This is a genomic window from Anoxybacillus sp. FSL W8-0104, from assembly GCF_038004465.1.
GTDB lineage: Bacteria > Bacillota > Bacilli > Bacillales > Anoxybacillaceae > Anoxybacillus > Anoxybacillus flavithermus_G.
Genome location: NZ_JBBOQU010000001.1, coordinates 1,861,353 through 1,976,695, shown reverse-complemented (window position 1 = coordinate 1,976,695; position 115,343 = coordinate 1,861,353). Strand labels below are relative to the sequence as shown.

Here is a 115,343-nt window from a genome sequence, read left to right as displayed (position 1 = left end):
GCTTGTTCCGCGTATGTTACTCGTTTTTATCGTGTTTATTACGATTTTTATTGGACAAACAGAAGGAATGACGTACGGATTCATCTTCGGTCTATTATACGATGTAGCATATACGGAACTGTTAGGTGCTTATGCCTTTGCCTTTTCGCTCATCGCTTATTTAATTGCAAAGGCGATGAACGTTTTTCATAAAAATGCATGGACGGCTTCTTTTTTTGCCATTGTGGCGATTGCATGTGTCGAATGGTACGCATACGCCATCCAACTTGTTATCGGTGGAACAACCATGTCTGTCCAAACGTTTTTACAAGCACGTTTTTTGCCAACGCTGTTTATTCATACAATTGTCATTTTAGTGATCGCTTATCCGTTAAAACAAACGTTGTTAAAGTGGCATAAGAAACAGGACGAATCGTCGCGAGTGTGAAGGAATACAAAAAAACGCGGAGAACTATTCATTGAGGTGAAAGTCGTGGCTGGCAAGGAGAAAAGAGCATATGTGTCGATGAAAGGAACGAAAGAAGGACTGATGTTGTATCTCGACGATACGTGCGCCTATGACGAATTGTTAAAGCAAGTGGACGAATTGTTGACGACAACAACTCGCGACGAAGAAGGTCCGCTTGTTTCGGTGCATGTACATGTTGGCAACAGATATTTGACGCGTGAGCAAGAAGAACGATTGCGCGATGTCATTCGAATGAAAAAAAACTTAATCGTCCACTCGATTGTAAGCAACGTAATGACGAAACAAGAGGCGTTAGAATGGAAGAAGAAAAATGAAATTGTATCTGTTGCGAAAATTATTCGTTCTGGGCAAGTGCTACATGTCGATGGAGATTTACTGTTAATAGGTGATGTGAATCCTGGCGGAACTGTTATTGCCACAGGAAACATTTTTGTATTAGGGGCGTTACGCGGCATTGCTCATGCGGGATATGATGGCAATCGTCAAGCGATTATTGCTGCGTCAGTTATGAAGCCGACACAGTTGCGCATTAGTGATGTGATGAATCGAGCACCAGACTATCGTGCTGATGAAGGAAATGAAATGGAGTGCGCCTATATTGATGAACACGATCAAATTGTTGTCGATCGCCTGCAACTATTGATGCATTTACGACCGAATTTAACCCGATTAGAAAGGAGCATTTGACAGTGGGAGAAGCGATTGTTATTACTTCTGGTAAAGGCGGCGTTGGCAAAACAACAACGACAGCCAATCTCGGCACGGCGCTCGCCTTGCTAGGAAAGCGCGTCTGTCTCGTTGATACCGATATCGGGCTACGCAATCTCGATGTCATCATGGGGTTAGAAAATCGTATCATCTATGATCTTGTCGACGTTGTTGAAGGACGTTGCACGATTCAAAAAGCGCTCGTCAAAGATAAACGGTTTGAGGATCGCCTTTATTTATTGCCAGCTGCTCAAACGAGCGACAAGTCTGCTGTGACGCCGAAACAAATGAAACAGCTCATTGACGATTTAAGACAAGATTACGATTATATTTTAATTGATTGCCCAGCAGGTATTGAACAAGGATATAAAAATGCTGTCGCAGGAGCGGATGAAGCGATCGTTGTGACGACGCCAGATATTTCAGCGGTTCGCGATGCCGACCGAATTATCGGTTTGCTTGAAAAAGAAGAGCATATGAGACGACCACGTTTAATTATTAACCGCATTCGCAGCCATATGTTGAAAAATCATGATATGTTAGATATTGATGAAATTGTCATGCACTTATCGATTGATTTACTCGGCATTATCGTTGATGACGAACATGTGATTAAAGCATCAAACAATGGCGAGCCGATCGTTCTCGATCCGAATAGTAAAGCGTCCCTGGCGTATCGCAACATCGCCCGTCGCCTTCTCGGTGAATCGGTTCCGCTTATGTCGCTTGATGATGAAGAACAAAAAGGCTTTTTCTCGAAAATTAAAAAACTGTTTAGCGCTCGTTAGCACTTCCGATTGGAGGTGCTTTTTTCATTCATATGTTCCCGACCTCCCCCATACATATAATACAAATAGGACGAGAGGGGTGGGAGTGTGAGCGATCGAATTGAACATATTCGAAAACGAATCGCCAAGCGAAAAAAGGAGCGTGAACGTTACGTTCAAACGATGTTGACGAATTGGGGCGAGGATGAAAAATACGGGAATCCGACTGTTGTGACGTATGATGGCGATCGGGAGCCGCCGGTGTTTCGTAAAGATATATTTTTATTGAAAAGTTTTTTGGCGGCGATGTTATTTTTTAGCGTTGCCATTTTGTTTCAATATGATTCTCCGAAAATAGAAGGGGCACGCACATTCGTCAAACAAGTGATGGAAAAAGATTTTCAATTTGCGACCGTTGCGCAATGGTATGAAAACACATTCGGAAAGCCGCTTGCATTTTTTCAAACAAAAAAACAACAAGAGACAACCGCTTCAGCGTATGCCTTCCCTGCTTCAGCACGTGTTGTAGAAACATTCGAACATAATGGACAAGGCGTTGTTATTGAAACTAATCAAGCCATTAAAGCAGTCGAAGAAGGGATTGTCGTGTTCGCCGGTGTGAAAGAACCGTATGGAAAAACGGTCATTATTCAACATGCAGACGGAAGTGAAACGTGGTATGGAAAATTATCAGCTATTTCTGTAAAGTTATATGATTTTATTGAAGCGGGAAAAGAAGTAGGGAAGGCGGGAGCGAATAATCAGAAAGGTGTATTTTATTTTGCTATTAAACAAGGGGATCGTTTTATTGACCCGGTTCAGGTGATTTCCTTTGAATAAATGGCTCTCTACGTTTATGAACATTCACATCCATCCGATGCTTTGGTTCATTGCGCTCATTGCGATTATGACTGCGCAATTTCAAACGCTCCTCTTACTATTTTGGATTGTGCTTTGGCATGAGCTTGGGCATGTTGTCGCGGCACATCTTTTTTCGTGGCGTGTGAAACGCATCCTGCTTTTGCCATTTGGGGGGGTGGCTGAAATGGATGAGCACGGGAACCGCCCGTTCCATGAAGAATTTATCGTTACAATCGCAGGTCCATTTCAGCATATTGTTATTTTTTTTATTGCGTACATTGCTCATTATGTGAATATTTTATCAGATGAGTGGTACAAGCAATTGCTTGAGTATAATTTATCCATTTTACTCATCAATTTATTACCGATTTGGCCGCTCGATGGAGGAAAGTTATTGTTCCTTTACCGTACAATGCGTACATCGTTTCGAAGGGCGCATGAACAAGCGCTTTATGCGTCGATCTTTTTTTTAAGCGTATGTTTTATCTGTTTATTGACGATGGCGCCGATGCAAATCAATTTATGGATCATTGTTTGTTTTTTAGCACATGCCATTTGGTTTGAATGGAAGCAACGAACGTATGTATGGATCCGTTTTTTGCTTGAACGTTACTATGGAAAACGAATAGAATATCGAGCGTTAAAACGTCTTGTCGTGGATGCAAATGATCCTTTATTTCGCGTCCTTCTTCTATTTCATCGAGGGAAAAAACATGCGATTATTGTAAAGAAAAATCAAATGGAAATGGAGCTCGATGAAAACGAATTGCTGTATGCATATTTTCATGAAAAACGAACGAATGAACCGATCGGCCATTTACTTTATACGTATTGACAATAGTTTTCTTTTTATGCTATCATCTTCTATGTTGTGTAGCACCCGTGCTACAACCGCTCAGCTAAGGCTATTTAAGCGTTCGCTTGAACCGCCTCGCAGCTGGCGAGTCTGAGTCTAATTTAGGAGGTGCAAATATGTACGCGATTATTGAAACTGGTGGAAAACAAATTAAAGTACAAGAAGGTCAAGCCATTTACATCGAGAAAATCGATGCAGCAGAAGGCGAAACAGTAACATTTGACAAAGTGTTATTTGTAGGTGGCGAAAACGTAAAAGTTGGCAACCCTACAGTCGCTGGTGCAACAGTAACGGCGAAAGTTGAAAAACATGGTCGTCAAAAGAAGATCATCGTTTTCAAATATAAGCCAAAGAAAAACTATCGTCGTAAACAAGGTCATCGCCAACCATACACAAAAGTTGTCATCGAAAAAATTAACGCGTAAGGCATGAGCGATGATTCGTATAACGATTAATCGAACGGCAGAAGGAACGATCCGTTCCTTTACCATTAGCGGACACGCTCAGTTTGCGAAGCGTGGGCAAGACATTGTATGTGCTGGTGTATCCGCTATCTCGTTTGGTGCGGTCAATGCAATCATTGCCTTGACGAATGTGAAACCGATCATTCAACAAGGAAAGGACGGCTATCTTCATTGTGAACTTCCGACAATTGAAGATGCGAAAGTGTTAGCCGACGTGCAACTTCTTCTTGAAGGAATGATCGTGTCGCTCCAAACGATTGAGCGTGATTACGGAAAATACGTCAACATAACGACGAAAACGTTGTAGGAGGTGACACGACATGTTGCGTTTAGATCTTCAGTTTTTCGCATCGAAAAAAGGGGTAGGTTCAACAAAGAACGGTCGTGATTCGATCGCAAAACGTCTTGGCGCGAAGCGTGCAGACGGTCAATTCGTTACAGGCGGTTCTATTCTTTACCGTCAACGCGGAACAAAAATTTACCCAGGATTGAACGTAGGCCGCGGTGGCGATGACACACTTTATGCGAAAGTTGATGGCATCGTTCGTTTCGAGCGCATGGGTCGCGATCGTAAAAAAGTGAGTGTTTATCCTGTCGTGAAAGAAGCATAAAGAAGTGGAAAACTCTAACCGACTTGGTTAGGGTTTTCTTTTTGTTGGCGTATGTTATAATTATACTCAAAATGTTTATGGGAGAATGAATGATGGAGAAGCGGTGGACAATTGTAGAAGCGTTGCGTCATTCCAGGCACGACTGGCTCAATAAAGTTCAGCTCATTAAAGGGAATTTATCGTTGCAACGGATGGATCGCGTCAATGAGATTATTCAACAAATTATCATTGAGGCAGAACATGAAGCGAAGCTAACGAATTTACAAGCGGAACGGTTCGCTGAATTATTGATGACGTACCATTGGCAAGCTCGCCATATTCAACTAGAGTATGAAGTGTTAGGAGAGCCACGCTCGCTACATGCGTATGATCATATGCTTGTTACATGGTGTCAAACATTTTTACATATGCTTGAGGAATGTTCTTCTCCACATGTTGAAAACTATGTAACGATTACGATTGATTTAACGAAGAAAGATGTGCGCCTCTTTTTTGATTATCGCGGTATGCTTCACAAATTTGAGGCGGTGAAAGCATGGATTCAAAAACATAGTCAATATGAGGCGCTCTCGCTTTATGAATATGTCATTCAAGAACATGAACTAACGCTATGTGCAACTATTTCATCTTTTCACATCTTTTTAAATGAAAGATGAACAGATCGGAGGAGAAAGGCGATGTTTGTTGATCAAGTGAAAATATATGTGAAAGGTGGCGACGGCGGAAACGGAATGGTCGCGTTTCGGCGCGAAAAATACGTTCCCAAAGGTGGCCCAGCTGGAGGGGACGGTGGAAAAGGCGGCGACGTCGTATTTGTTGTTGATGAAGGGTTACGTACGTTAATGGATTTTCGCTATCAACGCCATTTTAAAGCGCCACGTGGCGAGCATGGCATGTCGAAAAATCAACACGGGAAAAATGCCGAAGATTTAATTGTAAAAGTGCCACCGGGAACGGTTGTCATTGATGATGAAACGAAAGAGGTCATTGCTGATTTAACAGAACATGGACAACGATTTGTCGTAGCAAAAGGCGGTCGCGGTGGACGGGGGAATACTCGCTTTGCAACCGCATCGAATCCTGCGCCAGAAATTGCTGAAAACGGTGAGCCGGGACAAGAACGATACGTGACGTTAGAATTAAAACTGCTTGCTGATGTAGGGCTTGTCGGGTTCCCGAGCGTTGGTAAATCGACATTGTTATCTGTCGTTTCAGCTGCAAAGCCGAAAATTGCCGATTATCATTTTACGACAATCGTTCCGAACTTAGGTGTTGTTGAAACGGAAGATGGCCGCAGTTTCGTCATGGCTGACTTGCCAGGTCTTATTGAGGGAGCTCATCAAGGTGTTGGGCTTGGCCACCAGTTTTTACGTCATATTGAACGAACGCGCGTCATTGTGCACGTCATTGATATGGCTGCCATCGAAGGACGGGATCCGTATGAAGACTATTTAGTTATTAACGAAGAGCTAAAGCAGTATAATTTACGATTAACGGAGCGGCCGCAAATTATTGTTGCGAACAAAATGGATATGCCGAATGCTGAAGAACATTTGCGCCAGTTTAAAGAAAAACTAAACGAAGACGTTCCGATTTTCCCTATTTCAGCAGTCACGCGCCAAGGGATTCGTGAACTGTTATTTGCGATTGCCGACCTGCTTGAAACGACGCCGGAATTTCCTCTCTATCCGCAAGAGGAAGAAGCGATTCATCGCGTCGTTTACAAGCTTGAAAAAGAAGAAGTTCCGTTTCATATTACGCGTGATGATGATGGGACGTTTATTTTATCCGGAGAAAAGATTGAAAAACTGTTTAAAATGACCGATTTTTCACGCGAAGAATCAGTACGTCGATTTGCGCGGCAATTGCGTTCACTTGGAGTCGACGATGCGTTGCGCGCTCGCGGAGCAAAAGATGGAGATATTGTCAAGCTGTTGAATTACGAATTTGAATTTGTTGATTAATGCGAAAGGGGGCGCTTGTGCGGTGGATAAAAAGTTTTACTTAGTACGTGAAGATGTGTTGCCTGAGGCGATGAAAAAAGTGCTGGCCGCAAAAGAATTAATTGAACGTAAAAAAGTAGATTCTGTCGCTGATGCTGTGCAACTTGTCGATGTTAGCCGAAGCGTTTTTTACAAATATCGCGACGCCGTTTTTCCATTTCATACGATGGTGCGCGAAAAAATCATCACGCTTTTTTTCCATTTGGAAGACCGCTCAGGCACCCTTTCGAAGCTATTAAGTGTTGTTGCAGCAGCCAATTGCAACGTCCTTACGATTCACCAGACGATTCCGCTTCAAGGGCGTGCGAACGTTACGTTATCGATTAGCACGAGCGAGATGACGATGACGATTGATGAACTACTTTCCCAATTAAAACAGTTGCCTTTTGTTGAAAAAGTCGAGATTCTCGGTTCAGGGGCGTAGAGAGGAGAGGAAATGTGAAAATCGGATATTTAGGGCCAATGGGGACGTTTACGCATGCAGCTGTTGAAGCTGTGTTTCCCCATATGGAGAGCGTTCCATATCATACGATTCCACAATGTATGGATGCGGTGCGTGACGGTGACGTACCGTTTGCTGTCGTGCCGCTTGAAAACGCACTTGAAGGTTCTGTCAATTTAACGATTGACTATTTAATTCATGAATGCAATTTGCCGATCGTTGGGGAAATTATTGCACCGATCGAGCAACATTTGCTCGTTCATCCGTCTCATTTGGACGATTGGAAGCACATTAAATGTATTTATTCCCATTCACATGCGATTGCACAATGCCATAAATTTTTACATCGCCATTTAAAGCATGCCACGTACGAATACGTCACTTCAACAAGTGCAGCAGCTAAATATGTCAGCGAACATCCGAAAGAAAATATTGCAGCGATTGGCAATCGACTCGCGGCAAAACAATACGGTTTAGCGATTGCGAAAGAAAACATTCATGATTATGACTACAACCATACACGCTTTATCGTTTTACATCGTGAGCGTTGCACATTGCCTGTGGGAGAGAAAGAGGACGGGTTTAAAACGACATTAATGGTCATGTTGCCAAAAGATCAAGCAGGAGCGCTTCATCAAGTGCTATCAGCGTTTGCATGGCGGAAACTAAATTTGACGAAAATCGAATCTCGTCCTGCAAAAACAGGCTTAGGGAACTACTTTTTCATTATTGATATCGATCAAAAAATGGATGACGTTTTAATTCCGGGAGCGATTGCGGAGCTAGAAGCGCTCGGCTGTACGGTGCAACTATTAGGCAGCTATCCATATTATACCGTAAAAAAAACATCCCTCGTGTAAAGGGATGTTTTTTATTCGATTAAAAATCCTGCTTGTTTTAAAGCTGTACATGCTTCATCGAGCTTTTCTACACGATCTGCTTCAAGCGTATGCAAATGAACTCCACCTGTCAGTTGAGATAAGTAGGCAGATTTCGTCTCGTTAATCTTTTGAATAAATTCGTCGACTTCTAACCGATTGCTAACCATAATGGACGCTGTTAAGTCTCCGTATACAGGATGCTCAATTTTTACGTCTTTTACGGTGACACCATGGTCGACGATCGTATATAGTTCATCTTTCGTTTGTTCTGGTGTGTGACAACAAGCGATGATGCGCGTATACGTATGGGCAGAAGAGGGAGACAAATATAAGTATCCTTGGCTTGTTGCGATAATAGGTTCGTTTTTTGCTTTTAACAGCGAAATATCTTGAACAATGACTTGGCGGCTCACATTTGTTTTGTTTGCCAATTCTGTTCCTGTCATCGGTCGTTTTGTTTCTTTCAACCACTGTAAAATAAGTGCTCGTCGTTCTTCCCCTAGCAGTTTTCTCTCTTTTTTCATGTTGACATCCTTTCTTTTTGAAGCTGTTCAAGTACGGAAACAACCGTTTCTACGTCGCTTTTTGTTGTATGCGCACCAAATGAAAGACGAATGAATTGTTTCGCTTCATCCGCTTCCTTACCGATGGCGATCATCGTTTTAGACGGCGCTTGCTTTCCGACTTGGCATGCGCTTCCGGTAGAAATAGCAATGCCGTGGCGATTGCAGTGTAACATAACGTATTGCCCCTCAAAGCCGTGAACGAGACAGCCGATGATTTGTGGTAGTTGATCCGTCGGATGTTCAAAGACGGTAATTGTCAACTGCTTTTCATTTATTTGTTCGACAAAATAACGACGCAACTCGCTCATTTTTTGTTGAGTGACTTCCCTCTTTTTCTCGGCTTCCATTGCGGCTGTTGTAAACGAAGCGATGCCAGGTACGTTTACCGTCCCAGGTCGAAAACCTCCTTCATGCGTCGTGTTCGGTAATGACATATACCAAGGAACGCGCGGATGGATGTAAACAGCGCCGACCCCTTTTGGACCATAAATTTTATGGCTAGCGATCGATATGCTGTCAACGTGTAGCTGTTTCACATCTATCGGTATTTTACCAAAAGTTTGTACACAATCGCTATGAAAGACAATTTGTTTTTTCTTTAATAATTCGCCAATTTGTTTTAATGGTTGAATCGTACCAATTTCAGAATTGGCATGTTGAATAGAGACGAGAATGGTGTCGTCCGTCAATGCTTGTTCTAGTGCTTCGACGTTAACTTGTCCGTAGCGATCGACGGGAACGTACGTAATAGAAAATCCTTCTCGTTCAAGCTGTGCGCACACAGCATGAACGGAAGCATGTTCGATGCTTGATGTAACAATGTGCTTTCCTTTATGGCGCTGGGCATAAGCAAGCGAACGAATAGCGAGGACGTTCGCTTCTGTTCCTCCGCTTGTAAAGTATATTCCTTTTTCCTCACCGCCAATGAGCTGAGCTATTTGTTTTCGGCAAATAGTAAGCAACTCATTGGCAGCTGTTCCGACGTCATGTAAACTACTTGCATTTCCGAAATATGTTTTTGCACTTTCTACATAAACTGCTAAAGCTTCTTCGCTCATTGGCGTCGTTGCAGCGTAGTCGAGATAAATCATCACAGTCACCTTACCACTTCCCAAAATAAAAGTCTTGTCATCAGTTTAAATATATGTCAATATAGGTGTCAAGACAGTATGAAATGGAGGAGCATCATGCATAAAGCAGATGTGATTATTGTTGGTAGCGGCCTCGCGGCGTTAATGGTTGCCTATCATTTATGTGAGCATAAAAATGTGATTGTTTTCACGAAGTCTAATAAAGAAGTAAGTAACTCTTGGCTGGCTCAAGGAGGGGTGGCTGCGGCCATTCACCCTGCGGATCATTGGTTATCTCATTATGAAGATACGATTACAACGGGATGTGAACATAACGATGATGAAGCGGTACGCATTTTAGTTCAAGAAGGACGAGAGGCGATTGAACAGTTTATGCATCTCGGTTTTTCATTTGATGTTGATGAGCGTGGGGAACTACTTTTTGGGCGTGAAGGCGCGCATCGCATGAGACGCATTTTACATGCCGGGGGTGATGCGACTGGAAAAAAGATGGTGGAATTTTTATTTGAGAAGCTTTCGAGTCGTGTTTTATTTATTGAAAACGATCCGGTCATTGATTTGCTCGTAAACGACGGACGTTGTGTTGGCGTGCGGACAAAAAACGGCCTGTATGTAGCCGAAGCGACAATCGTTGCAACGGGCGGCATTGGACAGTTATATACGTTTACGTCGAATGTGGAAACGGCTACAGGCGATGGAATTGCCATGGCGTATCGGGTCGGCGCTGCCGTGGCTGATATGGAATTTGTACAATTTCATCCGACGATGCTTTATGTAGATGGAAAGGCAGTTGGTCTCATTTCCGAAGCGGTACGCGGTGAAGGAGCGACGTTAGTGACAGACGATGGTCGACACGTCATGGATGGGGTGCACCCGCAAAAAGATTTAGCGCCACGTGACATCGTATCGCGAGCGATCGATCGTGAAATGAAAAATGGACATCTCGTTTTTTTAGATATTTCAGCGATTCCGCATTTTTCATCCCGTTTTCCGACGATCACTTCCCTTTGTGAGCGCTATCAAATAAACTGGCGAAGCGGTCTCATTCCTGTTGTGCCAGGTGCTCACTTTTTAATGGGCGGCATCGTTGTGAATGTTGACGGTGAAACGACGTTGCCGGGGTTATATGCTGTTGGAGAAGCGGCATGTACAGGTGTGCATGGTGCAAACCGTTTAGCGAGCAATTCGTTGCTTGAAGCGCTCGTTTTCAGCCGGAGAGCAGCACATAGTATCTTGAAAAAAAAAGAGCAGCTTCCCGGCGTAAACAAATATGAAGAAACTAGGGAAAACGTATGTATCCCGTTACCAACGAAAGAGCAAATTCAGCAAACGATGACCGAATGCGTTGGCATTGTGCGCAATTATGATCAACTGTTAGAAGCAAAACAATGGTTTGAACAATATTCGCTTTTTGAACTAATCCATTGTGCGCCACCGTACGACGATGAGGAGCGGACGATCGTAAATATGTTGATCGTTGGTTGGCTTGTGACAACTTCCGCTTTACAAAGAAGAGAAAGCCGAGGAGCTCATTATCGGAGCGATGAACCGTTTGAGCGACAGTATTGGGAAAAACGGCGCATCGTGCGCACGAAAACAGAGCATCTCATCAGGGAGGGATTTCGTTGAATGAGGTTAAGCTAACTGAACTACTAAAACAATTTTTCTTAGAGGATATTGGGGATCGCGATATCACGAGCGAGACGATTTTCTCAGCTACAGATACAGGAAGCGCTATATTTGTCGCAAAAGAGGATGGAATTATCGCGGGTGTATGTGTCATCGAAATCGGATATAAGCTGTTACACGAAGCCATTACATGTGAATTGTATAAGCAAGATGGAGAACGCGTGAAAAAAGGGGAGACGATTGCGGTCGTTTCTGGTCCGATCGTTCCTATTTTATCCGGGGAGCGTGTGATTTTAAATTTACTTCAGCGAATGAGCGGCATTGCGACATTGACAAATGAGGCTGTGCGCGCATTAAATAGCGATCATACACGCATTTGTGATACACGGAAAACGACTCCAGGGCTTCGCATGTTAGAAAAGTATGCGGTTACGTGCGGAGGTGGGTACAACCATCGTTTCGGCTTATACGATGGGGTAATGATTAAAGATAATCATATTGCGTTTTGCGGTTCTATTGCAAAGGCGGTTGAGCGCGTCCGTTCAAAGCTCGGTCATATGGTAAAAATTGAAGTCGAGACTGAAACGAAGCAACAAGTGATCGAAGCAGTCGAGGCGGGAGCGGATGTCATTATGTTCGATAACCGCACGCCTGATGAAATTCGCGAGTTTGTGCAACTCGTTCCATCATCTATCGTCACGGAGGTGTCAGGCGGTATTACACTTGAAAACATTTCTAATTATCGAGATACAGGGGTTGACTACATTTCGCTAGGTATGTTGACGCATTCGGCGAAAGCGCTAGATATTAGTTTAAACGTGCAGTAGGAGGAATGACGATGAACGTATTACAATTAATGCAACAACATGATGCGATGCCAGAACAATATAAACAGTTGTCTGTCGAAGAGATGGAAAAGCGAGTAGCTGACGTAAAGCAACAGCTCGGTACACGATTATTTATTCCAGGACATCATTATCAAAAAGATGAAGTGATTCAATTTGCCGATGCGACCGGTGATTCATTACAATTAGCACAAGTTGCAGCGAAAAATAAAGATGCTGAATATATCGTATTTTGTGGTGTGCATTTTATGGCGGAGACGGCCGATATTTTAACGAGCGATGAACAAATCGTCATTTTGCCAGATATGCGTGCAGGCTGTTCGATGGCCGATATGGCAGAAATTGAACAAGTCGAACGGGCTTGGCCGCTATTGCAACAACGGTTTGGCGACACGATTTTACCGTTAACGTACGTCAACTCTACTGCTGCCATTAAAGCGTTCGTCGGTTTACACGGCGGCGCAACAGTCACATCATCAAACGCAAAAAAAATGGTCGCATGGGCGTTTACGCAAAAAGAACGTATTTTCTTTTTACCTGATCAACATTTAGGAAGAAATACAGCTTACGACCTCGGCGTCCCACTTGAACAAATGGCCGTATGGGATCCAACAACAAATACACTTGAATATGATGGTGATATGGAGCAAATCAAAGTGATTTTATGGAAAGGTCATTGCTCCGTTCATGAAAACTTTACGGTGAAGCATATCGAACATATTCGAAAAACGAAGCCAGATATGAAAATTATCGTCCATCCTGAATGCAGTTGGGAAGTTGTGCAACAGGCAGATGATGCAGGTTCAACAAAATATATCATTGAAACGATTGCAAACGCGCCGTCAGGGAGCAAATGGGCGATCGGAACTGAAATGAACTTAGTAAATCGCATCATCAAGCAACATCCAGATAAAGAAATTGTGTCATTAAATCCGTATATGTGTCCATGTTTAACGATGAATCGCATTGATTTACCGCATTTACTTTGGGCGCTTGAATCATTGCTTGAAGGAAAAGTCGTCAATCGCATTACTGTGCCAAAAGATGTAGCAGACGGGGCCATTTTGGCGCTTGAACGCATGTTAGCACGTGCATAAATGGATCGGCATTTTTTTGCCGGTCTTTTTTATTTTTATCATAAAAAAAGCTTTCTGTTCATAAGTTATGTTGAAGCCTAGTAGCGACAAGCTGAACATGACATACGTGTCACGTCTGAACATAGGAGGGGGAAACACGTGAAAATTCATATCGTCCAAAAAGGAGATACCCTTTGGAAAATTGCAGAGAAATACGGAGTTGATTTTGAAGAGCTAAAAAAAATGAACGCTCATTTAAGTGATCCAGACTACATTATGCCGGGCATGAAAATTAAAGTACCGACGCCAGTAACGCCAGTCAAGCCAGCAAAAAAAGAAACACAAAACGTTCAGCAACAACGAGTTTCTGTCGATGTAGATATTCATGTAAATAAAAAGGAACAACCATTACAACAACCGATCAATGTTGAACCAATTGCAAAAGAAGTTCCTATTGTAAAGGAACCGGTGAAGAAAGAGGAGCCGAAACAAGAAATGCCGCTTCTGCCGCCGAAGCCACCAAATATTATGCCAAATATGATGGAACATGACGATGACGTGCAAATGCCACCGTTTCCAGACATTCCACCAATTCCACCAACACAAGCGCCAATGATGGAAGAGAAGCCGCAGGAAGAGCAGCCGCAGCAGCCAATGCAACCACAACCTGTTCCGATGCCATTACCAATGCCGTGCATTCCTATTTCGCCAATGATGCCGGGATATGGATTTTATCCGTGGTTTCCGCCAATGTATCCAATGATGCCGTGGATATATCCACAAAACATGGCAAACAACGATGATTGCGGATGTGGTGAACCGAAACCGACACCATACATGCCACAAATGCCAACAGATGAATATTCTCAACAGTTGCAACCGATGATGCCGCAGATGCCAACAGGTGCAGGGGAGTATTCACAACAACCGCAACAAGCATCATATCCACAACAAATGTATGGTGAAAACGTGCCGATGATGCCACAGCAAATGTATATGCCACAACCAGCTATGCCATATGGTCCGTACGGATGGCAACAAGGGTGGCAGGGGCAACCGTATGGAATGAATCCATATTTTTCTGTTCCTTATCGTGAAGAAGAAGAGGGGCAATAATGTCGCCTCTTTTTCTTTCTGCTTTTTGTGTGATAAAATGAACATGATGATGCAAAAAAGAAAGGGATGTACATAGATGGAACAAAAAATTGAAAAACTAATTGCATGGCTTCGTGAACGCGTACAGGAAGCAGGGATGAACGGAGCGATTGTCGGGATTAGTGGCGGCATTGATTCTGCGGTCGTTGCCCATTTAATTAGGCGGGCATTTCCTAACAACTCGTTAGGGCTCATTATGCCATGTAAAAGTAACCCAAAAGATAAAGAACATGCATTAAAAGTTGTAGAAAGTTGCGGTATTGATTATTACGTCATCGACTTAACAGAAACACATCGCGTATTATTCGGTGAAATTGAGAAACAACTAAAAGAAAAGGGGCAATGGAACGGGCAAGCTGCGCGCCTTGGTGATGCGAATACACGTGCACGTCTGCGTATGACGACGTTGTATGCGGTCGCAAATAATTATGGTTACCTCGTCGTCGGGACGGATAATGCAGCGGAGTGGCATACAGGCTACTTTACAAAATACGGCGATGGTGGCGTTGATTTAGTCCCACTTGTTCATTTCACAAAAGGAGAAGTGCGTGAAATGGCTCGCATTCTCGGTGTACCTGAAGAAATTATTACGAAAGCCCCTAGCGCAGGTCTTTGGGAAGGACAGACAGACGAAAACGAAATGGGTACAACATACGACATGATTGACAAATATTTAAAAGGTGAGCCAATTCCAGAACGCGACCGCGAAATTATTGAACGGCTTCATGAACGTTCACATCATAAACGGCAATTAGCGATCGCTCCGCCAAAATTTTAACAGCGATAAAACTCCTTTTTTGCGTCAAGCTAATGATGTAGACGCATCGTCTACAAAAGCAAAAAGGGGGTTTTTCCTTTGCGGAAACGAATTGTAGCTTTCGGGGCAGTCATTGCGCTTAGCGGATTGGTTGCTTGTAATAATCAAGCGCTTGATACCCGCTATACTGACCGTACACGTCCGATTGGATATTACTCAAATGAAAACGACATGAATGGGTTTCAATACGGTCGTTACGGTACAGAGCGTTTAAATGGAAACGTTCGTCAAGTGCGTGACAATGATGGACCGATTACGGAAATGCTCGATCGTGGCATGGATCGAACACGAACACCGCAAGTGGATCGAAATTTTAGTCGCACCGATCGCAACTATCATGGACATTTAAATGCGATGGATGAACGCACGCGCCCGTCGTATTACCGTAATTATAACGGAGCGTTAGCTGAAAAAATTGCAAAACGAGCAGCGAACGTAGAAAACGTAAAAGATGCACGTGCCGTCGTCTCAGGTGACCGAGTTGTTGTTGCTGTATCGACGACAGAAAAAAATACAGCGCGCATCGAACGTCTCGTTCGTGAAGCGATCGCTCCATATACTGCGGGCAAAACCGTTCGTGTTGTGGCAAATGAAAGCATGTATAACCGCATTCGTACGCTAGATAATGACATTCGCGATGGTGGTCCGATGGATCAACTAGAGCGCGATATTCGCGATATATTTAACGATATGGGCGATATGATCGAACGGCCATTTATGAATCGCGGCTAAAGAACAGGGGCTCACCCCTGTTCTTTTTCATCTATTTTTGTTATAGTTTTTATGGACATTTTTCACATATGAGAGGGGATCCGAATGGCAGGACATTCTAAGTGGAAAAATATTCAACGGCGCAAAAATGCACAAGATGCGAAACGCGGAAAACTATTTATGAAGTTGGCAAAAGAAATTTATGTAGCGGCAAAGATGGGCGGTGGCGATCCAACAACAAACGCTACGTTGCGCCTTGCGATTGAAAAGGCAAAATCGGCGAACATGCCGAACGAAAATATTGAACGTGCCATTAAAAAAGCAACAGGAAATCAAGAACATACACATTACGAAGAAATTCGTTATGAAGGATATGGACCAGGTGGCGTAGCGGTCATGGTCATTTGCTTAACAGATAATAAAAATCGTACAGCCTCTAACGTTCGTGTCGCATTTTCAAAAAATGGCGGAAACTTAGGGGAAACGGGATGTGTTTCGTATTTATTTGATCGAAAAGGATTAATCGTTATCGCACGTGAAAATTTACATATCGATGAAGATGAGATGCTGTTACAAGCGATTGAAGCAGGGGCAGATGAAATGGAAACAACGGAAGATTCATTTGAAATTTATACATCCCCAGAACAGTTCGAACAAGTAAAAAATACGTTAGCTGCCCAAGGATTTACGTTTGCGACAGCCGAAATAACGATGATTCCGCAAACGTATACGACGTTAACGGGTGACGATTTAACGAAAATGTTAAAACTCATCGATATGCTTGAAGATGATGATGATGTGCAAGAAATTTACCATAATTTAGATGAATCGATGTTAGAATAACGGTCTTGCGATGGCAAGACCGTTTAATTTTGGAGAAAATGGTCAACATATGAATGAGGTGAGAACGATGAAGATTGTACTGACACTGTTGCTTAGTTTATTTTTTGCACAGAGTTCATCCTCTGTACAGATGACGGTCATTTTAGAAACGGTATATATGGATGGAGAGGTGAGCGAGGAAATACGCGAAGAAACGGTGGCGTCGATGAAAGATATATGGAACGAATATAAAGATTGGTATCTCATCGACATGGATGATGAACAAATTGTTTTTCAACGATATGTTGACGATTTATCTCCATTAACGAAAGCAGGGTATTTTGGTCTTACTGAAGATGGCACACTCTCGATTTTTGAAGGGAAGCCAGGTGAATCATCTCGCGTCATTCAATCGTTTTTTCAAATTGATGTGAAAAAACTCGAAAGTCACGAACGTGAAAAGCTGAAAAAAGGCATTTCTGTTCGTTCAAAAAGGAATTATAAACGGGTCATCGAAGCGTATGAGCCGTTCGGAAAATAAGTCCGCGAATGAGAGCGGGCTTTTTTTATGTCCAACGTTCAAACATATGCGTTTCGGCTCGCGCTTTCCGCTTTTCTTATATTATGCTAAAATGAAGAGCGTGAGAAAAGGAGGACGCGGCGTTGATTGAATTTATTCGTGGATATGTCGATTACGTTTGCCCGGAATATGTTGTCATCGAAAATAACGGAGTAGGCTATCAAATTTTTACTCCCAATCCGTTTTCATTTCAAATGAACAAACAGCAACAAATTGTTGTATATACATATCAGTACGTGCGTGAAGATGTGCTTGCGCTCTACGGTTTTCATACTCGCCAAGAGCGAACGTTATTTGCTAAACTATTGCAAGTATCGGGCATCGGACCAAAGGGGGCGCTTGCCATTTTAGCAGCTGGTCAGCTTGAGCAACTTGTTGAAGCGATTGAAGCAGAAAACGATCAGTTTTTATGTAAGTTTCCAGGTGTCGGGAAGAAGACGGCGCGGCAAATGATTTTAGATTTAAAAGGAAAACTGCAAGCCATTGTACCTGATGCTTTCCCGAATTTATTTACAGAGCCAGTTGAAGAAATAAACGCGCTTTCCGAAGCGCTTGAAGCATTAAAGGCGCTCGGCTATGCGGAAAAAGAAATTCAAAAAGTGATGCCAATTTTAAAACAAGAGCAGCTATCGACAGAAGGATATATTAAGCTTGCTTTACAAAAACTATTGAAGTAAGGGAGGATGCACGATGGAAGAGCGTCTCATTTCAGGCGCAGCTGACTACGACGATGCATCGCTTGAGTATAGTCTTCGCCCTAAACAGCTGCGAGAATATATCGGACAGCAAAAAGTGAAAGAAAACTTAACGGTTTTTATTGAAGCGGCGAAAATGCGCGGGGAGACGCTTGATCACGTGTTGTTGTACGGTCCACCAGGGCTTGGAAAAACAACGCTTGCTGCGATTATCGCAAATGAAATGGGTGTTCAATTGCGAACGACAGCAGGACCAGCGATTGAGCGGCCAGGGGACTTAGCTGCGATTTTAACGACGCTTGAACCTGGTGATGTGCTCTTTATTGATGAAATTCATCGTCTGCCGCGAGCAGTAGAAGAAGTGTTGTATCCGGCAATGGAGGACTTTTGTTTAGATATTGTCATCGGTAAAGGACCAGCTGCTCGTTCTGTCCGCCTCGATTTACCACCATTTACGCTCGTAGGGGCAACAACAAGATCTGGGGCGCTTTCTTCCCCGCTGCGTGACCGCTTTGGTGTATTAAGCCGTTTAGAATACTATACCCCTGAGGAGCTTGCGCATATTGTGAAGCGAACAGCGCACATTTTTGCAGTACAAATCGAGGAAGAAGCCGCGTTTGAAATTGCTCGTCGTTCACGGGGCACACCGCGCATCGCAAACCGACTGTTGCGACGTGTACGCGATTTTGCCCAAGTGCGCGGTGATGGGACGATCACGTTTCTTTTAGCGAATGAGGCGCTCGAACAATTGCAAGTCGATCGATTAGGATTAGATCATCTTGACCATAAACTATTAAAAAGTATGATGGAAAAATTTCGCGGTGGGCCTGTCGGATTAGAAACGATTGCCGCAACGATTGGGGAAGAAGCACAAACGATTGAAGACGTATATGAACCGTATTTGTTACAAATCGGTTTTTTACAACGAACACCGCGTGGACGAATCGTTACACCGCTTGCATACAACTATTTCGGTTTGGAGGTGCCACAATGATGAACCTGCCAAAAACAATCATGCTGATTGGTGTCGTTCTTATCATCGTCGGTTTTTTGATGCAATTTGTGAAACTTGGTCGATTACCAGGAGACATCGTCATCAAAAAAGAAAATGCAACATTTTATTTTCCGATTATGACATCAATCATTTTAAGTGTCGTTTTATCGCTTATTTTTTATGTGATTGGTCGTTTTCGTTAATGTAGTAATTGCAACAAAGGAGAGGAACGTACGCATGAAAGTAGACTTATTTGATTTTTATTTACCAGAAGAACTCATTGCACAAACCCCGCTTCCGAATCGTGAAGCATCACGCCTTATGGTGCTCGATAAAAAAACAGGCGAAGTGACACATGAGCCAACATTTCGTTCTATTTTATCGTATTTGAAAGAAGGCGATTGTCTTGTTTTAAACGATACGCGCGTATTGCCAGCCCGACTATATGGGGAAAAAGAAGAAACAGGGGCGCATATCGAAGTGCTTTTATTGAAACAGCTCGATGGCGATCAATGGGAGACGCTTGTCAAGCCAGCGAAGCGTGTAAAAGTTGGAACGATCATCTCATTTGGTGACGGTCGTTTACGTGCGGAATGTGTCGCGGAGCTCGAACATGGTGGACGCATTCTTTCGTTTTCGTATGATGGTATTTTTCTTGAAGTGCTTGAGTCGCTTGGCGAAATGCCGCTTCCTCCTTACATTAAAGCACAACTTCATGACCGCGAACGATATCAAACGGTTTATGCTCGTGAAGCAGGATCAGCTGCGGCTCCGACAGCAGGGTTACATTTTACAGAGCAACTTCTTGAAGATGTACGGAAAAAAGGGGTACATCTCGCCTTCATTACGTTGCACGTCGGATTAGGGACGTTTCGTCCTGTGAATGTAGAAAACATTGAAGAACATGATATGCATGCAGAGTTTTATCAAATGTCAGAACAAACTGCGCAATTGCTGAACGATGTGAAAGCGCAAGGCGGACGTATTATCGCTGTTGGGACGACTTCAACACGTACGCTTGAGACGATTGCATCCCGTCACGATGGAACGTTTGTCGCTGAAAGCGGTTGGACGGACATTTTTATTTATCCGGGTTATACGTTTCGTGCAATTGACGGCATGATTACAAATTTCCATTTGCCAAAGTCGACGCTCATTATGCTCGTTAGTGCGCTAGCAGGTCGAGAGCATGTGTTGCGCGCTTATGAAGAAGCAGTAAGAGAGCGTTATCGGTTTTTTAGCTTTGGCGATGCAATGCTCATTATATAAGTTGAGAAAGGGGACTATACGTGACACCAATCCGATACGAGCTCATTAAAACATGTAAACAAACGGGGGCGCGCCTCGGTATTCTTCATACGCCACACGGCTCGTTTGAAACGCCGATGTTTATGCCTGTCGGTACACTTGCGACGGTCAAGACGCTTTCTCCGGAGGAATTAAAAGAAATGGGAGCTGGCGTCATTTTAAGTAACACATATCATTTATGGCTTCGACCGGGGCATGAGATCGTCAAAGAAGCAGGCGGGCTCCATTCCTTTATGAATTGGGATCGCGGTATTTTAACGGACTCTGGTGGATTTCAAGTATTTAGTTTAAGTGAGTTTCGCCGCATTGAAGAAGAGGGTGTATATTTCCGAAATCATTTAAACGGTGATAAATTATTTTTATCACCAGAAAAGGCGATGGAAATTCAAAATGCGCTTGGATCTGATATTATGATGGCGTTTGACGAATGTCCACCGTATCCTGCTACGTATGAGTATATGAAGCGGTCAGTTGAGCGAACGAGCCGTTGGGCGGAGCGATGCTTAAAAGCGCATCAGCGTCCGAATGAGCAAGGACTATTCGGCATTGTGCAAGGCGGGGAGTTTGGAGATTTGCGCAAACAAAGCGCGCAAGATTTAGTGTCGCTCGATTTCCCAGGATATGCAGTCGGCGGCTTGTCCGTTGGTGAACCGAAAGAAGTAATGAATCGGGTGTTAGAGTTTACAACGCCGCTATTACCAGCGAATAAACCGCGTTATTTAATGGGAGTTGGCTCGCCAGATTCTCTCATCGATGGGGCGATTCGCGGTATCGATATGTTTGACTGCGTACTACCGACGCGCATTGGTCGCAATGGGACAGTGATGACAAGCGAAGGTCGCGTCGTCATTAAAAACGCCAAATATGCGCGCGATTTTACACCGCTTGACCCGAATTGCGATTGTTATACTTGCCGTAATTATACAAGGGCGTATATTCGTCATTTAATTAAATGCGATGAGACATTCGGTATTCGCCTAACCTCTTACCATAATGTGTACTTTTTGATAAAATTAATGGAGCAAGTGCGACAAGCGATTCGCGAAGATCGCCTTGGCGATTTCCGAGAACAGTTTTTTGAACAATACGGTTTCAATAAGCCGAACGCGAAAAACTTTTAGAAAGGGGTGAAAATATGGAGACGTTAGCAAGCTTATTACCGCTTATTTTATTCTTTGCGCTTTTTTACTTTTTGCTTATCCGCCCGCAACAAAAACGCCAAAAGGCTGTTCAACAAATGCAGGCAAATTTGCAAAAAGGAGACAAAGTCATTACGATTGGCGGATTGCATGGCATCATCGATTCACTTGATGAAAATACGGTCGTTATTCGCGCGGGCGATGGTTCGCGCCTTACATACGATCGTGCGGCTATTCGTGAAGTCGTCAATGAAAAATAAGACAGGTTTGTTGCCTGTCTTATTTTTATGCGCTTCGTGAGCGAGATGTCGCTACGTTGACGCCGATCATTCCGCCAATGATGGCTGTGATGAGAAATCCTGCATGGTATCCCCATTGTTCGGGCGAAAACATTTGATTCATTCCAAGAAATTGGAATAAAAAAATGATGGTTGTAAAAATGACACCCGTTGCCCCGCCAAGCAGCCAGCCGCGAACCTTTCCTTTCCCCCCCGCTATCAATCCACCAAAAAATAACGATAAAAATGCGAGAACGTGCATGACCCACCGTAACGATGTTTCATCATAACTTGTCAACTTCAACAAAAGAGCGAATATAAAGCTGCATATGATAGCGCTTATAAAAATTGTTATAACCCCATAAAAAATGGCACGAATCATTCGTAACCCTCCTTCCTGCATTTAGTACAAACATATTCCATTGTCCATTTGTTTAGAATAAAAAACGTACGAATAAACGGGGGGAGTCAAATTGGAGTATGTAACGATCATTTTACGCACGTTATTGTTGTATGTCGTCATTTTATTTATTTTTCGGCTCATGGGCAAACGGGAGATCGGTGAGTTAAGCATTTTAGATTTAGTTGTTTTTATTATGATCGGCGAAATGGCGGTCATTGCGATTGAACAGCCGAAAGATCCGATTTTCCACACGCTTGTTCCGATGATTGTATTGACGATCGCTCAAATTGCATTTGCTTTTTTTTCTTTAAAAAGCGAAACATTTCGCCGTCTCGTTGACGGGTCACCGACAGTCATTATTAACAACGGAAAAATTGATGAAAAAGCGATGCGGAAACAACGATACAACTTTGATGATTTGCTTATTCAATTGCGTGAAAAAAATATTAAAAACATTGCCGATGTTGAATTTGCGATTTTAGAGCCATCTGGCAAACTGTCCGTATTTACAAAAGAAAAAAAGAAAACACCGTCTTTAGCGTTGCCGCTTATTAAAGACGGTGTCATTCAAGAGGAGCATTTGGCGCTTATCAATCAAACGTGCGACTGGTTAATCGAGCAACTGAAGAAGCGCGGATATGAACGAATCGATCACATTTCGTATTGTACACATGAAAACGGAACATTTTATATTGACGAAAAGAATGAATAATTAGCGGAATAGCTGACGAAATTCATCTTTTTGAATTAAACGAAACAATCGCGCAAGAACGATATATATGGCCGTCATGATGATGATTGCGACAATCGTTTTGATAGGCAATGAAAAAGGCAAAAGCGGAACGAGCACATGTCCAATTGTTGCGACGGAAACGATGATAATCAAATGAGCGACATATTGTCTCACATACAAAGAAAGTGAAATCGCTTTAACGATCGTAGCAGCGTGTAACAATGTCACAATCATAATGCCGACCGTAATCGCTAGGGCTGCCCCCATAATGCCAAGCGACGGTTGGGAAGCAAGCCAAAAAATGAGCGCTGTTTTTATTATTGCTCCGATGAAGCTATTGATCATTGCCTCTTTCGCTAAGTCGAGTGCCTGCAATACAGCTTGCAGTGGGCCTTGCAAGTAATAAAAGATGAAAAACGGAGCCATCACTTTCACAAAAATTGCAGCTCCATTCGCACCATACATCAATTGCATTATTTCTTCCGCCAATACGTACAACACAACAATCGATAGCCCTCCAGCTAAAAGGGATAGCCGCACAGCTTGATGTAAGCGATACTCGATGAGGCGATGTTGCTTTTGAGCAGCCGCTTCGCTAATGGCGGGAACGAGCGAAGTGGCGAGTGCATAAGTAATAAATGATGGAAGCATTAAAAGCGGTAGCGCATATCCTGTCAGTTCTCCGTATTGTTTTGTTGCATGGACTGTAGTTATTCCAGCAAGCGCTAAACTTTGTGCTACAACGATCGGTTCAAAAAACCAGGCGATTGATCCAATCATTCGGCTCCCAAGCGTAGGTACAGCAATGCGCATAAGTGAAACGAACGTATCCTTTCCTTCCTTTACGTAAGCGAAAAAGCGATAACGAATGCGAATCGGCTTTTTTCGTTTAAATGTAATAAATAAATAAACGAGCGATACAAACTCACCAACGACCGAAGAAACCATCGCCCCTGCTGCTGCATATTCGATGCCGTACGGCAAAAAAGCGGTTGTAAAAGCAGCGATAAGCGTGATGCGGACCGCTTGTTCAAGCAATTGAGAATACGCATATGGTTTCATTTGCTGTCTTCCTTGAAAATATCCACGCAAAACGGAAGATACAGCGACGATTGGGACGACTGGTGCAATGGCAACGAGCGGATAATAAACGCGCGCATCTGTAAATAACGTTTGAGAAAGAACAGGCGCAATGGCAAGTAGAGCTGGAAAAAAGATCATACTTAAAACAATTGTAATGGATAAAGACACGACTAATATTTTTTTTACTTTTCTTTTGTCACCTAAAGCTTCTGCTTCCGCAACGAGCTTAGAAATGGCGACAGGGAGGCCGAACTGTGTAATCGTAATGGCTAATACAAGTGTCGGAACTGCCATCATATATAAACCGACGCCTTCTTCACCAATGAGACGAGCTACGACGATGCGATTAATAAAACCGAGTATGCGCGTCAACAATCCTGCAACAATTAAAATGATCGTTCCTTTCAAAAATTTTGACATGTTCCTCCCTACCTTCTCAAATGAGGTCATCTTTTATACAATGAAATATATGCACATGTTGGCCAAGCATGACAAAATGGGGGAGATGAATGTGGATCGAAAACAATTAATGCCAGCGCTACAAAGTAAAGTAGATGAACTAAAATTGCTCGGTTATGAGCAAGCGACGATTGAAGATGTATGGAATTGTTTGATGGTGAAAAAATGGAAAAAAAACAAAGAAGAAAAGCGGCTGTTTGAACTTGTTAACGACATTTTATCATTGCGTGCAAGTGATTACATGGCATATGTCGTTCAAAAGGAACAAAAACATGATCATTGGTTTACAGAAGAAGGGCTCTCCGAGTTAGAACAATTGTTTTAATTGTTCGTTTGGAAATTGACAGAAAGTGTACTGTCATTCATAATTTGTTTTGTTGGTAAAAATTCTGGCAGCTGCCAGAATAGAGGAGGATTTATATGGTAAAACGTAGTCGCATCATTGCTTTTTTCCTTCTTGTCGTTTTACTAGGCGGCATGATGGGATTAACAGCAGAGAAAATTGTGAAAAATATTAAGCTCGGCCTAGACTTGCAAGGTGGTTTCGAAATTTTATACGAAGTGAAGCCGACAAAAGAAGGAGAAAAAATTACGAAAGATGTATTGCTTAGCACAGTGAGTGCGTTAAATAAACGCATTAACGTGCTCGGAGTGAGCGAACCGCGCATTGATGTCGAAGGAAACAATCGTATTCGCGTTCAATTAGCAGGTGTGAAAGACCAAAATAAGGCCCGTGAAATTTTATCGACGGAAGCAAAATTAACGTTTCGTGACGTGCATGATAACGTGTTAATGGACGGAAGCGACCTCGTTGAAGGGGGCGCGAAACAAACGTTTGACGATAAAGGGAAACCAAGCGTTGCAATTCAATTAAAAGACGCCAACAAGTTTAAAGAAGTGACACAAAAAGTATTAAGTATGGCACCGAACAACGTGCTTGTCATTTGGCTCGATTTCGAAGAAGGTGTTGACTCATACGCAAAAGAAGTAGGAAAAGAGCATCCGAAGTTTATTTCGGCAGCACAAGTGAACGAAGTGTTCAACCAGACAGATGTTTCAATCGTTGGAAATTTCACTGTTGAAGAAGCAAAACAATTAGCTGATTTATTAAACGCAGGAGCGCTCCCTGTTGAGTTAAAAGAAATTTATTCAACATCGGTCGGTGCCCAGTTCGGTGAACAAGCGCTACAAGAAACCATTTTAGCAGGAATTATTGGCGTTGCGCTCATCTTCATATTTATGATTGTTTTTTATCGCTTGCCAGGAATTGTGGCAGTAATCACGCTAAGCATATACATTTATCTCATTTTGCTCATTTTTGACTGGATGAACGGTGTACTGACATTGCCAGGGATTGCCGCTCTTATTCTCGGCGTCGGCATGGCAGTCGATGCTAACATCATTACATATGAGCGAATAAAAGATGAATTAAAGCTCGGAAAGTCGCTTATGTCAGCATATCGCATCGGAAATCGCGGTTCTTTCGGAACGATTTTAGATGCGAACATTACAACGATCATCGCTGGTGTTGTGTTGTTTGCATATGGGACGAGCTCGGTAAAAGGATTTGCGACGATGCTCATCATCAGCATTTTAGCGAGCTTTATTACTGCAATATACGGTACGCGCTTATTGCTTGGCTTGCTTGTGAAAAGCCGCCTATTCGATAAAAAACCGCACTATTTTGGCGTCAATCCGAAAGACATATTAGATATTGCGAAAGTGACAGATGACACAGACGTGCCGACAAAGTTTGAACGGCTCGATTTTGTAAAACGAAGCAAACTATTTTTCGCTATTTCAGGAGCACTTACTATTATTGGAGTCGTATTGCTGTTGACAGCAAAATTAAATTTAGGCATTGACTTTTCAAGTGGGACGCGCGTCGATTTAATGAGCAAAAAGCCGCTTACAATTGAAGAAGTGAAGGACGAATTAAATGAATTACATTTAGAGCCAAAAGATGTCGTGCTGTCTGGAAATAACAACGACATGGCGATCGTTCGTTTTCTCGGGGTACTTGATCAAAAAGAAATTTCAAAGTTAAAATCGCATTTTAAAGAAAAATACGGGGTAGAACCGAACGTAAGCGTAGTGTCGCCGACAGTCGGAAAAGAATTAGCGCGCAATGCATTTATCGCCGTTTTAATTGCTTCTGTTGGCATTATTATTTATGTAACTGTTCGCTTTGAAATGTATATGGCGCTTGCCGCTATTATTGCGCTATTGCATGACGCTTTTCTGGTCGTTGCTTTCTTCAGTTTAACTCGTTTAGAAGTCGATTTAACGTTTATTGCTGCGGTGTTAACGATTATTGGTTATTCGATTAACGATACGATCGTTACATTTGACCGTATTCGCCATATCATGAAAAAACGAAAAGTGAAAACAGTCGATGATTTAAAAGATATCGTGAACAAAGCATTGCAACAAACATTTACTCGCTCCATTAATACGGTATTAACTGTTATTTTTACCGTTATTGCGCTGTTGATTTTCGGAAGCGATTCGATTCGCAATTTCAATTTAGCTTTATTAGTCGGGCTTGTTTGTGGTGTTTACTCTTCGCTATTTATTGCTTCACAACTATGGGTTGTTTGGAAAGCAAAACAATTGAAAACAGGAACACAAAAACGCGACCAACTAGAAGCAGAACCAGAAGTATAACGTCAATGCGTACGAGCATCGTTCAGATGTGTTCTCATCGATTGCTGCATGCATTGGTATTGTTGCCGAGATGTTAGGTGAAACATTATATGCACCATGGCTCGTTTATGCAGATCCCGTTGCAGGGCTATTCGTTTCGCTTCTCGTTTTAAAAATTGCTGTGTCACCACATTTAACAGTTTTAGAAGCGCATGAGATCGGGAAAAGAGTGAAAGAAAAGCTACTGACGTTTCCGCAAGTGCATAATGTGATGGTGCATATTAATCCGTACGATGAACAATGAATTGCCCCTCAGCCTATTGTTTTGTATAATAAAAAGGTTGAGGGGTGAATGACATGTTAGCATCGAAAACCCGTTGGAATATTCAACAAGTAAACGAGCAACAAGTGCAAATGATTGCGCAAGCGCTACATATCACTCCGCTCGTTGCTTCATTGCTTGTTAGCCGCGGCTACCATACCGTTGAAGCCGCTCGTTCTTTTTTTGAGCGAAAGCAATCATTTCACTCACCATTTTTATTAAACGATATGGAAAAAGCGGTTGAGCGAATAGAGAAAGCGATTACAAACGATGAACATATTCTCATTTTCGGTGACTATGATGCCGATGGAGTAAGCAGTACAGTCGTCATGGTCAGCGCATTACGAGAAAAAGGAGCGAATGTGTCTTTTTACATTCCGAATCGTTTTACGGAAGGATACGGACCAAATGAACAAGCGTTTCGACTAGCAAAACAACAAGGTGTTTCGCTTATCATTACAGTCGATACAGGCATTTCTGCTTTACATGAAGCCAACGTAGCGAAACAGCTTGGGATCGATTTAATTATTACCGATCATCATGAACCTGGTCCGGTACTACCGGAAGCGTACGCAACGATCCATCCGAAAATAAGTCCGAATTATCCGTTTAAACATTTAGCTGGCGTCGGCGTAGCATTTAAGCTTGCTCATGCGCTTATCGGGCGCGTGCCGTATGAATGGTTGGACGTTGTTGCAATCGGGACAATTGCCGATCTCGTTCCGCTTCAAGACGAAAACCATTTACTCGCTCGGTTGGGCATTGAACAATTTCGTCAAACGAACCGTCCCGGTTTACAGGCACTTTGTAAACAATGTGGCGTATCACATACAGCTGTGACAGAAGATACGATTGCTTTCATGATCGGTCCGCGCGTTAATGCCGCCGGACGTCTCGATTGCGCTGATCCAGCTGTTCAGCTGTTGTTGACGACAGATGCACACGAAGCGGACATGCTAGCGGAGCAAATTGATGCAATGAACCGCGAACGTCAACAACTTGTTAACGAGATAACCGAAGAAGCGATTCAACTTGTCGAGCAACATTATAGAGATGATCGTGTATTAGTTGTGGCGAAAGAAGGATGGAATGTCGGTGTTATTGGCATTGTGGCATCTCGTTTAGTCGAAAAGTTTTACCGTCCGACGATCGTGTTAAGCATTGATCAAGAAAAAGGAATAGCCAAAGGATCAGCGCGAAGTATTGAGGGATTTGACTTATTTGCGAACTTGTCAAACTGTCGCGATATTTTGCCACATTTTGGAGGGCATCCGATGGCGGCCGGAATGACGCTTTCTTTTCATGATGTAGATGAATTACGTCGTCGCCTAAACGAAGCAGCGGAGCAACAATTAACGGACGAACATTTCATTCCTATCACTCACATCGATTTATGTTGCTCCATCCCAGACGTTTCGCTTGAACTTATCGAACAAATGAATCGGCTTGCACCATTTGGAATGGGGAATCCGAAGCCACGTGTCCTTTTCCAACATGTGCAACTCGATACGTTGCGAAAAATTGGAACGGATCAAAACCACTTAAAATTGTTGTTAACGGAAGATGGAAAAACGTTAGAAGCGATCGGATTCGGTTTTGGCAACATCGGTGACGAAATTGCACCGGACGTTCATCTTTCGGTCGTAGGAGAACTTGCTATTAACGAATGGAACAACTTTCGAAAGCCACAGTTAATGATTCAAGATATAGCAGTGAATGAGTGGCAATTGTTTGATATGCGTCATATTCGTCATCCAAGTAAGTTCATGGCGTCGCTACCGAAAGAAAAGCGGTTATTGATCGCTTTTCATCGCGACACAGTAGACGCATTGCAATTGTCGGCATATGCAGATGAAATTGTATATGTGTCGAACGAACAAGAAGCGATAATTGATGTAAGTGGAAAGTATATTGTTTTTCTTGATTTGCCTCCGTCACAGCAAATCGTTAAAGTTTTATTAAGTTGTAGTTTACCCGAACGCATTTATGCGTTATTCTATCAAAGGGAGAATCACTTCTTTAGCGTATTGCCAACGCGTGAACATTTTAAGTGGTTATATTCATTTTTGCATAAGCGTAGTCCGTTTGATGTGCGACGTTACGCTGATGACTTAGCTCGCTCGCGCGGATGGACAAAAGAAACGATTTTGTTTATGATTCAAGTGTTTAAAGAACTTGGTTTTATAACTGTTGAAAACGGAATCGTTTCTTTAGTTTGCGATGTCCAAAAACGGGATTTAACGGAATCGCCTTCTTACCGACTGAAACAAGCGCAGGCAGAGCTCGAGCATATGTTTTTATACTCATCTTATTCCCAACTGAAACGTTGGTTTGATTCATTGTATGAGGAGGAAAATGTCAATGGATTTAAAACAATACGTCACGATTGTTCCTGATTTCCCAAAACCAGGAATTCAATTTAAAGATATTACAACAATTATGGATAAAGGGGAAGTGTACAAGTACGCAACAGATCAAATCGTCAATTACGCACGTGAAAAGAAAATTGATGTCGTTGTTGGACCAGAAGCGCGTGGTTTTATTATCGGTTGTCCAGTTGCTTATGCGCTCGGCGTTGGATTTGTCCCTGTCCGTAAAGAAGGAAAATTACCTCGCGAAGTCATTCGTGTCGAATACGGTTTAGAATACGGCAAGGACGTATTAACGATGCATAAAGATGCGATTAAGCCAGGACAGCGCGTTCTTATTACAGACGACTTGCTAGCGACAGGTGGCACGATTGAAGCGACGATTAAGCTCGTTGAACAGCTCGGCGGCATTGTCGCTGGGATTGCATTTTTAATTGAATTAACATATTTAGAAGGTCGCGAAAAATTAAAAGGATACGATATTTTGACGCTAATGCAATTTTAATGAAGGAGGGGCAAAACGCTCCTCTTTTTCGCATCATTGCTCTTTACATTTGAAAAAATTTTCAAGATAATATTGTAAATACGAATAAAAGGTGATTGCATGGCAAATGAACAAGTATTAACGGCGGAACAAGTGATTGAAAAGGCGAGCCGTTATTTGTCGAAAGACGACGTACAGTTTATTGAACGGGCATATGAATTTGCGAAAGAAGCGCATCGTGAGCAATATCGGAAGTCTGGGGAGCCGTATATTATTCATCCAATTCAAGTGGCAGGGATTTTAGTCGATTTAGAAATGGACCCTGCGACAATTGCGGCTGGATTTTTACATGATGTCGTTGAAGATACACATGTGACGAAAGAAGATTTAGAAAGAGAATTTGGAAAAGAAGTAGCGATGCTCGTTGATGGTGTAACGAAGCTCGGAAAAATTAAATATAAATCGCATGAAGAACAACAAGCAGAAAATCATCGCAAAATGTTTTTAGCGATGGCGCAAGATATACGAGTCATTTTAATTAAGTTGGCGGACCGTTTGCACAACATGCGCACATTAAAACATTTGCCGATCGAAAAACAACGCCGGATTGCGAATGAGACGCTTGAAATTTTTGCTCCGCTTGCCCATCGGCTTGGAATTTCAAAAATTAAATGGGAGCTTGAAGATACAGCGCTCCGTTATTTAAATCCGCAACAATATTATCGCATCGTCAATTTGATGAAGAAAAAGCGGGCAGAACGTGAGCAATATTTAGAAGAAGTCATCCAAGAAATGCGTGCACGGTTACAGGAAGTCGGGATTCAGGCCGAAATTTCTGGACGTCCAAAACATATTTACAGCATTTATCGGAAAATGGTTTTGCAAAATAAGCAATTTAACGAAATTTACGATTTGCTTGCTGTGCGCATCATCGTCGAAAGCATTAAAGACTGTTATGCGGTACTCGGGATCATTCACACATGTTGGAAGCCGATGCCTGGGCGTTTTAAAGATTATATTGCCATGCCGAAGCCAAATATGTATCAATCGCTTCATACGACCGTTGTCGGACCAAAAGGCGAACCACTTGAAGTGCAAATTCGGACGTTTGAGATGCATCATATTGCGGAATTTGGAATTGCTGCCCATTGGGCGTATAAAGAAGGAAAGACGATTCGACCGAATACGTTTGAAGAAAAACTAGCATGGTTTCGCGAAATTGTTGAGTGGCAAAACGAAACGAACAACGCAGAAGAGTTTGTCGAAACGTTGAAAATGGATTTATTTTCCGATATGGTGTTTGTTTTCACACCAAAAGGTGATGTCATTGAGCTTCCAGCCGGTTCGGTGCCGATTGATTTTGCGTATCGCATTCACTCAGAAATCGGAAATAAAACAATTGGAGCAAAAGTGAACGGAAAAATGGTTCCGCTCGATCATCCTCTTCAAACGGGAGACATCGTTGAGATTTTGACGTCCAATCATTCATATGGTCCAAGTCAAGATTGGTTAAAAATCGCCCAAACATCACATGCGAAAAATAAAATTCGCCAATTTTTCAAAAAGCAACGCCGTGAAGAAAACGTTGAAAAAGGAAAAGAGCTTGTCGAAAAAGAAATTCGCAACATGGGTTTTGATGTCAAAGAAGTGCTTACTGTTGAAAATATGAAACGGGTAGCGGAAAAATTTAATTTTGCTAACGAAGAAGATATGTATGCTGCTGTTGGATATAACGGCATTACCGCTGCTCAAGTCGCGCATCGTTTAACTGAAAAGTGGCGAAAACAACGCGATTTAGAAGAACAGGCGAAACGCTTGTCGGACATGCTCCAAGAGGCGAAAACCATCACACCAATGAAAAAACGCGATTTTGGTGTATGCGTGGAAGGAGTAGACAATTTACTTATTCGTTTGTCACGTTGTTGTAATCCGGTGCCTGGCGATGAAATTATCGGTTTTATTACAAAAGGACGTGGCGTTTCTGTTCATCGTGCCGATTGCCCGAACGTGCTGGTGGAAGAAGCGAAAGAGCGACTTATCCCTGTTCAATGGGAAAGCGGTGCAAACTGTCAGCGGGAATATACAGTGGATATCGAAATTACCGGATATGATCGGCGTGGCCTGCTTAATGAAGTATTGCAAGCGGTCAATGAAACGAAAACGAACATTTCGGCTGTATCTGGAAGAACAGATCACCGAAATAAAATGGCGACCATTCATATGACGATTTTTATTCATAATGTCAGTCATTTGCAAAAAGTGGTGGAGCGCATTAAACAAATTCCAGATATTTATTCAGTTAGACGGATCATGAATTAGAAAGGGTTGTCGCCATGAGAGTTGTTGTTCAACGCGCAAAAGATGCAAAAGTCACAGTAGCTGGTGAAGTAGTCGGAGAAATTGATTTTGGGCTTGTTTTGCTAGTTGGCATTACGCATGATGATACGGAGGAAGATGCAGCATTTGTTGCCGATAAAATTGCTCATTTGCGCATATTTGAAGATGAACACGGAAAAATGAACGTATCCCTTTTAGATGTTGGTGGAGCGATTTTATCAATTTCGCAATTTACGCTGTACGGAGACTGTCGCAAAGGAAGAAGACCGAACTTTATGGATGCAGCAAAACCAGAACACGCGAAACACATTTATGAGGCGTTTAATGAACAATTGCGTCAAAAAGGAATTCGTGTAGAAACAGGTGTATTTGGTGCGATGATGGATGTAACGTTGACGAACGTCGGTCCTGTGACGCTCATCGTTGAAAGCAAATAAAAACCGTGCTCGCATGTGGACGAGCCCGGTTTTTTCTTATCCTCGTGCTAAATGTTTTTTTATTTTTTGTACGTCACGAAGAGAAAGTCCGAATTCAGAAGCGAGTTCAAACGATGTGAGATCATTTTCTTTTTGAATAAATGAATGAAAATCGACGTGCATAAGTGGGGATTGTGAATGAATAAATTCCCCTTTTTCACTATGGCGCATGATCAATCTCCTTTCGCATCAAATGTCTTTCGTATTATTCCCAATTTTTCTACCTTTTCATTCAAAGAAGGATTTTTTTTGTTTGTGAAGAAATAAAATAGCGACTACTGACAACGTAGGGGGATTTGCAACATGAAAAAATCGCTTATGGCGTCATTGTTCGTTTTTTGTTGTTTGCTGCTCATCGTGCAAACTGCGACAGCAGCAATGAACGTGCGCATCGTTGTTGACCGATTAAACGTACGAACAGGTCCGGGATTGACATTTCCGATGCAAGGAAAAGTAGCGAAAGGAAAGCAATATGCTGTCGTTCAAAAGCGAGGGGAATGGTTGCAAATTCGGCTCGCTTCGAATCGGACAGGTTGGGTGTACGGTAAATATGTGCAAATGCAAAACGAACAGATGGAAAAGAAAAAACAAATACAACAACTTGTTGTATGCCAAGCAGACGGATTACGACTTCGTAAAGGACCAGGAACGACGTATGCGATCATCGGGTATGTCAATCGTAACGAAAAAGGAACGACAACGATGATACAAGGGGATTGGATGTATGTGCGTTGGGATGGAAAAGAAGGTTGGGTGCATCGCTCATACATAGCAAATGTTGAAAAAAACACAGAACAAAACACAGAACAAAACACAGAACAAAACACAGAACAAAATACAGAACAAAATGCAGAACAAAATACAGAACAAAATACAGAACAAAATGCAGAACAAAATACAGAACAAAATGCAGAACAAAATACGTACGTCCAAATGTTATATGACAATACAAATATTCGTTCTGCTGCTTCAACACAGTCCTCTATCATTACTAAAGCAAAACGTGGTGATCAGTTTGCAGTCATTCGAAAAGAAGGACGATGGTACGTCATACAAGTAGATGCACAAACGATCGGTTATGTCGCAGAATGGATCGTTCAAGTAACAAAGAGACCTGCGCCTTCTCAAAAAACGATTGTAGGGAAAACGATTGTTATTGATGCAGGACATGGTGGAAAAGATCACGGAACAACAGGTGTCAACGGGACGATGGAAAAAATGTTAACGTTACAAACGGTATTGTTGTTAGGTGAAAAACTAAAGCAAATGGGTGCGAACGTCATTTTCACACGCGAAGATGATCGCTTTTTATCGCTTAGTGAGCGTGTCTACATAGCGGGGAAACATCAAGCAGATGCGTTTATTAGCATTCATTACGATAGCGCATTAAACCGCACGGCAAGTGGTTTAACGATATATTACTATAAATCAATTGATCGTTCGCTCGCTAATGCGATGTTTGATCCGCTGAGCCGTCTAACAGGCATTCAGCAACGCGGGATTCGAAGTGGTAATTACCATGTGTTGCGTGAAAATAGTCGCCCTTCTGTATTGCTTGAACTTGGCTATTTAAGCAATCCGAATGAAGAGTTGTTTGTTATGTCACAAGACTATCAACAAGCAGCGACAGAGGCGATTTGTAATGGATTGCTTCAGTATTTCGGAAAATAGGGTCATCTTGACAAATGGTTTGTTCGTACGTAATATAAAAAGAAAATTCAACATCTCGCCGATGATGGAGAAAAGTAGTTAAGAGTACACATGGCCAGAGAGGAAATGCCATAGGCTGGAAGCATTTCTCCATGATGACTTAACGAACGAACACTCCGTAGGTTTCTCTTTGAACGCGTCAGTTAGTAGGAGAGAACGCTTTCCGGGCGTTATCGGATGAAAGTGGAAGCATGCGCTTCAACTAGGGTGGCACCACGGGAACTCGTCTCTCGTCCCTAATTTATTAGGGGTGGGAGATTTTTATTTGCATAAAAACTGAAGGAGGGAAATATATGTCGTTTCAAATTCCGCGCGGAACGCAAGACATTTTGCCCGAACAAGCAGCAAAATGGCAATATATTGAACACATTGCGCGCGAACTTTGCCGTCGTTACAATTATCAAGAAATTCGCACCCCCATTTTTGAACATACGGAGCTGTTTTTACGCGGTGTCGGTGATACAACGGATATTGTTCAAAAAGAAATGTACACATTTGAAGATCGTGGCGGTCGAAGTTTAACGCTTCGTCCAGAAGGAACAGCAGCAGTTGTTCGCTCATTTGTTGAAAATAAAATGTATGGCTACCCGAATCAGCCAGTGAAATTGTATTACATGGGGCCGATGTTCCGTTACGAACGTCCGCAAGCAGGTCGTTTTCGTCAGTTCGTCCAATTTGGTGTCGAAGCACTTGGAAGTAACGATCCTGCGATTGATGCTGAAGTCATCGCTTTAGCGATGGACATCTACCATACGCTCGGATTAAAAAAGCTGAAACTTGTCATCAATAGTTTAGGTGATGTTGAAAGTAGAAAAGCGCATCGCCAAGCGCTCATCGATCATTTCCAACCTCGCATTCATGAGTTTTGTGATGATTGCCAAGCGCGGTTACATAAAAATCCAATGCGCATTTTAGACTGTAAAAAAGATCGTGACCACGAACTGATGCGTACTGCTCCATCGATTCTTGATTACTTAAATGAACAGTCGCGCACATATTTTGAAAAAGTACAAATGTATTTACAGAAGCTTGGCATCGCATTTGAAGTCGATTCACGGCTTGTGCGCGGTTTAGACTATTACAATCATACGGCATTTGAAATTATGAGCGAGGCAGAAGGGTTTGGCGCCATTACGACGCTATGTGGCGGTGGGCGTTATAACGGTCTCGTTCAAGAAATTGGCGGACCGGAAACGCCAGGGATCGGATTCGCTTTAAGCATTGAGCGCTTGCTTGCTGCATTAGAGGCCGAGGGCATTTCGTTACCGATTTCAGAAGGAATTGACTGTTATGTTGTAGCTTTAGGAGAACAAGCGAAAGAAGAAGCGGTTGCGCTCGTTGCTGCGCTACGTAAAGAAGGTATTTCGGCAGAAAAAGATTATCAAGATCGAAAAGTGAAAGCACAGCTTAAAGCCGCAGACCGTTTACATGCGACGTATGTTGCAATTTTAGGTGAAGATGAATTGCGAAAAGGTGTCATTAACGTCAAACATATGGCAACGGGAGAACAGCAAGAAGTGCCTCTTGACACATTTATTTCACATATGAAACACGTATTGAAATAGGAGGGGAAAGTATGTTCGGAAGGACGCATTATTGTGGAGAAGTAACAGATATGGCGATCGGTCAAACGGTGCGCTTAAAAGGATGGGTGCAAAAACGTCGCGATCTCGGAGGGCTTATTTTTATCGATTTGCGCGACCGTACAGGCATTGTCCAAATTGTATTTAGCCCAGATGTGTCAAAAGAAGCATTACAAGTAGCGGAAACAATTCGTAGCGAATACGTGTTAGACGTAGAAGGAACGGTCGTTCAACGCGAAGAAGGACAAGTTAATCCGAATTTACCGAATGGAACAATTGAAGTGCATGCGACGCACGTGACGATTTTAAGTCAAGCGAAAACGCCGCCGTTTCCGATTTCAGATAAAACAGATGTATCCGAGGACGTTCGCTTAAAATATCGCTACTTAGATTTGCGTCGCCCGGTGATGTTCCAGACGTTTCAAATGCGCCATCAAGTAACGAAAGCGATTCGCGACTTTTTAGACGAAGAAGGCTTTTTAGAAGTAGAAACGCCAATTTTAACGAAAAGTACGCCAGAAGGGGCGCGCGATTACTTAGTGCCAAGCCGTGTACATCCAGGCGAGTTTTATGCGTTACCACAATCGCCGCAAATTTTTAAACAATTATTAATGGTCGCTGGCTTTGAACGATATTATCAAATCGCTCGTTGTTTCCGCGATGAAGATTTACGTGCTGACCGTCAACCAGAATTTACACAAGTCGATATTGAAACATCGTTTATGAGTCAAGACGATATTTTAGCAATGATCGAGCGAATGATGGCGCGCGTCATGAAAGTCGCAAAAGGAGTCGACATCTCTATTCCGTTCCCGCGCATGTCATACGATGAAGCGATTGCGCGTTACGGTTCGGACAAGCCAGATACGCGTTTTGGACTTGAGCTTGTTGATTTATCCGAGCAAGTGAAAGATTGCGGGTTTAAAGTGTTTGCAAGCGCGGTGCAAAACGGTGGACAAGTGAAGGCGATCAACGTTAAAGGTGCAGCGGATAAATATTCGCGTAAAGATATTGATGCGCTAACGGAATATGCCGCTCGTTATGGAGCCAAAGGGTTAGCTTGGTTGAAAGTTGAAGCAGACGGTTTAAAAGGTCCAATTGCTAAGTTTTTTAACGAAGATGAACAAAAACAAATGATGCAAACACTTGAAGCAGAAGCAGGCGACTTATTGTTGTTTGTAGCTGATAAAAAATCGGTTGTTGCCGATGCGCTTGGTGCATTGCGTTTAAAGTTAGGGAAAGATTTACAGTTGATTGACGAATCAGCGTTTCATTTCTTATGGATTACAGATTGGCCACTATTTGAATACGACGAAGAAGAAGGTCGTTATTATGCAGCGCATCATCCGTTTACGATGCCTGTTCGTGAAGATGTGCCAAAGTTTGAAACAGACCCAGCAAGCATTCGTGCACAAGCGTACGATCTTGTGTTAAATGGATATGAGCTAGGTGGAGGCTCACTCCGTATTTTCGAGCGGGATATACAAGAAAAAATGTTTAAAACGCTCGGTTTTACTGAAGAACAAGCGCGTGAACAGTTTGGCTTTTTGCTAGAAGCGTTTGAATACGGTACGCCTCCACATGGGGGAATTGCGCTTGGATTAGACCGGCTTGTCATGTTGCTTGCGGGGCGTTCGAATTTACGTGATACGATTGCCTTTCCGAAAACTGCAAGCGCGAGTTGCTTGTTAACGGAAGCGCCAAGTGCAGTTAGCGAAGAGCAATTAGAAGAATTACATTTGCGAATTAAAGACGTTCAAAAAGTAGACTAAATTTGTAACGTTGCAAATACGTTCGAAGTGTGATAACATACAATTAACAACAAGTCCTGATGTGTTTGTCGTATCACCTATTGTTTTGACCGAACAATGTGTGATACGGGAGCCCGGGTTTTCAGGTGGCGTACATGCCTCATTTACATAGAGAGGACGTACATAAGCTTGAAACAGGGCACCCACCTGTGAGAGAGCGGGTTCAAAACAAAGGCCATCAGCGACGGCACGATTGGGACTTAGGAAACAAAAATGAATAAAGCCTTGACGTAAAGAACATGCTTTACGTTAAGGCTTTTTTTGTGCCATAATGCATGTATATCCGATTGAAATACTTACATATGGGAGGCAAAACATGCTACATCAATTTTCTCGTAATGAACTCGCAATCGGGAAAGAAGGTTTAAAAAAATTAAGCGAAAGCACAGTGGCCGTTCTTGGCATTGGAGGTGTCGGATCATTTGCGGTTGAGGCACTTGCTCGCTCAGGTGTGGGGCGTCTTATTTTAATCGATAAGGATGATATTGACATTACAAACGTCAATCGTCAAATTCATGCGCTGTTATCAACGGTTGGGCGTCCGAAAGTAGAAGTGATGAAAGAGCGCATCGCAGACATTAATCCAGCATGCGAAGTCATTGCGTTAAAAATGTTTTATACAGAAGAGACGTATGAACAAATTTTTTCGTACGATATTGACTACGTCATTGATGCATCGGATACGATTTCGTATAAAATTCATCTAATGAAACAATGTTTAGAGCGCGATATTCCGATCATCTCGAGCATGGGTGCGGCAAATAAAATGGACCCGACCCGTTTTCGCATCGCTGACATTTCAAAAACACATACGGACCCGATTGCAAAAGTTATTCGCACGAGATTGCGGAAAGAAGGAATTAAAAAAGGCATCACTGTTGTTTTCTCGGATGAAAGTCCAATTGTCATTCGCGAGGACGTGCGAAAAGAAGTAGGAAATGATGAGGCAACCATTCGTAAGGCAAAAATGCCGCCGTCATCGAATGCGTTCGTTCCATCTGTCGCAGGTCTCATTATGGCGGCGCACGTCGTACAACAATTATTAAAAGACCCGTGGTGCTAGATAAAATCGAGTAAGCATAAAAATAGCCCTTGCTTGTGGATCTCCTGAATGAAAGTGCGATCCAACATTCGAAAGGAGAATCCCCATGCAAGAGCACTTTCATTTTACTACAGATCAAGCAAAGATTCAAAAACAATATGCAGCCATTTTCTTTTTTGTTTCTTCTCAGCTGTCACAAATTCCATTCTATCTTCGACGCCGCAATCGTCATTTGGTGAAACAAGAAGATGCGGTGATCATTGCGATTCATCTTTTAGGAAAGCTGCTTGGCTTCTCTTCCGAACGTGCATGGCATCGCTTTGTGACTGGGAACTTGTTTACGGATGGACATTTTCTCGAACGTTCTCGCTACCATCGTCGTTGTCGAGCGCTGCGCTTTGCGATCAAATGGATTCGCCATGAGCTAGCCAAACGTGGTCAACACCGCGCCTATGCGGTCGTAGACAGTATGCCGATCGAGTTGTGCCATGTCGCAAGAATGTACCGTGTCAAACGATTTCAAGGAATCGCGGACATCGAGCTTTGTGCGTCCAAAAAGCAGTGGTACTACGGATTTAAGCTTCATCTTCAAGTGACTGACCAAGGACTGCCGATGGGGTACGTGGTAACGGAGGCGTCCTGTCACGATCGAACCGCAGCGGAAACCGTCATGACTCAAATTCCTCATCCCTTTAATTTAGGGGACAAAGGGTTCATTAGCCGTGACTTGCAAAAAAGGCTGTACGAAGAATACCAAATGGCGCTTTGGACTCCGTCTCGAAAAAACCAGAAACATCGCCCGTCCGAGGCATGGGAGAAGTGGATCCAACAAAAACGCAAAGTGATCGAGACGGTGTTCTCGGTTCTGGTTGACCAATACCGGATCACAGAGATTCGAGCGAATTCCATGATCGGATTTGAAGTAGCGCTCGACGGCATATTGTTAGCCTATTCGCTGGTCACACTAGGGCTAGTTGAGCGCTAGCGCTCAACTAGCACCACGGGTTATAACACATCTTTTAATTGAGTCTGACGAAAGATTTCCTGCAAGTTAAAGAAATCTAACGCTTGCTCCTGCAGAGATTTTCCCAAGGTAAGCCGAGCTTCTTCGTACGTCGAATACTTTAATTTTTGCAGGACTGTTCGGAGAATAATTTCCAACCTTGAAGCCATATCTTCAATGACTGACGGATCCAGCAGAAATATCCCTTCCGTAGCATGCGCAGCATATTCTTCGACATGTTGCTTTGCACAGATCAGCACGACTGTAACTTCTGCATCGTCCCCAAGATTACGATTACGCTTTACCCATTTATCATGAAAACCTGTCTGCCGGATATCTTCAAGCGGTATAGCCCCTCCAGCATTTTCAATGTTCGTTTTTAGCTCAAATACAAGCCAAGTCGAAGCAAGTTGCCACACACTGTCAGGCGTTCCTTTGCCGGTCGGGCGTTCAGTCTGATACCCAAGGAATGTACCGAAATCACGGAATGCCGGTTCATAGTGATCTGCTTCTTTCTGCCGTAGGCCATTCCAAATCCGCTTCCAATCCTTTTCAAACCTCTTGTCACGATCACCATAAGATTCGAGCTTCGCGAGGATCGCGTTGATTTGTAGCTCCAACGGTTCCGGGAATACATTGTTTTCAATGAGCCGCTCATCAAAAACGCGCTTATCGAGCCACAGCTTATAAGGGGCCGCTTGAATGGATTTATTATGATATTCCGTCGCTTTCTTGGCATCTCCCTGTAGAACACCAATACATGCAATGAGATAATTCCACCACGCGCGATAACCCTTAAATTTATCGTTACGACCATACGCTTGTAACACTTTATCCGCATGTTGGTGAGCTTTCTCCCATTCCTCATCCCACAACGCATATAGGTATCCTATCTCATGCTGTACTGCTTCTAAAATAACTGCATTAGCAGAGTTACTTGTGCGGTCCGCGTTTTTGTTATCCGTTTCGGAGATAATATAATCTTCAATTGCTTGCCAGGTTTCGTTTTGCTCGAAAAAATCCTGAAGTGCCTCTTTCCATGAAGCCAAATCTTTGATGTAATCAATCTGGCTAAACCCAAACGTCATTTCGGCATCAATTTCTGCCGGTAGCATCTTGCGGAATTCATCCTTGTATAAATACTCCCCAACACGCCTACCGAGGAAAAGTACAGCAGCATAATCTTGGGTACCCCTCGTGCATCGTCCCAAACCTTGGACGACACGGGTAACGAGCTGGTTTTTTAGAATTTCCGTCGCTTTTAAACGATCCTGAAGGAATTGCTCAGGCAATCCCATGGCAATCGGAAGATCGTAAAATATCTGGAGACGGCAATCCTCATCCTTTAAATCAATCCCCTCATATCTGCCGGCTAAAAGTAGAATTCCTTTGGAAGAGGATGTAAACGGCGTCATATTGTCCTCAACATCTTTAGCAAAGAACAGTTCATATTCCGGAACGACACGCTTTAGAGTCTCCTCCATATCATCTAAGGCAGATTGGGAAGGACAAAGCACAAGAACTCTCGGCTGCATCCGGATCGTTCCAGCAAGAACATTCGGCAGTTCATCTGGCTCAAAATGATCTTCCGGAAACAATATGAGACGTCGCCCAGACACCTTATTGGCTCCGGAATCAAATTTCGAAATCTTATGGATATACGGAACCCCAAATATTCTCTCCAACTCTCCTCCACTACCTATCGTAGCCGTCATGTAAATACGTTCCTGGGCATTGCCAAATGGTTGATGCCGTAAGTTTGGAGGCAATACCGGTCGAATGACGATCGTAGAATGCGAAATATAGATCTGGCAGGCGTGCAGATGTGAACGGATTCGGCTCCATGAATAATACAAATTAGTACCTTCCACTTTCGCATCCAGGAGTTCGCGAATATCATCCTCTTTTGGAAGCCATAGGGCTTGTGGAACGATGTCTACACCGTCAGTAAGGGGGTCGTATGTGCCGTGTATAATTTTATCTTGCACATGTTTGGCCACCGCATCCCCTAATGTGGCAAACAAAGCATCGAAGATCCCTTGATTTCGCTTACGACTGACAGACAAGCTCCAAAATCCGTAGATCGAATATTCCGCGGCGTGGGCGTCGTCAAAAATGATCTGATTCGCATCAGAAAAACTTGAATTAATATTAAAAATATGAGAATACGTTGTCACAGCGATCGCTGCGGATCGGGCATATTTCCCGTAATCTGCAGCATTGAAATGATCGCTTTCCCCGACCAAGACAACTGCATGAATGCCGTATGATTTCAGCAACTCATACGTCTGATGCGCCAATTGACGTGTTGCACAAGCATAGACGACCCGCCAATTTTTTGTAAGCCGGTTAAACTCGCCAATAAGACCGCCAACCAATGTTTTTCCATGACCCGCGGGCATCTCTATCGCAATATCTGAGTGCTCATTTCGGATCGCTTCATATTCCTTAAGGGACTCCCCTTGCTGCAAGGACATCCGTTCGAGCTTGCCAAGGCGATGGAATAAATTAATGATGTCTGCAGGCAGATGCTTGTCCCTTCCCGGAATTTTAAAACTCATTATTCACATCCCCCTTTTATTTCGTTTTTGCACATGTAACATTCCTCATTTTCCATCATTTACCCCAACATAAAATACTATTCTATGCCGTTATTTTCCTGCCTATTTATTAACAACTCTCAAAACTTTTGGCTCTTCACCACAAGTTGTACTTGATCATTTAAGGTAGGTGTGCATAGAGGAAATAGAGGGTACAAAAAATGCGAATTTTCCTGTATGGTAAAGGTGACCAAACCAAACTATGGAGGGAAATTCGCATGTACTCTCAGTTTATCAAAGAACTCATCGATTTACCAGATGTTTTGATTCAAAAGGTGCGAAAAGAAGGGGAACGTTGGATTTTCGAACTTTCTCTACCCGAACAATGCCCGTTATGTCCTGTCTGCTTGAAGCGCACGATCAAAATGACAGACAAAAAGAAGCAATGGATGCATGGCTATGCTCAGCGAATAGGGATTTTTTGGATCGAACTTCCTATCGAGCGCAGACGTTGTAGGTAACTATTCAGCCACATCATAAAGTGAGCTGAATATTTTTTGCTTTTCCTGTCTATGATGTGAATATTGATAGACAAGGAGGTGAATCGCATGTTGACGGTACAACAAGCTGTATTTACAGTTGAGAGCTTAATCAGCAAAGTCCAACAACAAAAGCAGCCCATTACTCACCAACAACAAGTCATTGAGCAACTGTTGAAAGAAAACAAACAGCTACGCAAAGAAAATGAACAACTCAAGTATCGCGTTCAAGAGCTGGAAGCACGCACGAAAAAAAACAGCTCTAATAGCCATTTGCCCCCATCTTCTGACCGTTTTGCCAACACACGTTCTTCTCGTCAACCATCTGGCAACAAGCCAGGCGGACAAGAAGGACATCAAGGAACGACGCTCCGTCAAGTGGAACATCCACATCATCGTGTCGTCCACCGTGTGCATACGTGTCAAGGATGTGGGGCTTCTTTGCGTGAAGTCAAATCGTTCAAAGTCGATATCCGTCAAGTGTTTGATGTCCCTCCTGTGCCGATCGAGGTGACACAACATGAACGTGAAGTGAAATCGTGTCCACATTGCCGATGTGTTCAACAAGCCGAATTCCCATCCCATGTCACGAATCATGTGCAATACGGTCCACGGCTCACGGCGCTCGCTGTTTATTTACATCATATCCAATTGATCCCTTACAAGCGTTTAAGTGATACAATCGAAGCGTTATATCAACACTCGATGAGTACAGGAACCCTTGCCAATATGGTGAAACGAGGACGCGAAGCGCTAGAATCGAATATGGACATCATCGAAGACGCCTTACTTGAATCCAACATCCTGCATGTCGATGAAACAAGTTTGCGCATCAATGGGAAACTCGCATGGGTGCATGTCGCGTGTACATCAAAATACACGTACTTGGCTCCTCACGCTTCTCGTGGAAAAAAAGCGACCGATGATATCGGGATTCTTCCCCGATATGAAGGGACGATGATGCACGATGCGTTCGGTACGTATCCGAAATACACACATGCCACCCATGCCCTTTGTCATGCCCACCATTTGCGTGAGTTAAAAGGATTCATCGAACAGGGGCATACGTGGGCGATGCGCATGACCACGTTTCTGTTAGCCGCCAAGCAAGCCGTCGAAGCCCATCACGGTGCACTTTCCGAAGAAGAAGCGAGACGGTGGGAACGAGTGTATGATCGCATCCTAGAAAGAGCACAACATCGATTGGAAGCGAAGACGCCTCTTCCGAAAAAAGCACTCGCTTTTGTTCGACGCCTTCAAAAACGAAAGGAAGAAGCGCTGCGTTTCTTACGTGAAGTACATGTTCCCTTTGACAACAACCAAGCCGAACGCGATCTTCGCATGGTTAAAGTCAAAGAGAACATTTCGGGTACGTTTCGCGAAGAAACATTCGCCCAGTCTTTTTGTATCACAAGAAGCATCGTTTCCACACTGACGAAACACGAAAAAAACGTGTGGGATTCGTTATGTCTTCTGTTGGCAGGCGAAACGATCGATCGAGTTCTTTCCGCTACCTAGGGCATTTTCTATGACCGAAATGCCCTATTTGTGCTGGGCTTTTTTACATACTACTATCGGGGTGAATAGTTACAATCAAAATAAAGATTCCTTTTCAAAATTTGTGTGTGAAATTTTGTATAGTACACGAGATAAATGGCATTTAGAAATTGAAGAGTTAGAAAATGAAATAAAAGCTAATAGTTAAACCAAAAAAAGAGCACTCCTTCTGGAATGCTCTTTTTCACTCTATCACATAATTTTTTAACCCCACATGCCATCTTGCAATCACGTCAAATGTGCCATTGGCGACCTCATCCTCACCCGTCACATTAACCAAATCACCGTTTTCGGCATCTCCCAAATTCAGTTCCTTGTGGATCTGCTTCAGCAGACCGCCATAACCGATTAACCGCTTATTTGCCAAGGCGTTGTCTAACGCCAAAACGGTTTCCACATTTTCGGCCGTGACCTTATTCCCTTTAATGACGTCCGTATCTTTGACCGGATATTTAGAGACTTCTAAAATCGCATTTTGTTCTTTCATAGCTTTTTTAAATTGAGTTTCATAGCCTTTTAAGTCATCGAGTTTTTCTTTGGGTTTTACTCGTTGTATGTGAACGATAGGCTTATAATCTATCTTCATCGCCTTTTGCCAAAGGCTTGTCCACTCGTCCTGTGTAATATATAAATCCTTTTTCTTAAAGTATGTATGAGGAACCGCCAGTAAAACGTGAAAATGCGGGTGATACGTTCCGAATGATTCACTTTCAGGGTCTCGGTTCTTTGTGACCTCTAAAGCCCTAAAATACCCCTTTACGGACGTTTTAAAGGCCTTTATAGTTTGTTAACCTTTGAAACCCCTTAAACATAGCTTTAATCGTCTCTGGAAGGCTCTCAGCGTCCGTATTGCGAACCGTAAGGGTCAAAAACACCCAACGTACCTTTTCGCGCTCGTTTATCGTCTCTACGATCCTCTTATTGTGGTACGCAATTTTGAGTGACCGCCGCCAATTACACATCGGACACAACCTCACTTTACAGAACCATGCTTGATAAAGTTTTAAGCCCTCTGGCGTGCTTTTGAAAACAAGCGTGTCTGCACATTCATTCATTCTTTCGGCTTTTCGCTCTAAGCCCGCTTTGTCAAAGTGTTCTGCCGTTAATTGCGACCGACGTTTTTTCCCTTGCCAATCGCGCTGTTTGCCCGTCTTTGTCTTATCTACCAATATTTTTGTAGTTGCGTTATCGAACGTTTCAATGGTATGATTTCTGTACATGATAATACAAGAACCCCCTATGGATATTGAGTTTTGAGTTTGGTCACTTTTAACTCTACCATAGGGGTTTTCTTTTATCCACCCTAAAAAATCGGCTTAAAGCCAGTCGTATCAAGGGTTTGAGCCCTTTTTTTAAAACGTAGTTGTTTCTATATAGTATTAAAACGTAGTTGTTTCTATATAGTATCAAGCGAAGCGCGGTAGGATCCCAAGCAGGAAACATGAAAAAAGGACTCTCTCCCTGGTAAGATGATCATTGCCACACTATCAAACAGGAGGAGAGAGTCCCATGAATATTCAACAACATCTTACCACAAATTCGTTGACATGGAAAGAGATCGAACTTGATTTGTTTCGGACCTTGCAAAACGCCTTCGCCGAGCTGTTTACGGCTCTGTTGGAGGACATCGACCGACAATTGGCGGAAACCCGGGACAAGCGCCGGTACCACTTGAAAGACAAACGACGCACCACGATTCAAACCTTGTTTGGCGAAGTCACCTTTGTGCGGAACTACTATTTGGATCGAGAACAAAACCGTTACACATTTTTGCTGGATTCCTTTCTCGCGTTTGATGGATCGCAGTCAATCAGCCCTTGTCTAGAAGAAACGGCGGTGGGATTGGCGGTGGAGTGCTCTTTCTATCGCAAAGCGGCTCGTACGCTTGCCCAGATGGTCGGGTATCCGGTGATGAGCCATGAGGCGATCCGCCAGTTGGTGCTCGAAGCTGAAGCTCCGCTGCACTGCCCGGTTGACCAGCGATATGGACGGGTGCTGTTTGTGGAGGCCGATGGACTGTTTGTTTCCCGCCAAGGGAAGGGAAAACGGGCCAAGGAAGACAAAATCCTGACCGTTCACGAAGGGTGGAAGCGCAACGGCTCACGGATCGAATTTGTCAATCAGCGCCATTACGTCCATGAGGGCAAGAGGGAGGTGTGGGAAGGCTTCGAGGAATTTTTGATGAACGAATATGCCTATGATCCGTGTCGGGATCTTCTTGTCATCAACGGGGACGGCGCTCCATGGATTACCGCGTGCCGGGAGTATTTCAAGGGACGGGTCTGCTTTCAATTGGATCGATTCCACGTGGCGCGTGAGTTGCGCCAATGCCTCTCGGGCCATCCACGGTGGCAGGCGATTCGGCAAAAGCTGGCGAAGCAGGATGAAGAGGGGTTGCTTGTGGAACTGAACAGCGCCCTCGGCACGCTGGGGGACGAAGCGAAAGAACAACAGCTGGCTGCCTTGATCCACCGGATCGAATCGATGCCGGGATGCATCCGTGATTACCGGGAATGGCTGAGGGAGCAAGGAGTGGACACAACGGGCATGTATCCGATGGGGAGGGCTGAAAGCGTGATGAGCCAGTTGGTGTATCGGGTGAAATACCGCCGCAGTTGGACAGACAAGGGACTCAGGGCGTTTTTCAAGGCAATGATTGCCCGGGTGGATGGGATTCGTCTTTTCGGACGTCGTTTAGGAGAAGAATCGTCGCAGCCGGCGGAGGAAACGGCGTCGACGGCATCCACCAAACAGACGATCGTGAACAAGGCGAAACAACGCGTCCGCCGTCTTTGGCCGGAGATCACGCGGAATAACGTGCCATATTTACAGCAATCGTCCGGGACACCGATCTATCATGCCCTGTCTGAACTCAGGGTATGGTAAAAAAAGGTATACATATCGATCTGTCATGGCAAGGGATGAGAGTTCGAAAGCGCTTACGGATGGAATTCAAAAAAATGGTTCGCTAACCTATGACTTACATCTGTTTTCAGCGAATCAAAAAAGTTCCCACAAAGTCTTGACTGACTCCGACTAAATTTGTGACGTTGCAAAACGATCGAAAGTGTGTTAACATACAAATAACACGAAGTCCTGATGTGTTTGTCGTATCACCTATTGTTTTGACCGAACAATGTGTGATACGGGAGCCCGGGTTTTCAGGTGGCGTACATGCCTCATTTACATAGAGAGGACGTACATAAGCTTGAAACAGGGCACCCACCTGTGAGAGAGCGGGTTCAAAACAAAGGCCATCAGCGACGGCACGATTGGGACTTAGGAAACAAAAATGAATAAAGCCTTGACGTAAAGAACATGCTTTACGTTAAGGCTTTTTTTGTGCCATAATGCATGTATATCCGATTGAAATACTTACATATGGGAGGCAAAACATGCTACATCAATTTTCTCGTAATGAACTCGCAATCGGGAAAGAAGGTTTAAAAAAATTAAGCGAAAGCACAGTGGCCGTTCTTGGCATTGGAGGTGTCGGATCATTTGCGGTTGAGGCGCTTGCTCGTTCAGGGGTTGGACGTCTCATTTTAATCGATAAAGACGATATTGACATTACAAATGTGAACAGACAAATTCATGCGCTATTATCTACTGTCGGTCGTCCGAAAGTAGAAGTGATGAAAGAGCGCATCGCAGACATTAATCCAGCATGCGAAGTCATTGCGTTAAAAATGTTTTATACAGAAGAGACGTATGAACAAATTTTTTCGTACGATATTGACTACGTCATTGATGCATCGGATACGATTTCGTATAAAATTCATCTAATGAAACAATGTTTAGAGCGCGATATTCCGATCATCTCGAGCATGGGTGCGGCAAATAAAATGGATCCGACCCGTTTTCGCATCGCTGACATTTCAAAAACACATACGGACCCGATTGCAAAAGTTATTCGCACGAGATTGCGGAAAGAAGGAATTAAAAAAGGCATCACTGTTGTTTTCTCGGATGAAAGTCCAATTGTCATTCGCGAAGACGTGCGAAAAGAAGTAGGAAATGATGAGGCAACCATTCGTAAGGCAAAAATGCCGCCGTCATCGAATGCGTTCGTTCCATCTGTCGCAGGTCTCATTATGGCGGCGCACGTCGTACAACAATTATTAAAAGATATTCCAATTCAACGTGTTGATCAACAATAAGCGCAAGGGAGGGCCTTTGCGCTTTTTATTTTCTATTTTAGTGCACATCGGAAGTTGCAAAATGAGAAAAATTGCACTATAGTCGTGTTATGACTATATAGTCGTAAAAAACGACCAATTGGTCATACTATAAAAAAGAAGGGAAGAGGAGCATGTTAACAAGGTTTAGTTTAAAAAATGCGGTCGCTGTATTTATCATTTCATTTTTACTCATATTAGGTGGACTATATTCGTTTTCTTCTTTAAAAGTAGACTTGTTGCCAAACATTGAATTTCCGCAGCTGTCTGTTGAAGTCATCTACCCAGGTGCTTCACCAGAAGATATGAATGAGCAAGTAACAACAAAATTGGAAGAAAAGTTGAAAGCCATTGAAGGAGTAAAAAAACTCCAAAGTACATCGTTTGAAAGTATCGCAATCATTAACCTCGAATTTCCATTTAATACAGACATGGAAGAAGTCGAGCGGCAAGTTGAGTCGCTAATAAAAGAAGCGAATTTGCCGGAAAATGTGCAGACGAAAGTGAATCGCTTCTCGTTTGGTACGTTCCCGATTTATAACATTTCGCTGTTTGCTAAAGGGGATACGAACATCCAGCAATTTCTAGATGATACGATCGTTCCTGAGTTGAAAAAAATTAACGGTGTCAATTCCATTTCGGTTGGCGGGATGGAAGAAAACTTGATTCAAATTACAGTCGATAAACAAAAAGCATTGCAATATGGGTTGAGCTTAACGCAAATTAAAGAACAAATTAATGAAAAGTTTTTAGCTTTCCCGGCTGGTAACGTACAGACAGAGACATTACAAATTCCGATTCGTGTTCAACAAAAAATCGAAACGATCAAACAGCTTGAAAATTTGCCATTGTCATCTCCGATTATGAATGCATCACAAGGCGCGCCAGCAAGCGCTCAACAAGCGCCAGCTATGATTACATTAAAAGATGTGGCTACAATTCAACCTGTAACAGACCAAGGAGAAATTACGCGCTACAACTTACAACCATCTTTATCGATGGCGATTACGAAAAAGCAAGATGCGAACACGGTTGAAGTAGCGGACAAAGTGATAAACGTACTTGACAAATATAAAGACAAAATAGACTATGCAATAGGATTTGATTCTGCTGAAGGAATTAAAAAGTCTGTCGAAACGCTCGTGCGTGAAGGATTGCTTGGGGCATTGTTTGCCTCCATTGCGGTGCTCGTCTTTTTACGAAACGTGCGTGCCACAATCATTGCCATTGTTTCCATTCCACTTTCGTTATTAGTCGCATCTATTTTCTTACAGCGGATGGATATTTCTTTAAACATTATGACGTTAGGTGGAATGGCCGTTGCGGTCGGGCGAGTAGTTGACGACAGCATCGTTGTCATCGAAAACATTTTCCGTCGCGTGCGTAAGTCAAACACCGGGATGACAGATGAACTTGTCGAAGACTCGACGAAAGAAATTTTAAAGGCAATTACATCGTCTACTATCACGACCGTCGTTGTCTTTTTACCGCTCGGCCTCGTTGGTGGCGTGACAGGCGAGTTTTTCTTGCCATTTGCGCTAACGATTGTGTTTTCGCTTTTAATGTCGCTCGTTGTGGCCATTACGATCGTTCCAATTTTAGCGAAGTTTTCGTTTAAAAAAGTGCCGCCAGAAGAAAAAGAAGGTGCGTTGCAACGAGCTTACGGTAAAGCGATTGAATGGGCGCTGAATCATAAACAAACTGTATTATTATCATCGATTTTATTGCTAATCGGCTCATTTGCGATTGTGCCAAAACTAGGTTTTACGTTTATTCCAAACGAAGAACAAAAAACGCTCATTGCCGCTATTGAGCTTCCTTCTTTAACAACGTTAGAAAAGACGAACGATGTATCGTTGAAAATGGAGAAAATGTTTGACGAAAAGAAAGAAATTAAAGAAGTGACGGCAGGGATTGGTACGCGCGATTTTCGGAGCGGTTTAAAACGAAAAAATCAAGCCAACTATTTTATTACGTTAGAAGAGAATGTAAACGTTTCTCGGTTTATAAAAGAACTCGAAAAAGAAATGGAAAACATTGCACAAGAGGAAGTTAACGGGGCGAAAGTAGGCGTCCAAGAATTGCAATCTGGTGGACCGCCGTCAAACAATGACGTAAATATTGATTTATATTCGACAAACTTAACGGCGTTACAACAAGCGGCAAAAGATGTAGAAGCATACTTAAAAAAGCGTAACGATTTAAAATATGTGACAAATAACTTTGCCGACCAACAAAAGCAAGTCATTGTGGACATTGATCCACAAAAAGCGGCACATTACGGTGTTTCTGGATTCCAAGTTCTTGGTACGATTGCCGATCAAACAGGCCCTGTTCAAGTCGGTACGTTAATGCTAGATGGTGAAGAGCGGACGGTGCAATTGTCGTATAGCGAACAAATGACATCAATTGAACAGCTAGAAAATACGCTTATTTTCACAAAATTTGGACCTGTACCGGTGAAACAATTGGCAGAAGTAAAAGAAGTCGATACGTTTACGTCTATTCAAAAACTTGATGGAAAAGTGTTTGCTCGCATATCTGCCCAAATTGTTGGTGATAACATTCAACAAGTGACGCAAGATGTTATCAATGGTGTGAAAAAAGATGTGGATTTACCAAAAGACGTTTCGTTTGAAGGTGGCGGTGGAAGCGATGAAACGGTAGAAACGTTCCAACAGCTTGGTTTAGCGATGGTTGTAGCGATTGGGCTTGTGTATATTACGATGCTCATTACGTTTGGAAAAGCGCGTATTCCGTTTATTATTTTATCATCGCTTGTGTTCGTTCCAATCGGTTCGTTGCTCGGCTTATTTATTGCGAATGAACCGATGTCCGTGAGCGTCATGATCGGTTTGCTCATGCTCATTGGAATTGTGACAACGAATGCGATCGTTCTCGTTGACCGCATCGGGCAAAATCGTGAGCAAAAGGGAATGACGATCCGTCAAGCGCTTATTGAAGCAGGTAAAACGCGGTTACGCCCGATTTTAATGACAGCATTTGCGACGGTGGCCGCACTCATTCCGCTTGCGTTGACAAAGTCATCGGGAACGCTCATTTCTAAAGGGTTAGCGATTACGGTCATCGGTGGATTGACGTCATCAACGTTATTGACGTTAATTCTCGTTCCTGTTGTATACGAACTATTTTTCTTCCGACAAGCGAAAAAAGAACGACAAGCATAATTGGAGACAGGCTGGCTGAAATTCGGTCAGCCTGTTGTGTTATAATAAAACGAGAAACGAACAGTAAGGATGGAGCCTCATGAGCAGAAAAGAGCAAATTATTGAAGTGGCGATGAAACTATTTGCTGAAAAAGGATATCATGCGACAACGATGCAAGAAATTGCTGAACATAGTCAGTTAGCTAAAGGATCATTATACAACTACTTTAAATCAAAAGAGGAAATTGTTTTATCGATTTTTCAATATCATTACGATCAGTTGTTTCAGCAATTCGCTCGCATTGCGTCAGACCGTTCATTAACGGCGCGCGAAAAATTTTTAAAACAGCTTTCTTTACAAATTGAAGCGTTTGAACAGCATAAAGAAATTGTACAAATGCATATGGGCGATCATGCACAAAAAGTTAGTGAAGACGTTCACGCGCTTGTTTTGCGCATTCGTTCCCATTTATTTGACTGGTACGTTCAATCACTTATCGATGTATACGGGGAACGTATTCGTCCGTATGTGCTTGATTGTGCCATCATGTTAAATGGCATGTTAAAAGAATATTTATTTTTTGTTCTGTTTGAACAAAAGTCGTTTCCTTTTCAACGATTAGCTCCTTTTTTAATCGAGCGGCTTGATGCGCTTGTCGACAGTTTACAGCATGACATGCCATTGCTAAGCCACGATGTCCAAGCAGAAAAAACACGTGCCCTTGCGCTTATTGAGGAGATGATGGAAGAAGCAGGCGATCATCATATTATGGAGCTACTCAAACAGTTAAAAACAGAAATACAACAGGATGACCTGAGAAAAGCGATTGTTGATGCGTTTCTTTTATATTTACAACAAAGTCATATGCGCCAATTTGTTCCTGCCTTACGTGCAGCGTTAGCATTGTGAGGTGAGAAAAAGATGTTGTTTGCTCAAGAGCCGCTTGCTTATCGTATGCGCCCGCGTACGATTGATGAAGTCATCGGACAAGACGATGTGATCGGTTCACATACAGCGCTATATCGAATGATTAAAAATGGTTATGTGCCATCGTTATTGCTTTACGGACCGCCTGGTGTCGGGAAAACATCGCTTGCTTATGCGATCGCTGGAACGGTACAACGTCCGTTTTATACGCTCAATGCGACGACGGCAGGAAAAAAAGAAATGGAAGAAATAGTGACGGATGCTCGCTTTGAAGGCAACGTTATTTTATTTATTGATGAAATTCATCGTTTCACAAAAGCGCAACAAGATTATTTATTACCACATGTCGAAAGTGGTTTGATTACTCTCATTGGTGCGACGACAGAAAATCCATTTCATTCGATTAATCCGGCTGTTCGCAGTCGCTTAGGACAAATAAAACAGTTGCAGCCATTAACAAAAGAGAAGACGCTCGCATTATTGCACCGCGCTTTAGCCGATCGTGAACGAGGATTAGGCGATTGGCATATTGACATTAGCGATGAGGCACTTTCGATCATTGCTGAAGGGGCAAACGGAGATGCTCGAGCGGCATTGACGATTTTAGAGGAAGTCGTATATGCAACGAAACAAAGGGATCAATATGCTGTTGTGGATGTGCAAGCTGTTTTGTCTTGTGTAGAAAACAAGTCGCTAACGTATGATAAACAAGGAGATACGTATTATTCTTTACTTTCCGCTTTTCAAAAAAGTATTCGCGGCAGTGACGTAGATGCTTCGCTTCACTATTTAGCAAGGCTTCTTGAAGGTGGCGATCTTACCGCTGTTTGTCGTCGTCTTGCCGTTATTGCTTATGAAGATATTGGATTAGCCAATCCACTAATCGGTGTGAAGGTGATGAGCGCGATCGAAGCCGCAGAGCGTCTCGGTATGCCAGAAGCACGCATTCCGCTTTCAGTCGTGACGATTGACATGTGTTTATCACCGAAATCAAATAGTGCATATAAAGCGATCGATCAAGCGCTCATAGATGTGCGAAACGGAAAAGGACAATCGATTCCGCTTCATTTGCAAGATGCTCACTATGCGGGGGCAAAACATCTTGGACGCGGAATAGGGTATAAATATCCACACGATTATCCATACGGTTGGGTGGCACAACAATACTTACCTGACGATTTAATCGGAGTGCAATATTATCAACCGAAACAAAACGGCGAAGAAAAGCAACTCGCTTCCGTTTATGAGCGGCTAAGCGAACGAAAAAAGCAGTAACGTTCCTTTGTTTCGTATTTTTATGTTATAATGGCTTGTGTTTCTTTTGACAGTGAATGAGGGGATGATTCGTTTGAAAATATCTACAAAAGGTCGATACGGTTTAACGATTATGATTGAGTTGGCGAAACGATATGGAGAGGGACCGATTTCATTAAAATCGATCGCTCAAACGAATAATTTGTCGGAGCATTATTTAGAACAACTCATTTCCCCATTGCGAAACGCTGGTTTAGTGAAAAGCGTTCGCGGAGCGTATGGCGGTTACATTTTAGCAGATGAACCATCAAAAATTACTGCGGGCGATGTTATTCGTGTGTTGGAAGGACCGCTTCAAGTCGTTGAAGAACTAGAAGATGAAGAACCAGCGAAACGTGAATTATGGATGCGCGTTCGCGATGCGGTAAAAGAAGTATTAGATAGCACGACGCTTGAAGACTTATTAAATCATACCGACGACCACGGTGATGCATATATGTTTTATATCTAGGAAAGGAGAATGTATTTGGAACGCATTTATTTAGACTACGCAGCGACGTCTCCTGTTCATCCGCAAGTTGTGGAGGCAATGGTACCGTACATGACAACATATTTTGGCAACCCATCAAGCATTCATTCATTTGGTCGTGAAACACGACGTGCCCTTGATGAAGCGAGAGAGACCATTGCTAAAACGATCGGGGCAAAAGCGAACGAAATCATTTTTACAAGCGGTGGAACAGAGGCGGATAATTTAGCGATCATTGGTGTAGCAATGGCGAATCGCGAGAGAGGACGACACATCATTACAACGTCTGTCGAACATCATGCCGTGTTAAATACGTGCAAATATTTACAAAAACAAGGATTTGACGTGACATACTTACCTGTGGATGAGCATGGCATCATTTCTATTGAACAGCTAAAAAGCGCTTTGCGCGACGATACAGTTCTTGTCTCTATCATGTTTGGCAACAATGAAACAGGTGTGTTGCAACCAATTCATGATATTGTTCAATTGCTTCATGACCACGATGTGTATTTTCATACGGATGCAGTACAAGCGTATGGTCTCGTTCCGATCGATGTGCACGAACTCGGCATCGATTTACTTTCCGTATCAAGCCATAAAATTAACGGACCAAAAGGAGTCGGCTTTTTATACGTACGTGAAGGGGTTCGTCTGACGCCACACATATACGGCGGAGAACAAGAAAGAAAACGACGTGCAGGGACAGAAAACGTACCCGGTATTGTCGGATTGCAAAAAGCAGCTGAACTCGCACAACAAATGATGTCCGAAAAACGAGCGTTATATGAACAGTTTCAACGTATCATGTTGACGACATTTGAACGAGAAGGCATTCATTACGCGGTGAACGGTCATGAAACAAATCGTTTGCCACATGTATTAAATGTTGCGTTTTTCGGAACAAATGTAGAAGCATTGCTTGTCAATTTAGATTTAGCAGGCATTGCCGCCTCAAGCGGCTCAGCGTGTACAGCTGGCTCAATTGATCCGTCACATGTGTTAGTGGCGATGTACGGAAATGATTCCGAACGCATTCGTTCTTCTGTTCGTTTTAGCTTTGGATATGGCAATACGATTGAACAAGTCGAACGAGCAGCATATGACATTGCAAAAATTGTGAAACGGCTAACAAAAGCGTGAAAGGGGTGAAAAAGATGGCAAGAGTTGTTGTTGGAATGTCGGGTGGGGTCGACTCATCTGTTGCCGCCCTTTTATTAAAACAACAAGGGTACGATGTCATCGGCATTTTTATGAAAAACTGGGACGACACCGATGAAAACGGTGTATGTACCGCAACGGAAGATTACGAAGATGTCGTGCGTGTGTGCAACCAAATTGGTATTCCGTATTATGCGGTCAACTTCGAAAAGCAATATTGGGAAAAAGTATTTACGTACTTTTTAGACGAATATAAAGCAGGGCGTACGCCAAATCCAGATGTGATGTGCAATAAAGAAATTAAGTTTAAAGCATTTTTAGAACATGCGATGGCGCTTGGAGCGGACTATTTAGCGACAGGACATTATGCTCGCGTTGCCTATCGCGATGGAGAATACCAATTGTTGCGCGGGTTAGATGCAAATAAAGATCAAACGTATTTTTTAAATCAGCTCGGCCAAGCTCAATTATCGAAAGTGTTGTTTCCAATCGGCGAATTACAAAAGTCCAAAGTGCGTGAAATCGCCAAAGAAGCGGGACTTGCGACAGCAGGAAAAAAAGATAGCACCGGCATTTGTTTTATCGGAGAACGCAATTTTAAACAGTTTTTAAGCAATTATTTACCTGCGCAGCCGGGCGAGATGCAAACGCTCGATGGAGAAGTAAAAGGTACGCACGATGGCTTAATGTACTATACGATCGGACAACGCCACGGACTTGGTATTGGTGGTAGCGGAGAGCCTTGGTTCGTTGTTGGGAAAAATTTAAAAGACAACATTTTATACGTTGCGCAAGGGTTTGATAATGAACTGCTTTATTCTGATGCGATCATTGCGACGAATGTGAATTGGGTAAGCGGTCGAAAGCCGAGTGAACCGATGTCATGTACAGCGAAATTCCGTTATCGTCAGCCGGATGTGCCGGTAACAGTAGAAATGATCGATGAGACGACAGCGCGTGTGTCATTTGAGCAACGCGTGCGCGCAGTGACCCCAGGTCAAGCGGTCGTTTTCTACAACGGTGAACAATGTCTCGGCGGCGGAACGATCGATCAAGTATTTCGCAACGATGAAAGATTGACATATGTTGGCTAACCTTCAACTCAACAGACGAGTTGAAGGCTTTTTTGTTATAATATGCATATGAGGTGATAGCGATGGATTACAACGCACAAGGCATTCAATATATGCAGCAAGGAAAATATGAAGAAGCGGTTAAATGTTTTCATGAAGCGATTGAACAACAACCGAACGACCCTGTTGGGTACATTAATTTTGGGAACGTATTAGCAGCCGTCGGAGAAGAAGAAAAAGCGATACGCTTTTTTCACAAGGCGCTTGAACTCGACGAAAAAGCCGCAACCGCATATTACGGACTCGGATCGATTTATTACAATCGCCAGCAATTCGATCGCGCAAAAGAGCAATTTGAGCGAGCGATTCAAGCAGGATTAACGGATGGCGATGTGTTTTTTATGCTTGGCATGTCGCTCATATATTTAGAGCAACCACGTTTAGCGATGCCGTATTTTCAGCGGGCAGTAGAATTAAACGAGCGCGATGTGGAAGCGACGTTTCAGCTTGGGCTTTGCTTAGCACAATTGCAGTTTGTGGATGAAGCGATGACATATTTTGAACGGACGATTCATTTAAACGAGCAACATGCGGATGCGTATTACAATTTAGGTGTGGCCTATGCATATAAAGACGATCCGAAAACCGCACATGCGATGTTTGAAAAGGCGCTGGCTATTCAACCAGATCATTTGTTAGCAGGTCATGGGAAAAAGCTAATGGAACGGGCATTGCAATAAAAAAAGGGGGAGATGGGGTTGCAACAACAGTTAGACTTAGACGGACGATCGTTTATTAAAGGCGTCCATGTCGGTACAATTTTTCATAACGAAGACAATTTATATTCTGTCATTCGTGTGCGTGTGGAAGAAACAAATGAACCGCATATAGAAAAAGATGTTGTTGTGACAGGCTATTTCCCTTTGCTGGGCGAGTATGATACATATACGTTTTTTGGCTCATTTAAAGAACATCCGCGCTTTGGGAAACAATATGTTGTCGATCATTTTCGAAAAGAGTTTCCTGAAACGAAAGAAGGAGTGATTCAATATTTATCGGGCGGAATGTTTAAAGGGATTGGTAAAAAAACAGCAACTGCCATCGTTGAAACGTTAGGTGAGCGAGCGATTTCAAAAATATTAGAAGATCCCGACGTGCTTGCGAACGTACCGAAGCTAACAAAAGCAAAGGCGAAGCAGCTATATGAGACGTTGCGCGAACATGAAGGATTAGAACAAATTATGATCGCTTTATCGCAATTTGGCTTTGGACCTCAATTATCGATGAAAATTTATCAAGTGTACAAAGATGAAACGTTACAAATCATTCGCACAAATCCGTATCAACTGGTGGAAGATGTTGAAGGAATCGGATTTGGACGTGCAGATGATCTCGGCTTGCAGCTTGGCATTTCTGGTAATCATCCTGATCGTATTCGGGCAGGTTGTTTATACGTCATTGAACAACATTGCATGCAAGAAGGACATGTGTATATGACGTATGAACAGCTGCTTACAGAAGTAAAACAACTGTTAGAAGCAAAACGTCAAGAACTTGTCGATGTCGCTTGCATTTCCCGTGAAATGGTCCATTTATCTGAAGAAGGAAAGTTAATTGTTGAAGAAGATCGTTTTTATATCCCTTCGTTATATTTTGCGGAAAAAGGCATCGTGTCAAACGTCAAGCGGCTATTGCAACAATCCGATATGTCAACATTTTCTGAAGCGGAATTTTTGCTTGCGCTTGGTGAATGGGAAGAAGAAGCAAACATCCAATATTCGCAAAAACAAAAAGAGGCGATTCAACAAGCGCTTTGTTCCCCGTTGTTCATTTTAACGGGCGGACCAGGCACAGGAAAAACGACGGTCATTAACGGTATCGTTCATTTATTCGCCAAGTTGCACGGGCTATCGCTTGATCCTGTTAGCTATGATGCGGACGAGCCGTTCCCCATTTTACTTGCTGCTCCAACTGGACGAGCAGCGAAGCGAATGACGGAATCGACTGGCTTGCCGGCGATGACGATCCATCGTTTGCTCGGCTGGAGTGGCGACGGGTTTCAACGCGGGGAAGACGAACCGATTAGCGGAAAGTTGTTAATTGTCGATGAAATGTCAATGGTCGATACGTGGCTAGCGAATCAGTTATTAAAGTCTGTTCCATCATCCATGCAAGTCATTTTCGTTGGCGATGAAGACCAATTGCCGTCTGTCGGACCGGGACAAGTGTTAAAAGACTTACTTCGTGCCAACGTCATTCCGACCGTTCGCTTGACAGACATTTATCGTCAGGCAGAAGGTTCGTCGATCATTTCCCTTGCCCATGCGATTAAAGATGGAAACATTCCACATGATTTGACGATCCCTCAAAAAGACCGCTCGTTTATTCGTTGTACGAGTGCCCAAGTCGTTGACGTTGTAAAAAAAGTAGCTGAAAATGCGAAGCAAAAAGGGTATCGGGCGAAGGATGTTCAAGTGCTCGCACCGATGTATCGCGGTCATGCAGGAATTGATCGACTCAATGAGACGCTACAACAATTATTTAATCCAAAACATGATCATAAACGAGAGCTTACGTTTGGCGATGTCGTTTATCGCGTAGGCGATAAAGTGTTGCAGCTAGTCAATCAGCCGGATGAAAATGTGTTTAATGGAGACATCGGCGAGATTGTTGCCATTTTTTATGCAAATGAAAATGTGGAAAAACAAGATCTCGTCGTCGTTTCGTTTGATGGAAATGAAGTGACGTATCCGAAACAAGAATTGCACCAAATTACGCACGCATATTGTTGTTCGATTCATAAATCGCAAGGAAGCGAATTTCCGATCGTCATTTTGCCTGTTGTAAAAAGTTATTATCGCATGTTAAGGCGCAATTTATTATACACAGCCATTACGCGCAGTAAGCAATATTTAATTTTATGTGGTGAAGAAGAAGCGTTCCAACTCGGGGTCATGCGAACAGATGACGGAACGAGACAAACGACGTTATACGAAAAATTAACAGCGATCATTTCGCCTGAACAACAGTTACTTCCGATGGAAGATGCAAACATCGGAATGGAAGGTGTTACCCCGTATGACTTTATGGAAAATGACGCAACATAATGATGGACACACACATATCGGCACGCTTCTTTTTCAATGATGTATGTTTTCGTAAAAAAATGACAAAGATAGAAGAAAAAATAAAAAGGAGCGTGCCTTTTTATGTTAAAGTGTCCGAACTGTCAAAGTAAAGATTTGGGTAAAATCGGCGTTAATCAGTATTATTGCTGGAATTGCTTTATTGAGCTAACCGTTCAAAAAGGAATGATTTATACGCACCAAGTCGAAGAAGATGGAACGCTTAGCTCGCTTGACGATTTGTTTAGCGAACGCGAACGAACTTTGCTTTCGTAATGAAAGGAGAATGAAGATGAATCGAACAATCGCTTCTTTAATTGCGATCGGTGCAGGAGTGGCAGCGTATCAATTAGCGCAACGAAACGGTGGCATGAACATGCGCAACGTGAGAAAAGTCGGCAAAAAAATGTTGCGTCCATTTATGTAGCGAAAAACGGCAATCTCATTTGAGGCGGCAATCTCATTTGAGGTTGCCGTTTTTTGTATAACATCTTCTATTTGTCCTCACACTATAGAAGTAAAGGAGGGATCAGTTTGGAACATCCGCATCTTCATTTTTTCGTTCGCTTAACGAAAATGTTATTAGTTTTAATTTTTATTTACTTCGTTGTGAAACTCAAATCCGTATGGCTACCATTTTTACATATGTTTATTAAAATTATAACCCCTTTTCTTATCGCAGCGTTCATTACATACTTATTGCATCCTGTCGTTGAATACGTCCACAAACGAGGCATGCCGAGAGCGCTTGCCATTCTTGCCATTTATGCACTATTTTTTGGTGGAATCGGTTTTGCTATTTACAAAGGGGCACCGTTGTTCATTGCTCAGCTAGAAGATTTAAATAAAAGCTTACCGATATTTGTTCGTACGTATGAACAATGGACGAATTATATTCATGAAGAAACAGCCACATGGCCTTATGATGTCCATCAACGCATTGAGGCGATGATGACAGAAGCGGAGTCATTTATTAGCGAGGCGGTTACAGGTGCGATTATTGGAGTGAAACAACTCATTAATCGAATCATCATCTTTTTTATTATTCCTTTCATTGCGTTTTACATGTTAAAAGATGTGGAGCTTATTAAAAAAGCAGCGTGGGAATGGACTCCGAAAAAATGGCGCCATAAAGGTATGCAATTTTTACGCGACGTTGATCAAACGCTCGGTGGATATATTCGTGGACAATTGTTCGTCTGTTTTTTGATCGGAACGGCTGCTACGCTTTCGTTTTGGCTTATTGATATGAAATATCCGCTTTTGCTTGGCATGATCATCGGGGTTACAAATGTCATCCCGTATTTCGGACCAATTATTGGAGCTATTCCAGCGGCGATTATTGCTGCAACCGTATCAGTAAACAAACTGCTTCTTACTGTTGGAATCGTCTTTTTATTGCAGTTCATTGAAGGAAACATTTTATCCCCGCTTATTGTAGGGAGAAGCGTACATTTACATCCGCTTATTATTATGTTTTCCTTATTTGTTGGTGGGGAAATCGGTGGCATCATCGGTTTAATTGTTGCTGTTCCGATCGTTGCGATTGCTAAGGCGACATTTGTACACATTCGCTCGCTGAAAACAAATTGACAAAAAAAAGGGGCTTGTCTATAATTTTCACAAGAGTGATACATAAAAAACGATGACGGATCGAGTATGTTACAGTCCATCTTAAAGCGCTTTTGGCGCACAGAGAGGAATTTCCGTGGCTGAAAGAAATTCCAGATGAAGAGTAACAGAACGCTAATCCTGAGTGCAGGCAAACCCTGCCGACGAAGCCACGTTACGGCGGTTGAGGTGATGGACGTTTTGTCCATAAACAGGGTGGTACCGCGAGCAAGCTCTCGTCCCTGAGCAGGGATGGGAGTTTTTATATTTTTATAAGGGAGGAAGGAAACGTGAAGAAGCTAACATCTGCTCAAGTTCGTCAAATGTTTTTAGACTTTTTTAAAGAAAAAGGTCACGCTGTTGAGCCGAGCGCATCGCTTATTCCGATTGACGATCCGTCATTGTTATGGATCAATAGCGGTGTCGCAACGTTAAAAAAATATTTTGATGGCCGCGTCATTCCAGACAATCCGCGCATTTGTAATGCGCAAAAATCAATTCGTACAAACGACATTGAAAACGTCGGAAAAACGGCGCGCCACCATACGTTTTTTGAAATGCTCGGAAACTTCTCGATCGGCGACTATTTTAAACGAGAAGCAATTCATTGGGCATGGGAGTTTTTAACGAGCGAAAAATGGATCGGTTTTGATCCGAACCGTCTTTCTGTGACAATTCATCCAGAAGATGAAGAAGCGTTTGACATTTGGCATAACGAAATTGGGTTGCCGGAAGAACGCATTATTCGATTGGAAGGGAACTTCTGGGATATCGGGGAAGGTCCGAGCGGTCCGAACACAGAAATTTTCTATGACCGCGGGGAACAATTTGGCAACGACCCGAACGATCCAGAATTATATCCGGGTGGAGAAAACGAACGTTATTTAGAAGTATGGAACCTCGTCTTTTCGCAATTTAACCATAACCCTGACGGTACATATACACCGCTTCCTAAGAAAAACATTGATACGGGCATGGGATTAGAGCGGATGTGCTCGATTTTACAAGACGTTCCGACAAACTTTGATACCGATTTATTTATGCCAATCATTCGTGCAACTGAACAAATTTCAGGGGAAACATATCGTACGGATGCCGAAAAAGACGTGGCATTTAAAGTCATCGCAGACCATATCCGCACCGTAACGTTTGCGATTGGCGACGGGGCGCTGCCATCGAACGAAGGACGCGGTTATGTGTTGCGTCGTTTGTTGCGCCGTGCCGTTCGCTATGCGAAACAATTAAACATTCAACGTCCATTTATGTATGAGCTCGTTCCAGTGGTCGGTGAAATTATGGTCGACTATTATCCGGAAGTGAAAGAAAAAGCATCGTTCATTCAAAAAGTAATTAAAAATGAAGAAGAGCGCTTCCATGAAACGTTAAATGAAGGACTTGCAATTTTAGCAAGCGTCATCGAAAAAGAAAAACAACGTGGTAGCGATACAATTAGCGGTGAAGATGTATTCCGCTTGTACGACACATACGGCTTCCCTGTGGAATTAACGGAAGAGTATGCGGAAGAAGAAGGAATGAAAGTCGATCACGGCGGTTTTGAACGTGAAATGGAGCGCCAGCGCGAACGGGCACGTGCTGCACGTCAAGATGTTGATTCGATGCAAGTCCAAGGCGGCGTATTAGGCGACATTAAAGTAGAAAGCACGTTTGTCGGTTATGACCAGCTTTCTGTTTCTTCTGTTGTCGAAGTAATCGTAAAAGACGGACAACTTGTCAATGAGGTAAGCGAAGGACAAGAAGCGCAATTGATTTTACGTGAAACGCCGTTTTATGCAGAAAGCGGTGGACAAATTGCTGACCGCGGTTGGATTGAAGGAGAGACAGGAAAAGCGTACGTAAAAGACGTACAAAAAGCACCGAACGGTCAACATTTACACCACATCGTCGTCGAACAAGGGGTTATTCAAACAAACGGCACATATATCGCACATGTCGATGAAGCTGCGCGCGTCGATATTGTGAAAAACCATACAGCGACGCATTTGTTGCATCAAGCGTTAAAAGATGTGCTTGGTGTGCATGTGAACCAAGCTGGTTCGCTTGTTGCTCCTGATCGTTTACGCTTTGACTTTACGCATTTCGGTCAAGTAAAGCAAGAAGAGCTCGAGCAAATTGAAGCGATCGTTAACGAGCAAATTTGGCGCAATCTCCCTGTTACGATTGAATATAAACCGCTTGATGAAGCAAAAGCGATGGGAGCGATGGCGCTATTTGGTGAAAAATATGGTGACATCGTGCGCGTCGTGCAAGTAGGCGATTACAGCCTAGAGCTTTGTGGTGGTTGCCATGTAACAAATACGGCAGAAATCGGTTTGTTTAAAATTGTTTCTGAATCGGGCATTGGGGCAGGTACACGCCGGATTGAAGCAGTTACAGGAAAAGCTGCGTATCGTTTAATGAATGATCAAATTGCATTGTTAAAAGAAGTAGCGGAAAAATTAAAAACGAATCCGAAAGATGTGTTAACGCGCATCGATACACTCATGAACGATATGCGCGAATTGCAACGTGAAAATGAATCGCTTTCTGCCCGTTTAAGCCATATGGAAGCAGAAAATTTAGTGAACCAAGTAAAAGAAGTAAACGGTGTTCCACTTGTCACAAGTAAAGTGAACAACGCCGATATGAACAGCTTACGTGCAATGGTCGACGATTTAAAACAAAAATTAGGTTCAGCGATCATTGTGCTTGCTTCTGTACAACAAAATAAAGTAAACTTAATTGCTGGTGTCACAAACGACTTAATCGACCGCGGTTATCACGCTGGAAAACTCATTAAAGAAGTGGCGACGCGTTGCGGCGGCGGCGGTGGTGGCCGAGCGGATATGGCACAAGCAGGCGGAAAAGATGCGAATAAAGTAGATGAAGCACTTAAATTTGTCGAACAGTGGGTAAAATCTGTTTAATAAACGGTGGAAATCGTGTACAATGGATGTAAGGATGGATATGCCAGATTTCGTGGAACGTGAGAGTGGGGTGCAAAAGAACGGTGAGTTCGTTTGATAACACAATGCAATTTAACTTTCCGGAAGAACCGATGGACGTCGATGTTCGGGAAGTGTTGCTTACCGTATACGACGCATTGCAGGAAAAAGGGTATAACCCAATTAACCAAATTGTCGGCTACTTATTGTCTGGTGATCCAGCTTACATCCCTCGCCATAAAGATGCCAGAAACTTGATTCGCAAAGTCGATCGCGACGAATTAATTGAAGAATTAGTGAAATTCTATTTACGAACACATCGTGAGGAATAGACACATGCGTATTTTAGGATTAGACTTTGGAACGAAAACGCTCGGCGTTGCCGTAAGCGACGAGTTAGGATGGACGGCTCAAGGCATCGAGACGATTCGTATCGATGAAGAAAACGGTGAATATGGCTTTGACCGTTTGCGGCAATTGATTGAGCAATATGCGGTCGAAGAAATCGTCATCGGGTTTCCGAAAAATATGAACGGCACCATCGGACCGCGCGGCGAGGCGACACAACGCTTTGCCGAACAAGTGAAACAAACGTTTTCACTTCCTGTCGTCTTGTGGGATGAAAGACTGTCCACCATGGCGGCAGAACGAATGTTAATCGCTGCGGACGTTAGTCGAAAAAAACGTAAAAAAGTGATCGACAAAATGGCTGCGGTGATGATTTTACAATCTTATTTGGACCATAAACAATTGAGGTGAACATGATGGAACACGGTGAAAAACACATTACAGTCGTTGACGAAGACGGCAACGAACAACTTTGCGAAGTACTATTTACATTTGAATCTGAAGAATTCGGAAAATCTTACGTTTTGTACTACCCAATCGGTGCAGAAGAAGATGACAACGAAGAAATTGAAATTCACGCATCTTCTTTTATCCCAGGAGAAGATGGGCAGGCGGGAGAACTGCAGCCGATCGAAACAGAAGAAGAATGGGATATGATCGAAGAAATGCTAAACACATTTCTCGGTGAAGAGGAAGAAGACGAAGAATAAGAGGCTGACTATGCGTCAGCTTCTTTTTTTATTTATGTCGTGTCGGTGTTTGTAGTATAATGTGAAAAGTGAGGGAGGATGACGTATGTTACAAGAACATGAAGCGAAGACGGTGCGAAAAATTGTCCTATACATTACAGCACCTTTGTTATTGTTGATAATTGCCGCATGCATTGGCTTATTTGTATATATTCGTTCCGCATTGCAGCCTGTGGATCCGAATGATAGAACGCCGATTCAAGTAGATATTCCGATCGGCTCATCCATATATACGATTGCCAACATATTAGAAAAAAACGGCATAGTGAAAGATGCAACGATTTTTCGCTACTATGTAAAATTTAAAAACCATGCCGATTTTCAAGCGGGTAATTATACATTTACAAAAGCAATGACGTTAGCACAAATTGCTGAACAACTAAAAACAGGAAAAGTCGTGAAAGAAGCGAAGCTAAAAATAACGGTTCCAGAAGGAAAACAACTGACACAAATTGCGACGATCATTTCACAAAAAACGGGCTATTCGACCGAAGAGATTATGGCGAAACTAACAAATCGTTCATATATCGAGGAGTTAGTGGAAAAATATCCTTCTGTTTTGACGTCCGACATTTTCAATAAAAACATTCGTTACGCATTAGAAGGATATTTATTCCCAGCGACATATTCGTTTACAGAAGAAAAACCTTCGCTTGAAGAAATGATTGAAACCATGGTTGCGAAAACGGAAGAAGTATTAGCAAAATATACAGAAGACATGGAAACGCGTGGCTTGACCGTCCATCAATTGCTAACGATGGCGTCACTTATTGAAGAAGAAGCAACGGAAAAAGCGGATCGCGAAAAAATCGCAAGCGTGTTTTACAATCGATTAGAAAAAGGTATGCCATTACAAACAGACCCGACTGTTTTATATGCGCTCGGACAGCATAAATCGCGTGTATACTACAAAGACTTAGAAGTAAACTCGCCTTACAATACGTATATGCATAAAGGACTTCCGCCAGGACCGATTGCAAACGCAGGCGAAGCATCGATTCAAGCGGCTCTTCATCCAGCGGAGACGGACTATTTTTACTTTTTAGCGACGCCAGCGGGAGATGTCATTTTTACAAAAACACTTGACGAACATAATCGCGAAAAGGCAAAATATATCGGAAAGCAATAAAACGTTCGCTTTTTGTTTTGATTTATGGTAGTATATACAAAGTTATGGATCGTGATGAAACAAGAGTTCAATTCGTTTGAACTCTTGTTTTTGCGAGGAGGACAGTTCGTTGGTAAATGAGGAAATGATTCATTATTTAGAACGATTACTACCAAAAAAAGAAGAAGCGATCGTAGCGATGGAACAATATGCACATGAACATCATGTGCCGATTATGGATGCGCTCGGCATCGAAACGATGTTGCACATTTTAAAACTTGTTCAACCGACGCGCATTTTAGAAATTGGCACCGCGATCGGATACTCCGCCATACGCATGGCAAAAGCGTTGCCAAATGCGCACATTGTTACGATTGAACGAGATGAAATGCGCTATAAACAAGCGCTTGTTTATGCAGAACAAACGAATACAAAAGCACAAATGACGTTATTGTTTGGCGATGCGCTTCATATAAGCGATGAAGTAAAAAAACATGCTCCGTTTGATGTATTGTTTATTGACGCGGCAAAAGGACAATATCGCCGCTTTTTTGAGTTGTACGAGCCGCTATTAAGCGAGCGAGGAATTATTATAACGGATAACGTACTATTCAAAGGGCTTGTAGCAACAAACGAACCGATTGAACAAAAACGCATTCGTCAGCTTATCAAAAAAATTCAAGCATATAACGAATGGCTGATGGCGCATCCACGCTATGAGACAGTCATCATTCCGATCGGTGACGGAATGGCGATATCGAGAAAACGAGGTCAACAACCCAATGACTAAAGTCATGGGCTTGTAAGCCCCATGTTGACCAGACCAAGGCTTGAAACAGAGCCTACGTTATAGATGTCATGACACGTTCGGGTGCTTCTCCAGCCCGTTCCTCTGTCGTGCAAGGTTAAACAAGCGTGGTGGGTAGCGCTAGTGTCTTGCACATAACAAGCATCTATAACATGGTCGAGGAGAATATGACCTGCTTTATGCAGAGGAAAGGGGAGAACCCTATGGTTTTTGTGTTAGACACAAACAAACGTCCGCTTGCTCCTTGTCACGAAGCAGTTGCGAGAAAGCTGTTGAAACAAGGGAAGGCAGCGATTTACAGGCGATTTCCATTTACCATCATCTTGAAAAAATCAGTAGACGAATCAGAAATTAAAGCAACATATCGGCTAAAAATCGACTATGGAAGCAGGCATACAGGATTAGCGATTTTGCGAGGACAAGAAGTGGTATGGTTAGGGCAACTTGACCATCGCACAGACATCAAGGAAAGAATAGATAAAAGGCGTGCTTTTCGTCGAGCAAGACGAAATCGAAAAACAAGATACAGAAAACCACGCTTTCTGAACCGCAAGCGAAAGGAGGGATGGTTGCCTCCATCACTAGAGAGTCGTGTGCAAAATATCCAAACATGGGTTAGCCGTCTAAAAAAGTTATGCCCCATTGGACATATATCATACGAAAATGCCAAATTCGACACGCAACTCATGCGAAATCCTGAAATCAATGGTGTAGAGTATCAACAAGGCACGCTACAAGGATATGAAGTACGGGAGTATTTGCTTGAAAAGTTTGGGCGGAAGTGTTGTTATTGCGGAAAAGAAAATGTTCCACTTGAAGTGGAGCATATCATTCCAAAATCGAGAGGTGGAACAGACCGAGTGGATAACCTATGTCTTGCCTGTCATGACTGTAATCAGCGCAAAGGAAGTAAGACAGCAGAAGAATTCGGGTATCCGCACATTCAAAAGCAAGTCAAAGAATCATTAAAAGATGCAAGTGCTATCAACTCGACAAGATGGAAAGTGTATGAAGTGTTAAAGCAGACAGGATTAGATGTCGAGTGTGGAACAGGTGCACGAACAAAAATGAATCGTATTCGTTTAGACTTGCCGAAAACACATTATTTTGACGCTTGTTGTGTAGGCGAAAGCACAACAAATCACTTATATTTCAAAACAAAAGAAGTGTTATTTATCAAGGCAAAAGGGCGTGGTAGTCGCTCTCGTACAAACCTAGATAGATATGGCTTCCCAAGAGGTTATCTTGCAAGACAAAAATTCTTCTTTGGTTTTCAAACAGGGGACATGGTTAAGGCTGTTGTCCCAAGAGGGAAATATCAAGGCGTTTGGTTTGGCGAAGTCGCATGTAGAAAGACTGGAAGTTTCGATATTAAAGGCAAGGACGGAAAGCGTATCGCACAAGGAATAAATTATAGATATGTCCAAGTCATTCAGCGATTTGACGGATATGCTTATGGAAAGGGGGTGGCGGAACTTGCGTAAGGTGCAATTCCTCCCCGTGCCTAAAGGCAGGGGCTTCCTTGCGTAAGTTTCGTGAATAGAATGAAAAAACCAGAATTGCTTGTTACGCCAACGAGCGTGGCGCATATTGAACAACTCGCACAAGCAGGAGCGAATGCTGTCATCATTGGTGAACAACGGTACGGCTTGCGTTTAGCAGGTGAGTTTTCACGTCAAGATGTGATCGATGCGATGCAAGTCGCTCGAAAAAACGATGTACGTGTATATGTGGCAATGAACGCACTTTTTCATAATGACAAAGTTGATGAACTGAGCGACTATGTCCGCTTTTTAGCAGAGCAACAAGTCGATGCGATCGTGTTTGGCGACCCAGCTGTCTTAATGACAGTACGGGAAGTCGCACCGCATATGAAACTTCATTGGAATACAGAAACGACAGCGACAAACTGGTACGCTTGCAACTATTGGGGACGAAAAGGAGCAAAACGTGCCGTTCTTGCCCGCGAGCTGAATATGGAAGAAATCATTGATATTAAAAATCATGCGGAAGAAGTGGAAATTGAAGTGCAAGTACATGGAATGACATGCATGTTCCAATCGAAACGTTCCCTCATCGGTAACTATTTCGAATATCAGGGCAAGTTTATGGAAATTCAACAAATGAAATACGCAAAAGGGCTCTTTTTGTACGACAAAGAACGCGACAACAAATACCCGATTTTCGAAGATGAAAACGGTACGCACATTATGAGCCCTAATGATATTTGCATTATTGATGAACTTGAAGACATGATTGACGCCAAAATCGATAGTTTTAAAATTGACGGCGTGCTTCATGAGCCAGATTATATTACAGAAGTAACGAAATTATATCGCCGCGCCATTGATTTATGTGCAGAAAATCGCGAGCAATACGAAGAGGAAAAAGGTGAACTGCTTGCGCGCATTGAAGCGATTCAGCCGACACATCGCCCGTTAGACACCGGCTTTTTCTTTAAAGAAACGGTATATTAAACGAAAAGGAGGGAGCCTTCATGAGCATATCACAAATTATCAATGGCAAGCGCGTCATTGTGAAAAAACCAGAGTTGCTTGCGCCTGCTGGTAACTTAGAGAAGTTGAAAGTGGCTGTTCATTATGGAGCAGACGCTGTCTTTATCGGCGGACAAGAATACGGTCTTCGTTCTAATGCCGACAACTTTACGCTTGAAGAAATGGCCGAAGGTGTGCAATTTGCAAGCAAATACGGTGCGAAAATTTATGTGACGACAAACATTTACGCACATAACGAAAACATTCCGGGGCTTGAAGATTATTTGCGCGGTTTAGAGCGTGTTGGTGTGCATGGCATTATCGTCGCTGATCCGCTTATTATTGAAACCGCACGTCGCGTCGCACCAAAATTAGAAGTACATTTAAGTACCCAACAGTCGCTTACAAACTGGAAAGCGGTGCAATTTTGGAAAGAAGAAGGGCTTGAACGGGTCGTTTTAGCACGCGAAACGAGTGCGGAAGAAATTCGCGAAATTAAAGAAAAAGTCGATATTGAAATCGAAACATTTATTCACGGTGCAATGTGTATTGCGTATTCCGGACGTTGCGTATTAAGCAACCATATGACTGCGCGCGATTCTAACCGTGGGGGCTGTTGTCAGTCGTGTCGCTGGGATTACGATTTGTACAAGCTCGAAGGAGACCGTGCCATCGCATTGTTTGATGAAAACGACGATCCGTTTGCGATGAGCCCGAAAGATTTAAATTTAATTCAATCGATTCCAAAAATGATTGAGCTCGGTATTGATAGTTTAAAAATCGAAGGGCGAATGAAGTCCATTCATTACGTCGCAACCGTCGTTAGCGTGTATCGCAAAGTCATTGATGCTTACTGTGCAGACCCTGACAATTTCGTCATTCGCAAAGAGTGGCTAGATGAGCTCGATAAATGTGCGAATCGTGACACCGCGCCAGCCTTTTTTGAAGGTGTTCCAGGCTATAAAGAGCAAATGTTTGGCGTTCATAGCAAAAAGACGACGTACGATTTCGTCGGTCTTGTGCTTGACTATGACAAAGAAACAGGCATCGTGACGTTGCAACAGCGCAACTTCTTTAAACCAGGCGATGAAGTGGAATTTTTCGGACCTGAAATTGAAAACTTTACACAAGTCATTGAAAAAATTTGGGATGAGGAAGGAAATGAGCTTGATGCTGCTCGCCACCCGCTCCAAATTGTTCGTTTTAAAGTCGATCGCGAAGTTTTCCCATACAACATGATGAGAAAGGGGCACTAACATGAGGAAGAAACCGGTTGTCATCGGAGTTGCAGGCGGCTCCGGTTCGGGGAAAACGACCGTTACGAAAGCCATTTATGAACATTTTCAAGGACATTCCATTTTAATGCTCGAACAAGATTTTTATTATAAAGATCAAAGCCACTTGCCGTTTGAAGAGCGATTAAAAACAAATTACGATCATCCGCTCGCTTTTGATAACGATTTACTCATCGAGCATATTAACAAGCTTTTAAATTATGAGCCGATTGATAAACCTGTATACGACTATACGCTTCATACGCGTTCAAACGACGTTATTCGCGTCGAACCGAAAGATGTCATCATTTTAGAAGGTATTCTTGTATTAGAAGACGAACGATTGCGCAACTTAATGGATATTAAAGTGTACGTTGATACCGATGCTGACATTCGCATCATTCGTCGCCTATTGCGCGACATTAAAGAGCGCGGACGCACGCTTGAATCAGTCATCGAGCAATATGTAAACGTCGTGCGTCCAATGCACAATCAATTTATTGAACCGACGAAACGGTATGCCGACATTATCATCCCAGAAGGCGGTCATAATCACGTTGCTATCGATTTAATGGTTACAAAAATTCAAACGATTCTTGAACAAAAGTCTATTTTGTAATACCATAGCATAGATAATATGTAAACTTTTTGTCTTGTGTACGAACGAGCCGTTCGTACATTTTCCATACATAAATAAAAAGGAGTGGTTTACATGTCAATGGAAAAAGAATACCCAATGACGAAAGCGGGGAAGGAGAAGCTCGAGCAAGAACTTGAATATTTAAAAACGGTGAAACGAAAAGAAGTCGTTGAGCGCATTCAAATTGCGCGCAGCTTCGGGGACTTATCGGAAAACTCGGAGTACGATGCAGCAAAAGATGAGCAAGCGTTCGTGGAGTCACGCATTCAAATGCTTGAAAATATGATTCGCAATGCGAAAATTATCGAAGAAGATTTAGAAAAGACAGATACCGTATCGCTTGGAAGAACGGTAACATTTATTGAGCTTCCAGATGGAGAAGAGGAATCGTATACGATCGTCGGTAGTGCAGAAGCTGATCCGTTCGAAGGGAAAATTTCAAACGACTCTCCAATTGCCAAATCGCTTATTGGTCGTCGCGTTGGTGAAGAAGTAACTGTTCATACACCTGGCGGCGACATGGTTGTCAAAATCGTTGCAGTCAAATAGGTTTTAAAATACAACACCTCGTCGACAATGAAGACGAGGTGTTTTTTATGGTAAAAAAACGAATGGTCATCATATTAATAATGATTCAACTAGCCATATTCGGTTTGATCGGTCGGCTCGTTCAATTACAACTTGTGAGCACCGAGTCGTTTCACGGGATAAACTTAATTGAAGCGAGCGTCGCTCAGCGCACCGAACAGCTCGTGATCGACGATGGACGCGGCGTATTCGTTGACCGAAACGGCCAGCCGCTCACATATGAATACATTCCGACGCTCGTTTTATTTCCATTCTTAAAGAAAATGGATTGGCCAATCGATCAAATTGCTGCGATTGTTTCCGTGCCAAAAGAAGTGTTGAACCGACAGCTAGAAGAGGCGAAAGGTCCGATCATTTTACATGATGGTCAACAGCCGATTCAACTACAACCGTGGCAAATGGAACGGATTAATGATTTGCGCATCCCAGGTGTGATTGCTGTTCATAAACAGTACGAACTCAAACAAAAATATGCGCAACATGTCATCGGTTTACTTGGAGAAAATGAAAAGGTGTTAAAAGAACGCTATGCGGATCGAAACTTATCTCCAAAAACAAAAATAGGGGTGTCTGGCTTACAAAGTTCATTTGATGAATTTTTAATTCCTGATGAGGAGACGAAGCTACTGTATCACGTAGACGCCCGTGGTGAGCCGTTGTTTAGCATGGATGTGAAATATACAGAGCAGGCGAATCCGTTTTATCCAATTACGGTACAAACGACGATTGATCGTACTCTGCAACAACGTGTTGAGCAAATCGTTGCACAACATGGCATGGAAAAAGGGGCGGTCGTTTTGCTCGATGTTCGAACGAATGATGTTGTTGCGTTAGCGAGCGCTCCCGCCATTGATGAACGAGATCCGTACAAAGATGGAGCGATGGAAAATAAGGCGCTTCTTCCGCAAGTGCCGGGATCTGTTTTTAAAATTGTCGTTGCAGCCGCAGCGCTTGAAAACGGGCTTGTTCACGGACAGACGTTTAACTGTGATCGTAAAATTAACGGTGAACAAGAAGAGAAAAAGAAAGGGATGCGCTCGTTTGAAGATAGTTTTGCGATTAGTTGCAATCGAACGTTTGGAGAGCTAGGAAAACAGCTCATTGCGATAGACGAAAATATGTTTGATGTATATGCTCGAAAGCTCGGTTTGCTTCCGCGCGTCGGTTGGGAAGGGGATGTGTATCATTTTTCATCATTTCGCCCGCTTCGTGAAGAGAAAAAAGGGAACATTTGGACAGATGAACGGGATAAAAAAATTCCTCTTGCCGTTGCCCAAACGTCCATTGGGCAAAAAGATGTGCGCCTCTCACCGCTTGCGGTGGCGAATATGATGGCAACGATTGCTCGCGGTGGTGAGGCAAAACAAGTGCGCATCACTAAGAAAATGATGTATAAAAATGGAACGACATTTTTCACATTTGATGAGAAGCGGCTAACGATGGATTCATTGCAGAAAGAGACGATCGACAAACTACAAGAGCTATTACAACTCGTTGTGACGCATCCGGAAGGGACTGGGCGTTCGTTTCAATCATTGCCATATGCCGTAGCAGGAAAATCAGGAACAGCAGAAACAGGGAAAGGAGAACTCGTAAATAAATGGTTTGCGGGTTATTTCCCAGCTGATCGTCCAAAATACGCGCTCGTTGTGGTACAATTAGAAACAACGTCATCTGCCTCCGTCACGAATGCCATTTTTGCTGATATCGTTCGCGTAACATATGATTTGGAAGAGAAAGGAAGGTATGAAGAGTGAGCAGCCGTTTTGCGAAACGTTCAAAACAAAGAAAAGTAAACCGCATATTGAATACGTTAATTACCATTGTATTTGCGCTTATTTTATTTTTTGGATGGAAATGGTTGTTCGCCAACGACCGACCGACAAAAGAAACGAATGCTTCGCCACAACCGGTTGAGGTGGAGACAAATGAGCCACCAAACGATGAGCAACCATCCGAAACGGAAACAGAAACAGATGAGCAACAATCGAACGACAACGTTGAAGAAACGGTTGTCGATGATCCAAACTCAAACGTTATTCGTGAAACTGTGAACCCGTCATGGCAACCGATCGGCACAACACAATCAGAGCCACACGTGACAACATACGAGAAAAACTCTGTTGATTGGAAAGAAATGATTGATGCGATTAGCTATGCGACAGGCATTTCATCTTCTGATCTGATCGTTTGGTTTATCGGAAATGGAGGAAGCCCGAATCACGCCGTTGCTACCGTTTCCAAAAAAGATAAAACAGAACATTATAAAGTGTTTATCGAATGGGTGACAAATGAAGGGTGGAAGCCAACAAAAGTACAGCAATTAAAAGAAATAGAGCGCCGTCCGTAACGCTCTATTTTTTTGCTTTAAAATGCACCATCGCACTATAAAGACGTTGCCCGTTTTCGAGCAGTTGCATTTGATAGGAAACATGATGTACTTCAAGCATAATCGCTTTGTTATGTTCAATTTGGTCGTTAATTTTTTTCTCTAACGTCGCTAAGTCTGTCGCTTCGAAAAATTCTACTTTATCTTGAATGAGATCAAACGTAATCATCGTCCTCCTCCTCTCTACACGTAGTTTAACACATTTCCATTGAACATCTAAAAAAAATGTGATAGATTGGGAACAGCAGTACATTTAATTCATACTATACTTATAGGAATTATTATATTTAATGGAGTGTGGCATCATGGGACGTGAGTTTTTAGACATCTTTGAAACGTGGGCACAATCGTACGATTCGTCAGTATACGGGCACGATGAGCAATATCGTGACGTATTTGACGGATATGAGACGATTTTAAATACAGTCGTTGAAAAAAGCGGTAACGTCGTGTTAGAGTTCGGCGTTGGGACAGGAAATTTAACGAAAAAACTAATTGAGGCGAATAAAACCGTATATGGCATTGAACCGTCTGCACCGATGCGTGAGCTCGCCAAAGAAAAACTCGGTCATGCGACGATTGAAGACGGAGACTTTTTACAGTTTCCATTGCCGAGCGAACCGATCGATACGATTGTAAGCACATATGCATTTCACCATTTAACAGATCAAGAAAAAGAAGAAGCGATCGGCAAATATAGCGCACTTCTTCGTAAAGGTGGTAAAATAGTGTTTGCTGATACAGCGTTTATTAACCACGAAGCGTACGAGGCGATGATCGCAGAAGCGAAACAAAAAGGATTCGTCGATTTAGCGGAAGACTTACAGCGCGAATATTACACGACAATTCCTGCCTTAGAGCATATGTTTACTACACACGGTTTTACGGTCACATTTACGCCGATGAATCGCTTCGTTTGGTTGATGGAGGCTGTCAAACAATAAGTGAAAGAGGTTGAAACGATGAACATAGCGATCATTGGAGCGATGGAAGAAGAAGTGGCGATTTTGCGCGAAAAAATTGCTAATCGAACGGAAACGACGGTAGCAAATTGTTCATTTTATAGCGGCACGTTAGACGGAGCGAACGTCGTTTTATTAAAATCAGGTATCGGTAAAGTGAATGCGGCGATGTCAACAACGATTTTGTTAGAGCGGTTTGCGCCAGATGTCGTCATTAACACAGGTTCAGCTGGCGGTTTTGCGCCGTCGCTAAACGTTGGCGATATCGTCATTTCAACAGAAGTTGTTCATCATGATGTAGATGTGACGGCATTCGGCTATGCGTACGGACAAGTGCCGGGCATGCCGGCGCGCTATGCGGCAGATGAGCGGTTAGTGCAAGCGGCTGAAACGAGCGCGGCGCATATTCGCGACATTCAAGTGGCAAAAGGATTAATTGCGACAGGCGATTCATTTATGCACGATCCAGCGCGCGTTGACTTTGTACGCACACAGTTTCCTGATTTATATGCTGTGGAAATGGAAGCGGCTGCGATTGCGCAAGTATGCCACCAATTTGGCGTCCCGTTTGTCGTCATTCGCGCGTTATCAGACATCGCTGGTAAAGAGTCGAACGTATCGTTTGAACAATTTTTACAAAAAGCAGCTCTTCACTCATCTGAACTTGTGCAATTAATGGTCAACAACCCAATGACTAAAGTCATGGGCTCGTAAGCCCCATGTTGACCAGACCAAGGCTTGAAACAGAGCCTACGTTATAGATGTCATGACACGTTCGGGTGCTTCTCCAGCCCGTTCCTCTGTCGTGCAAGGTTAAACAAGCGTGGTGGGTAGCGCTAGTGTCTTGCACATAACAAGCATCTATAACATGGTCGAGGAGAATATGACCTGCTTTATGCAGAGGAAAGGGGAGAACCCTATGGTTTTTGTGTTAGACACAAACAAACGTCCGCTTGCTCCTTGTCACGAAGCAGTTGCAAGAAAGCTGTTGAAACAAGGGAAGGCGGCGATTTACAGGCGATTTCCATTTACCATCATCTTGAAAAAATCAGTAGACGAATCAGAAATTAAAGCAACATATCGGCTAAAAATCGACTATGGAAGCAGGCATACAGGATTAGCGATTTTGCGAGGACAAGAAGTGGTATGGTTAGGGCAACTTGACCATCGCACAGACATCAAGGAAAGAATAGATAAAAGGCGTGCTTTTCGTCGAGCAAGACGAAATCGAAAAACAAGATACAGAAAACCACGCTTTCTGAACCGCAAGCGAAAGGAGGGATGGTTGCCACCATCGTTAGAGAGTCGTATGCAAAATATCAAAACATGGGTGGAACGTTTAAGGAAGATATGTCCGATTGAGCATATATCGTACGAGAACGCAAAGTTTGACACGCAACTCATGCGAAATCCTGAAATCAATGGTGTAGAGTATCAACAAGGTACGCTACAAGGATATGAAGTACGGGAGTATTTGCTTGAAAAGTTTGGGCGGAAGTGTTGTTATTGCGGAAAAGAAAATGTTCCACTTGAAGTGGAGCATATCATTCCAAAATCGAGAGGTGGAACAGACCGAGTGGATAACCTATGTCTTGCCTGTCATGACTGTAATCAGCGCAAAGGAAGTAAGACAGCAGAAGAATTCGGGTATCCACATATTCAAGAAATGGTCAAAAAAACGCTAAAAGACGCAAGTGTAGTGAATGCCACTCGATGGAAAGTGTATGAAGTGTTAAAACAAAGCGGATGCGAAGTAGAGTGTGGAACAGGCGCACGAACGAAAATGAATCGAATACGATTAGGACTACCGAAAATTCACTATTTTGACGCTTGTTGCGTGGGAAAAAGCACGCCACTCCAATTGCATTTCAAAACAAAAGAAGTGTTATTTATCAAGGCAAAAGGGCGTGGCAGTCGTTCACGCACAAACCTAGACAGATATGGCTTCCCAAGAGGTTATCTTGCAAGACAAAAATATTTCTTTGGTTTTCAAACAGGGGACATGGTTAAAGCCAACGTACCAAAAGGGAAATATCAAGGCGTTTGGTTTGGCGAAGTCGCATGTAGAAAGACTGGAAGTTTCGATATTAAAGGTAAGGACGGAAAGCGTATCGCACAAGGAATAAATTATAGATATGTCCAAGTCATTCAGCGATTTGACGGATATGCTTATGGAAAGGGGGTGGCGGAACTTGCATAAGGTGCAATTCCTCCCCGTGCCTAAAGGCAGGGGCTTCCTTGCGTAAGTTTCGTGAATGAATTAAATAAATAGGGAGAGGCATCCTCTCCTTCTTTTCATCTTTTGGGAGGTCACAACATGAAAGTAGCGAAAAACGTGCATGAATTGATCGGCCATACGCCAATCGTTGAAATTACGCAATTTCCGCTGCCAAAAGGGGTGCGCATATTTGCGAAATTGGAATATTTTAACCCGGGCGGAAGCGTCAAAGATCGTCTCGGTCAAGAATTGTTAAACGATGCGCTAGCGACAGGCAAGTTAAAAGAAGGTGGAACGATTATCGAGCCGACGGCAGGCAATACAGGGATCGGTCTTGCGCTTGCGGCGATCGGAAAAAACATTCGCGTCATTTTTTGCGTCCCCGAAAAGTTCAGCATCGAAAAACAACAACTCATGCGTGCACTTGGCGCAACCATCATCAATACGCCAACGAGCGAAGGAATGGCAGGGGCGATTCGGAAAGCGAAAGAGCTCGCCGCTGAAATTCCAAACTCCTATTGCCCACAACAGTTTGAAAATCCAGCTAACCCACGCACGTATTATAAAACGCTCGGACCAGAAATTTGGGAGCAACTGGACGGACAAATTGATGTTTTCGTTGCTGGTGCTGGATCAGGCGGCACATTTATGGGGACGGCGAAATTTCTAAAAGAGAAAAATGCGCGGATAAAAACGGTCATCGTTGAACCAGAAGGCTCGATTTTAAACGGTGGAGCACCGGGTTCACATCGCACCGAAGGCATCGGCATGGAATTTTTACCGTCATATATGGATACGAGTTATTTTGATGCCATCCATACGATTTTAGATGATGATGCGTTTCGTCGTGTTAAAGAGCTTGCGCAAAAAGAGGGATTGCTTGTCGGTAGTTCATCTGGTGCGGCGTTTCATGCGGCCTTACTCGAAGCAGAACAGGCGAAAGAAGGAACGAACATTGTCGTTGTTTTTCCAGATAGTAGCGAACGGTATTTAAGTAAAAACATTTACGAAGGCGGGATGTAACGTGAGAAGAAAAACGAAATTGATTCATGGTGGCATTGCTGGGGATGTGCATACAGGAGCCGTCTCGGTTCCGATTTATCAAGTGAGCACATATAAACATGAAGCGGTCGGCGTGCATAAAGGATATGAATATTCACGCACAGGCAACCCAACGCGGCATGCACTAGAGGAGCTTATTAAAGATGTGGAAGAAGGATATGCTGGCTTTGCGTTCAGTTCAGGCATGGCAGCCATTACTGCCGTCATGATGTTGTTCAATAGCGGCGATCACGTCATTTTAACAGATGACGTATATGGTGGCACATACCGCATCATGACGAAAGTGTTGAACCGTCTTGGCATTGCATCGACATTTGTCGATACGAGCGACCTAGCAAACATTGAAGCGCACATTCAACAAAACACGAAGGCGATTTATATTGAAACGCCAACGAATCCGCTATTGAAAATTACCGATATACAAGGGGCATCCGCGCTTGCGAAACGTCACGGACTACTAACGATCGTCGATAACACGTTTAGCACACCATATTGGCAAACGCCAATTGCGCTTGGTGCAGATATCGTCATTCATAGCGCAACAAAATATTTAGGTGGTCATAGCGACGTTGTCGCAGGGCTTGTCGTCGTTAATAGCGAACAACTTGCGACCGACTTGCACTTCATCCAAAACTCGACAGGTGGCATTCTCGGTCCGCAAGATTCATGGTTATTAATGCGTGGCATGAAGACGCTTGGCATTCGCATGGAAGAACATGAGGAAAATACAAGAAAAATTGTTGAATTTTTAACGAATCATCCAGTTGTTACACGCGTGTATTACCCTGGGCTTCCGTCACACCCAAATCATGACGTAGCGAAAAAACAAATGCGCGGCTTTGGCGGCATGGTATCATTTGACGTTGGGAGCGCCGAAAAAGCAGAACAAGTGTTGACGCGCGTCCGCTACTTTACGCTAGCGGAAAGTTTAGGAGCGGTGGAAAGTTTAATTTCCCTCCCTGCAAAAATGACGCACGCCTCCATTCCGAAAGAGCGTCGTGCTGAACTCGGCATTACGGACGGACTTATTCGCATTTCTGTTGGCTTAGAAGATGCGGATGATTTAATTGAAGATTTAGCACAAGCTTTGGCATAAATTACATCGCCCCCTTTCTCCGCTCCTATGATACATTGAAAAGAGGAAAGGGGGCGATCGGTTTGGACGAACAAAAGCAAAATTGGTTAGGAAAAGCGCGCGACTATAAAGCATATAGTCTCGTTTTATTTGCTGTTAGCGCCTTTTTATACATCGGCACACTCATTCCAGAAGCGATCGATGCAACAAAGCGCCCGCTCGTAATCGGAGGTGTATTCGTACTTATGCTTGCATCGATCATTTTCTCTCACCGCGCCAACACATATTTGCGCAAATTAGACAATGAACAGTAAATTCCCCTGTTTTCGTACAAAGAAAAAACATGTAAAATAAAAGAAAATGGGTAAAGGGGGAATAAACGATGATGTGGATGATTACAGGTCTAGTCATTACAGCTGTCATCGGTTTTGTTATTATCGCGGAAGTGAACGCCGAAGCATAAAACAGTCTCTAAACAGGAGACTGTTTTTAATAAAATTTATTTGTGATAAACTTCACAACTGTCGTCGACCTCCAATCATGCAAAAACCCCGGGGGATCGACGACAGTTTATTTTATGCGAATTTTTTAGCTGTATCAACGGACATAGACTATTGACTGAATTTTCAAATGTATGTATAATGATGTTGTATAGCTTTTCCATGTGTTGATATATCAACGCTTTTTTGGGGTTTGTATCGTACCTATGAGGAATTGAAACAGCGGCTTTGCCGCGAAAGGCTGGAGCGGAGCGGAAGTTTGTATCGTACCTATGAGGAATTGAAACTGCTCGAAAAGTGAGTTTATTTACCATTCTGGTCATGGTTTGTATCGTACCTATGAGGAATTGAAACTGTGTCAAGCTGATCGTATGATTGACAGGCAAATTAGTTTGTATCGTACCTATGAGGAATTGAAACTGATTTCGAGAGTGATCTTGGCGAGCGCGTGAAGGGTTTGTATCGTACCTATGAGGAATTGAAACTTGATAATGGAAATTTGGTTTTTCGCGCTGTCGAAGGTTTGTTTGTATCGTACCTATGAGGAATTGAAACAGTATGGTGGAACAAGTATTTTTTAAAGTCGATCAAAATGTTTGTATCGTACCTATGAGGAATTGAAACTCAATCCGATTTTCACATATGATTCTGAAACCACCTCGATGTTTGTATCGTACCTATGAGGAATTGAAACTTGAGCGTAAAGCTGAGGAAGCGTTGGAAATGGCGGGGTTTGTATCGTACCTATGAGGAATTGAAACATACTGTCATTATAGCAGACGGTTTCCCGTTTTGAAGTTTGTATCGTACCTATGAGGAATTGAAACCAGAATGCTTTTCGATCGTTGAAGGATTTTACTTGGCGGGTTTGTATCGTACCTATGAGGAATTGAAACTTTCTGTGGTGGACTTTGAAAAGCTCGATGCGGAGATGGGTTTGTATCGTACCTATGAGGAATTGAAACCCCATGCAGGAACGGTTCGTATTGCTGGAGAACCGAAGTTTGTATCGTACCTATGAGGAATTGAAACTCAACAGCTACGCTATTTCCGTAATAAAGAGCTTTTGCCGTTTGTATCGTACCTATGAGGAATTGAAATAATGGAATCACAATGTTGCCTCCTGCTAGATAAAATTTGTATCGTACCTATGAGGAATAGCGTTTTTTGTATTGAAAAGCAGGGATGTTTATGCCCTGCTTTTATTTTTTTGTTACAACTTTCAGAAAAGTATTGCGCAAAAACTAGTTCGTTTGTATCATCAGTAATATGAGGATATTTTTTGAAAAGGTGGATAAGGGATGAAACTACTAACATTTCTCGGCGCGAATGACTATCGTGAAACAACGTATCGTTTTCGGGAGCGTGTGCATACAGCAAAGTTTTTTCTATCTGTCCTTATTCAAGAACTGCAACCAGGTGAAATATACGTATTTATGACAGATGGGGCACGAGAGAAAAACGAAGCACCGTTGCTTGACGAATTAAACCGATACGGCGTAGATGAAAAGAAAGTGCATGCTGTATGCATTCCCGATGGGCAAACAGAAGAAGATTTATGGAATATTTTTTCTGTTATTGCTGATCATGTGTATGAACATGATGAAATCGTCCTTGATATTACGCACGGATTTCGGACGTTGCCGCTCGTTGGAACAATTAGTTTGCAATATTTGAAATTCGTGAAACAAGTACATATTGCTGGGGTATATTATGGAGCGTTTGAAGCAAGAAAAGCAGAGTACATCAATGGACAAGAAGTCGTTGTTGCTCCGACGTTTGATTTAACTCCTTTTGTTCACCACCTTCCTGAATGGCAGCGGGCAGCAAATGAATTGATGGCGTTTGGTGATGCGAAAACGCTTGGTTCATTGCTTGAATCATTACATAATCAGCTTCGAAAACAAAAAATAGCAGTAAATGAACTAAAGCGCTTTGGCAACTATGTTAACGATATTAGTGCGTATTTAAGGACAGGACGAATTAAGTCGTTTACCCAACTATTTGCGAAATCGGAAAACATATTGCAACAAGAGCAATTAGCAAAAGAAATTGGACAGTTCGTGCCGCCTGTCCGCTACATTTTTCATCAGCTTGTGAACTATATTCAATGTATCGCCCCGAAACAGTCGCGGTTGCATACATACTACGATTTAGCAATTTGGTATGGCGATCACCACTTACTTTCCCATTGTTTCATTATGTTGCGAGAGATGGTTGTCTCCCTCATATTAGAACATGTACTTGGCGAAATTGGACCGATGCCAGATGATCGTGAATTTCGCAACGATCCAATACGGAAAAAAGGCGAGCGACTGCTTACTACATTGTTAAAACAACAAAAAAAGAAACAGTTACGCAATCCATTGTTGAAAGAGCTTGCTGAAAAGCTTAATCGTTTGACAGATTATCGCAACGATCTCGGTCATTTTAGCTTCCGAACAGACCATGTTCCACCGAAAGCTTTTTATCGTTTCTACGAAGAAGAAATTAAATCTTACAAGTTATTTCAGTTTTTAGAAAATGAACAGCTGTGGAAAGAATTTAGAACATGGCATGAAGAACAAACGATAAAGGGAGAACCGAACGAAACCATTTTAATTACTCCACTAGGACTAAGTAAGGGATTGCTTTATAGTGCTATTGTGCACAATCAACCACAAGCGATATGGCTATTAACATCCAAAGAAAGTGCGAAGCAAGTGAACGATGTTTGTCAACAAGCCAACTTTCATGGGAACGTTCACGTGGTAGTGATGGAAGATCCGTATACAGATTTCAATTGTTGGCAAACGTATATGGAGCAGTTCGTTCATACAATAGAAACGGACAATCGTGTGCGCTTTGTTGTGAATTTAACAGGTGGTACGACGGCGATGCAATATGTTGTTCAACAAATAGCAGCAAAGTTAAAAGAAAAAGGCGAACATGTCCAATATGTTGCACAAGTCGACCGAAGACCTGTAAACGAGCAACAAGCAAACCCATACGTGCTTGGAGAACAAATGATTGTTGAAAGATGAGGGAAAAGCAATGTATCAAACGATCGTCATGACATGTGGTGTGTCGTTATTATCATTATCAGAAAAGAATGTATTTGCGAAAAAAACATCAGAGCTTTTACAGTTATTGTGTATTGGAAAAAGAGAATTTTCTGAGTTGTTGAGCAAACGACAAATTGATGATGAGACTCGTGAAGTTATATCAAAGTGGATTGATCAAACGAAAATGTATGTTGCGGAAGCGGAACGAGAACCGAATTCTGTCAGCGCTGAATATTCGATGATGTACGAGCTGAGAAAGCGAGGAAAACTCGGGAAATTTCCTCGTGTGGAACTTGTGCTAACAAATACGGTTGGTGGGAATATTGTCGAGCAATTGCTGCAACGGTTGTTTGAAGAGCATTTTTCTGCCTCTGTCGGTTCCTCATACGTCGATATTGACGTTAGTGAGCCAAAGCAAATGAATCGAATATTAGGGGAATATATGCAAAAAGTGAGTGAAAAGCTTTCGCAAGGCGAGCCGTCTTCGACATGCTTCGCCCCACTTGGTGGATACAAAATCATGACGGCACTTGGCTACATCGTCGGTTCATTTTTAGGCTACCCGACAGCTTATTTATACGAAAATAGTCAAATCATTCATGAAATTCCACCTATCCCTATTCATTTAGATGATCGTTTTGTTCAGCAACATATCGATCTTTTAAGACGATGTCGCGTAGATGCCATACATATGGATGAATTGTCGTATCGAGAACATCAAGTCATTTCAACGTATTCATCCATCTTTCAACAAGAAGAAGGGTACGTATATTTAACACCTTTTGGCGAATTTCTGCTAGAACATGAGAGATATAAACATTTATTTGAAACGAAGTATTTCGCTACGAAACAAGTGATAAAAATGATAGAAAAAGATAAACAGTTCTCCATAGATCAAATAAAAGAACTTGTAAAAAAGCTAAAGTATGCAGAAAGAATCATTCCAGACTTACAACATGAGAAAGAATTTGAAAAAATTGATCAAAGAAAAGTAAAGTTTCATTTGTATAAATCGATCACAGGAAAAGTATTCCGTCTCGCCTATCAGTACGATGAAGCTGAAGATCAGTTATATGCTAACTATTTATGGTTTGATCATAAGCAATACGAACGGGAAGCAGAGAAAGGTGTCGGACTGTACGAAGCATATGATGAATTTCAAGACGTTACGCATCTTATTCTCGGAAACACAATTAAGTGAGGGGAAAGATAATGAATCATTCAGCCATTTGCAAACGGTCATATGATATGGAACTAATTACCCCCCTCGCCATGCATGGGGCGAATCCGAAGCAACAGGCGGAATTTCGCATCGCATCATGGCGCGGTGTGTTGCGGTATTGGTGGCGAACACTTCAAGAAGAAAATAACAATGAAACGTTGCTAAAAAAGGAAGAGACGTTGTTTGGCGGAACGATGATCAACAAACAAAAATCACCTGTTGCTTTTGTGCTAGAAAAAAAGATGGTGAGCGCCAAAAAAGAAAATGTTCTTCCGCATAAACAAGGGACTGCTGTTCCAGCGATTCCGAGCGGCTGCTCTGTAACGATAACGATGCAAGCGCGCAACCGACACGAACAGCTCGTGCACACGTATGATTTGTATGTGCAATATATGCTTCATCTCGCTGGCATGGGACAGCGGGCGCGGCGCGGATTTGGTGCAATGCAATGGGCAGAGCACCAATGGGAAAGCGTTGCTCAATTTTCGCATAGCTTACAACAAATTCTTCAACAGTTGCGCGTAAGTGATGCGTTTACGTTTTCCCATGAAGGATGTGTAGTAAAGCGAAAAAGGGATGTAAAAACAAGCTATCCGGTATTGTCGGCCGTTTGGGTCGGAAAGGGAGAGAAATCTCCACAAAGTATATTAGTCAAGTTTGGGAAAGCGTCGCACGAAGCGAACGGTCGTGGGGATCTTGGGTGTGTGAGCCAGAAAAAATGGGCGTCATTCCCGAAAAAATGGGCTTCTCCGTTGTGGTGCACCGTAAGAAAAATGGGCGACTTATACTATCCAATTATTACAGAAGTGAAAGCAAATGATGAACGATATACGAATAAAAACTATGAGCGTCAACGAGACGAGTTTTTGAAAATAGTCGGGGTGAAATTATGACGAACCGCCATGTCGTGATTTTTACAATTGGTCCTGTGCAGTCATTTATTGCTTCCGCGCGAAGAACAGAGGATTTATGGAGCGGAAGTTACATTCTTTCTTATTTAGCACGGGAAGCGATGAAAGTGTTGTATCAAATGGATGAAACAACGGAAATGGTATTTCCGAAAGTTTCGAAAGAAGAGTTAAATAAGCCAAATGTAAAAAACTTTCATATTGCATCCATTCCGAACCGTTTTACTACGATCGTCCAAGGAAGTGCAGAGCAAGTATACGCTCGGTTAAAGGAAGTGGAACAAAGCGTACGCAACATTTTTACGGACTTTTGTTTTCAAGCGATCGAAGAAGTGTTTCATTCTTTAAGCGACGAAGAAAAAGAAAAATTAAAGCGCTTAACCGAAAAGCAAATTCTCTCATTTTTAGAAATATATTGGGTGATTGAACCGTATGGAGATGAACCATTTAACAAGGTGCGAGAGCAGGCAGAGAAACGCCTTGGAGCGTTAAAAAACGAAAAAACGTTTGAATATGTGCCGCAAACAAGTTTCGTTTGCACGGTTTGTAAAGAACGAGAGGCGCTTTGTCTTGATGACATTCATCCGAATGATCGGTACGGTACGATTAAGCAAAAGTTAGTTAAGACGTGGAGTAGACGCGCTTACGAGTACAGAGAAAACGAAGAAAAACAAACAGGAAAAATTAAAGATTCAGAGTTTTTATGTGGCGTTTGTTTAGGAAAACGCGCAGCTCGCTCTTATTTTGAGGAGAAGTTTAAACAAGCAGGAGCGAAATTCCGCTCATTCCCTTCTGTATTGGACATCGGTCACGGAAACTATTATGCCATCATTATGATGGATGGAGACAACATGGGAAAATTGTTTAGCGGCGACAAAGAACGTGCGTATAGTGAAGTGAGTGAAAAACTTGCGCGTTTTGCGCAACAACATGTTCCGCATATTGTCGAAAAACATGATGGCAAGCTCGTTTATGCGGGCGGAGATGATGTGCTTGCGTTTGTCCCTGTTGACAAAGCGTTAATAATCGCAGAACAGTTACGCTTTGCGTTTAGCGATCAAGAAAAGGGACTTGGCAAGGAAGCAACCGCTTCGTTTGGCGTGATTATCGGGCATAAAAAAGCACCACTACATATGTTGCTTGATGGGGTGCGCAAATTAGAGAAAAAGGCGAAAAGCTACCGAAAAGAAAAAGATGCGCTCGCTCTTTCGATTTATATGGGAGCAGGAGAGATTTTAGAAACGGTGTTGCCATGGAAAATTGAACATGAAACAACGTCGCAATTATTACTAAAATTCGTCGACTTGCTTCATACGACATTATCATCGACGTTTATTTATCGCTTTTTAGAGGCATTTTCCCCGTTATTAGAGCAAGGAGGAAAGTGGAAGGAAAACGATATGCTTCGTCTCGAGCTTTATCGTTTATTACACCGCTCGAAGCGTGAAGGAGCTAAACATGTCGATGTTCGTCCATACGTCGAAGATTTAATGAAATTGCACGACGTAGCAAAAACAGGATATGACTTTTTATATTTGTTAAAGATGTTGACGTTTTTTAGAAGGAAGGAGGGGGAGAAAAAGTGAGATTGTCGTTACAACCAATTGACACGTTTTTTTTCAAAACACATCACGTGACAGAAGCAGGGGAGCATACGGTGATGGAATCGATGTTTCCACCGCGTCCAAGCACCGTTTACGGTGCGTTGCGCGCAGCGTACATTCATGCTCATGCGTCGTTTGACGAATTTGCACAAGGGACGAATGAACAGGTGCGTCTGTGGATGGGGACACCAGAGAATTACGGAGAGTTTCGTCTCCAATATTGCACGCTATACCGAAATGAGCCGTTTTTGCCGCTACCGCTTGATTATCAATTGATCGAAGAAGATGGTAAACTATCAGCTCACTCTCTTCAACTATCAAAAGATAACGGGCTATCATCCGTTTCAAATCCGTGGCGTTTAATTGCGACAAAACGAGCGAAGACGAAAGACGCGAAACATCATTGTGTAAGCATGACACATTGGAAACAAGCGTTGCTAGATGGAAGAGAAATGACAGACATTATCTCGTTATCTTCCATCGTTATTCCGGAAGAAAAAGTGGGCATCCAGCTTAACACGTATGCTCGGATAACAGAGAAAGGCCAACTATATCGTGCGACGCATTACCGTTTTCACGATGGATGGGAGCTTGCGGCATATGTTGAGAACGCCCCTGATTTTTCAAACGTTTCGTTTGCGCGCATCGGTGGAGAAAATCGTCCATGGGTCGTGCAGCAACAAAATGATTCGTTCTCATTGTGGAATGAAAAGGAAAAAGAAAAAATAGCAAGTCGCATTCGTCAAACGAAAAAAGCGAAAATCGTATTTCTTTCCCCTGCAATTTTCGCAGGTGGCACTCGCCCGCGCCAATTTGACGGAGAATATGTAACGTTACCGAATGGACTCAAGGTGAAGTGGCTAGCAGGCGCAATCGGACGTTCAGAGCTTTACGGTGGCTGGGATATCGTTCGTCACCGTCCGAAAGAGCGCATGCCGATGATTCCAGCAGGTTCTGTCATCTACGTGGAAATCGACAGTGAAGAACATATTCCGCATCTTATGGAACTAGCAAACGGTATGCATTTTACGGATGAAAACGCACACGAAGGATTCGGTTTCGCTACGATTACAAGCGCAAATGAAAGCAAGGAGGAGTTATAACATGTATTCAATTGTACAACCATTTTTATTGCACGCAGTTACATCTGTTCATGCAGGAAGCGGAAGTGAAATTGGGTTAGTCGACTTACCGATCCAACGCGAAAAACATACAGGATTTCCGAAAATCGAAAGTTCTTCGTTGAAAGGAGCGCTTCGTTACCATATGAAGCTTTCTGCAAATGGAAACAAAGATGAAGAAAAAAAACTAGAACTCATTTTCGGTGGAGAAAAAGGTGACGACAATAATACAGTTGCAAGTGCTACCGCGTTAAGTGATGCACGCATCCTTCTTTTCCCTGTCAAATCGATGCGCGGTGTTTTCGCTTGGGTGACATGCCCACAAGTGATTCAACGTTGGAACTATGAGATGAGTATGCATAAAAAAGACGCCCTTGCTCTCCCTGTTCCGAAAGAAAATACGTGCAGCACAACGAAACTGCTTGTTGGAAAAAGTGAACTCGTGCTCGAAGAATATACGTTTTCTGTTCAAGTGGATGAAAATACAAAAGCGATCGCTCAACGAATTGAACAATGGCTCGGGGTGCATGTATGCATTCCTATTGTCGATCGCCTCGTTGTGTTGTCCGATGATGATTTTGCTGACTTTGTTCAATTGTCAACAGAAGTCAATGCGCGCATTAAAATTAATGACGAAACAGGAACAGTGGACGAAGGGGCGCTTTGGTACGAAGAAAACGTGCCCCCAGAAACAATTTTTTATAGTTTTTTATATGTTGGTAATCCACGTAAAAAAGATGAGCACTTAAAAGATGACAAACAAATTTATACGTACTTAGTAGGTGAGCGTAAGTTCCCAGAAGTATTTCAATTAGGTGGAAATAGCACATTAGGACGCGGAATGATGAGAACGATTTGGCTAGGGGTGTGAGAGGGATGAAAACGACACGTGTTGGAATTGAAAATGGCCGTGCTACATTTGCGTTTGAGGCAGTAAAAAAAGCGAAAGAAGGCGGAGTGAAAGATTTTAAGGCGTATCGGTCTTATGTGAAAAAAATGCCTTCGCTTATTCAAGTGAACGGCTTTGGACAAGCGCTTGCTTTTTGTTTTCAAAAAGGGAAAGAATATGATGCGATTTATAGCACATTGCGAGATTGGTTAAAAGAAAAGTATAAAGACAAATTCAAAGATAAAGAGTTTGTCGAGGTAGTGATTAGTTTATCAAGTGCTGAATATCGCGCATGGACGATGGAAGCATTAGCGTTGTTAAACTGGATGCGTAAGTTTGCAGACGGCATGGCAAAGCAAGGAGAGTGAACTTATGAACAAGCGTCACACAGAAGAAAAATATTTTCTTCCGAAAGACACGCATGCGATTTTTCGCGCTGCAAACGATCAGCAACTAACTCATTTAGCTTATCGTTTACATTATGGGCTATCTCATGAGTTTGATGAGAAAAAAGGTTGCTATAAAGTAGCGAAACGTCTTCCTGTCGTATCCATCCATCCAGACGTTCAACAAGTGGCGAAACAAGCACTTCTTCATCGTGAGCGTTCGTTTGTTTCTTTTGCGCATATCGCATCTGTTCGGAAGCTCAAAGCTACGCCTGTCGGAAAAATGGTTCACGGGCTCGGTGCCGGTCACGTTCGCGAAACGTCGCTAACGATTCATCCAACGTACGGGATTCCATACATTCCAGCGTCAAGTTTAAAAGGTGTCGTGCGGCAATGGTGGATCGAAGCGTACGGGGAAGGAAAAGAAGCCGCAATCGAACAGTCTAATGAAGCAACAGCGATTTTCGGTACACAGCAACGACGAGGTTGCGTGCAGTTTTACGACGTTTACTTAGTGAATGGGTTGCAACTCGTTCCAGAAGTAATGACGGTGCATATGAAGAAGTACTATGAAACAAAAGGTATGCCGACAGATGATCAATCTCCGACACCTGTTTCGTTTTTTACAGTGAAAGTGACAGACGTCGACATTTATTTATCTTGTTTACATCGTGAGCATCAACAGGCAGAGAAGCTATTAAAAAAAGCAACGGAGTGGACGATGCGAGCACTTGAGGAATTAGGGATTGGTTCAAAAACATCGTCAGGATATGGCTATTTTCGTAACGTACGCGACGTGACAGAACAAGAGTTTCTTCCGCTTATGAAGCAAGCGAAAGAGCAAATCGAAAGCGAGATGCAAAAACAACAGCAACAAAAAGAAGAACAGTACCTCGCTTCTTTGTCGCCGGAAGAACGATTAGTGAAAGAAATTGAACGATTAACAACAAACGAACAAGACCAGCAAAAAAGTAAATCCGAGTTATATAAACAAGTCATTGAAACAAAAAATAAAGAAGCTGCCCGAGCATTACAAGCATATTGGGAAAAAATTGGCGAATGGAACGTAAAACCGAAACGAAAAAGGCAATACGAGAAGGTGCAAGCCGTTCGTGCATTGCTAGAATAGTTATCATGACATGCCATCGCTCTCTTATAGAGATGCGGTGGCAATTTTGCAGATTTATGTAATATGATTCCCTAGTGATGGGGATTTTTTAAGGGGATATGTTTATGGGATACGAAGCATTGATGTTTGATCTTGATGGTACATTAGTAGATACCTCTGCCATAGAGACATGGAGGGAAAAAAGATCATGGCACGAGTGCATAAGACATTTTCACCTTACTCGTGTTAATCCTCATGTGCATCTGTTATTACAAAGCATTCAAAATAAAAAAATTGGAATTGTTACAAATGCTCCATACATATATGCTGAGCCGCTTTTAAAACATCACGGTATTCGTTATGATGCACTTATTTCCTATGAAAAAAATCAGAAAAATAAACCATATCCAGACCCTTTATTTCGTTGTGCTCAACATATGAATGTTCATATTGAACATTGCATATACGTTGGAAATGAACCGACTGATATTGCAGCAGCGAAAGCAGCAGGCTGTACATCTGTGGCATATGCGAATACATATAGTGAAGTCGAGCAATTACTTGTTTATATGCCTCATTTAATCATTAAAAATTTTTCGGATTTACAATATACATTAACTGAGGAGAAACATATGCAGAAAATAGCTCGAGAATGTTTTGAGCAGGCATTAGAAGAAAAACAAAAGGGAAATAGTTGGGGATATTTCCGATATCTTAACGAGGCGAGCGACCACGGACATGGACTTGCACAATATTATCTTGCGAAGGTGTTACGTAAAAACCCTCATCTCCTTTATGAAGGGAAAAATATACGTGATTTGTTATATGGTGCTGTGATGAAGATGATACCAGAGGCTGTTTTTGAACTTGGTCAATTGTTTGAGCAGGAAAATAAATGGGAGAAAGCAAAACATTTTTATCGTGTTGCTGCTCATATGGATTACGCCCCAGCACAATATTTTTTTGCAAAGATGAAATTACGAACTCCGTTTTCACGAATGAAATTGCATATTGCTCATCATTGGTTAAAAATGTGTAGTGAAAAAACTGGTAAAGCTATCCCTCTTTTAAATCAAGTAGAAAAAATTGTACAATTCGAAAATGATCTAAAGCAGCATTTTTACTATGACAAAGGAAATGAAAATTTTTTTATATGCAATTACCTTTCAAACGAAAAATATGAAGATGAATACTCTATGCGTATATTAGGTGTAAAGGGGCGAAAGCAGGCGGATATTGCTTATTTTTCCGAGCGCATATCTCCTCTTGTTTCAGACGAAATCGTAATATGTTGCTTTCCTTCTTCGGATCATCGTAATATTTTGACAGGCATACGTAAAATTGCTCAATTTATTGCACAAGAGAAAGGGATAGATGGCACGGATTGTCTTGTTAGATGGAAAAGCCGTGAGAAAAGTTCTTATGGTGGAGAAAGAAATATACAGTCACATGTGCAAACGATGAAAGTTTTTCAGCGAGAAAAAATTGTGGGAAAGCATGTACTCCTTTTAGATGATGTTACAACATCAGGAAGTTCCCTTCGGGCAGGGGAACAGTTACTTCTTGAAGCAGGTGCCTTATATGTGACAAAACTTGCACTCGGAAAAACGAAATGAAGATAAGAAAAGGGGAACGTCATGCAAACATTATGGTTAGCTTTTACATTTGTTCGGGGTCTTGGAGCAAAGAGAATAAAGAATATATATGATACGATACCACAGTTAACGGAAAATTATTTTTATGATGATGAACAAAAGCATATATTAATGAAAGTGATTAAAAATAAAGATATTTTAGATGTTTTATTTCATGAAAAAATAATGAAAGAATATATAAAGCAAGCACAAGAAGTAATACGGAATCATCAAAAGCAAGATATACACGTCATTACAATTGGAGACAAGTATTACCCAAAATTATTGAAAAAGCTAGGTGATCCTCCGATTGCTCTTTACTGCAAAGGAAATATTGATTTATTACGGATATCTAATCATATTGCCATCGTAGGCACACGCCATCCAACGGAAATCGGGAAAAAGTTTGCACGAAGGATTGCGGAAATATTTGTTGACAACGGGTACGGAATTGTTAGTGGACTAGCCGTAGGAATTGATACAGAAGCTCATATCGGCGCATTAGATGCAAAAGGTAAAACAATTGCTGTTTTAGCAGGTGGTCTTCATTCAATTTTCCCAAAAGAAAATACCAATTTAGCACACCGAATTATTGAAAATGGGGGGGTACTTATATCTGAGCAAGCAATTGGATCCCCAGCATTTCGAGCCGCATTTGTACAAAGAGACCGTATTCAAAGTGGATTGTCTTTAGCTGTTTGTCCAGTACAGACAGATATCAAAGGGGGAACACAAAACACGATTCAATTTGCTCGCAAACAAAATCGCTTATTGTTTTGTCCTGTTCCAACTGAGGATGTTCCAGCAACTCGTGGAATTTTTAAACTATTAGAAGAAGATGCTATCCCTTTAAAGACTTCAAGTGATCTGCCTTATATTATACAAAACATTGAAAACAAAAAGTGTGAGCTACTTGAAGATAATAAACAAAGTAGTAAGCCGATACTTAGTTCCAAGATAGTTGAGCAATTAAACTTGTTTGATTAATTTTTCAGAAAGGGTATGTTTTTTGTATGGTCAGTCAACTTGATGAGATGATGAAACTCATTGATTCTGGAAATTTACAGGAAGCAAAAAAACAGTTTTGTGAAAAAGCTAGTTCATTGAGCAAATATGATTATTTGAAACTGTCAAAACATTTATCAGAACGTGAATACCACTTGGAATGCATGAGCGTGCTAAAAAAAGGGTTAGAGTACTTTCCGAAAAATGCATATCTTATTCGGAGTCTCGTTCCTAAAGTATATAAGCATATTATTCGTCGCTTTTACAATGAAAAACATATTCCAGAAGAAAAATATATAGCGACAATCAGATACATTGATCGTATATTAGAGGAGATGAATCGCGGGGAATACAGTTATATTTATTTGCAACACGTGGACTATTTACTAGCAAAACAAAACGCAAATAAGGAGATAGCCTCAGCTTATTTACAGCGTCTTCAAGGATTTTCGTTAAGCAAAGATGCTTATAAAAATGGAGAACAGTCGTTTCCATCCCCATACGAAAAGTGGGTCATGAAAACAGCAAAGCTTCAGTTTGAATTAAAGGAATATACACAATGTATAAAAATCGTAGACGAGGCTTTAAAAGAAAAGGTTTCTTGGCATTATCATAACGACGTTTGGCTTTTACGATTAAAAGCGCGTTCTTTGTGCTTTCTTGGAGAAATGACCGATGCGGTTCGCATATATGAAGAATTGTTACTTAAACATCCAACATGGTTTATGTATCGGGAAATAGCGGAGTGTTATGAAAACATAGGAGAGCGACAGAAAGCATTGTATTATGGAGCGAAAGCCTGCTTAAGTCGTGATGCTGAACCGACGAAATGTGGAAAGTTATATGCAATGATGTATGAATGGCTTGTTGAAAGTGAGGAGTATATGGCGTTTACACACATTGCTTACATCGCGGAAATATATAATAAAAATAATTTCCATATGGATGAAAAAACAAAAAAACTGTATGAGTGCATGTGCACGAAATATGAGCTACCAACAAATATTCGTCGAACGCTAGAGCAGTTTTGGCTTCATCTCATTGAGCGAATGATACCACGACACGAAGGAACGATTTGCAAGCTTCTTCCGAATGGAAAAGCAGGGTTTATTGAATATGGCAATAAGCAAAAAATTTATTTTAAAACATCTGATGTACGTTTTCCGAAGAAACTTGTGCAAGAGGGAAAAAAGGTAACGTTTTTTATCGAAGAGTCATTTGATTTTGCGAAAAAACAGCGTTCCCAAATTGCACAATACGTTTGTGAGGTGAAAGATGAGCGATATCATCCCAAAAGCCCCTCAATGTCCTGATGATTTGTTTCATGAAATTGAAAAGAAGTTGCACGCTTACGATTTAGTTATATATTCCAGAAAAGATCACCCATATCATTTTATATTAGAGATCGGGACGAAAGAGAGAAAAGTTGGTGGAATAAAGTGCCATTACAATAAATTTTTCTGTTGTACATCTGTGGAGATGATTGATGCTATGGATGACATTTATCCTTTACTTGTCCGCTTGTTTCCGATGAAAAAAATAAAGGACAATCAAGTCGATGAATTTGCTCGCTATTTAATCATTAACTACCATTTTGGAGTTCATATTATTCATCGTGATTATGTAAGAATATGCTATGAAATTCGCTCTAGAGATCGTCTTGTTTGGGTAAATATAGAAAACAAAAATAAGAATTCATGCACATATGTACAAGGTGATTTGAATTTATTTGACGAAGTGTACCATATTTATATTGAATTTGAACGTATCATAAGTAAAGTACTGTAAAATCTACTTATTGTGAATTTATTCACAACTGTCGTCGACCTCCAATCGTGCAAAAACCCCGGGGGATCGACGACAGTTTATTTTATGCGAATTTTTTAGTGATATCAATAAATACAGAGTATTGACTGAATTTTCGGATGGATATATAATAGAGTTGTATAGCTTTTCCATATGTTGATTTATCAACGCTTTTTTGGGGTTTGTATCGTACCTATGAGGAATTGAAACCCGAGGTGCGCGGGAGCGTTTTTCCCCCCGCGCGCCTCGGTTTGTATCGTACCTATGAGGAATTGAAACGCGTTTTGCGCTTCTGTCAATGCTTCATGATAAAAGTTTGTATCGTACCTATGAGGAATTGAAACAAAAAATAGGTTATACAAGTCGCTCGCTCCTTTCCGGTTTGTATCGTACCTATGAGGAATTGAAACACGCAACAGACGAAAAAAGAATAACAAAATCACGCGAACGGTTTGTATCGTACCTATGAGGAATTGAAACCATTAAACAATCGCGGGTCGTGTATCACCAATTTCCCGGTTTGTATCGTACCTATGAGGAATTGAAACTTCGCGATCATATTGATATGATTATGTGTAGCAAAAAGTTTGTATCGTACCTATGAGGAATTGAAACGGAGATTACACGGGAAAGATTATAAGTTGGAGCTTGCTGGTTTGTATCGTACCTATGAGGAATTGAAACGGACTTCTCCTGCTGCTGTTCATTCGGGTTCGAGAGTTTGTATCGTACCTATGAGGAATTGAAACTTTTAAAAAAATGGGGGGTATATCATGTTCCAACTGGTTTGTATCGTACCTATGAGGAATTGAAACCAGAAGGGTATCAAGTGGATCAAGATACGGTTGAGGAGTTTGTATCGTACCTATGAGGAATTGAAACCACCAATCCCAGCCAAAACAGAGCCAATGACCGTTAAAGTTTGTATCGTACCTATGAGGAATTGAAACTCATAGTGCCAACGCACAAACGCAAACGGATCCACACCGTTTGTATCGTACCTATGAGGAATTGAAACTTGTTTCAGACGAATAAAATCGACTACCATATCCGCATGCGTTTGTATCGTACCTATGAGGAATTGAAACTAGCTGTAAAAAAACGTGTACCGCAATCCGCTCGGAAGGTTTGTATCGTACCTATGAGGAATTGAAACCACTGTATTGTTTATATGTATCATCAACAATCTCTAAACAGTTTGTATCGTACCTATGAGGAATTGAAACTTGTATGTGACGATCGAAAGTCGGTGATTCGGGTAAGTTTGTATCGTACCTATGAGGAATTGAAACTTTTTCGTGATAAAACGAATCCTAATCAATTAGTCTTAGTTTGTATCGTACCTATGAGGAATTGAAACAATTTCTGTATCTCCCGAACTCTAGTCCGCCCTTCATGTGTTTGTATCGTACCTATGAGGAATTGAAACTCCAAGCGCATATTATTGCTAAAGCCCTAGGAATTGAAGTTTGTATCGTACCTATGAGGAATTGAAACTAGACAAACGCCACAATTTCCTCTGCTGTGTATTTCGCTGTTTGTATCGTACCTATGAGGAATTGAAACTCTTGAACGACTCCAACAGCGTGTATCGCGGCTGGAGGTTTGTATCGTACCTATGAGGAATTGAAACTCATCTTGTCCTGATGGAGTTACTCCCATATTAACATGAGGTTTGTATCGTACCTATGAGGAATTGAAACCGGAAGAGAATGCTGGAAGCGCATTGTATTGCCGGAAAGTTTGTATCGTACCTATGAGGAATTGAAACAGGAGTTCATGAGCTTTTAGCATGTAATAATACTGGCGTTTGTATCGTACCTATGAGGAATTGAAACCACTCAGTTATTGACGCGCCCGGTTTTGTTTTGTGCCTGGTTTGTATCGTACCTATGAGGAATTGAAACGGCGCCCCGTTGATGACATCTGATAAGTTGAATTTAGGTTTGTATCGTACCTATGAGGAATTGAAACAAGCCTTTGATTTCGAGAGACGCAATTGGCTCCACTTGAGTTTGTATCGTACCTATGAGGAATTGAAACCAGTCGAAGCGGGAGGCTAGACAAGCCTGTCTTGCCGGTTTGTATCGTACCTATGAGGAATTGAAACAACATCTTCGACCATTTATAAAACCTATACAATTCAGTTTGTATCGTACCTATGAGGAATTGAAACACGACATTTGTTCAACTTTTTCATACCATATTTACAAGTTTGTATCGTACCTATGAGGAGTTTGCCATTGTGATCAGTTTTATATTTACTTTGTAATGTTTTGTGTTAGGGGTAGTTTCCTTAATTTCCTACTAATCCTTTTTATTTTTTAGAGCGCTGGTCAGCTATCCTCAACCTCTGTTTTTATGTTACTTATTTCAAAGAGTTATATTAATTTAGAAGGAATATATTCCTTTTATGTCGTATTTTATGGTAGGTTAGTTTATTTAGAAACGAGGTGTGATTTTGCTAGCAGAAGCAGTTGTTCGAGTAGGCGAGTCGCTTGTGAGTAGTGATTTACCTTTAACGGAGCGTATTCGTTTGTTAACGGATGTAGATAATGAAGCTTGCAAGAATTTTTTTGAGCACGTCTGGGTTGTGGAATGCATAGAGGAACAAGTGAACGTTCGTTTGATGAGAATAGGAGAAAAGGTGAAGGAAGGTAAAAAAGAAACGTTTGTTGTTGATAGAGCTAAAAACGTTGCCTTTCCTATCATTTATCCTAATGGTGGGAATCCGCTAAATGCCCAAGGCTCATATGCGCTGCCATGTTACTTAATGTATGATCGCCACATAAAAATGCTTAAAAACAGCGGTGAATTTGCAAAAGAAATGCTTTTTCCTCGTTTTGAAAGAACACTTTGTATGCGACATATGGATAATGAGCAGAAGTTTTCCTATGCGAAGAAAATTGCTGATTTATTGTCACGACAAGTAGCAACGTTTGTTTATGAGGAGAAGCAGCTAGGAATCCTCATGATTGTAAATCCTTTATTTCCTGCTTATCAATACGCCTCCCAACAGCTAGATCCGCAACGATATATAAAAATCGGAGATAGTCGTATTGAGACGGACAAGTCTGTGTATTTGGATGGGAAAATGTTGATAGAAGCAATTATCTCGGCACGTTTAGATGAGGCAAAAACACTGGGAAGAGACATAAATCAAGTTTCAACGTTTACAAACAAAATAGAAACAGAAGTTGTATCGATTTATAACAAATCATGGTTATGGTTATCTTCGACATGGGAAGCACCGAAGTCGATTTATTGGGGGGATAAAGAGTGGACGAGAGGAATTAAGGTGGATCGCCACTCATACGAAGCATTTTTATATGGTGCTCAGCTTTTAAAACAACTAACTGTATCGTTATCCAACGCGACGTTAAAAGAGATATTTTCCCCTCATACAAACGTAGAAGCGAAAAAGAAAATGAAGTCATCTAGTTTTGAAAAAATTTTTGGTGTTCCCCTCATACTTCCTTTACATGATGGTGAAGTTAAACAGTTATTCAAAAAATATAGGCGGATTCTAAAAAAAGAGGAGCATAGCAGAGAAGCGCTACATATGAAACTGTTGGCAGCATTAGATGGGATTATCGTTCCAGAAAGTACGGATGACTATCGTCTCATGCTTTTATATTATTCTGGGGATTTATCGAGAGGGGATGTGCATATTCGCGCAGTTATTGATGACGTTATCCCTAGTGTCGCAAGTAAAGTGCAACAAATTTTAAAAAGGTTGAACCGTTCGGAACTATTTTCGATACGTGAGTTGTTTGGACTAGATCGGGACGAGAACAAAGAAGATGTTCGACTCTCTTCTTTGCCAGCGATGCTAGCGAACGCATATGGTCCGGGGTACGTTTGGAGTAGTATGCAATCTGTATTTCATCGACAACCGATTCGAATGGAGCGCATTTGTCAGGTGGTTGCTCGAAAGTTAACGGAATTAGCAAATAAACAGCAAATATTTTCTATGCGTCAAGAGCTTGTCTTTTATTATAGCTTTATGTATTTTTTAGACGTTTATTATCAAATTGTGTTAAACGATCAAAGGGAGGGGATAACGTTGCAAGATTTTCTTGTGCTAGCTACAAAATATCATGAAGGAACGATAACGGCTAACGATTTAACATCACCAGAATCGTTAGGGTTTGTATCTGGGCTAGCGTTGCGACAATTTTCAAGGTCATACGGAGCAAAAACGAAAAAGGATTTTATAAACCACCGAGTGATGAAATTTGGTAGTAAGTTAAATCCAGAAATGATTTGGAAAAATGGGTTGATTCGTTGTGAAGAGTTGGCAAGGCAATGGGATTTAGGAATCAAAGAAAACTTTCGAACAACATTGGCGTATGTATTGATTGGGTTTCTTCGTGCGAAGGAGGAAGGATGGCTAGCCAATAAAAAAGAACACATGATGACAGCTTTTTGGTCTGGATATTTAATGTATGATCAAGTAGCAAAAGAATAGGAGGATCCAAATATGAGCATTCGTAATGGAGAAATTTTATTTGTTAAATCTGTAAAAGACGGAATTCCTAATCGTGATCCACTTCAAGACAGTGATGTGCGACGAATATTCCCAGAAGAAGATGGACGAATTTCGTTAAGTGATGTGAGTATAAAACGTGATGTTCGCGATTATGTGCTGGAGGAAGAAAAAGACGGCGGATCATCGAAGCGTAACTACATTTTTGTGCAGGAAAGAATGAATGAAAAAGGAAAATTATTAGGCCGACAAAGTCTTGCGCAATGGATTGTAGGTCAAGTTGGTAAGGAAAAAGAGGCGAAACAAGATATGAAATCTGTTTTGCTCGAGCATAGTTTTGATGCGAGGACGTTTGGAATCGTATACTCTGTTACACCGAAGTTTCATTTAACAGGTCCTGTTCAGTTTGGATGGGCTCATTCGCTTCATCCTGTCGATAGTCAGTATGTTCAAGGAACGGTCGTCATGCCTAGTTCTGATGAGAAGGTAGATGCAAAAGGAAACGAGGAACAAGGAAAAACGCAAGGGACGATTTGGACATCGTACATTGTTCCATTTGCTGTTTTTGCAATGTCAGGGGTGATTAACGCCAAAAACGCAGAACATTCTCATATGACACCAGAAGACCAAGAGTTGTTACTGAGAGCATTATGGCGCGGGACGTTGCATCGTCAAGCACGTGGACGAGGACAGCAACAACCTCTTTTTCTCGTTCATATCGAGTACAACGACCCTTTTTTCCGAATTGGTTACTTAGAAGATTATATTACTCTCTTGCCAGAAGGAGATGTATGGAGAAAAGATGGAAAGCGTCCTTCTTCATTAAAAGAAGTTCAACTTGATGTCAGCAATCTCTTACATGTTATTGAAAAGTACAATCATAAAATACACAATGTTCGCATATGGAGAGATGATCGTTTACATGTAATAGGAAATACGTCAGCTTACGAGCAACCTTTATGGTAAAGCGGTGAACAAAATGAAAGTAGTTTCATTCGAAGTAAAAGGCCATGTTGCCCATTTCCGCAGACCAGATACGACAGCTACGCATTTAACGTATCCTTTTATGTCTATTACTGCTGCTAAAGGGTTAATTGGAGCAATTATTGGAGTAGAAGATTTCCAAACAAACGATCAAATTGGCATTCAAATCATGTCGCCGGTTCGTACCATTTCTCAACAGCTATCTATGTTTGGTAAAGAAGATGGGAAGCAATTTAATCGACCGACAACGATTGAGCTCATTGTTTCTCCGCATTATCGTATTTTTTACGCAGGAGAGGAATATGTGGATGCGCTCGCGGAGAAGTTAAAGGCAGATCACTGCACGTATCATACTTATTTAGGTGTGGCGTATGCTTTGACAAAACCATTTAACGTAGAAGTTTTTACTGTCAATGAAGCTGTCCTAACAACAGAAATGATTGACATACTATCTGTCGTGCCTACTTCCATTGTCGAGCATATTGAGTTTGAAAATGAAAAACATTTGTGTCGTGCAGGAGGATTTTTGCGGTACTATCAAGGCAAGCGTACATTTTCCCATTCTTTAAGTTTTTTATATGAAAAAAATGGGAAACCAATGACGATACAAGTGAAAAAGGATTATAAAGAAGATGGATTTTCATTGATTTCTCACTTAGGGGGATATGTATGTCTTATTTAATCCCATTTTCAGAATGTATTGCTCGTCCTGATGATCAAAACAGGAAGTATACGTTAGAAAGTCATTTAACAAACGTTTGTGAATGGATGAAGAATTGGGCAGATGATCCGCATATTAAAGTATTGCTCATTTTAGCAGGATTATGTCACGATATGACAAAAGCACATATTGACTGGCAAACTTACATTAGAGGAATTGGTACAAAAGGGCCTGCTCATGCTCCGAGCAGCGCCTTTCTCTTTTCTTATTTAGCTTATCAGTATTTAGAAAAAGAGAAAGTTTGGGAGAAGTATTGCCGTGAATGGCTTTGGCTATTGCGTGACATCGCTGACCACCATAGCGATCTTCATACTTTAAGTTACATAAATTGGGTAAAACAATACGAGTGGGAAAAAATCGATGTAGATGGATATGTTGCTTTTTTGAACAAGTATATTCCACATTTATATGTTCAAAAGGAACAATTGTCTGAATGGGTTTGGAGAGTCGATGAGATTGTTGAAGAAGTTTTACAACAATTAGACACATCTTACCAAGAGAGTCATTACCGGTACTGGATGAGCGAAATACAACGATGGCGACATTATACGACAGCACTCATTTCAGGAGATCGGTTCGATGTAAAAAGCATCTGCCCAACAATTATACCTGTTTGGCAACGTGATGAATCGTTCGTTCATTTACAAAAATATTGTGCCAAAAAAACTTCACATCCTATGTCATCTGCGCGTCAACAAGCGAAGGAAAAAATTATTGATGAGTGGCGACGTAATCATTCTTCTCGTTTTTACACGGTAAATATGCCTACTGGTTACGGTAAGACAATTGCTTCCTTACATTTGGCACTTGAAATGCTCAAAACGTACGATTATAAAAAAATAATTTATATAGCACCGTATTTATCTATTATTGAACAAACAGCTAAAACGATAGAGGAAGCATTAAATCAAAATGTATTGGAACATCATTCGCTATCTATGCTGAAAGAGGATAAAAAACGACTTTCACTAGCAGATGATGAAGATCGGCTCTCACTCGCAATTGAATCGTGGGCTAATGGAATTGTATGCACAAGCTTTCAACAGTGGACGAGGGCAATGTTTCCAAAAAGAGCTCAACATACATTGCGTCGAAGCTTTTTAGAGAAAAGCGTCATCATTATTGATGAACCGCAAATATTTCAACCAGAGGGCTGGAATGTGTTTTTGTTGGGATTGGAGGCGATGGCAGAACGTTATGATTTGCGTGTTATTTTCCTATCGGCTACGATGCCACCTTTTCAGTACGGACTGTCAAAGCCACCGGTTTCATTAACTGTGCAAGCAGTTGAGGCGCATAATCGTTACGTAGTGAAGCGAACAGAAAAAATGGATGAAAAACAAGCTGCCATGTTTTTAACAAAATGCAGTAGTCAATCAAAGGCGATGATTTTGAATACGATTGAAGATGCATATCGAGTTTATAAAGAGCTCAAATCGTTAGAAACAAATGTTTATCTTCTTCATGGACTCATGATTCCGATTCATAAACAAGCAGTCATTAAACAAATCCAGTCTCGTTTACTAGAGCAATTGCCGACAACAGTTATATCCACGCAAATTATTGAAGCTGGTGTAGACGTGAGTTTTGAAACAGTTGTTCGAGCGAATGCGATTTTACCTTCTATTGTTCAGGCAGCGGGGCGGGTTAATCGACACTTAGAAAAAGAAAAAGGATTATTTTGGATAATGCCATTTTATCGTGAAGGAGAGAAGGATACGCGACATCCAATTTACGATCGTTTTTTAACAAGTATAACGGATGAAATTTTAATGGAAAAAGAAATATGGACGGAGTTTGAGCTTACTTCAGTCGTTCAAAAATATTACGAAAAAATGTTTACTTACAACACTTATGAGGCGACAAAAAGAATGATCCAAGAAGCATATGAAGGGAATTGGAACAAGCTTAGCGAGTATGAACCTTTCGGAAAAGGTTATTTAAAGCTATCCCTATTTGTAAACTGGGATTGGGATGAGTACATACAGCATGTATCGCTGGATGTTATGAGGTTAATGAAGCATTACGGTGTTCATTGTCCCATGGAATTGTACGAAAGATTTCAAGACCAAACATGGCTAAAACATTTATCGCTTGAAGAAAGAAAACGTTTTATGATTCTTGTGCATGCGTTTGTTGTTAATGTTCCAATTAAATATGCTTTAAAAGTTGCAAGCAAAGAACAATTTTTACAAAAAAAAATCCCGCTTCTAGAAGATACAGAAGCATACCATCCGAAGCTCGGTCTAACTTTTCCTTTCGATGAACAATTTGATTGCATTATTTGAGAAAGGAGAGTGTATATGGAAGACTACAACATGCCTGTAACTGGGACAGACATATGGTATTACTACATTTGTCATCGTGAAGTTTGGTTGATGAAACATCAAATCGCACCTGATCAGGAAGATGAATCACTTGATCTTGGGCGTTTTATTTCGGAAATATACTATCGGAGAAATAAAAAAGAGTTATCATTTGGAAATATTGTGATTGATCGCGTTCGTCAAGAAGATGGACAACTTGTTGTGGGAGAAGTAAAAAAATCGTCGCGATATATGAAAAGTGCAACTATGCAGCTTTTGTACTACTTGGATTACTTACGTCGAATGGGAATTGAGGCAAGGGGGGAGCTGCTTTTTCCAGAAGAACGGAAAAAAGAAGTGGTTGAATGGACGGAGGAAGCAAGGGTGGAGCTAGAGCGGGCGGTTAAGGAAATTCAGCGCATCTTGCGTATGCCAGTACCACCGAAACCAAAGAAAATCCAATTTTGTGCAAAATGTGCGTATCGAGAATATTGTTGGGCGGAGGAATGAAATGAAACGAACATTGTACATCTTTCAAAATGGTGAGTTGCGTCGCAAAGATCATAGCTTGTATTTCGAAACAGAAGGGCGAAAAAAGTATATTCCTGTTGAAAATACAAGTGATATATACATTTTTGGAGAAGTCGATGTATCGAAGCGCTTTCTTGAGTTTGCTTCACAAAAGCAAATTATCGTTCATTATTTTAACCATTATGGTTATTATGTTGGTTCGTTTTATCCGCGCGAACATTTGAACGCGGGGCATGTAATTTTAAAACAAGCGGAGCACTATTTGGATGGGAGGAAGCGTTTAAATTTGGCGCGCCGATTTATTGAGGGATCGATCCAGCAAATGGGTCGCGTGCTAAAATATTACCGTTCTCGTTTAGAGGCGAAGGATGTTTTTGATAACGTACTACATGATTTCGAAAAGGAGTCACTTTTGCTTTCTGACGCTCAATCGGTCGGGCAATTGATGGCATTGGAAGGGCATGTGCGTGAAAAATATTATAGTACGTTTGATACGATTATTCGTCACCCTGATTTCGTATTTGAAAAGAGAACAAAGCGCCCACCGCATAATCGCTTGAATGCACTCATTAGCTTTGGAAATTCCATCGTGTATACGATGTGTTTGAGTGAAATATACAAAACGTACTTAGATCCCCGCATTGGTTTTTTGCATAGTACGAATTTTCGGCGGTTTTCACTTCATCTAGATGTTGCCGAAATATTTAAGCCTATTATTGTTGATCGTCTCATTTTTTCATTAATTAACAAAAAAATGCTAGTAAAAAAGCATTTCGATAAGCTAACGGACGGTATATTATTGTCAGAAGAAGGAAGAAAAATATTTGTGAGCGAGTTAGAAAAGAAGATGCAAACGACGGTACAACATCGTCATTTAGGAAAATCTGTATCGTATCGACGACTCATCCGTCTTGAGTTGTATAAAATTCAGAAACATTTGTTAGGGGAAAAAGAGTACGAACCGTACGCAGCAAAATGGTAGGTGATGGATTTGTTTGTTATTTTAGTTTATGATTTTAATGAGAAGCGCGTAGCGAAAGCGTTAAAAATTGCCCGTAAATATCTTCATTGGGTACAAAATTCTGTGTTTGAAGGGGAGCTATCAGAAGCAAATTATAAGAAGCTAAAAATTGAACTACAAGCCATTATGCATCCGAATGAGGACTCTGTTATTTTTTACACGTTTCGTACACAAAAATATTCGAAGCGTGAAGAGTTTGGTTTGAAAAAAGGCGGAGAGGAATTTATTTTGTAGAGGGGAAGAAACGAATGCGATTAACGATTACATTGCGAGGAACAGATGGAACGGTATCCCTTCCGCTTCATTACCAGCAATATTTACAAGGGTTAATATATCAGTCACTAAGTGATAAAGCATTTGCTCATTTTTTACATGATCATGGATTTCAGAAAGAAAAACGATCGTTTAAGTTGTTCACTTTTAGTCGCCTGTTTGGTGATCATCATATTGAACATCGTACGAAAATGATCACATTTATTGATTCATTTCAATGGCACATTGGCACTGTGCTTCTTGAACTGACGCAACAGTTAGGGGAGTATTTGTTGCTTCAGCCATATGTAAACATCGGTGATCAACGTGTCATCATTGAGCGAGTTGAAACGGAAAAGCGAACGATTGAACAGAGTGAAATTGAAATAGATATGTTGTCACCGATGACGGTATATAGCACGTACGAGACGTTGGATGGAAAGAAAAAAACACAGTTTTTTGATCCGGACGACGAAGTGTTTTCACATTTAATAGAACGGAATTTTTATAACAAATATGAAGCATATTACGGTGTTCCACCAAGCGATCGGCTACTCATCGAACCTGTCGATGTTCGAAAATGCGATCGGGTCGTAACGAGCTTTAAAGGCTTTTACATTACAGCGTGGAAAGGGCGGTATAAGCTCATTTCTTCTCCGGAAAATTTAACGTTTTTGTACCGTGTAGGTATCGGTGGACGAAACTCACAAGGATTCGGCATGTTCCGCATCATAAAAGAAAAGTGAAACATTTCACAGCTGTCGTCGACCTCCAATCGTGCAAAAACCCCGGGGGATCGACGACAGTTTATTTTATGCGAATTTTTTAGTGATATCAATAAATACAGAGTATTGACTGAATTTTCGGATGGATATATAATAGAGTTGTATAGCTTTTCCATATGTTGATTTATCAACGCTTTTTTGGGGTTTGTATCGTACCTATGAGGAATTGAAACTTGTCACCAACTTCGGCTACAAACATGAAACGCGGCCAAGTTTGTATCGTACCTATGAGGAATTGAAACGGGTTTCCAAAGGGAGCAGGGTCCCAGTGTCAAGGTAGTTTGTATCGTACCTATGAGGAATTGAAACCCAAAGCGTTTGACGCATACGAATATAATGCGCTGATGTTTGTATCGTACCTATGAGGAATTGAAACCCGTCCTGGTACTCATTATTTTTCTGCTCCTGTTTTCGTTTGTATCGTACCTATGAGGAATTGAAACGCAGTATACTTTCGCGCTTCTTCTCAATTTCGATGTTTCGAGTTTGTATCGTACCTATGAGGAATTGAAACTTCTTTAAGGTTGATGAAAATGGTCAAGTGTATATTGAGTTTGTATCGTACCTATGAGGAATTGAAACTTTACCGTCCTGGTTATGGTACTCCTTATTTTTCTGTTTGTATCGTACCTATGAGGAATTGAAACTCGCAAGTTGACGAATGAGGTGATACGATGATTTCAGAAGTTTGTATCGTACCTATGAGGAATTGAAACAAAACTTTAAGCTTCATTTTCAAACTCCTCCTTATTTAGTTTGTATCGTACCTATGAGGAATTGAAACGAAGAAATGGGCGTGGCTGTTGATGTTGTTCGCGATCAGTTTGTATCGTACCTATGAGGAATTGAAACCTACAACTTCGCGATGAACATGCCGAGCAATCTTTCAATAGTTTGTATCGTACCTATGAGGAATTGAAACAGTAATGCAGTAAATTTGTGATACGATCAAATTTGTTCAGTTTGTATCGTACCTATGAGGAATTGAAACCAAACTTTTCAATTGTATTTCTATATGGCCGAAATACGTTTGTATCGTACCTATGAGGAATTGAAACTGCGATTTTAAAAAATAAAAGTAGTGGTTATTATTATGCGTTTGTATCGTACCTATGAGGAATTGAAACTACGCGAAGTAAAACGACTTTATTTCCGCGTTTCAAATTGTTTGTATCGTACCTATGAGGAATTGAAACATTCCCCAACGGTCAGCTGCTTCTTTTGTGCTCATCAGTTTGTATCGTACCTATGAGGAATTGAAACTCCGTAATGTTTCGGATGGTTTTTCAAATGTCGGTTCTTGGTTTGTATCGTACCTATGAGGAATTGAAACGAGGAAATGTTGGATAGGTATCCTAATTGGATTAAGAAAGTTTGTATCGTACCTATGAGGAATTGAAACCCGCACAAGAGACACCGTTAAAAAGAATGGTGTTAGTAGAGTTTGTATCGTACCTATGAGGAATTGAAACCCCACAGCGTAAGGGTTGTTGTTAATCTCAACGAATCGAGTTTGTATCGTACCTATGAGGAATTGAAACACGCATACGAGTACAACGCTTTAATAGATCAACCTGGTTTGTATCGTACCTATGAGGAATTGAAACAATAGAATGAATAATTCATTCGTATCACGGAAATATTGTTTGTATCGTACCTATGAGGAATTGAAACGGTTCAAATGGTGCGTTTCCTTCTTCGTTGTCGGCGTTTGTATCGTACCTATGAGGAATTGAAACCTTTTTCATCTTCACGGATTTCGATTAATTTTGCACTGTTTGTATCGTACCTATGAGGAATTGAAACTCGTATTGGTCACTAGTCAGCGCTTCTACAGTAAAAAGTTTGTATAGTACTTAGTTAGTTTGACGTTGGCGGTATTGTGCTTGTCCCTCTTCACTTTCTATATACATCCAAATTGGCATTTTAACCTCTGATTTACGCAGCACACCCGATGCGGCGTAACACCTCATCTGGGTGCTGTAAGACGTGCTGTTCAAAGCGAGTAATGGATTGGGCAATGTCATTTTGATCCTTGTGAAAAACGTTGGCAATCACTTCATCTTTCAACCATTTCCACAGCCATTCAATCGGATTTAACTGTGGAGAATACGGTGGCAAAAAGATGAAATGAAAAGCATCGCCTTCCTCGCCATCAAGAAAGGCTTGCACCATCTTGGCATGATGAATACGCGCATTGTCTAACACAAGCACGAGGAATCGATCGGCATATTTCTCTTTCAATCGGCGCAAAAAGTCGAGGAACGTTTCGGCATTGGCGGATGATGCGCGATGAAATACCACATCGCCTTGTTGAACATCGACGGCGCCAAAAATAGAAACGTGGGCGTGGTGACCGTAGCTCGGCACGTGTTTTTGATTTCCTACTTCTGCCCATGTCGTACGTAGCGCTTGATAGGCACGAACATGTGTCTCATCCACATAAAACATGTGGAAGGAGGTGAAGTCAATGTTGGTCAACAAAGCATACAAATTTCGCATCTATCCAAATAAAGAACAAGAAGTATTAATCGCGAAAACATTCGGTTGCTCGCGTTTTGTATTCAACTATTTTTTAGCGAAATGGGAGGATGCTTATAAGCAAACGGGCAAGGGATTAACTTACAACGCTTGTTCTTCTCAATTGACGCAATTAAAGAAACAATTCGTTTGGTTAAAAGAAGTGGATAGCATTGCGCTTCAATCTTCACTCAAACATCTAGATGATGCGTACGATCGCTTTTTTAAAAAGCAAAACGACAAACCGCGCTTTAAGTCTAAAAAGAATGCTGTGCAATCGTATACAACTAAGCATACAAATGGGAATATTGCTGTGCTAGATCAACACATCAAGCTACCTAAACTTGGCCTTGTTCGTTTTGCTAAAAGTCGTGAAGTAGAAGGGCGTATCTTGTCTGCTACGATTAGACGAAATCCGAGCGGGAAATACTTTGTGTCCATTTTGGTTGAAACTGACGTGCAAGCGTTGCCTAAAACGGGTTCAGCCGTTGGCATCGATGTTGGGTTGAAGGAATTCGCCGTTCTTTCTGATGGAACAAAGTACGCCAACCCGAAATGGCTTCGTAAGCTAGAAGAACAGCTAGCAAAAGCACAACGTATTCTTTCCAGACGAAAAAAAGGTGGCTCGAATTGGAATAAGCAACGAATAAAAGTTGCACGATTGCACGAAAAAATGACAAATGCACGACATGATTACTTACACAAAATTTCCACCGAGATTGTCAAAAACCACGACATCATCGGGATGGAAGATTTGTCGATAGCTAATATGCTAAAAAATCATAACCTTGCAAAAGCGATTCAAGAGGTATCTTGGTCAATGTTTAAAGCCATGATCGAATACAAAGCTAGATGGTATGGGAAACAGATCGTAACCGTAGCAAAAAACTTTCCGTCTAGCCAGCTTTGTTCGTGCTGTGGCTATCAAAACAAAGACGTGAAACATCTTGCTTTGCGTGAATGGGAATGTCCTGTGTGCCATACTCATCACGACCGAGATGTGAACGCAAGTATCAATATTAAAAACGAAGCCATTAGGCTTCTTAACCGCAGGAACTGTGGGGATCGCCTACTAAATAACCGAAAAAACTTTCGGTGTTCGTAGGAATCCGCTATGGCTTTAGCCTAGCGGTAGTTCAACTGAACGTAGTGGGATGTAAAGTCGATACTCTCATATAGATAGGTTTTATTTGGACAAAAACTTCCCCCTTTTCACCTACTTTTCACCATTCACTCGTATACTTACAGTACATGGTGCATGATATGGTGAATCAGGGGGGATGTGTGTTGAAGAAAAACATTGTAAAAATAATATTAGACGTATCGATGGCGATTACGTTTGTGTTGTTGATGAATCCGCGAGTGTTTAATGGCTTACTGTTTCATGAAGTGGCAGGATTAGTGATTGGTGTCGCTGTGCTTGTGCATATTGGATTAAACTATCAATAGGTTGTCCATACGGTGAAAAAAATATTCGATCGTTCGCTTTCGGGGAAAACGAGATTTAGTTTTTTGCTAAATGTATTATTGCTTCTTTCGATGACGGGGATTATTGTGACAGGTATTCTGATTTCGAAAGTTGTGTTTCCACATCTTCTTAGTGGCGAAAATCATGCGTTGCGTGAGATACATGATGTGTTTGCGAAATTGACGCTTTTGCTTGTTGGGGTGCATATCGCATTGCATTGGCAATGGATTATGGGCGTGTTTCGGAAAATGTTGAAAACAAAAGAAGGAAATTGGAACAAAAAGGCGATTGTGACTTCTGTCCTTATTCTTGCGTTATTTATAGGAAGTATGCAGTGGCTAGCAACCAATGTAAAGCCTAATGAGGCGTTTAAGCCGAAGTTTGAGCAAAAGGTAGCACAAGCGAGCGAAACATTTCCACCACCTGAAAAGTTTCGTGAAGGAGAGTTTCCATATAAAGAACGGCATGGAAACAGCCATCCGTTGTTTGTTATTTTGGGACACTTCACATTTTGGGCGGTTGTGATTGTTCCAGTTTACTACATCGAAAAACGAATGCGTCATAAACGACAAGTTCGTGTATAAAACAGGTGTCCTGGGTTGGCAGGACACCTGTTTTATTATGATTCTTTTTTCCCTTTCTCGTGTTTATAACATTCGTGATATAGCTTCATTAACGCCCGTTTTTCAATGCGTGAAACGTAGCTGCGGGAGATGCCGAGTTCTTTTGCGATTTCGCGCTGGGTGCGTTCCGGTTGCATGTTTAGACCGAAGCGGCTAATAATCACTTGGCGTTCGCGATCGTCAAGTACATGTAAGTGTTGGGCGATGTTTTCGAGCTCATTACTTTTTTCGATCATATCGATAATATCTTCATCTTCCGATTTTAATACATCCAATAAACTAATTTCGTTTCCATCGCGATCTTGCCCGATCGGGTCATGTAATGAAACGTCTTTTCTCGTCTTTTTTAGCGAACGAAGATGCATCAAAATCTCATTCTCGATACAACGGGCAGCATACGTGGCAAGCTTTGTTCCTTTTCCGGTTGAGTAGCTTTCGATCGCTTTAATTAACCCGATCGTGCCAATTGAAATTAAATCTTCTGGATCTTCTCCTGTGTTTTCAAACTTTTTCACGATGTGAGCGACGAGACGTAAATTATGTTCGATCAGCTTATTTCGAGCATGTTCATCTCCTTCCGCCATCTGTTTCAAATACATCGCTTCCTCTTTTGCATCAAGCGGTTGTGGAAAGGCATTATTTTTTACATAAGAAACTAAAAAGACGAGCTCTTTTACAAACAAAGCAAGCGCAGAAAAAATCGTGCCCATGTTCGTTCACCTCACAGGTGGTCATTTGTTGCTTATGTATGTATATGCATTAGAAAACTTGTTCGTGTTTGGACACTTTATTTTCTTTTTCCTTCTTTGTTTAATGAAGAAAATGATATATAATCGTGAAATATAAAAACATGATGTGAAGGAAGGATGAGTCGTGCAAAAAGGAATGACAAAACCGTTAAAACTCAACCCACCGCAGTTGTTAGCAATTATGTTTCTTTTTCTCGTTGTTGTCGGTGGGGTGTTATTAAAGTTGCCGATTGCAACAGAGAAGGACATTAGCTGGCTTGATGCGTTCTTTTTATCGACATCTGCCGCAACGGTAACCGGATTAGCACCGATTGATCCAGGATCTACATTTACCTTATTTGGAGAAATTGTTTTAATGGTGCTCATTCAAGTTGGTGGGCTTGGGATTATGACGTTTGCGGTGCTCGTCGTCATTGTGCTTGGAAAAAAAATCGGAATGAAGCAACGCATGTTGATGCAAGAAGCGTTAAATCAGCCATCGCTTGGCGGTGTCATTCGTTTGGCGCGCAATTTACTGTTATTTTCTTTGTTTATGGAATGTATTGGAGTGATTTTGCTAGCTATTGATTGGGTACCGAAAATGGGATGGGCGAAAGGGCTATATTACAGCCTTTTTCATACGATCGCCGCGTTCAATAACGCTGGATTTGCGTTATGGCCTGACAATTTATCACGCTTTGTCGGCAATCCCATTGTCAACGTGACGATCACTTTATTAATCATCGTTGGGGGACTCGGTTTTACAGTCGTATTTGATGTATTGTACCAACGCCGTTGGAGAAAGTTATCCCTCCATACGAAGCTGATGTTAGTGATGACGCTTATTGTAAACGTTCTAGCGATTGTTGCGATCTTTTTATTTGAACATAATAACCCGAAGACGCTCGGTTCGCTTCCGTTTCGCGAACAACTATGGGCAGCGTACTTTCAAGGCATTACACCAAGAACGGCAGGATTTAATACGATTGATATTGGCTCACTAGAACAACCGACAGCGATGCTTATGATTTTCCTTATGTTTGTTGGGGCAGGAAGTACATCGACAGGTGGAGGAATTAAACTGACGACATTTGCGGTGATCGTTTTTGCGGTGGTGAGCTTTTTAAAAGGGAAAGAAGAAACGGTCATTTGGCAGCGTACTATTCGTCATACAATCATTTTGCGTGCGTTAGCGATTGCATCGATGAGCATGTTGTTTATTTTCCTTGTCACGATGATTTTAACGCTTACCGAAGATGCTCCATTTTTAGTTCTTTTATTTGAAGTTGTATCTGCATTTGGGACCGTTGGGCTTTCGATGAATATGACTCCGCATTTGTCAGCAGTAGGAAAAATGCTGATCATCGGCGTCATGTTGTTTGGAAAATTAGGCCCGTTGACGCTTGTTTATTCGATTGCGAAGCCGAAAAAAACAAATATTCGTTACCCGAATGGCGATATATTGACAGGATGAACAAAAGCGAGGGAGCATCCCCTCGCTTTTATTGTGCCGGTTCTTGCGGCATAATTAAAATTTCTACCCGTCGGTTTTTCGCTCGTCCTTCAGCTGTTGCGTTAGATGCGATCGGTTTAAATTCACCGTATCCTTTTGCGCTAAATAGTTGCGGGTCTAATTTTGTATTTTCAAGCAATAGTTTCATAAAGTTAACGGCGCGCATGACGCTTAATTCCCAGTTTGAAGCAAACTTCGCATTGTTGATCGGTACGTTGTCCGTATGTCCGCTAATGACGATGTTGCGCGGTGGATTCATGACAAGCAAGTTTGATATTTTTTTGGCGACATCGCGATATTGCGGTTTAATATCGGCACTTCCTGAGTCGAACAATACGTCGTTAGCGATGGTGACAAGCAGCCCTTCTTCAGTCATGGCGACAGACAATTTACCGCTTAATTGACTCGTTTTCACGTATTCGTTAAATTTACTTTGAATCTTTTTTAATTCCTCGTATTCTTCTTTTGAAATTTTAACGTACGGTTTTTGATTTGGCGAGTCTTTAATGACAGAGTCCATTTCTTCCCGCTCAATAGGGCTTAAATATTGCAACGCTCCTGTACCGCCTGTAAATACGCTATTGAAGGCGCGCGCAATTTCCATAAACTTTTTCGAGTCAATTTGACTGCTCGCAAATAATACGATAAATAATGCAAGCAATAACGTCAATAAATCGGCGTACGGAATTAACCAGCTCTCATCGACATGTTCTTCATGATGATGTTTTTTATGCTTTTTCGCCATTATTTTGAGCTCCTTGCCCTAAAAGTTTTTGACGCTCGCTCATCGGCAAGTAAGAAGCTAGTTTTTGTTCGATCGCCCGCGGTGCTTGTCCTTCAATAATGGAAAGTACCCCTTCGATCATTACTTGCCGCACTTTAATTTCTTCTTTCGATTTGCGTTTTAATTTGTTCGCAAATGGATGCCAAAGGACGTATCCGGTGAAAATCCCCATAAGTGTCGCAACGAACGCCGCACTAATCGCATGACCGAGACGTTCAATATCAGACATATCTTGTAAGGCAGCGATTAACCCAACGACGGCCCCAAGTACCCCAAGTGTAGGAGCATACGTTCCTGCTTGTGTAAAAATCGTCGCATTCGCTAAATGACGTTCTTCCATCGCTTCGATTTCTTCCGTCATGACATCGCGAATAAATTCTTGTGACTGTCCGTCAATGGCTAAACTTAATCCGTTGCGCAAAAACGGATCATCAATTTCAGCCACTTTTGCTTCTAACGCTAACAATCCTTCGCGGCGAGCGATGTTCGCCCACTCAACGAAAAGTGGGATCAATTCTTCAATTTTTGGCGTTTTTGACTCTTTAAAAATAACCCCAAATAATTTCGGCACTTTCGAAATTTCTTTCGTTGGAAAGGCGATTGTCACTGCGGCCGCTGTCCCTAATAAAATGATTAAAATCGCCGCAGGGTTAATGAGCACAGCTGGGCTAACTCCTTTAAACACCATTCCGGCACCGACAGCGACAATGCCAAGAATGAGCCCGATTAAGGACGTACGGTCCATGGTATCACCTCTAGTTGTAGAATGAAAAATAAATCCAAGTTTATCATATAATTTATCCGAATGTTTGAAAAGGGAAATTTGTACGAAAAAACCCTTG

Annotated in this window: 106 protein-coding genes, 2 other RNA genes, 3 pseudogenes, 3 CRISPR repeat arrays and 2 other annotated features (1 of these 116 only partly in view); of the genes and pseudogenes, 99 read left to right on the top strand and 12 right to left on the bottom strand. The window is 42.0% G+C overall.

Features of this window, described 5'->3' with window-relative positions:
* The 12 genes from mreD to pheA form a co-directional block, all read left to right on the top strand.
* Positions 1 to 427, top strand: the 3' portion of a protein-coding gene (gene mreD, locus NST18_RS10475) for a rod shape-determining protein MreD (protein WP_004889239.1). 98 nt of this gene lie to the left of the window's left edge; only the last 427 of its 525 coding nucleotides appear in the window; its start codon lies beyond the left edge, outside the window; it ends in the stop codon at positions 425 to 427.
* 36 nt (positions 428 to 463) lie between these two features.
* Positions 464 to 1,156 carry a septum site-determining protein MinC gene (gene minC / locus NST18_RS10470; RefSeq protein ID WP_035018497.1) on the top strand — a complete coding sequence of 231 codons (693 nt, stop codon included), beginning with the start codon at positions 464 to 466 and terminating at the stop codon, positions 1,154 to 1,156.
* A 2-nt stretch (positions 1,157 to 1,158) separates the two neighbouring features.
* A complete protein-coding gene (gene minD, locus NST18_RS10465; RefSeq protein WP_004889241.1) occupies positions 1,159 to 1,965 on the top strand; it encodes a septum site-determining protein MinD in 807 nt (268 codons plus the stop codon).
* 87 nt (positions 1,966 to 2,052) lie between these two features.
* Complete coding sequence (locus tag NST18_RS10460) at positions 2,053 to 2,784, top strand: M23 family metallopeptidase (protein ID WP_088223699.1); 732 nt, start codon at positions 2,053 to 2,055, stop codon at positions 2,782 to 2,784.
* Positions 2,777 to 3,640 carry a M50 family metallopeptidase gene (locus NST18_RS10455; RefSeq protein WP_004889243.1) on the top strand — a complete coding sequence of 288 codons (864 nt, stop codon included), beginning with the start codon at positions 2,777 to 2,779 and terminating at the stop codon, positions 3,638 to 3,640. Before NST18_RS10460 ends, NST18_RS10455 begins: the two co-directional genes overlap by 8 nt.
* A gap of 44 nt (positions 3,641 to 3,684) precedes the next feature.
* Positions 3,685 to 3,763, top strand: a sequence feature (ribosomal protein L21 leader region).
* 14 nt (positions 3,764 to 3,777) lie between these two features.
* A complete protein-coding gene (rplU, locus tag NST18_RS10450) occupies positions 3,778 to 4,086 on the top strand; it encodes a 50S ribosomal protein L21 (RefSeq protein WP_003396311.1) in 309 nt (102 codons plus the stop codon).
* 10 nt (positions 4,087 to 4,096) lie between these two features.
* Positions 4,097 to 4,432 carry a ribosomal-processing cysteine protease Prp gene (locus NST18_RS10445; RefSeq protein WP_004889244.1) on the top strand — a complete coding sequence of 112 codons (336 nt, stop codon included), beginning with the start codon at positions 4,097 to 4,099 and terminating at the stop codon, positions 4,430 to 4,432.
* A 13-nt stretch (positions 4,433 to 4,445) separates the two neighbouring features.
* Positions 4,446 to 4,736: a 50S ribosomal protein L27 gene (gene rpmA / locus NST18_RS10440; protein ID WP_003396301.1), complete on the top strand. Its 291-nt coding sequence runs from the start codon at positions 4,446 to 4,448 to the stop codon at positions 4,734 to 4,736.
* Positions 4,737 to 4,828: 92 nt separating this feature from the next.
* A complete protein-coding gene (locus NST18_RS10435) occupies positions 4,829 to 5,392 on the top strand; it encodes a Spo0B C-terminal domain-containing protein (RefSeq protein WP_035018499.1) in 564 nt (187 codons plus the stop codon).
* 21 nt (positions 5,393 to 5,413) lie between these two features.
* On the top strand, positions 5,414 to 6,700 hold the full coding sequence (obgE, locus tag NST18_RS10430) for a GTPase ObgE (protein ID WP_004889246.1): 1,287 nt from the start codon (positions 5,414 to 5,416) through the stop codon (positions 6,698 to 6,700).
* Between the two features lie 22 nt (positions 6,701 to 6,722).
* Entirely contained in the window at positions 6,723 to 7,163 is a 441-nt protein-coding gene (locus NST18_RS10425; protein WP_004889247.1) for an ACT domain-containing protein, read from the top strand.
* A 14-nt stretch (positions 7,164 to 7,177) separates the two neighbouring features.
* Positions 7,178 to 8,041 (top strand): prephenate dehydratase, encoded by an 864-nt coding sequence (pheA, locus tag NST18_RS10420; RefSeq protein ID WP_064214435.1) that lies wholly within the window; start codon positions 7,178 to 7,180, stop codon positions 8,039 to 8,041.
* 11 nt (positions 8,042 to 8,052) lie between these two features.
* On the opposite strand, the gene NST18_RS10415 is transcribed toward pheA, so the two are convergent.
* Positions 8,053 to 8,586, bottom strand: coding sequence for a transcription repressor NadR (locus NST18_RS10415; protein ID WP_064214434.1), 534 nt, complete (start codon positions 8,584 to 8,586; stop codon positions 8,053 to 8,055).
* A complete protein-coding gene (locus NST18_RS10410) occupies positions 8,583 to 9,719 on the bottom strand; it encodes an IscS subfamily cysteine desulfurase (RefSeq protein ID WP_004889249.1) in 1,137 nt (378 codons plus the stop codon). Before NST18_RS10410 ends, NST18_RS10415 begins: the two co-directional genes overlap by 4 nt.
* Before the next feature lie 96 nt (positions 9,720 to 9,815).
* Between NST18_RS10410 and nadB the strand changes: the two genes are divergently transcribed.
* From nadB to yajC, 14 genes are all read left to right on the top strand, one after another.
* Positions 9,816 to 11,348 (top strand): L-aspartate oxidase, encoded by a 1,533-nt coding sequence (nadB, locus tag NST18_RS10405; protein WP_088223700.1) that lies wholly within the window; start codon positions 9,816 to 9,818, stop codon positions 11,346 to 11,348.
* On the top strand, positions 11,345 to 12,175 hold the full coding sequence (gene nadC / locus NST18_RS10400) for a carboxylating nicotinate-nucleotide diphosphorylase (protein WP_192949068.1): 831 nt from the start codon (positions 11,345 to 11,347) through the stop codon (positions 12,173 to 12,175). Before nadB ends, nadC begins: the two co-directional genes overlap by 4 nt.
* Positions 12,176 to 12,186: 11 nt before the next feature.
* Positions 12,187 to 13,290: a quinolinate synthase NadA gene (nadA, locus tag NST18_RS10395; protein WP_004889256.1), complete on the top strand. Its 1,104-nt coding sequence runs from the start codon at positions 12,187 to 12,189 to the stop codon at positions 13,288 to 13,290.
* A gap of 138 nt (positions 13,291 to 13,428) precedes the next feature.
* Complete coding sequence (gene safA, locus NST18_RS10390; protein WP_004889257.1) at positions 13,429 to 14,385, top strand: LysM peptidoglycan-binding domain-containing protein; 957 nt, start codon at positions 13,429 to 13,431, stop codon at positions 14,383 to 14,385.
* Between the two features lie 76 nt (positions 14,386 to 14,461).
* Positions 14,462 to 15,202 (top strand): NAD(+) synthase, encoded by a 741-nt coding sequence (gene nadE, locus NST18_RS10385; protein WP_340720660.1) that lies wholly within the window; start codon positions 14,462 to 14,464, stop codon positions 15,200 to 15,202.
* Positions 15,203 to 15,280: 78 nt separating this feature from the next.
* Complete coding sequence (locus tag NST18_RS10380; protein WP_088223703.1) at positions 15,281 to 15,973, top strand: YhcN/YlaJ family sporulation lipoprotein; 693 nt, start codon at positions 15,281 to 15,283, stop codon at positions 15,971 to 15,973.
* 84 nt (positions 15,974 to 16,057) lie between these two features.
* Positions 16,058 to 16,795 (top strand): YebC/PmpR family DNA-binding transcriptional regulator, encoded by a 738-nt coding sequence (locus NST18_RS10375; protein ID WP_004889261.1) that lies wholly within the window; start codon positions 16,058 to 16,060, stop codon positions 16,793 to 16,795.
* A 49-nt stretch (positions 16,796 to 16,844) separates the two neighbouring features.
* On the top strand, positions 16,845 to 17,315 hold the full coding sequence (locus tag NST18_RS10370) for a BofC C-terminal domain-containing protein (protein ID WP_445290570.1): 471 nt from the start codon (positions 16,845 to 16,847) through the stop codon (positions 17,313 to 17,315).
* Positions 17,316 to 17,437: 122 nt separating this feature from the next.
* Positions 17,438 to 18,031: a Holliday junction branch migration protein RuvA gene (gene ruvA / locus NST18_RS10365; protein ID WP_004889264.1), complete on the top strand. Its 594-nt coding sequence runs from the start codon at positions 17,438 to 17,440 to the stop codon at positions 18,029 to 18,031.
* Positions 18,032 to 18,044: 13 nt separating this feature from the next.
* Positions 18,045 to 19,043: a Holliday junction branch migration DNA helicase RuvB gene (ruvB, locus tag NST18_RS10360; protein ID WP_340721410.1), complete on the top strand. Its 999-nt coding sequence runs from the start codon at positions 18,045 to 18,047 to the stop codon at positions 19,041 to 19,043.
* Entirely contained in the window at positions 19,040 to 19,246 is a 207-nt protein-coding gene (locus tag NST18_RS10355) for a DUF2905 domain-containing protein (protein WP_340721409.1), read from the top strand. The genes ruvB and NST18_RS10355 overlap by 4 nt, the downstream gene beginning before the upstream one ends.
* A 34-nt stretch (positions 19,247 to 19,280) precedes the next feature.
* Complete coding sequence (gene queA / locus NST18_RS10350; RefSeq protein WP_004889269.1) at positions 19,281 to 20,312, top strand: tRNA preQ1(34) S-adenosylmethionine ribosyltransferase-isomerase QueA; 1,032 nt, start codon at positions 19,281 to 19,283, stop codon at positions 20,310 to 20,312.
* A gap of 20 nt (positions 20,313 to 20,332) precedes the next feature.
* Positions 20,333 to 21,472 (top strand): tRNA guanosine(34) transglycosylase Tgt, encoded by a 1,140-nt coding sequence (tgt, locus tag NST18_RS10345; RefSeq protein WP_004889270.1) that lies wholly within the window; start codon positions 20,333 to 20,335, stop codon positions 21,470 to 21,472.
* A gap of 14 nt (positions 21,473 to 21,486) precedes the next feature.
* Positions 21,487 to 21,750 carry a preprotein translocase subunit YajC gene (gene yajC / locus NST18_RS10340; RefSeq protein WP_064220452.1) on the top strand — a complete coding sequence of 88 codons (264 nt, stop codon included), beginning with the start codon at positions 21,487 to 21,489 and terminating at the stop codon, positions 21,748 to 21,750.
* Positions 21,751 to 21,775: 25 nt separating this feature from the next.
* Here yajC and NST18_RS10335 read toward each other — a convergent pair whose 3' ends face one another.
* Positions 21,776 to 22,150 carry a TIGR04086 family membrane protein gene (locus NST18_RS10335; protein ID WP_004889272.1) on the bottom strand — a complete coding sequence of 125 codons (375 nt, stop codon included), beginning with the start codon at positions 22,148 to 22,150 and terminating at the stop codon, positions 21,776 to 21,778.
* A gap of 91 nt (positions 22,151 to 22,241) precedes the next feature.
* Between NST18_RS10335 and NST18_RS10330 the strand changes: the two genes are divergently transcribed.
* Entirely contained in the window at positions 22,242 to 22,883 is a 642-nt protein-coding gene (locus NST18_RS10330; protein WP_004889274.1) for a DUF421 domain-containing protein, read from the top strand.
* Here the strand turns inward: NST18_RS10330 and spoVB are convergent, their stop codons facing one another.
* Positions 22,884 to 24,407, bottom strand: coding sequence for a stage V sporulation protein B (gene spoVB / locus NST18_RS10325; RefSeq protein WP_004889275.1), 1,524 nt, complete (start codon positions 24,405 to 24,407; stop codon positions 22,884 to 22,886).
* Between the two features lie 85 nt (positions 24,408 to 24,492).
* On the opposite strand from spoVB, the gene NST18_RS10320 reads away from it, so the two are divergent.
* From NST18_RS10320 to dtd, 7 genes and pseudogenes are all read left to right on the top strand, one after another.
* Positions 24,493 to 24,771: a post-transcriptional regulator gene (locus NST18_RS10320; protein ID WP_216366178.1), complete on the top strand. Its 279-nt coding sequence runs from the start codon at positions 24,493 to 24,495 to the stop codon at positions 24,769 to 24,771.
* 95 nt (positions 24,772 to 24,866) lie between these two features.
* A complete protein-coding gene (secDF, locus tag NST18_RS10315) occupies positions 24,867 to 27,113 on the top strand; it encodes a protein translocase subunit SecDF (protein WP_004889278.1) in 2,247 nt (748 codons plus the stop codon).
* A gap of 1 nt (position 27,114) precedes the next feature.
* Positions 27,115 to 27,396, top strand: a pseudogene (locus NST18_RS10310) (cation transporter dimerization domain-containing protein); the annotation flags it as partial.
* 53 nt (positions 27,397 to 27,449) lie between these two features.
* Entirely contained in the window at positions 27,450 to 29,810 is a 2,361-nt protein-coding gene (gene recJ / locus NST18_RS10305) for a single-stranded-DNA-specific exonuclease RecJ (protein WP_004889282.1), read from the top strand.
* Positions 29,776 to 30,288, top strand: a complete 513-nt coding sequence (locus tag NST18_RS10300; RefSeq protein ID WP_004889284.1) for an adenine phosphoribosyltransferase — start codon at positions 29,776 to 29,778, stop codon at positions 30,286 to 30,288. The genes recJ and NST18_RS10300 overlap by 35 nt, the downstream gene beginning before the upstream one ends.
* 99 nt (positions 30,289 to 30,387) lie before the next feature.
* Positions 30,388 to 32,586: a RelA/SpoT family protein gene (locus NST18_RS10295; RefSeq protein ID WP_004889286.1), complete on the top strand. Its 2,199-nt coding sequence runs from the start codon at positions 30,388 to 30,390 to the stop codon at positions 32,584 to 32,586.
* A gap of 14 nt (positions 32,587 to 32,600) precedes the next feature.
* Positions 32,601 to 33,041: a D-aminoacyl-tRNA deacylase gene (gene dtd / locus NST18_RS10290; protein ID WP_004889288.1), complete on the top strand. Its 441-nt coding sequence runs from the start codon at positions 32,601 to 32,603 to the stop codon at positions 33,039 to 33,041.
* A gap of 36 nt (positions 33,042 to 33,077) precedes the next feature.
* On the opposite strand, the gene NST18_RS10285 is transcribed toward dtd, so the two are convergent.
* Positions 33,078 to 33,251 carry a hypothetical protein gene (locus NST18_RS10285; RefSeq protein ID WP_164875839.1) on the bottom strand — a complete coding sequence of 58 codons (174 nt, stop codon included), beginning with the start codon at positions 33,249 to 33,251 and terminating at the stop codon, positions 33,078 to 33,080.
* A gap of 132 nt (positions 33,252 to 33,383) precedes the next feature.
* Here NST18_RS10285 and NST18_RS10280 point away from each other — a divergent pair, with 132 nt between their 5' ends.
* The 6 genes from NST18_RS10280 (at position 33,384) to NST18_RS10255 (ending at position 40,211) form a co-directional block, all read left to right on the top strand.
* Positions 33,384 to 34,751 carry an N-acetylmuramoyl-L-alanine amidase gene (locus NST18_RS10280; protein ID WP_192950900.1) on the top strand — a complete coding sequence of 456 codons (1,368 nt, stop codon included), beginning with the start codon at positions 33,384 to 33,386 and terminating at the stop codon, positions 34,749 to 34,751.
* 52 nt (positions 34,752 to 34,803) lie between these two features.
* Positions 34,804 to 35,031, top strand: a binding site (T-box leader).
* A 52-nt stretch (positions 35,032 to 35,083) separates the two neighbouring features.
* Complete coding sequence (gene hisS, locus NST18_RS10275) at positions 35,084 to 36,355, top strand: histidine--tRNA ligase (RefSeq protein ID WP_004889292.1); 1,272 nt, start codon at positions 35,084 to 35,086, stop codon at positions 36,353 to 36,355.
* A gap of 11 nt (positions 36,356 to 36,366) precedes the next feature.
* Positions 36,367 to 38,145, top strand: coding sequence for an aspartate--tRNA ligase (gene aspS / locus NST18_RS10270; protein ID WP_004889295.1), 1,779 nt, complete (start codon positions 36,367 to 36,369; stop codon positions 38,143 to 38,145).
* A gap of 50 nt (positions 38,146 to 38,195) precedes the next feature.
* Positions 38,196 to 38,388: non-coding RNA, 6S RNA (gene ssrS / locus NST18_RS10265), on the top strand.
* A gap of 112 nt (positions 38,389 to 38,500) precedes the next feature.
* Positions 38,501 to 39,247: a tRNA threonylcarbamoyladenosine dehydratase gene (locus tag NST18_RS10260; protein ID WP_340720663.1), complete on the top strand. Its 747-nt coding sequence runs from the start codon at positions 38,501 to 38,503 to the stop codon at positions 39,245 to 39,247.
* Positions 39,248 to 39,332: 85 nt separating this feature from the next.
* Positions 39,333 to 40,211: an IS982 family transposase gene (locus tag NST18_RS10255; protein ID WP_192952536.1), complete on the top strand. Its 879-nt coding sequence runs from the start codon at positions 39,333 to 39,335 to the stop codon at positions 40,209 to 40,211.
* Between the two features lie 20 nt (positions 40,212 to 40,231).
* Here NST18_RS10255 and NST18_RS10250 read toward each other — a convergent pair whose 3' ends face one another.
* A complete protein-coding gene (locus NST18_RS10250) occupies positions 40,232 to 42,790 on the bottom strand; it encodes a helicase C-terminal domain-containing protein (protein ID WP_340721407.1) in 2,559 nt (852 codons plus the stop codon).
* Between the two features lie 257 nt (positions 42,791 to 43,047).
* Here NST18_RS10250 and NST18_RS10245 point away from each other — a divergent pair.
* Together NST18_RS10245 and tnpC are read left to right on the top strand one after the other, a co-directional pair.
* A pseudogene (locus NST18_RS10245) lies at positions 43,048 to 43,284 on the top strand (ISL3 family transposase); the annotation flags it as partial.
* Between the two features lie 93 nt (positions 43,285 to 43,377).
* Complete coding sequence (tnpC, locus tag NST18_RS10240) at positions 43,378 to 44,826, top strand: IS66 family transposase (RefSeq protein ID WP_192952534.1); 1,449 nt, start codon at positions 43,378 to 43,380, stop codon at positions 44,824 to 44,826.
* A 223-nt stretch (positions 44,827 to 45,049) separates the two neighbouring features.
* Here the strand turns inward: tnpC and NST18_RS10235 are convergent.
* Positions 45,050 to 46,085: pseudogene (locus NST18_RS10235) on the bottom strand (protein rep).
* Positions 46,086 to 46,374: 289 nt separating this feature from the next.
* On the opposite strand from NST18_RS10235, the gene NST18_RS10230 reads away from it, so the two are divergent.
* From NST18_RS10230 to NST18_RS10100, 27 genes are all read left to right on the top strand, one after another.
* Positions 46,375 to 47,751: an ISLre2 family transposase gene (locus NST18_RS10230; RefSeq protein ID WP_192952533.1), complete on the top strand. Its 1,377-nt coding sequence runs from the start codon at positions 46,375 to 46,377 to the stop codon at positions 47,749 to 47,751.
* Between the two features lie 204 nt (positions 47,752 to 47,955).
* A non-coding RNA gene (gene ssrS / locus NST18_RS10225) (6S RNA) lies at positions 47,956 to 48,148 on the top strand.
* A 112-nt stretch (positions 48,149 to 48,260) separates the two neighbouring features.
* Entirely contained in the window at positions 48,261 to 49,025 is a 765-nt protein-coding gene (locus NST18_RS10220) for a tRNA threonylcarbamoyladenosine dehydratase (RefSeq protein WP_064214432.1), read from the top strand.
* A gap of 152 nt (positions 49,026 to 49,177) precedes the next feature.
* Positions 49,178 to 52,231 carry an efflux RND transporter permease subunit gene (locus NST18_RS10215; protein WP_064214431.1) on the top strand — a complete coding sequence of 1,018 codons (3,054 nt, stop codon included), beginning with the start codon at positions 49,178 to 49,180 and terminating at the stop codon, positions 52,229 to 52,231.
* A 79-nt stretch (positions 52,232 to 52,310) separates the two neighbouring features.
* On the top strand, positions 52,311 to 53,120 hold the full coding sequence (locus NST18_RS10210) for a TetR/AcrR family transcriptional regulator (protein WP_004889300.1): 810 nt from the start codon (positions 52,311 to 52,313) through the stop codon (positions 53,118 to 53,120).
* A gap of 12 nt (positions 53,121 to 53,132) precedes the next feature.
* Positions 53,133 to 54,413, top strand: coding sequence for a replication-associated recombination protein A (locus tag NST18_RS10205; RefSeq protein WP_004889301.1), 1,281 nt, complete (start codon positions 53,133 to 53,135; stop codon positions 54,411 to 54,413).
* A 73-nt stretch (positions 54,414 to 54,486) separates the two neighbouring features.
* A complete protein-coding gene (cymR, locus tag NST18_RS10200; protein WP_004889303.1) occupies positions 54,487 to 54,903 on the top strand; it encodes a cysteine metabolism transcriptional regulator CymR in 417 nt (138 codons plus the stop codon).
* A gap of 15 nt (positions 54,904 to 54,918) precedes the next feature.
* Positions 54,919 to 56,064, top strand: a complete 1,146-nt coding sequence (locus NST18_RS10195; protein ID WP_004889305.1) for a cysteine desulfurase family protein — start codon at positions 54,919 to 54,921, stop codon at positions 56,062 to 56,064.
* A gap of 14 nt (positions 56,065 to 56,078) precedes the next feature.
* A complete protein-coding gene (mnmA, locus tag NST18_RS10190) occupies positions 56,079 to 57,176 on the top strand; it encodes a tRNA 2-thiouridine(34) synthase MnmA (protein WP_035018507.1) in 1,098 nt (365 codons plus the stop codon).
* Between the two features lie 62 nt (positions 57,177 to 57,238).
* Positions 57,239 to 57,895 carry a tetratricopeptide repeat protein gene (locus NST18_RS10185; protein ID WP_064220447.1) on the top strand — a complete coding sequence of 219 codons (657 nt, stop codon included), beginning with the start codon at positions 57,239 to 57,241 and terminating at the stop codon, positions 57,893 to 57,895.
* A 12-nt stretch (positions 57,896 to 57,907) separates the two neighbouring features.
* The gene (recD2, locus tag NST18_RS10180; protein ID WP_128356394.1) at positions 57,908 to 60,262 is read left to right on the top strand and encodes an SF1B family DNA helicase RecD2; all 2,355 of its coding nucleotides are present in this window, start codon (positions 57,908 to 57,910) and stop codon (positions 60,260 to 60,262) included.
* Positions 60,263 to 60,364: 102 nt separating this feature from the next.
* The gene (locus tag NST18_RS10175) at positions 60,365 to 60,556 is read left to right on the top strand and encodes a hypothetical protein (RefSeq protein ID WP_004889309.1); all 192 of its coding nucleotides are present in this window, start codon (positions 60,365 to 60,367) and stop codon (positions 60,554 to 60,556) included.
* Positions 60,557 to 60,566: 10 nt separating this feature from the next.
* On the top strand, positions 60,567 to 60,707 hold the full coding sequence (locus NST18_RS10170) for a YrzQ family protein (protein ID WP_004889310.1): 141 nt from the start codon (positions 60,567 to 60,569) through the stop codon (positions 60,705 to 60,707).
* A 107-nt stretch (positions 60,708 to 60,814) separates the two neighbouring features.
* The gene (locus NST18_RS10165) at positions 60,815 to 61,873 is read left to right on the top strand and encodes an AI-2E family transporter (protein ID WP_004889313.1); all 1,059 of its coding nucleotides are present in this window, start codon (positions 60,815 to 60,817) and stop codon (positions 61,871 to 61,873) included.
* 308 nt (positions 61,874 to 62,181) lie between these two features.
* Positions 62,182 to 64,815: an alanine--tRNA ligase gene (alaS, locus tag NST18_RS10160; protein WP_128356392.1), complete on the top strand. Its 2,634-nt coding sequence runs from the start codon at positions 62,182 to 62,184 to the stop codon at positions 64,813 to 64,815.
* 83 nt (positions 64,816 to 64,898) lie between these two features.
* Positions 64,899 to 65,165, top strand: coding sequence for an IreB family regulatory phosphoprotein (locus tag NST18_RS10155; protein ID WP_004889315.1), 267 nt, complete (start codon positions 64,899 to 64,901; stop codon positions 65,163 to 65,165).
* Between the two features lie 4 nt (positions 65,166 to 65,169).
* On the top strand, positions 65,170 to 65,592 hold the full coding sequence (ruvX, locus tag NST18_RS10150; protein WP_004889317.1) for a Holliday junction resolvase RuvX: 423 nt from the start codon (positions 65,170 to 65,172) through the stop codon (positions 65,590 to 65,592).
* A gap of 5 nt (positions 65,593 to 65,597) precedes the next feature.
* On the top strand, positions 65,598 to 65,891 hold the full coding sequence (locus NST18_RS10145) for a DUF1292 domain-containing protein (protein WP_004889318.1): 294 nt from the start codon (positions 65,598 to 65,600) through the stop codon (positions 65,889 to 65,891).
* An 85-nt stretch (positions 65,892 to 65,976) separates the two neighbouring features.
* Positions 65,977 to 67,059 carry an endolytic transglycosylase MltG gene (mltG, locus tag NST18_RS10140; protein WP_004889320.1) on the top strand — a complete coding sequence of 361 codons (1,083 nt, stop codon included), beginning with the start codon at positions 65,977 to 65,979 and terminating at the stop codon, positions 67,057 to 67,059.
* 109 nt (positions 67,060 to 67,168) lie between these two features.
* The gene (locus tag NST18_RS10135) at positions 67,169 to 67,828 is read left to right on the top strand and encodes an O-methyltransferase (protein ID WP_088223713.1); all 660 of its coding nucleotides are present in this window, start codon (positions 67,169 to 67,171) and stop codon (positions 67,826 to 67,828) included.
* Between the two features lie 221 nt (positions 67,829 to 68,049).
* Positions 68,050 to 69,330 (top strand): RNA-guided endonuclease IscB, encoded by a 1,281-nt coding sequence (iscB, locus tag NST18_RS10130; RefSeq protein ID WP_340721638.1) that lies wholly within the window; start codon positions 68,050 to 68,052, stop codon positions 69,328 to 69,330.
* A gap of 60 nt (positions 69,331 to 69,390) precedes the next feature.
* Positions 69,391 to 70,323, top strand: a complete 933-nt coding sequence (locus tag NST18_RS10125; RefSeq protein WP_064214549.1) for a peptidase U32 family protein — start codon at positions 69,391 to 69,393, stop codon at positions 70,321 to 70,323.
* A 20-nt stretch (positions 70,324 to 70,343) separates the two neighbouring features.
* On the top strand, positions 70,344 to 71,597 hold the full coding sequence (locus NST18_RS10120; protein WP_004889323.1) for a peptidase U32 family protein: 1,254 nt from the start codon (positions 70,344 to 70,346) through the stop codon (positions 71,595 to 71,597).
* Between the two features lies 1 nt (position 71,598).
* Positions 71,599 to 72,234 carry a uridine kinase gene (gene udk / locus NST18_RS10115; RefSeq protein WP_004889324.1) on the top strand — a complete coding sequence of 212 codons (636 nt, stop codon included), beginning with the start codon at positions 71,599 to 71,601 and terminating at the stop codon, positions 72,232 to 72,234.
* Positions 72,235 to 72,327: 93 nt separating this feature from the next.
* A complete protein-coding gene (gene greA / locus NST18_RS10110; protein ID WP_004889325.1) occupies positions 72,328 to 72,804 on the top strand; it encodes a transcription elongation factor GreA in 477 nt (158 codons plus the stop codon).
* Positions 72,805 to 72,851: 47 nt separating this feature from the next.
* Positions 72,852 to 74,600: a peptidoglycan D,D-transpeptidase FtsI family protein gene (locus NST18_RS10105; RefSeq protein WP_004889327.1), complete on the top strand. Its 1,749-nt coding sequence runs from the start codon at positions 72,852 to 72,854 to the stop codon at positions 74,598 to 74,600.
* Positions 74,597 to 75,193, top strand: coding sequence for a YrrS family protein (locus NST18_RS10100; RefSeq protein ID WP_004889332.1), 597 nt, complete (start codon positions 74,597 to 74,599; stop codon positions 75,191 to 75,193). Before NST18_RS10105 ends, NST18_RS10100 begins: the two co-directional genes overlap by 4 nt.
* A gap of 4 nt (positions 75,194 to 75,197) precedes the next feature.
* Here the strand turns inward: NST18_RS10100 and NST18_RS10095 are convergent, their stop codons facing one another.
* A complete protein-coding gene (locus NST18_RS10095) occupies positions 75,198 to 75,401 on the bottom strand; it encodes a DUF2536 family protein (RefSeq protein WP_035018511.1) in 204 nt (67 codons plus the stop codon).
* 136 nt (positions 75,402 to 75,537) lie between these two features.
* On the opposite strand from NST18_RS10095, the gene NST18_RS10090 reads away from it, so the two are divergent.
* The 26 genes from NST18_RS10090 to cas6 all read left to right on the top strand — a co-directional run bounded on the left by NST18_RS10090 (position 75,538) and on the right by cas6 (position 106,826).
* Positions 75,538 to 76,176, top strand: a complete 639-nt coding sequence (locus tag NST18_RS10090) for a class I SAM-dependent methyltransferase (protein ID WP_004889334.1) — start codon at positions 75,538 to 75,540, stop codon at positions 76,174 to 76,176.
* Positions 76,177 to 76,194: 18 nt separating this feature from the next.
* Entirely contained in the window at positions 76,195 to 76,908 is a 714-nt protein-coding gene (mtnN, locus tag NST18_RS10085) for a 5'-methylthioadenosine/S-adenosylhomocysteine nucleosidase (protein WP_064214551.1), read from the top strand.
* 205 nt (positions 76,909 to 77,113) lie between these two features.
* Complete coding sequence (gene iscB, locus NST18_RS10080) at positions 77,114 to 78,394, top strand: RNA-guided endonuclease IscB (protein ID WP_340721637.1); 1,281 nt, start codon at positions 77,114 to 77,116, stop codon at positions 78,392 to 78,394.
* A gap of 117 nt (positions 78,395 to 78,511) precedes the next feature.
* On the top strand, positions 78,512 to 79,435 hold the full coding sequence (locus NST18_RS10075; protein ID WP_004889342.1) for a PLP-dependent cysteine synthase family protein: 924 nt from the start codon (positions 78,512 to 78,514) through the stop codon (positions 79,433 to 79,435).
* A 1-nt stretch (position 79,436) separates the two neighbouring features.
* Complete coding sequence (locus tag NST18_RS10070) at positions 79,437 to 80,570, top strand: bifunctional cystathionine gamma-lyase/homocysteine desulfhydrase (protein WP_004889344.1); 1,134 nt, start codon at positions 79,437 to 79,439, stop codon at positions 80,568 to 80,570.
* Between the two features lie 62 nt (positions 80,571 to 80,632).
* Positions 80,633 to 80,863, top strand: a complete 231-nt coding sequence (locus NST18_RS10065) for a YrhC family protein (RefSeq protein ID WP_003396153.1) — start codon at positions 80,633 to 80,635, stop codon at positions 80,861 to 80,863.
* A 377-nt stretch (positions 80,864 to 81,240) separates the two neighbouring features.
* Positions 81,241 to 82,214: direct repeats of the CRISPR family, unit length 30 nt; unit sequence GTTTGTATCGTACCTATGAGGAATTGAAAC.
* A gap of 136 nt (positions 82,215 to 82,350) precedes the next feature.
* On the top strand, positions 82,351 to 84,072 hold the full coding sequence (gene csx2 / locus NST18_RS10060; RefSeq protein WP_340720677.1) for a TIGR02221 family CRISPR-associated protein: 1,722 nt from the start codon (positions 82,351 to 82,353) through the stop codon (positions 84,070 to 84,072).
* 10 nt (positions 84,073 to 84,082) lie between these two features.
* Positions 84,083 to 85,294 carry a CRISPR-associated protein, Csm6 family gene (locus tag NST18_RS10055; RefSeq protein WP_004889349.1) on the top strand — a complete coding sequence of 404 codons (1,212 nt, stop codon included), beginning with the start codon at positions 84,083 to 84,085 and terminating at the stop codon, positions 85,292 to 85,294.
* Between the two features lie 11 nt (positions 85,295 to 85,305).
* Positions 85,306 to 86,208, top strand: a complete 903-nt coding sequence (cmr1, locus tag NST18_RS10050; RefSeq protein ID WP_064214010.1) for a type III-B CRISPR module RAMP protein Cmr1 — start codon at positions 85,306 to 85,308, stop codon at positions 86,206 to 86,208.
* On the top strand, positions 86,205 to 87,809 hold the full coding sequence (gene cas10, locus NST18_RS10045) for a type III-B CRISPR-associated protein Cas10/Cmr2 (RefSeq protein WP_004889353.1): 1,605 nt from the start codon (positions 86,205 to 86,207) through the stop codon (positions 87,807 to 87,809). The genes cmr1 and cas10 overlap by 4 nt, the downstream gene beginning before the upstream one ends.
* Positions 87,806 to 88,930: a type III-B CRISPR module-associated protein Cmr3 gene (gene cmr3, locus NST18_RS10040; protein ID WP_035018521.1), complete on the top strand. Its 1,125-nt coding sequence runs from the start codon at positions 87,806 to 87,808 to the stop codon at positions 88,928 to 88,930. The genes cas10 and cmr3 overlap by 4 nt, the downstream gene beginning before the upstream one ends.
* Position 88,931: 1 nt before the next feature.
* Entirely contained in the window at positions 88,932 to 89,819 is an 888-nt protein-coding gene (gene cmr4, locus NST18_RS10035) for a type III-B CRISPR module RAMP protein Cmr4 (protein WP_004889356.1), read from the top strand.
* A 5-nt stretch (positions 89,820 to 89,824) separates the two neighbouring features.
* The gene (gene cmr5 / locus NST18_RS10030; RefSeq protein ID WP_004889358.1) at positions 89,825 to 90,205 is read left to right on the top strand and encodes a type III-B CRISPR module-associated protein Cmr5; all 381 of its coding nucleotides are present in this window, start codon (positions 89,825 to 89,827) and stop codon (positions 90,203 to 90,205) included.
* Positions 90,206 to 90,209: 4 nt separating this feature from the next.
* Positions 90,210 to 91,352, top strand: a complete 1,143-nt coding sequence (gene cmr6 / locus NST18_RS10025; RefSeq protein WP_004889359.1) for a type III-B CRISPR module RAMP protein Cmr6 — start codon at positions 90,210 to 90,212, stop codon at positions 91,350 to 91,352.
* Between the two features lie 104 nt (positions 91,353 to 91,456).
* Entirely contained in the window at positions 91,457 to 92,947 is a 1,491-nt protein-coding gene (locus tag NST18_RS10020) for an HAD-IA family hydrolase (protein WP_004889361.1), read from the top strand.
* Positions 92,948 to 92,968: 21 nt separating this feature from the next.
* Complete coding sequence (dprA, locus tag NST18_RS10015; protein WP_004889362.1) at positions 92,969 to 93,952, top strand: DNA-processing protein DprA; 984 nt, start codon at positions 92,969 to 92,971, stop codon at positions 93,950 to 93,952.
* 26 nt (positions 93,953 to 93,978) lie between these two features.
* Entirely contained in the window at positions 93,979 to 95,283 is a 1,305-nt protein-coding gene (locus tag NST18_RS10010; protein ID WP_004889364.1) for a tetratricopeptide repeat protein, read from the top strand.
* Positions 95,246 to 95,758: a hypothetical protein gene (locus NST18_RS10005; RefSeq protein WP_064214009.1), complete on the top strand. Its 513-nt coding sequence runs from the start codon at positions 95,246 to 95,248 to the stop codon at positions 95,756 to 95,758. Before NST18_RS10010 ends, NST18_RS10005 begins: the two co-directional genes overlap by 38 nt.
* Before the next feature lie 198 nt (positions 95,759 to 95,956).
* Positions 95,957 to 98,019: direct repeats of the CRISPR family, unit length 30 nt; unit sequence GTTTGTATCGTACCTATGAGGAATTGAAAC.
* Positions 98,020 to 98,231: 212 nt separating this feature from the next.
* Positions 98,232 to 100,247 (top strand): hypothetical protein, encoded by a 2,016-nt coding sequence (locus tag NST18_RS10000; RefSeq protein ID WP_004889377.1) that lies wholly within the window; start codon positions 98,232 to 98,234, stop codon positions 100,245 to 100,247.
* Positions 100,248 to 100,259: 12 nt separating this feature from the next.
* On the top strand, positions 100,260 to 101,231 hold the full coding sequence (locus NST18_RS09995) for a CRISPR-associated protein (RefSeq protein WP_004889379.1): 972 nt from the start codon (positions 100,260 to 100,262) through the stop codon (positions 101,229 to 101,231).
* Positions 101,232 to 101,244: 13 nt separating this feature from the next.
* The gene (gene cas5 / locus NST18_RS09990; protein ID WP_035018527.1) at positions 101,245 to 101,931 is read left to right on the top strand and encodes a CRISPR-associated protein Cas5; all 687 of its coding nucleotides are present in this window, start codon (positions 101,245 to 101,247) and stop codon (positions 101,929 to 101,931) included.
* Entirely contained in the window at positions 101,919 to 104,258 is a 2,340-nt protein-coding gene (gene cas3, locus NST18_RS09985; RefSeq protein ID WP_004889381.1) for a CRISPR-associated helicase Cas3', read from the top strand. Before cas5 ends, cas3 begins: the two co-directional genes overlap by 13 nt.
* Positions 104,259 to 104,288: 30 nt before the next feature.
* Positions 104,289 to 104,786 (top strand): CRISPR-associated protein Cas4, encoded by a 498-nt coding sequence (cas4, locus tag NST18_RS09980; protein ID WP_004889383.1) that lies wholly within the window; start codon positions 104,289 to 104,291, stop codon positions 104,784 to 104,786.
* Position 104,787: 1 nt separating this feature from the next.
* Positions 104,788 to 105,789, top strand: a complete 1,002-nt coding sequence (gene cas1b / locus NST18_RS09975) for a type I-B CRISPR-associated endonuclease Cas1b (RefSeq protein ID WP_340721403.1) — start codon at positions 104,788 to 104,790, stop codon at positions 105,787 to 105,789.
* A gap of 9 nt (positions 105,790 to 105,798) precedes the next feature.
* Positions 105,799 to 106,062: a CRISPR-associated endonuclease Cas2 gene (cas2, locus tag NST18_RS09970; protein ID WP_035019157.1), complete on the top strand. Its 264-nt coding sequence runs from the start codon at positions 105,799 to 105,801 to the stop codon at positions 106,060 to 106,062.
* Positions 106,063 to 106,076: 14 nt separating this feature from the next.
* Positions 106,077 to 106,826, top strand: coding sequence for a CRISPR-associated endoribonuclease Cas6 (gene cas6, locus NST18_RS09965; protein ID WP_340721402.1), 750 nt, complete (start codon positions 106,077 to 106,079; stop codon positions 106,824 to 106,826).
* Positions 106,827 to 107,008: 182 nt separating this feature from the next.
* Positions 107,009 to 108,671: direct repeats of the CRISPR family, unit length 30 nt; unit sequence GTTTGTATCGTACCTATGAGGAATTGAAAC.
* Between the two features lie 132 nt (positions 108,672 to 108,803).
* On the opposite strand, the gene NST18_RS09960 is transcribed toward cas6, so the two are convergent.
* Positions 108,804 to 109,307, bottom strand: coding sequence for an IS630 family transposase (locus NST18_RS09960; RefSeq protein WP_340721400.1), 504 nt, complete (start codon positions 109,305 to 109,307; stop codon positions 108,804 to 108,806).
* Positions 109,308 to 109,335: 28 nt separating this feature from the next.
* On the opposite strand from NST18_RS09960, the gene tnpB reads away from it, so the two are divergent.
* The 3 genes from tnpB (at position 109,336) to NST18_RS09945 (ending at position 111,437) form a co-directional block, all read left to right on the top strand.
* Positions 109,336 to 110,490 (top strand): IS200/IS605 family element RNA-guided endonuclease TnpB, encoded by a 1,155-nt coding sequence (gene tnpB, locus NST18_RS09955; protein WP_064214498.1) that lies wholly within the window; start codon positions 109,336 to 109,338, stop codon positions 110,488 to 110,490.
* Between the two features lie 182 nt (positions 110,491 to 110,672).
* Complete coding sequence (locus tag NST18_RS09950; RefSeq protein ID WP_231110118.1) at positions 110,673 to 110,834, top strand: hypothetical protein; 162 nt, start codon at positions 110,673 to 110,675, stop codon at positions 110,832 to 110,834.
* 12 nt (positions 110,835 to 110,846) lie between these two features.
* Positions 110,847 to 111,437 (top strand): DUF4405 domain-containing protein, encoded by a 591-nt coding sequence (locus NST18_RS09945; protein ID WP_231110119.1) that lies wholly within the window; start codon positions 110,847 to 110,849, stop codon positions 111,435 to 111,437.
* A gap of 35 nt (positions 111,438 to 111,472) precedes the next feature.
* Here NST18_RS09945 and sigK read toward each other — a convergent pair whose 3' ends face one another.
* Complete coding sequence (gene sigK, locus NST18_RS09940) at positions 111,473 to 112,186, bottom strand: RNA polymerase sporulation sigma factor SigK (RefSeq protein WP_004889414.1); 714 nt, start codon at positions 112,184 to 112,186, stop codon at positions 111,473 to 111,475.
* A gap of 175 nt (positions 112,187 to 112,361) precedes the next feature.
* On the opposite strand from sigK, the gene NST18_RS09935 reads away from it, so the two are divergent.
* Positions 112,362 to 113,678: a TrkH family potassium uptake protein gene (locus tag NST18_RS09935; RefSeq protein ID WP_064214137.1), complete on the top strand. Its 1,317-nt coding sequence runs from the start codon at positions 112,362 to 112,364 to the stop codon at positions 113,676 to 113,678.
* A gap of 28 nt (positions 113,679 to 113,706) precedes the next feature.
* On the opposite strand, the gene motB is transcribed toward NST18_RS09935, so the two are convergent.
* Positions 113,707 to 114,462 carry a flagellar motor protein MotB gene (motB, locus tag NST18_RS09930; protein WP_004889416.1) on the bottom strand — a complete coding sequence of 252 codons (756 nt, stop codon included), beginning with the start codon at positions 114,460 to 114,462 and terminating at the stop codon, positions 113,707 to 113,709.
* Positions 114,446 to 115,246, bottom strand: a complete 801-nt coding sequence (motA, locus tag NST18_RS09925; RefSeq protein WP_004889417.1) for a flagellar motor stator protein MotA — start codon at positions 115,244 to 115,246, stop codon at positions 114,446 to 114,448. Before motA ends, motB begins: the two co-directional genes overlap by 17 nt.
* Positions 115,247 to 115,343 lie beyond the last annotated feature (97 nt).

What these genes read in the sequence shown, in the direction of transcription:
- rplU (WP_003396311.1), top strand. Translation starts at nt 3,778, where the DNA reads ATGTACGCGATTATTGAAACTGGTGGAAAACAAATTAAAGTACAAGAA.
- NST18_RS10445 (WP_004889244.1), top strand. Translation starts at nt 4,097, where the DNA reads ATGATTCGTATAACGATTAATCGAACGGCAGAAGGAACGATCCGTTCC.
- rpmA (WP_003396301.1), top strand. Translation starts at nt 4,446, where the DNA reads ATGTTGCGTTTAGATCTTCAGTTTTTCGCATCGAAAAAAGGGGTAGGT.
- NST18_RS10435 (WP_035018499.1), top strand. Translation starts at nt 4,829, where the DNA reads ATGGAGAAGCGGTGGACAATTGTAGAAGCGTTGCGTCATTCCAGGCAC.
- obgE (WP_004889246.1), top strand. Translation starts at nt 5,414, where the DNA reads ATGTTTGTTGATCAAGTGAAAATATATGTGAAAGGTGGCGACGGCGGA.
- NST18_RS10415 (WP_064214434.1), bottom strand. Translation starts at nt 8,586, where the DNA reads ATGAAAAAAGAGAGAAAACTGCTAGGGGAAGAACGACGAGCACTTATT.
- NST18_RS10410 (WP_004889249.1), bottom strand. Translation starts at nt 9,719, where the DNA reads ATGATTTATCTCGACTACGCTGCAACGACGCCAATGAGCGAAGAAGCT.
- nadB (WP_088223700.1), top strand. Translation starts at nt 9,816, where the DNA reads ATGCATAAAGCAGATGTGATTATTGTTGGTAGCGGCCTCGCGGCGTTA.
- nadA (WP_004889256.1), top strand. Translation starts at nt 12,187, where the DNA reads ATGAACGTATTACAATTAATGCAACAACATGATGCGATGCCAGAACAA.
- nadE (WP_340720660.1), top strand. Translation starts at nt 14,462, where the DNA reads ATGGAACAAAAAATTGAAAAACTAATTGCATGGCTTCGTGAACGCGTA.
- NST18_RS10375 (WP_004889261.1), top strand. Translation starts at nt 16,058, where the DNA reads ATGGCAGGACATTCTAAGTGGAAAAATATTCAACGGCGCAAAAATGCA.
- NST18_RS10370 (WP_445290570.1), top strand. Translation starts at nt 16,845, where the DNA reads ATGAATGAGGTGAGAACGATGAAGATTGTACTGACACTGTTGCTTAGT.
- ruvB (WP_340721410.1), top strand. Translation starts at nt 18,045, where the DNA reads ATGGAAGAGCGTCTCATTTCAGGCGCAGCTGACTACGACGATGCATCG.
- NST18_RS10355 (WP_340721409.1), top strand. Translation starts at nt 19,040, where the DNA reads ATGATGAACCTGCCAAAAACAATCATGCTGATTGGTGTCGTTCTTATC.
- queA (WP_004889269.1), top strand. Translation starts at nt 19,281, where the DNA reads ATGAAAGTAGACTTATTTGATTTTTATTTACCAGAAGAACTCATTGCA.
- yajC (WP_064220452.1), top strand. Translation starts at nt 21,487, where the DNA reads ATGGAGACGTTAGCAAGCTTATTACCGCTTATTTTATTCTTTGCGCTT.
- NST18_RS10335 (WP_004889272.1), bottom strand. Translation starts at nt 22,150, where the DNA reads ATGATTCGTGCCATTTTTTATGGGGTTATAACAATTTTTATAAGCGCT.
- spoVB (WP_004889275.1), bottom strand. Translation starts at nt 24,407, where the DNA reads ATGTCAAAATTTTTGAAAGGAACGATCATTTTAATTGTTGCAGGATTG.
- NST18_RS10320 (WP_216366178.1), top strand. Translation starts at nt 24,493, where the DNA reads ATGAATGTGGATCGAAAACAATTAATGCCAGCGCTACAAAGTAAAGTA.
- secDF (WP_004889278.1), top strand. Translation starts at nt 24,867, where the DNA reads ATGGTAAAACGTAGTCGCATCATTGCTTTTTTCCTTCTTGTCGTTTTA.
- recJ (WP_004889282.1), top strand. Translation starts at nt 27,450, where the DNA reads ATGTTAGCATCGAAAACCCGTTGGAATATTCAACAAGTAAACGAGCAA.
- NST18_RS10300 (WP_004889284.1), top strand. Translation starts at nt 29,776, where the DNA reads ATGGATTTAAAACAATACGTCACGATTGTTCCTGATTTCCCAAAACCA.
- NST18_RS10295 (WP_004889286.1), top strand. Translation starts at nt 30,388, where the DNA reads ATGGCAAATGAACAAGTATTAACGGCGGAACAAGTGATTGAAAAGGCG.
- dtd (WP_004889288.1), top strand. Translation starts at nt 32,601, where the DNA reads ATGAGAGTTGTTGTTCAACGCGCAAAAGATGCAAAAGTCACAGTAGCT.
- NST18_RS10285 (WP_164875839.1), bottom strand. Translation starts at nt 33,251, where the DNA reads ATGCGCCATAGTGAAAAAGGGGAATTTATTCATTCACAATCCCCACTT.
- NST18_RS10280 (WP_192950900.1), top strand. Translation starts at nt 33,384, where the DNA reads ATGAAAAAATCGCTTATGGCGTCATTGTTCGTTTTTTGTTGTTTGCTG.
- hisS (WP_004889292.1), top strand. Translation starts at nt 35,084, where the DNA reads ATGTCGTTTCAAATTCCGCGCGGAACGCAAGACATTTTGCCCGAACAA.
- aspS (WP_004889295.1), top strand. Translation starts at nt 36,367, where the DNA reads ATGTTCGGAAGGACGCATTATTGTGGAGAAGTAACAGATATGGCGATC.
- NST18_RS10260 (WP_340720663.1), top strand. Translation starts at nt 38,501, where the DNA reads ATGCTACATCAATTTTCTCGTAATGAACTCGCAATCGGGAAAGAAGGT.
- NST18_RS10255 (WP_192952536.1), top strand. Translation starts at nt 39,333, where the DNA reads ATGCAAGAGCACTTTCATTTTACTACAGATCAAGCAAAGATTCAAAAA.
- NST18_RS10250 (WP_340721407.1), bottom strand. Translation starts at nt 42,790, where the DNA reads ATGAGTTTTAAAATTCCGGGAAGGGACAAGCATCTGCCTGCAGACATC.
- tnpC (WP_192952534.1), top strand. Translation starts at nt 43,378, where the DNA reads ATGTTGACGGTACAACAAGCTGTATTTACAGTTGAGAGCTTAATCAGC.
- NST18_RS10230 (WP_192952533.1), top strand. Translation starts at nt 46,375, where the DNA reads ATGAATATTCAACAACATCTTACCACAAATTCGTTGACATGGAAAGAG.
- NST18_RS10220 (WP_064214432.1), top strand. Translation starts at nt 48,261, where the DNA reads ATGCTACATCAATTTTCTCGTAATGAACTCGCAATCGGGAAAGAAGGT.
- NST18_RS10215 (WP_064214431.1), top strand. Translation starts at nt 49,178, where the DNA reads ATGTTAACAAGGTTTAGTTTAAAAAATGCGGTCGCTGTATTTATCATT.
- NST18_RS10210 (WP_004889300.1), top strand. Translation starts at nt 52,311, where the DNA reads ATGAGCAGAAAAGAGCAAATTATTGAAGTGGCGATGAAACTATTTGCT.
- NST18_RS10205 (WP_004889301.1), top strand. Translation starts at nt 53,133, where the DNA reads ATGTTGTTTGCTCAAGAGCCGCTTGCTTATCGTATGCGCCCGCGTACG.
- mnmA (WP_035018507.1), top strand. Translation starts at nt 56,079, where the DNA reads ATGGCAAGAGTTGTTGTTGGAATGTCGGGTGGGGTCGACTCATCTGTT.
- NST18_RS10185 (WP_064220447.1), top strand. Translation starts at nt 57,239, where the DNA reads ATGGATTACAACGCACAAGGCATTCAATATATGCAGCAAGGAAAATAT.
- recD2 (WP_128356394.1), top strand. Translation starts at nt 57,908, where the DNA reads ATGGGGTTGCAACAACAGTTAGACTTAGACGGACGATCGTTTATTAAA.
- NST18_RS10175 (WP_004889309.1), top strand. Translation starts at nt 60,365, where the DNA reads ATGTTAAAGTGTCCGAACTGTCAAAGTAAAGATTTGGGTAAAATCGGC.
- NST18_RS10170 (WP_004889310.1), top strand. Translation starts at nt 60,567, where the DNA reads ATGAAGATGAATCGAACAATCGCTTCTTTAATTGCGATCGGTGCAGGA.
- ruvX (WP_004889317.1), top strand. Translation starts at nt 65,170, where the DNA reads ATGCGTATTTTAGGATTAGACTTTGGAACGAAAACGCTCGGCGTTGCC.
- NST18_RS10145 (WP_004889318.1), top strand. Translation starts at nt 65,598, where the DNA reads ATGGAACACGGTGAAAAACACATTACAGTCGTTGACGAAGACGGCAAC.
- mltG (WP_004889320.1), top strand. Translation starts at nt 65,977, where the DNA reads ATGTTACAAGAACATGAAGCGAAGACGGTGCGAAAAATTGTCCTATAC.
- iscB (WP_340721638.1), top strand. Translation starts at nt 68,050, where the DNA reads ATGGTTTTTGTGTTAGACACAAACAAACGTCCGCTTGCTCCTTGTCAC.
- NST18_RS10125 (WP_064214549.1), top strand. Translation starts at nt 69,391, where the DNA reads ATGAAAAAACCAGAATTGCTTGTTACGCCAACGAGCGTGGCGCATATT.
- NST18_RS10120 (WP_004889323.1), top strand. Translation starts at nt 70,344, where the DNA reads ATGAGCATATCACAAATTATCAATGGCAAGCGCGTCATTGTGAAAAAA.
- udk (WP_004889324.1), top strand. Translation starts at nt 71,599, where the DNA reads ATGAGGAAGAAACCGGTTGTCATCGGAGTTGCAGGCGGCTCCGGTTCG.
- greA (WP_004889325.1), top strand. Translation starts at nt 72,328, where the DNA reads ATGTCAATGGAAAAAGAATACCCAATGACGAAAGCGGGGAAGGAGAAG.
- NST18_RS10105 (WP_004889327.1), top strand. Translation starts at nt 72,852, where the DNA reads ATGGTAAAAAAACGAATGGTCATCATATTAATAATGATTCAACTAGCC.
- NST18_RS10095 (WP_035018511.1), bottom strand. Translation starts at nt 75,401, where the DNA reads ATGATTACGTTTGATCTCATTCAAGATAAAGTAGAATTTTTCGAAGCG.
- NST18_RS10090 (WP_004889334.1), top strand. Translation starts at nt 75,538, where the DNA reads ATGGGACGTGAGTTTTTAGACATCTTTGAAACGTGGGCACAATCGTAC.
- mtnN (WP_064214551.1), top strand. Translation starts at nt 76,195, where the DNA reads ATGAACATAGCGATCATTGGAGCGATGGAAGAAGAAGTGGCGATTTTG.
- iscB (WP_340721637.1), top strand. Translation starts at nt 77,114, where the DNA reads ATGGTTTTTGTGTTAGACACAAACAAACGTCCGCTTGCTCCTTGTCAC.
- NST18_RS10075 (WP_004889342.1), top strand. Translation starts at nt 78,512, where the DNA reads ATGAAAGTAGCGAAAAACGTGCATGAATTGATCGGCCATACGCCAATC.
- csx2 (WP_340720677.1), top strand. Translation starts at nt 82,351, where the DNA reads ATGAAACTACTAACATTTCTCGGCGCGAATGACTATCGTGAAACAACG.
- NST18_RS10055 (WP_004889349.1), top strand. Translation starts at nt 84,083, where the DNA reads ATGTATCAAACGATCGTCATGACATGTGGTGTGTCGTTATTATCATTA.
- cmr1 (WP_064214010.1), top strand. Translation starts at nt 85,306, where the DNA reads ATGAATCATTCAGCCATTTGCAAACGGTCATATGATATGGAACTAATT.
- cas10 (WP_004889353.1), top strand. Translation starts at nt 86,205, where the DNA reads ATGACGAACCGCCATGTCGTGATTTTTACAATTGGTCCTGTGCAGTCA.
- cmr4 (WP_004889356.1), top strand. Translation starts at nt 88,932, where the DNA reads ATGTATTCAATTGTACAACCATTTTTATTGCACGCAGTTACATCTGTT.
- cmr5 (WP_004889358.1), top strand. Translation starts at nt 89,825, where the DNA reads ATGAAAACGACACGTGTTGGAATTGAAAATGGCCGTGCTACATTTGCG.
- cmr6 (WP_004889359.1), top strand. Translation starts at nt 90,210, where the DNA reads ATGAACAAGCGTCACACAGAAGAAAAATATTTTCTTCCGAAAGACACG.
- NST18_RS10020 (WP_004889361.1), top strand. Translation starts at nt 91,457, where the DNA reads ATGGGATACGAAGCATTGATGTTTGATCTTGATGGTACATTAGTAGAT.
- dprA (WP_004889362.1), top strand. Translation starts at nt 92,969, where the DNA reads ATGCAAACATTATGGTTAGCTTTTACATTTGTTCGGGGTCTTGGAGCA.
- NST18_RS10010 (WP_004889364.1), top strand. Translation starts at nt 93,979, where the DNA reads ATGGTCAGTCAACTTGATGAGATGATGAAACTCATTGATTCTGGAAAT.
- NST18_RS10005 (WP_064214009.1), top strand. Translation starts at nt 95,246, where the DNA reads ATGAGCGATATCATCCCAAAAGCCCCTCAATGTCCTGATGATTTGTTT.
- NST18_RS09995 (WP_004889379.1), top strand. Translation starts at nt 100,260, where the DNA reads ATGAGCATTCGTAATGGAGAAATTTTATTTGTTAAATCTGTAAAAGAC.
- cas5 (WP_035018527.1), top strand. Translation starts at nt 101,245, where the DNA reads ATGAAAGTAGTTTCATTCGAAGTAAAAGGCCATGTTGCCCATTTCCGC.
- cas3 (WP_004889381.1), top strand. Translation starts at nt 101,919, where the DNA reads ATGTCTTATTTAATCCCATTTTCAGAATGTATTGCTCGTCCTGATGAT.
- cas4 (WP_004889383.1), top strand. Translation starts at nt 104,289, where the DNA reads ATGCCTGTAACTGGGACAGACATATGGTATTACTACATTTGTCATCGT.
- cas1b (WP_340721403.1), top strand. Translation starts at nt 104,788, where the DNA reads ATGAAACGAACATTGTACATCTTTCAAAATGGTGAGTTGCGTCGCAAA.
- cas6 (WP_340721402.1), top strand. Translation starts at nt 106,077, where the DNA reads ATGCGATTAACGATTACATTGCGAGGAACAGATGGAACGGTATCCCTT.
- tnpB (WP_064214498.1), top strand. Translation starts at nt 109,336, where the DNA reads ATGTTGGTCAACAAAGCATACAAATTTCGCATCTATCCAAATAAAGAA.
- sigK (WP_004889414.1), bottom strand. Translation starts at nt 112,186, where the DNA reads ATGGGCACGATTTTTTCTGCGCTTGCTTTGTTTGTAAAAGAGCTCGTC.
- NST18_RS09935 (WP_064214137.1), top strand. Translation starts at nt 112,362, where the DNA reads ATGACAAAACCGTTAAAACTCAACCCACCGCAGTTGTTAGCAATTATG.
- motB (WP_004889416.1), bottom strand. Translation starts at nt 114,462, where the DNA reads ATGGCGAAAAAGCATAAAAAACATCATCATGAAGAACATGTCGATGAG.
- motA (WP_004889417.1), bottom strand. Translation starts at nt 115,246, where the DNA reads ATGGACCGTACGTCCTTAATCGGGCTCATTCTTGGCATTGTCGCTGTC.